Below are 113720 nucleotides of genomic sequence, written 5' to 3' on the forward strand. Positions count from 1 at the left end.
ACGCGGGAGGAGATCAGCCAGGCGCTGCGCGACCTGCACGACGCCGGCACCGACATCGTCACCATTACCCAGTACCTGCGCCCCACGCCGCGTCACCACCCGATCGACCGCTGGGTGAAGCCCGAAGAGTTCGTCGAACTGAAGGCCGAGGCCGAAGAGATCGGCTTCCTCGGCGTGCTCGCCGGCCCGCTCGTGCGATCGAGCTACCGCGCTGGCCGCCTGTGGGCGCAGTCGATGGTGGCGAAGGGGCGGCCGATCCCCGAGCACCTGCGTCAACTTGCCGACAGCGCTGCCGGATTTGCGCAGGCGGTCAGCTAGACCCCGTAACATCCCCGAAACACTTGGGACACTGTGGGGAAACCGCACCCCCGTACCGTGAAGCACGGTCGCAGACGCGCCCGCCAACCCGGATTCAGTTCAGGAGACCATTTCCATGTTCCGTGACTCGTCCGAGGTGCTGAAGTTCATCAAGGAGACGGACGTCAAGTTCCTTGACATCCGTTTCACCGACCTGCTCGGTGTGCAGCAGCACTTCAACATTCCCGCCTCGACTGTCGATGAAGAGTTCTTCACGGTCGGCCAGCTCTTCGACGGCTCCTCGATCCGCGGATTCCAGTCGATCCACGAGTCGGATCTGCAGCTGATCCCCGACGTGTCGACCGCGTACGTCGACCCCTTCCGCACCGAGCGCACGCTCATCATGGTGTTTGACATCTACAACCCGCGCAACGGCGAGATCTACACCCGCGACCCGCGCCAGGTGGCCAAGAAGGCCGAGAAGTACCTCGCCTCGACCGGCATCGCCGACACCGCCTTCTTCGCGCCCGAGGCCGAGTTCTACATCTTCGACGATGTGCGCTACGAGGTGAGCCAGGGCAAGAGCTTCTACCAGGTCGACTCCGACGAGGCCGCCTGGAACACGGGCCGCGAAGAGGCCGGCGGTAACCTCGCCAACAAGACCCCCTTCAAGGGCGGCTACTTCCCCGTCAGCCCGGTCGACAAGCACGCTGACCTGCGCGACGACATCGTCATGAAGCTCACCGAGGTGGGCCTGCAGGTCGAGCGCAGCCACCACGAGGTCGGCACCGCCGGCCAGGGCGAGATCAACTACCGCTTCGACACGATGGTGCACGCGGCCGACGACATCCTGAAGTTCAAGTACATCGTCAAGAACACCGCCCTCGAGTGGGGCAAGGTCGCCACCTTCATGCCGAAGCCACTCTTCGGCGACAACGGCTCGGGCATGCACGTGCACCAGTCGCTGTGGAACGACGGCAAGCCGCTGTTCTACGACGAGGCTGGCTACGGCGGGCTCAGCGACATCGCGCGCTGGTACATCGGCGGTCTGTTGAAGCACGCCCCCGCGGTGCTCGCCTTCACGAACCCGTCGCTCAACTCGTACCACCGTCTGGTGAAGGGCTTCGAGGCTCCGGTCAACCTGGTCTACTCGGCCGGTAACCGCTCGGCTGCCATCCGCATCCCGATCACGGGCACCAACCCGAAGGCCAAGCGCATCGAGTTCCGTGCGCCCGACGCCTCGGGCAACCCCTACCTCGCGTTCGCGGCGCAGATGATGGCGGGCCTTGACGGCATCCTGAACAAAATCGAGCCGCACGAGCCCGTCGACAAGGACCTCTACGAGCTTCCCCCGGAGGAGGCCAAGGGCATCCCGCAGGTTCCCGGTTCGCTTGAGGAGGCGCTTGTCGCTCTCGAGAACGACCACGAGTTCCTGCTCGCCGGCGGTGTCTTCACGAAGGACCTCATCGAGGCCTGGGTCGCCTACAAGCGCGAGAAGGAGATCCTTCCCGCCGCGCAGCGCCCGCACCCGTTCGAGTACGAGCTGTACTTCTCGGTGTAGCGGAAACGCTAGGAACTAGCGGGTTTAGTCCGCACAGAGTCCGCACGAGTTGCCGACCGGCCCTTGAAAACGGCCGCGACCGCAGCTCGTGCGGACTCGTCTTTGTCTGGCCAGATATGCCCGTACGTGTCGAGCGTCGTCTTCGCGGACGCGTGACGGAGCCGCGTCTGCACGACCTTCACGTCGAGCCCTGACGAGATCAGAAGGCTCGCGAAGTAATGCCTCAAGTCATGGATGCGGAAGCCCTCAGGAAGCCCCTGAACGGTTTCCCTGGCCTTCTTGAACCCAACCTCGACGGTGGTCGGCGTGACCGGCCTGCCGTACGCCCCGACGACGAGATGGTCACTCCCCCAAGCGGCAGGAACCTTGCTCAGCTCGAGCGCTAGTTCCTGTGGAATCGGTATCGGCGTCTTCGACATCTCGGTCTTCAGATCGACGCCTGGATACTGCCGAACCGGGGTAATGATGCCCCGCATGAAGTCAACGTCGTCGACGGTCAGCGCGACCATCTCGCCGATGCGTAAGCCCGCGAACGCGCCGAGCAGCACGACGGGCTTGTAATGGTCGGGAAGCGCGTCGTGAAGCGCCCAGACCTGTTCTGTCGTCGCCACGTACGGGCGTTGTTTCGGTGCTGGCGGGGAAGTACGTCGCGACACCGGCGAACGGGGCAGTAGACCGTCATGCACGGCGTCTGAGAACAACTGACCGAGACGCCTGTGGAGTGCGTACACGGTCGACGGTGCATATCGGACCTGTAGCGACCCGACCCACGTTTTCACTTCGCTGGCGCGCACGTCACGCAGCGCGCGATCACCAAAGGTTTCGTTGATGACGCGAAGATGCACTTCGGCCTGACGGACGGTGCTGAGCCGGTTCACCGAGTAAGCCCGCAGCCACGTCTTCGACCACTCCCCCACGGTGACGCGGGAATGTCGGTGGTCTATGTAAGTGCCCGCCGCGATCGCCGCGGTGATCTCATCGAGCCATTCCTGAGCTGAGTCACCCGGCCGGCGATGCGGCAGACCCTTCCGGTCTGGGTCGCGGTACTTGAAATGACGCGCGTGCTCCTTGCCTGCCGGGTCGCGATACCGAGCCCGCCAGGTGCCATCAGGGCGGCGCTGGATACTAGCCATCGTCTTCGCTCTTTGCAGTCGCAGGCAGGCGGCGGCCAGCTTCGATCGCCTCGATTTTTGCGATTGAAGCGCGCAAGTCTTCTCTTGCCTCGAGAATCGCGGCACGAAGAAGGCGATCGCGATCGTCGTGCGTGGTGTCACCGGTAAACCAGTCAAGGGCGGCTTCGGGTGATGTAGTGAAACCGGGTGAGATGGTCACGCCGCGGCCTTGATCGTATGCAGACGACGACGTCGGGAACAGAAGTTCAACGGGCGGCACCTCAAGCGCAGCGGCAAACGCAAACACTTCGGTGATCGTGATCGTGGCGCGCTTTTTCTTCCCCAACATCCCGTTTAGGGAACTGACGCTGAGCGGCCATCCTGCCGTTGACATTCGCGCTGCAAGTTGAGCGGCCGTGTAGCCCTTGCGGTTCTTGACGGCCTTCACGTTTTCGAGCACGAACTTCGCGAATGCGCGCTCGTGGCGCTCCCAGTCGTCAAGCCGGCGACGTTGTTCGATCTCGGCATCCGTCATTCGGATATCGCGGCCCGGTTCAAAAGTAGTCACCACGTGAGCATATCGCGCCAACAGTGCGCCGCGCTTGACAATCTCCGCCGACAAGGTCATTCTGTAATCACGCCTTGATGATTCGGGGCGGAAAGTACTCACCAAATGACCATTTACGGAAGGCACAGCGATGAGCAACAGCGACTTCGAGCTCTGCACACTTCCCGAAACCGCAGAACGTCTGCGGAAGACGGAAGCGCAACTGCGCTGGATGATCCACACCGGCACCGCGCCGAAGTCCGCCCTCATCGGCGGACGCCGGATGTTCAGAGTGCGCGACATCAACGCGTTCATAGCGGCCGCGTTCGATGACGCGCAAAGCGCATGACCCCGCAAAAGAGAAATGCCCCCACCGTTGCAGCGGTGGAGGCGAACCCCAACAAAGGAGCTAGAACAATGTCCAACACCATTTTCGCACGACCCGAGACGTTTGGCGATGTCCGCCAGACGCTCGCCGAGATCGACCGGCTCGAGAAGGACCAGTACACGGTGCTCGACCCCGGTCACCCGGTCTACCTGGAGCCTGTCGACATCTGGGTTCGTCCCGCGTCCGACTTCACCGACCCCGACAGTGTTCGCGCCGAGATCGGTTCGGACTTCGCGGTCAGCCGCTTCGTCGAGCTGTGGCACATCGAAACGGGGAAGTACACGCCCTTCTCGTCGGTGCCTGACGGTTACGTCGCCTCGCACCTGGAAGCGTTGCCGGTCGCGCAGCGCAACAACTGGATGCACCCCAACGCGGTGACCCGAATCGGCGACTACTTGATGGTCGGTCTGGGTCAGTGGTACTGCGTCGGCGAGCGCGTGCTGGACGGTGAGCCCGCGTTTGAGTTCGTGAGCCCTGCCGAGATGCTTCGCCGCGACGAGGTCGAGAAGCAGCAGTACCTTCCTGCCGCGCTGAAGCACAAGCCGTCGTGGGCGACGAAGACCCAGATCAGTGAAGTGCTGGCCGACAGCGTCGAGGTGTTCTACGAGTCGGCGCAGTTCGTGGAGTCCGAACGTAACTGCAGGGAGTCGGCGACGTTGTCGCAGCGCGCGCTGTTCAGCAAGCAGGGCGAACTGATCGAGATGGGCCCCATCGCGCCTTTCCTGACCGCTCCCGAGATCTACCTCGACACGGACCACGTGGCCCCTCGTGACATCCGTAACTTCGCGCACGCGCTGTACCGCATGGCCGTCGTGCTCGAGGACGCACTCGAGGAGGCGAACTGATGCTGAAGCCCACTGAAGACGGCGTCGAGATTCTCAAGTTCTACGACCGTGACGGCGTCGAGATCGAAGACGACCAGGGCATGGAACAGACCGACATGCTCGAGATGCAAATCAGCTTCTACGGCTCTAAGCCCGTGACCGCAATGCACATGACTCGCGGGCAGTTGGAAATGGTGTCGGCCTGGTTCAACTTCCTTGGCGCGCACAGCATGTTCCAGGGCGAGGCTGTGGCCGCGCTCGCGGACGAGAAGTTCGGCCTCCCGAAAGGCACGACGTTCCGCAAGGCGATGAGCGGCAACACGACCAATCTCACGGTAGTCGGGGAGGCGGAGTGATGAGCAACGAGAACGAACTGAGGCAGCGATTCGCGTCATACCTGGAGAAGTCAGCCTTTGCCGCAGGTGGCGAAGGCCCGTTCCGCACCGCTTTCGGCGAAGAAAAGCTTCTCTCCGACTGGAGCGCGGATGACATCAGAAGTCTGGTGGAAGCCCGCTTCGCCACTGCGTACGAAGACCTTGAGATCGCGCGCTCGATGCAGGTTGTTGCGCAAGAACTCATTCGTCATTTGGGCGATTCCCGGCCGCATCTGAAGGCCATTTGATGCCGCGCCGGCCGCTCGTGGACCTACCCAGCCGCGGGCGGTCGGCGTCTTCCGAAAGGAGGCACGCGTGAGCCTTTCAGCACGCAACTGGGCATGGGACATCCATTGGCGGTGGCGTCTTCCTAGCGACCCGCCTGCCAAGCCGAACGAAGACCCGAAGATGATGCCGCTGCACCCTGGCGAGAAGTTGACGTTGCTCTGCATCGCCGAGCACGAGAACCCGGTCGAGGGATGCGCCTACCCGAGTTATCAGCGCATCTCAGATCAGACCGGCCTCAACGTGCGCACCGTGCAGCGCCATGTGAAGACGTTGGCGGCGGTCAAAGCGTTCCGTATCGAGCGGCAACGACGGGCAGGCGGGCAGTGGTACTCGCACCTCTACTACTTCGACAACATCCCCGACGAGTACCGCGAGAAGGACAAGGCATGGATGGGTCAACAGGAAGGGTTCGCAGCATGAACAGCCACCGGACACCATGTCTAGTAGTGAGGCCCAAAAAGGGCACTACCGGACATCAGACCGATACCAAAACGCTGACCACCGGACATGGTGTCGCGACCACAGGACATGACGTACGTCACCACCGGACATCGTGTGCACAGGGGTATCGGTCTCATGTCCTACTAACAGTTAGTACCAACAGTTATTCAAATCAGTTATCACTATCAGCCTCCCGTTTCTGCCGAAACGCGAGGGCGAATGAAGTGAACGCCGGTGTCTCATGAAGACAGAGATCACCGAAGCCCGCTGCGACGCCCATATCGGCGACCTGTTCCCTCCCCGTTGTTTCGACTGCGAGAAGGAGCAGGCAGATGACGAGTAGTGAAGTGATCGTTCGTGAGTTGGCTGATATTCGTCGGGCGTTGCCGAAGCTCACCGAGGAAATCGCCGCGGCTGAGGAACGTCTAGCGAAAGCCACCCGGCATCTCGAGGAAGCGAAGGCTCGCGCGTTCCTTGATTCTCAGGGCGCGGTGAAGGTCAGGGAGATGCAGACCGTCATGGCGACCTCCCTCGTCGCCGCAGCTCGCGACGATGCCGCCGCCGTGCTCCGCTATTTGAAGATGCGGCGCTCCGACTTGGAGACCCTGCAGTCGTCGCTTCAGACGACCGCGAAGCTGCTGGAGGTGCATCATGCCGCGTCGTAACAGCCGCGTGCCGACGCGAATCGCGCGACCGCAGCACGAAGCCGTTGAACGGCTCCAGTACATGCTCCGCGCCGAGTGGCGGCAATGGGAACGCATTGTCGAGGAACGCGAAACCCGTCGCCGTTTGGAACGTCTCGAGCGGTCTCTCGTCGGCTCGCGAGGAGGTGGTCGGCGGTGAACTACGACATCAAGTTCAAACGCATTCTTGGCGTCGCGTCATTCGAACCGCGCGTGCTCGCGATCGTCGACGACTACCGAGTCACATGGAAGCCGTCCCCTTCGTGGCGATGCGACTGCGGCGACCACCAACCAGGCAAGCCGTGCGGTCACGTCGCCGCGGTCCGCGCCCTCGTACACCCCGACGTGACCGACTTCGACTAGGAAGGCCCAACCCATGACGAACGACCCTGAGAACGGCAAGCAGCGCGCCGCAGACGCCCACGAAACAGCTTTCGCGGTCATCGAGATCGCGGCGGCGGACGGTGACGTGATCGCAGCGATCGACACGTTGACAGGTGGTGACCCGCAACGGGTTCACGACCTCGCCACGGCGCTGACGTATCACGCTGCGTCGGCGCTGCTTCAAATCGTGAACCACGACCACGAATCGCTGAAGACCCTCATCGCGGACTCGCGAACCATCCAAAGACACAAAGCAGAACTTGACGACTGAAAGGAACCACCATGACCACCGAAACGACTGATACCCCGGAACCCACCATCGACGACACCGTCGAGCAGCCCGTCACCGAGCAGGTTGACGGACAGCCCGACGAGCAGGTCGATGACACGGGCGACCCTCAACTCAAGAAGGTTCGCAGCGAAGCCGCCAAATACCGGACGCAGCTCCGCGAAGCCGAAACCGCCCGCGACCAACTCGCCGCCCAGATCGACGGCCTCAGGAAGCAGGTCATCGAGAGTCAGGTCACCGCAGCCGGCCTGAAACCTGCCGCCCTGTGGTCAACGACTGAACTCGGTGACCTTCTCGCCGAAGACGGCACCGTCGACCCGGAACGGGTAGACGCGGCGATCAAGCAGGCCCGGGACGATCTCGGCATCTCCCGATTCAGCGGCGGCGCAGACCAGGGCGCACGCAGCAACGGCCAGCCGTCAGGCGCAGCGTCATGGGCTGACCTGCTCCGCAGTCAGGGCGGAAATTAGCTCACCGAATGTCGGCGCGGCCGGGTATCCTAGAAGGTGACGGATATCCGGCCAGGTGCCAGCCCCGTCACCCAGTGAGCCCCAGGTGGGCAATCCCGTAAGACAGCGTCTTCCGGTTCGACTAATCCCACCTTCAGCGCCAAGCCGCTGCTCACGAAAGGCCTCATCATGGCATCCAGCACCACCACCTTCGCTTCCGCTTTCCTCCCTTCCGACTACGGTCAGCTCCTCATCGCCACGGCGTCACGCATGTCCGTCGCGATGCAGGCGACCACCGTCGTGAACACCGACGGGAACGACTTCCGCATCCCCATCGTCACCGCCGAGCCTGCCGCCGGTTGGTACGGCGAGAACGCTGAAATCAGCCTCACCGACCCGACCACGGCTGAGGAAGTCGTCACCCCGAAAAAGGTCGCCGCGCTTCACAAGATGTCGAACGAACTCGCGGCCGACTCGAGCCCGCAGGCCGCGCAGGTAGTCGGGAACGCGCTGGCACGGTCGATCGCGAACAGCATCGACACGGCATTCTTCGGCAACGCTCCCGGCACCGGCGACATCCCGAAGGGTCTGGGCGCGATTCTCGACGCCGACGTCACCGTCGTTGACGCGGGAGCCGCGTGGACCAACGTGGACCCGTTCATCGAAGCGGCCTACAAGATCGAAGCGGTCGGCGGCAACCTCACCACGTTCATCGCGAACCCTGCCGACGCCGAAATCCTCGCCAAGCTGAAGCGCGACGCGACGAGCAACGAGCCGCTACTCGCCGCAGACGCCACGTCGCCGACCTCGCGCCTGCTTTCCGGTGTGCGCCTGCTCACGAGCAACTTCGCACCCGTGGGCACCGTGTACGGCCTCGACAGCAGCCGCACCTTCACCGTCGTCCGTAACGGCGTCAGCGTCGAACTCGACCGCAGCGTGTTCTTCAGCTCGTACTCGGTCGCAGCTCGCGCCGTCGCACGAGTCGCGTTCGGGTTCCCCCACGCGAAGACCATCGCCCGCGTCGAACTGACCGTGTAACAACACGATCGGGGGTCGCGGGTTCACGCTCGCGACCCCCATTCCCATCGGAGACACCATGCGCATCGCAGACGTAAAGAGCGAGATGACCACCAACGTCGCGTTGGTCTACGCCCAATACCTCGACGCCTGCCGCATCGTCACCGCATGGGCCGACTGGAACGAAACCCAACAGTCACCCGAAATGCGAGACGGCCGCGACCACTGGGTCACCCAGTTCAACCGCATCGGCCCCTTCCTCGCCAACGCACCCGGAGACGGCACCATCACCCTCGTGCCGCACCCAAACCCTCACCCGCCCGCCCTGTACCGGGGAGCGACGCCAGACCGTGCAGACGGCCTCAGTTGGACCTCAGACCTCGAGGTAGCCCGCACCTATGCCCAGTGGCGCGGCACCACCAACGTGTACACCTGCCAGCCCGCATACGTCTACGGCGCAATCACATGGGGACCCGACGGCGGACTCGGCCGGGCCTACGTCGAGTGGGTAGTCGAACCCGTCAACATCCGACCACTGGCCGACACCCCAAACACCCCGGGGGGAGAGCCTTGAGCGCCCACGCGACGGAACGCGCCGAGGAGTGGAAAAACAAGTCGGAGCTTCCCGAATGGCCAGTTCCGGCACGAGGAAGGACAGAGAGATGACTGATATTCCGCAGGGCCTCAATGCTAGGGGTTCGATTTTTTGGGAGGAGATACACGATGATCTTGAGTTCGATGCGCGGGATGCGGCGATCGTTCTCGAGGCGTGCCGAGTGTTGGACGTGATCGACGAGTTGACTGCTGCTGTTGATCGTGACGGCGTTATGACGGTGGGGTCGACGGGTCAGCCTGTGGTGCATCCCGGTGTTGCTGAGATTCGGATGCAGCAGGCGACGTTCGCCCGGTTGATGGGTTCGCTGAAGTTGCCTGACGATGATGCGGCTAATGATCGGTTCCGTCATGAGCGTGCGAAGGCTGGCGCGGCTGCACGGTGGTATGGCCCGAAGGCGGTGGGTTGATCGTGGCGGTGAGGAAGAAGCAGCGTCAGCAGATGGTGGGCGATATTCCTGCCGAGTTGTTCTCGGAAGAACATGCAGTGTGGCAGTCGGAGGAGGCGACGAGGGCATGGCTCGCGGCCTGGCAGATCGATACTCGGACGATGCGGCTGCACATTGGCCCGGCGAATCGTTACGCCGATTGTTTGGATGGGTGGGCGCGTGCGAATGGGTACACGGTGCAGTTCGCGAATGGGTGCCAGACCGTCAACTATGTGCGTCTGCATGATGCGGGTGTGCCGTATCCGAAGCGGTGCGCGATTGACGAGCTGCTGGGCACGCTCTAGTCCGCAAAAAGTCCGCAAGAGATACAGAAACCCCCCGTTTGACCCAATCCCTGCCAACGCTTAGAGCCCAGTGTTTACGCGGAATCTAGGCACCACCAACAACACCCAACACCCCGGGAATAGTACGAGCTGTACTTCTCGGTCTAAGCGCCTCTCGAAACACCCGAGGGCCTCGTTCCGTTTCCGGAGCGGGGCCCTCGTGGCGTTCCGGAAACGCGGCGGCCCGGGCGACTCCCCTCGTCCCGCGGCAGAATGGCCGTGTGGGCGACCCCAAATGGATGCACGTGGTGAGCGCCGACGACGGCGCGCGATTCGTTCTCGGAACGGTGGGCGAGCATCCCTTCGTCTGCGTCGGCGTGAACCCGTCGACCGCGACGCCGGAGCGGCTCGATGCGACCGTCACGCGCGTCGCACGCCGCGCGGCCGCCCTCGGCTTCGACAGCTGGGTGATGCTGAACCTGTACCCGCAGCGCAGCACGGACCCCGCGGGCCTGCACGAGCGAGCCGACGCGGCGCTCGTCGCCGACAACGAGCGGGCCATTGCCGACGTTCTGCGTCGCCGCCCCGGCGCTCTCTGTGCCGCGTGGGGCACCCTGATCGGCAGCCGCCCGTATCTTGCGGGGCTCGCGCGCCGAGTGATCGCGATCGCTGATACGGCCGGATGCTCGTGGTCGGCGCTCGGGAACGTCACGGCCGCCGGCCACCCCCGACACCCGCTGTATGTGCGGGGCGATGCGCCGCTCGTGCCGTTTGACGCACGAGCGTACGCCGATCAACTGCCGTAGAAGCCCTTTTCGAACACCTGGCGCGCGAGGCGAGTGGTGCGCAGGTAGTCCTCTTCGAGTTGCGCCGCCGATTTCGGCGGATACGCCAGTAGGCGGGCGATGGCGTCGAGCTGGGTGCGGTCGAGCGGAAGCGCGTCGGCGGTCTTGCCCGTCCACAGCATCGCGGCCGAACGCACGCGGGAGGCGATCAACCAGGCGGCGCGGAGCCGCTCGGCGGCGCGGGGCGTAATTAACTCGGCGTCCGCTGCGGCGGCCAGAGCGCGCAGGGTCGACGGTGTGCGCAGCGCCGGCACGCGCGCGGCGTGCTGCAACTGCAACAGCTGGACGAACCACTCGACGTCACTGAGCGAGCCGCGGCCGAGCTTGAGATGACGCGCCGGGTCGGCGGCCTGCGGCAGCCGCTCCGATTCGACGCGCGCCTTGATGCGGCGCACCTCGCGGGCGTCGGCCTCACCAAACTCGGCCGGGTAGCGCACCTCGTCGGCCAGCGCCATGAAGTCGGCGAGCAGCGCCTCGTCGCCCGTGGCAGGACGGGCGCGCAGCAGCGCCTGCGCTTCCCACGTGAGCGACCAGCGTTCGTAGTACGCGCGGTAGCTCGTGAGCGAGCGCACGAGGGGGCCGTTGCGTCCTTCTGGCCGCAGCCCCGCATCCAATTCGAAAGGCAATCGGATGTCGTCGGTCACCGCCACGAGGCGCGTCACCACGCGCTGCGCCATCGTGGCGGCGTCGTCGCCGGCACCGGCGTCGCGGAAGACGTAGAGGATGTCGGCGTCGGAGCCGAAACCCAACTCCCCTCCCCCGTAGCGGCCCATCGCGATGATGCCGAACTCAATGCCGTCGCCGTAGCGATGGGCGATGCCGAGGGCACCCTGCAGGTAGGCAGTGGTGATGTCGCTGAGGGCAACACCCAGCTGTTCGACGTTGATGACGTCGACCATGGCGGCGAGCGCAATGCGCAAAATCTCGCGTCGTCGAGCGACCCGCAGGGCCTTGGCCGCGGCGTCGTCGTCTACTGCGTGGCGCGCGAGTATCGCGCGTACCTCGTCGAGCAGCGTGGTGAGCGGGCGCGGCTGCAGTTCGGCGTCGTCTTCGAGCCAGGCCGCACCCTCGGGCGTGCGTTCGAAGAGACCTCCCACGAAGCGGGAGGCGGCGAGCACCGACGACAGCCGCTGCGCGGCCCCCGACGAGTCGCGCAGCATGCGCAGGAACCAGTGCGTCTCGCCCAGGGCGTCGCTGAGGCGCCGGAACGCGAGGAGGCCGTGGTCGGGGTCGGCGCCGTCGGCGAGCCACTGCAGGATGACCGGAACGAGCGTGCGCTGAATCGCCGCGCGCCGCGATACTCCGCTCGTGAGGGCCGCGATGTGCTGCAGGGCGCGCGCCGGGTCGGCGAAACCGATGGCCGCGAGACGCGCCTCGGCCTGGTCGGAGGTGAGCGCCAACTGCTCGTCGGGCAGCTTCGCCACCGCCGACAGCAGCGGCCGGTAGAAGAGCTTCTCGTGCAGGCTGCGCACGGCGAGCTTCGTCGTCTGCCACTGCGCCATGAGCTCATCGGCGGTTGTCGCGAGCCCCGTCGCCCGGGCGATCGAGCGTTGCCGCTCCGGGTCGCGCGGCATGAGGTGCGTGCGCGTGAGTCGATCGAGTTGCAGGCGGTGCTCGATTACCCGCAACAGGCGGTAGTCCCCCGAAAATTCGGCCGCCTCGGCGCGGCCGATGTAGCCGTGGTCGGCCAGCGACGCCAGCGCCCCGAGGGTGTCGCGCTGGCGCACCCGGTCGTCGTGCGCGCCGTGCACCAGCTGCAAAAGCTGCACGGTGAACTCGATGTCGCGCAGGCCCCCGGGGCCGAGCTTGACCTGCACGTCGACCTCGTCGGCCGGAATGTGCGCCGTGACCCGTTCGCGCATCCCCTGCACCTGCTCGACGAAGCCGTCTCGCTGCGAGCTGTCCCAGACGAGCGGTTGCGTGATGGCGAGGAAGCCCTCGCCCACGCCATGGTCGCCAGCCAAGGGGCGCGCCTTCACCAGCGCCTGGAACTCCCAGTTCTTCGCCCAGCGCTCGTAGTACGCGCGATGCGAGTCGAGGCTTCGTACGAGGGCGCCGTCCTTGCCCTCGGGGCGCAGGTTCGCGTCGACCTCCCACAGCGGCGGCTCGATTCCCGGCTCTTGGATGCTGCGGGCCGTCGCGGTCGCCAGTCGCGTTCCGATCTCCACGGCTCGCGCCACCTCGACGCCGTCACCGGCGTCGACGGCGTAGATCACGTCAACGTCGCTCAGGTAGTTGAGTTCCCGCGCCCCGCACTTGCCCATGCCGATGATGGCGAGGCGCGTGGCGGCGACCTCGGCGGCCGGGAACGTTGCCGTGCGCCGCGCGACGGCGAGACCCGCCTCCAGCGCAGCACCGGCGAGGTCGGCGAGGGCTGCGCCCACGGCGGGCATCGCCGCGAGGGGGTCGGGGTGTTCGAGGTCCCACGCGGCGAGGCGCAGCAGGTGACGCCGGTACCGTACCCGCAGCGCCGTCTGGCCCGCGTCGGCGTCGAGGCCCTCGACGGCGGCCACGAGGTCAGCGCGATAGGCCTCGCTGCTGAGCGGTTCGCCGGGGTCGGACTGCAGCTGACGCAGTTCGCCGGGGTGGCGCAGCACGAACTGGGCGAGCCCCTCGCTGGCGCCGACGACGCGAACGAGGCGGCGCATCCATTCGCTGTCTTCGAGCGCCGGAACAAGCGCATCGGGATGCCGATCGAGCAGCGCCTGGAGGGCCCGCAGGGCGCGGTCGGGGTCGGCGGCGCGCCCGAACACCTCGAGGTGCTCAGTGATGCCCCCAGCGCCGGGGGTCGCGTCGAGTGCCTCGATCGTCTGCCGGGCGCTCGTCAGCTCACTGAACCCCAGGCGGGCGAGCAACGTGAGCGTCGACGCGGGTCGGGAGGTCATCGCGAACGCGGCGAGGTCAGCGGCGGGGTCGTCAGAGGATCTCGAGGTTGCTCGCGAGCTCGTACGGCGTCACCTGCGCGCGATACTCGCGCCACTCGCGACGCTTGTTGAGCAGCACATAGTTGAACACCTGCTCGCCGAGCGTCTCGGCGACGAGTTCGCTCTCCTCCATGAGGCCAAGTGCGCGGTCAAGGCTCGCCGGCAGCCCCTTGTAGCCGAGCGCGCGACGCTCGGCCTCGCTGAGGGCCCACACGGTGTCTTCGGCCTCGGGCGGCAGCTCGTAGCCGTTCTCGATGCCCTTCAGACCCGCCGCGAGCAGCAGCGAGTACGCCAGGTACGGGTTCGCCGCCGAATCGAGGCCGCGGTACTCGACGCGCGCACTCTGACCCTTGCCGGGCTTGTAGAGCGGCACGCGCACGAGCGCCGAGCGGTTGTTGTGGCCCCAGGTCACGTAGCTCGGGGCCTCGTCACCGCTCCAGATGCGCTTGTACGAGTTGACGAACTGGTTCGTGACCGCGGTGATCTCGGGGGCATGGTGCAAAAGGCCCGCGACGAACTGGCGGCCGATCTGCGACAGCTGGTACTGCCCGCCCGGGTCGAAGAACGCGTTGGTGTCGCCCTCGAAGAGCGACATGTGCGTGTGCATGCCGCTACCCGGGTGCTTCTCGAGCGGCTTCGGCATGAACGTCGCGTACACGCCCTGCTCGATCGCGACCTCTTTCACGACCGTGCGGAAGGTCATGATGTTATCGGCCGTCGTCAGCGCGTCGGCGTAGCGCAGGTCGATCTCGTTCTGACCAGGACCCGCCTCGTGGTGGCTGAACTCGACCGAAATGCCGAGGTCTTCGAGCATGCGCACGGCGCGACGCCGGAAGTCGTGGGCCGAACCCCCCGGAACGTTGTCGAAGTAGCCGGCCGAGTCGACCGGCTGCGGGCCCTCGGGGCCGAACTTCGAGCTCTTCAGCAGGTAGAACTCGATTTCGGGGTGCGTGTAGAAGGTGAAGCCGGCGTCGGCAGCTTTCGCGAGCGTGCGCTTCAGCACCTGGCGCGGGTCGGCGGCGGCCGGTTGCCCGTCGGGGGTCGTGATGTCGCAGAACATGCGGGCGGTGGGGTCGACATCGCCCCGCCACGGCAGGATCTGGAACGTCGTGGGGTCGGGGTGCGCGAGCACGTCGGCCTCGAAGGCTCGGGTGAAGCCCTCGATCGACGAGCCGTCGATGCCGAGGCCCTCGGCGAATGCGCCCTCGACCTCGGCCGGTGCGATGGCGACCATCTTGAGGGTGCCGACGACATCGGTGAACCACAGGCGTACAAACTTGACGCCGCGCTCTTCGATGGTGCGCAGAACGAAGTCCCTCTGCTTGTCCATGCTGCCCTTTCGCTTGGCCCGCTGCCGGGCCGTTCACGCTCGCTGGTCGCGGCCACGCGACGCCTCTCGGCGACCCCGCATGGCCCGCCATTAGGCTACTGGGTATGCCCCGCCTGCGCGTCGCCCTGGCCCAGACGAACCCGGTTGTCGGCGATCTCGCGGGCAACGCCGCGCAGCTTCTTGCCGCGGCCCGCGATGCCCACGCCGCGGGTGCCGATCTGCTGGTCTCGGGCGAGATGGCGCTGTCGGGTTACCCCATTGAAGATCTCGCGTCGCGACCGTCGTTTCTCACCGCCGCCCGCTCCGCGGTCGAGACGCTCGCTGCCGAATTGGATGCTGCCGGTCTCGGCTCGCTCGCCGTGATCGTCGGTCACCCCGACGGTCCGTTCGAGCCGCGCGCCCTCGGTGGCTCGAACGCTCCGACGGCGATCGCCCAGAACTGCGCGAGCGTGCTGCAGCACGGCCGCGTGGTCGCCCGCTACGCCAAGCATCACCTGCCGAACTACTCGGTTTTCGACGAGTATCGGGTCTTCATTCCGGGCGATGAGCTGCTCGTCGTGCGCATCGGCGGCGTGGACGCGGCGATCATCGTCTGTGAAGACCTGTGGCGCGATGGCGGCCCGGTGGGGCGGGTGCTCGAATCGGACGCGGGTCTGCTGCTCGTGCTGAACGCATCGCCCTTCGAGCGAGATAAGGACGAGGTGCGCCTGCCGCTCGTCACCCGCCGAGCGACCGAGACCGACACGGTCGTCGCCTACGTGAACATCGTCGGCGGTCAGGACGACCTCGTATTCGACGGCGACAGTGTGGTCGTCGACGGCGCCGGCCGCATCCTCGCCCGCGCACCGCAGTTCGCCGAGCACCTGCTGCTCGTCGACGTTGAGGCCGAAGAGGCGGGTGACCACCCTGCACCCGCGGGCGTCTCCCGCGTCGAGCTGGACCGGGCCCCGGCTGGCGACAAGCCACCGCTCTCTCCCGCCGTCGCCGAATTGCCCGACGACCGCGAGCAGCTGTGGAACGCCCTGGTGACGGGGCTGCGCGACTACGTCGAGAAGAATCGCTTCCGCTCGGTGGTGTTGGGGCTCTCGGGCGGCATCGACTCGGCCGTGTGTGCGGCGATCGCGGTGGACGCGCTCGGCGCCGACCGGGTGCACGGCGTCTCGATGCCGAGCAAGTACTCGAGCGACCATTCGCGCAGCGATGCCGATCTGCTCGCCGCGGCCACGGGCATCCACTACTCGACCGAGGCGATCGCCGAGCTTGTCGCTCCCGTCGAGACGCAGTTGGCGCTCGACGGCGTCGCGGCCGAAAACCTGCAGGCGCGCATCCGCGGGGTGATCCTCATGGGGCTGTCGAACATGCACGGGCACCTCGTGCTCACCACCGGCAACAAGACCGAGCTCGCGGTGGGCTACTCGACGATCTACGGCGACTCGGTCGGCGGCTTCGCACCCATCAAAGACGTGCCAAAGCTGCTGGTGTGGGAGCTCGCCCGCTGGCGCAACGCGCACGCCGAAGCCCGTGGTGAGACGCCGCCGATCCCTGTCGGCTCGATCGAGAAGCCGCCGAGCGCCGAACTGCGGCCCGATCAGACCGACCAAGACTCGCTGCCGCCCTATGAGGTGCTCGACGAGATTCTCGAGCACTACATCTCGGAGCTACTCGGCAAAGACGACATCGTGGCGCTCGGATTCGACCGCGAGATCGTCGAGTTCGTGACGGGCCTCGTGGATCGCGCCGAGTGGAAGCGGCGCCAGGGGGCGATCGGGCCGAAGATTTCGGCGATCGCGTTCGGGCGCGATCGGCGACTGCCCATTACTTATCGGCCCACTGACCTGTAGCCGTCGCGGCGCGATGCGCCGCGCGTATCGGCCCACTGACCGGTGACGGGTCTAGGCTCGCTGCATGGCTGAGGCACCGAAGCGCGTCCGTATCCGCCACTTTGCTCGGGCGAAAGAGCAGGGCATCACGATCACGGGGCTCACCTCGTATGACGTGCTCACCGCCCAGATCTTCGACGAGGCCGGCATCGACTTTCTGCTCGTCGGCGACTCGGCGGGCAACACCGTGCTCGGCTACGACACGACCTTGCCGGTCACAATCGACGACCTCATTCCGCTGACCCGCGGTGTCGTGCGCGGCGTGAAGCGCGCACTCGTCGTCGCGGACATGCCCTTCGGCTCGTACGAGACGGGCGCCGACGAGGCTCTGCACACCGCCTTCCGGTTCATGAAAGAGACAGGCGCGCACGCCGTCAAGCTCGAGGGCGGGGTGCGCTCTGCTGAACAGATCCGCCGCATCGTGTCGGCGGGCATCCCCGTCATGGGGCACGTGGGCTTCACTCCCCAGTCGGAGCACGGTCTCGGTGGGCACGTCATTCAGGGCCGCGGCAGCGCCGTCGATCAGCTGCTCGCCGATGCGAAGGCGGTCGAGGAGGCGGGAGCGTTTGCGGTCGTGCTCGAGATGGTGCCCGCAGAGGCGGCCGAGCGCGTGACGGCCGAGTTGAGCATCCCCACCATCAGCGTCGGAGCGGGCCCGCATTGCGACGGCCAGCTGGTCGTCTGGACCGACTGGGCGGGCCTCACGAGTGGGCGCATCCCGAAGTTCGTCAAGCAGTACGCGAACCTGCGCACGGTGCTGTTCGACGCCGCCGTCGCGTACAAGGCCGACGTCGAGTCGGGCGCCTACCCCGACGAGGCACACAGCTACAGCGACGAGACGGCCGAAAAGGCGCACCGCGAGCGCGAGTAGCGACGGGCGCAGCGAACGTGGCGCCGATGGCCGAGAGCTAGCTTTCCTCCCGCTCGTCCGCCTCCCACTCGGCCGCACGGCGGAGCAGCGTCTCGGGAGCCCGCTCGGCCTCCTCGCGGCTCGCGAATGGGCCGTAGCGGTCACCGCCGAGTGACTGCGGGCCCTCTTCGACCTCGCCCGTCTTGTGGTTGTACCACCAGGCCATGACTGCCTCCCCTGCCCGAGCGTCGGGGCGTCTCCTCGCGCTCGATAGACTCAACGCTATGCCCCGCGACGACTCCGGCCGACTGATTCCGGGGCAACTCACCCCCCAGCGCGCGGTTCCCGCCGCCATCCCGCGGCCGCCCTACGTCGGCAAGCCCACCCCGCCCGAGCACCTCGGCGGCGACGTCTACGATGCGGAGACGATCGAGCGCATCCGTGCCGCCGGGACGATCGCGGCTGGCGCCGTCGAGGCTGTCGGCGCGGCCATTCGCCCCGGCGTCACGACCGATGAGCTCGACCGCATCGCCCACGAGTACGTCACCGGTCACGGCGCGTACCCGTCGACGCTCGGCTATCGCGGGTTTCCCAAGTCGTGCTGCACGAGCCTCAACGAGGTGATTTGCCACGGGATCCCCGACGACACCGTCATCGCCGAGGGCGACATCGTGAACATTGACATCACGGCTTACAAGGACGGCGTGCACGGCGACCTCAACAAGACCTTCCTCGCCGGTGAGGTCGCCGACGAGGCGAGGATGCTCGTCGAGCGCACTGAGGAGGCGCTGCGCCGCGGCATCAAGGCGGTCGCCCCCGGCCGCCCCATCAACGTCATCGGGCGTGCCATCGAGGCGTACGCCAAGCGCTTCGGCTACGGAGTCGTGCGCGACTTCACCGGGCACGGCGTCGGCACCTCGTTTCACACGGGGCTCGTGATCCCCCACTACGACGCCGCCCCGCTCTACGACCAGACGATCCAGGAGGGCATGGTGTTCACGATCGAACCCATGCTGACGCTCGGCACCCACGAGTGGGACATGTGGGCCGACGACTGGACAGTCACGACGAAAGACAAGCAGTACTCCGCACAGTTCGAGCACACCCTCGTGGTGACCGAGCGCGGCGCCGACGTTCTGACGCTGCCGTAGGGCGCGCATCCCCGATTGTTCGCGAGAGGCAGGCAGAGCGATGACCCAGGCGATCGGCATCGACATTGGCGGCACCGGCATCAAGGGCGCTCTCGTCGACCTTGACTCGGGCGAACTCGTCAGTGAGCGCGTCAAGCGCTCGACCCCCGAGGGCGGACGACCCGACGACGTCATCGCCGTCGTCGCCGAGATTGCGGACGAGCTGGGCGCGGAGCAGCTCGACGCAGTCGGCGTCTGCTTCCCCGCGATCGTGCTCGACGGGCACACCATGTCGGCTGCCAACGTCTCGGACGAGTGGATCGGCCTGGATGCCGACCGCCTGTTTGCCGAGGCGCTCGGCCGCGACATCCACTTCGTCAACGACGCCGACGCTGCCGGTTACGCCGAGGCACGCTACGGGGCCGCCGCCGGCCGCGCGGGGCTCACGATCGTGACGACGCTCGGCACCGGCATTGGCTCAGCGTTCATTCATGACGGGGTTTTGCTGCCGAACACCGAGCTGGGGCATCTCGAGCTCGACGGTTCCGACGTCGAGACGTGGGCCGCGAACTCGGTGCGGGAACGCGACGAGCTGAGCTTCGAGGAGTGGGCGGTGCGTTTGCAGCGCTTCTACGCCCACGTCGAGTTTCTCTTCTCCCCCACGCTGTTCGTCGTCGGTGGCGGGGTGTCGAAGCACCACGAAGAATTCCTGCCGCTGCTTCGGCTGCGCACGCCCATCGTGCCCGCGACGCTGCGCAACAACGCTGGTCTCATGGGCGCCGCGGCGCTCGCCCATCGACACGGCTGAACGCGCAGAGGGCCCTCGGTTAGCGCTACGCCAGGACGTAGTTGACGGCGACGTACCAGATGAAGACGCCCGCGATCACGAGCGCGGACAGTACGGAAACGGCCATGATGAGTCGCTGCGTCATCGCAATCCTTTCGACGGGGTGCCTCGCGTCAAGTATGACGGAACGCGGCTGAGGGCGCGGCCCTCGCGGACCGCGCCCTCAGGGGCGGATGCTGCGCGCGCGATCGCGACGCGCATCCAGAAATCAGGTGGTACGGAAACGGTTCACCAGCGGGCAGTCGAACGGGTTGCGCGCGCTCAGCCCCACCTCGTTCAGGTAGCGGATGACGATGCGATACGACTCGGCGACACCGGCCTCGGTGTACGGAATCTCGAGCTGGTTCGCGTACTCACGCGTGATCTCGCGGGCCTTCGACAGCGCCGGACGCGGCATGTTCGGGAACAGGTGGTGCTCGACCTGGTGGTTGAGCCCGCCGAACAGGGCGGTCGCCCACCAGCCGCCGCGAATGTTGCGCGAGGTGATGATCTGACGGCTCAGGAAGTCGAGCGGGCTATCGGCCGGCAAGATCGGCATGCCCTTGTGGTTGGGGGCGAAGCTCGCACCCATGTACACGCCAAAGACGGCCATCTGCACGCCGAGGAAGGCGAAGGCCATGCCGAGCGGCAGGGCCCAGAACAGCACGGCGATGTAGAGGCTGAGGCGCAGCGTGATGAGGGTGAGCTCGAGCGCGCGGCCCTCGATGCGGCCCTTCTGCATGAGCGAACGCACACCCTGCACATGCAGGTTGAGCCCTTCGAGCGTCAGCAGCGGGAAGAACAGGTAGCCCTGCTTGCGCGTGATGAGGGCGAGGAAGCCGGTGTGCTTCTCGGCGTCTTCCGGCGTGAAGACGATCGTGTCGGGCTCGATGTCGGGGTCGGCCCCGCGCTGGTTCGGCTTCGCGTGGTGGCGCGAGTGCTTGTGCATCCACCAGTGGTAGCTGATGCCGACGACGCCGGCGGCGAGGATGCGGCCCACACGGTCATTCGTCTTTCCGGAGGTCCAGATCTGGCGGTGCGCCGCCTCGTGCGTGACGAAGGCGATCTGGGTGAGGATGATGCCGAGGGCTGCCGCGATGAGCAGCTGGAACCAGCTGTCGCCGAGGAGCACGAAACCGGTGATGGCGCCGCCCAGGGCGACGGCGAGGCCGGCGAAGACGGCGTAGTAGAAGCCCGTTCGGCGGCGCAGGAGGCCGGCGTCACGAACCGTGCGCATGAGCGCGGCGTAGGTGCTCGTCGGGTGCACATAATCGGCAGGACGAGGAGTGGTCGAACGGACAGGACCAAGTGACGAAGCAGACATACGGCTTTCGGGGTCTGTGTACGACTTCCCAGCCGTGATGGCGATGAGCAACTGCTCGGTAGATGTCTGCGACGCTACGCTCCGAGCCATGCCCGGGAGGGTATATGCCGGGTCAGCGCGGCGTGTCGCGTCGCTCGTGATCAGCGCTGATCGAGAAGAGTCCGATCAACGATCGGTCGGCAACCCCCTGAGCGACGTCGCGGAGAGCCAAGTCGTGGGTGCGTGCGTGGTCGCGCATCGCGGTGAACGCCTCGTCCATCGTGTACGGGCCGACAATGGCGAGCACGCCCTTCGCCTGCTCAATCAGCACCCGTGTGTCGAGGGCTCGCTGCAACTGTTCTGCGAGGATCGTGCTGTCGCGAATGGTGCGCTCATGCAGAATGCCGATCGTCGCGACGTCGGTGAGCGCCTGGGCGAGCAGAGCATCCTCGGTCGTCGGGGAGCCGGCGCGCGTACGGAACAGGTTCATGGCGCCGAGAATCTCACCGCGCAATCGCATGGGGGTCGCGAAGACGGAGGCGAAGCCCTGGCTTAACGCCTCGTCGCTGAAGCGTGGCCAGTGGTCACGCTGAGCCGCAATGTCATCGACGACGACGAGCTGCCCCGCCTCGAAGCAATCGACGCACGGGCCGGCACCGGCACTCAGCTGCATGACCTCAACGAGCTTCGCCTGCTCGCTCGTCGACGCCACGAGCTGCAGGGTGCCGTCGTCATCGGCCAGCAGGATGCCGCCCGCCTCGACATCGAGCACCGTCACCGAGACCTCGACGAGTGTTTGGAGCAGATCGATGATGTCGAAGTCGGAGACCAAAATATCGGCGACCGCCACGAACGCGTCAGACACGCGCTGCTCACGCTGTCTATCGATCATGAGACGTCCTAGCGAGACAGGAATCGCGCGTCGCGGTGACTACTGACCGTGATCGTCGTCTTGCCGGGTCGCCTGCCTGCTCCCCGAGTGGGGCCGAGTCTACGCCCGCCGGCGACGCGCCGATGCCCTCACCCGTACACTTCAGAGACCGACGCTGTCGACCTCTGTGGCCGATGCTCCGCCGGCCGACGCAGGCGGGAGCCCCGATGTCAGAGTTTCTGCACGGTTCGAGCGACGACGTCGTGGCGCTCTGCGACCCGTTCCTGATCGCGTTGCCCTTCACAGGGGCGCTCGTTTCCGTCATCGACGGGGTGGGACTGCGTACTGGGGTCGCGGCGAGCGATCCGGTTGCCGCGCGCTGGGACGAGTGGGAGCTGGAGCTCGGCATCGGCCCACTGACCCAGGCAAGCGCCACCGCGACCGCGCGCTTTATCCCCGACCTGGACGCCGCGGACGCGCGGGCGACGGTGAATCCTTTGCTTGCCGAGGGCCTGCTCGCACTCGGCATCCACGCAGTACTCGCGCTCCCGCTCGTGCTCGGCTCCGCCACGATCGGTGTCGCCGGTCTCTATCGAACGACGCCGGGCGGGCTCACCGAAGCGCAGTGGCTCACTGCCCTCGAGATTGCGCGCGCGATCACGCTTCCGACTGTTCGTCGAGCGGTGCGAGTGGCAGACGCACCGGAGGAGGGTGATGCCGACGCACGCGGCGGCCTGCGGCGTGAAGTGCACCAGGCAACCGGGATGCTGAGCGCGCTCCTCGACATCAGCCTGACAGACGCCTTTGCCCGGCTGCGCGCGGCCGCGATCGCCAGCGGGCGCTCAATCAGCGCACTTGCGGCCGACATCGTCGAGCGCCGCATCGACGGTCACGACCTCTAACCCGTCGTCACAGGGCGTTCCGCGGGGCTCTGCAGTGGGGGCAAGCGGGCCGACCGATACGCCGGGTTCTGTCCTCGGGGCTCAGCCCTGAGGGACGGCCATCTATCTCGGGGTGGCGTTGCCGACACCCTCTAGCGATCTACCCGGCACCTCGGCGAGCAGCGTCACGGGTGCCTGTCTGATCTAGCTCCGGGCGAGGTTTACCCAGCAGCCCCGATCACTCGGGGCTCTGGTGGTCTCTTACACCACCGTTTCACCCTTACCGGCGGCCGAAGCCGCCGGCGGTCTGCTCTCTGTTGCACTTTCTCGCGGATTGCTCCGGGTGGGTGTTACCCACCGCCCTGCTCTGTGGAGCCCGGACGTTCCTCGGCGGTGCCGTTCCCCGATTACTCGGGGCGCGCATCCGACGCGACCGTCTGGTCGACCCGCTTGCCGTCGACATCGTAGCGCTCGAGGGTCAGGCGGGCGCTGCCACGGTCGAGCTGATCAGCGCTGCCAGCGTGAGCAGCCGCCACAACCAGGGGAAAGAGACCAGGGGTCTCTCGCGCGATGATTCCCCGAGCGACGGTGTCGGGCGACAATGTCCGAGAAGCTGCCCAGTTGTCCAGCGCCGTCAACGCGTCGTCAATTCCGATCCCACAGACTCCCGCGAGGATGCCGGCCGCGCGATCACGAGCAATCTGATCGTGGCTGGCCCGAAGTAGCGTGTCAGCCTCTCGCCGCCCAGCCGCCCGCTCCTGCTCGACGACCAGACCGACAGCGCCGATGGCGGCGAGAGCTGTCGCACCGCGAACAGCGGCGGACGATGGCACGTCGGTTGACGTCGAATAGAGACTCAGGACGCCGAGCGCACGGCCATCCGCGCGAACGGCAATCGTCACCATGGATCCGACGTCCATGCCGACCGCGCTCGCTCGGAAGGCGGGCCAGCGGCGCCCGGCCTCGCTGAGGGCGCCCAGCGCCCAGCCATGACCGAGACCCCAACACTCGATGATCGGGCCCGCTCCCATCGCAAGCTGAAACGCGTCGAGCCGCCGCGCTCGCTCATCGGTGACCGACCTCAGCCGCAGCGCGCCGTCAGCGGTCACCGCCGACAGTGCGACTGATTCGAAGCCTGAAAGCTTGGCGGTCTCGTCAACGAGAGCGTGCGAGGTGCCGGGAAGACCCGTGTCGTGCAGGAGCCCCGTGGCAACCGCAACGCACGCGTCGATCACGTGTTGTTCGAACGACGAACCGTTCATGGGTAGACCCCGAACTGGCGGAATATCGGAACCGTCCGGACCCGGGCAGGTATTCCGATCGCGCATCGCTCGAGTGACGCCGCGCTCGAGCGCCCTCAGCGTACGCCCTCAGCCGGTGAGCGTCGAGGAAAAGCCGCGAAGAGCGGATGCGCGAGGTGCGTCAGCGACGGAACGAGGCCCGCGCATCCATTGCCTCGTTGGCGAGGGCGTCGGCGCGGGAGTTCTGAACGCGCGGAATCCACTCGAAGCGCACGGGCGTGCCGGTGAGCACCTGGCGGGCTTCGGCGGCGAGCTCGGCCATCGAGGGGTGCTTGATCTTCCAGCGGCCCATCATCTGTTCGACGACGAGCTTGGAGTCCATGCGTACGGTGAGTTCAGCCTCGCCGTCGAGGGCGATGGCGGCGCGCACGCCCTCGATCATGCCGCGGTACTCCGCCACGTTGTTGCTCGCGGTTCCCACCCAGACCCCGAGCTCGGCGACGACCTCCCCAGTCGCGGGGTCAATGACGACCGCACCCCCGGCGGCAGGGCCGGGGTTGCCGCGCGAGCCACCGTCTGCTTCGACGACGAGCTCGCGCGTCACAGGCCCGACTCCGCAGTGCGGACGAGGATCGCGTTCGAGTCGGGGCAGAGGATGACCGCGTCGGGGGCCGCGGCGCGCACGGCCGCAAGGTCGTTGCCGGTCAGCTCGACGCCGCTCGCGCTCGACACGCGGAAGCGCAGGTGAGACGCCCCCACGCCGTAGCGCTCGCGCTGCTTTTCGTAGAGGGCAAGTAACTCGGCCGGGATGCGCGAGGCAACGTCGGCGCGATCGGCACTCTGGTTGTCGCGGTCGCGGGCGAGCGCCCCCAGCGCCTCGTCGCGGGCCGCCGTGGCCATCGTCACGGCCGACTCGTGGCTCGCCAGCGTCGACCGGGCGTCGGCGACGGCCGCCTCGAGCTGCTCGACCTTCTCCATCACGGCCAGTTCGATCTCTTCCAGGTCAGACAGTCGTGCCCGCAGCGACGCGACCTCGTGGTCGAGCCCCGCGATGTCTTTCGCCGACGAACTCGACTGCAGCAGGCCCTCATCGCGGGCGATGCGCTTCTCGACGACCTCGACATCCGACTCGACGCGCGCGAGTTCGATGCGCGCGTCCTCGAGTTCGTTGTCGCGCGCCGCGAGGTTCTCGCGCACCTGCGGGGTCAGGGCCGTGAGCTCGTCAAGGCGTTGTTGCTCGGGCAGGGTGCGTGTGCGGTGCGCGATGCGTTGCAGTTCGGTGTCGATGCGCTGCAGGTCGAGCAGCAGCGCCTGGGCCTCGGGCGGGGCGGTGAGAGCCATGCGGGGATGCGGGCCTTCCTGGTGGGTGGTGAGTGGGCTTAGCGCGTGGGGTGGACGACGGCCGTCCACGGGTCGGTCGAGAGTCGGCTGACGGTCACCTCGACGTCGGGGTGATCGCTTCGCAGCTCGTCGGCGAGCACATCGAGCCAGAGCGACTCGCTCGCCCAGTGCGCGGTGTCAATCAGGGCAGGGCCCCCGGCGATCGCCGCCGTCTCGAGCGCCTCGCTCGCGGGATGGTGTCGCAGATCGGAGGTGACGTACACATCGGCGCTCCGGACGGCCGGCTCGCCCAGTAGCGAGTCACCCGCTCCCCCGCACACCGCCACCATCGTCACGAGGCGGCCGGGGTCGCCCGCGAACCGGACGCCCGTCGCGGTCGCGGGAAGCGCATCCGCCACCCGCTGCGCGAATTCTGCGAGCGTGATGGGCGCAGAGAGGTGACCGACGCGGCCGAGGCCGCGGCCGGGCTCACCGGAAACGACCGGTGCGGCGTCGAGAATACCGAGCAGCTCAGCGAGCCGCGCGCTGGTGCCGGTTTCGACGACGTCAGCGTTCGTGTGGGCGGCGAACAGCGCGCATCCGGAGCGAATGAGGCGTGCGATGAGCGCACCCTTCGCCGTCGACTCCGCCACCGTCGTCACGCCGCGCAGCAGCAGCGGGTGGTGCACAAGCAGCAGCTCGGCACCCAACCCGGTGGCCTCGTCGACGGTCGCGGCGACCGCGTCGACCGCGAGATGGATGCGCGTGACCCGCGCCGCCGGATCGCCGACGACCAGCCCGGGCGCGTCCCACGCCTCGGCGCCGCTCACGGGGAAGCGGCGCTCAAGAGTCTCGAGGACGTCGGAGAGGAGGGGCGCCATGGCGGCCAGTCTAGGAGCCTGGCGAGGCGCGGGGATGCGGTCGCTCACGCGGCAGCGCGCTCCTCGGCGGCCTCGAGGCGCCTCAGGGCGGGCAGCACTGACACGGCGGTCAGGACACCGAGAAGCAGGGCGATGATGACGCCCGCATCCGCGTCACGCCAGGGGCTATCGCTCGCCGTGACCAGGGGAAGGAGGTAGCCGGTCCACGTCGCGGCGGCGCTCTCGCCGGTCACGGCGCCCCATCCGACGACGCTCGCGGTGACGAGCCCCGCAAGAACGCCCCACCGCGCGCTCGGGTAGACGCCGGAGCGGGTCAACAGCGACGAGGCCAGCACGCGGCGGCGACGCAGCAGGGTTTCCGTGCCCACGATGCCGGCCCACGCAGCGACGGGGACAGCGAGCACGACGAGGAGATCGCGCAGCGCGCCCGTCCCGGCGGCGCTCGTGGCGAGCAGGGCGGTGAGGGCAGCCGCCGACAGGGCTGCGGCGATGACGACGCCCGCCCAGCGCGGGGCGGGAGGGCCGAGGGTGAGCGCGGCGAAGCCGCCGGAGTAGAGGCTGAGCGTGGCCCCGACGACCAGGCTCACCGCGATCGCGAGCGCGAGCGGCACCGCGTACCAGCCGGGCAGCAGTGCGGCCAGGGCGGCGACGGGATTCTCGACCAGCGACTCACCGATCTCGCTCGACGACGCGGCGAGAAGTGCGCCCCAGGCGATCAGACCCAGCGCGGGCAGGGCGATGCCGACCGCCGTCCAGAGGGCTGCGGCAGAACCGGATGCGCTGCGCGCCTGATAGCGCACGAGGTCGCCGCCCGTCGATACCCAGGCGAGCCCGACGACACTCACGACCAGCACCGTGCCCTGCATGAGCAGTGCCCACGGCCCATCAGCGATGCCGAGTGCGCCGCCGAGCGAGACGGTGGGCGCCGTGAGCACGACGACACCGACGGCGAGAATGCCCGCGAGCGGGGCGGCGATCGCTCCCAGCCGCGCGACGGCCGCGAATCCGAGCGTCGCGCATCCGCTCGCCACAACGAATGCGACCGCCGCCGCAATGGCCGCGACAACGGGCGCCGAGGCTCCCCCGGCGAGCCCTGCCGTGACAAGCACCTCGGCGACACCCACGCCCAGCAGGTACAGCAGCGCGGCCGCCCAGAGCACTCGCACCGCGACGGCGAGGGCGGCGGGAAGCGCATTGCCGACCGTGCCGAAGGTCGCGCGGCCGACAACGATCGTGGGCTGACCGCTCCAGCGGCCCGTGCGCGTGACGACACCCAGCAGCAGCGCAGACAGCGCGACGCCGGCGAGGCCCGCGAGCACCGCTTGGCGAAGGCTCGCTCCGTCGGCGATGAGCAGGGCGCCCACCGCGAGCGTGAGCGCCGAAGCGTTCACCGCGAACCACAGCCAGAAGAGCCGAACCGCCCGGCCGGCGCGCAGGGCCTCGGGCGTCGGTTCAAGAGCACTCTGCTCGAGCGCGAACGCGCGAGGGCCGCGTGCGGGGCTCGAGGTCTCGCGGGCAGGTGCGGGCGTGACCGCAGCGGGCGCGTCGGAATTCGACTCGGGCGAGAGGCCAGGGTGGGCCGGCGCGGATGACGATGCAGCCGGCGACGGGGCGGCGGGCGACACGACGGGCGATGCGTTCTCGTCGTCGTCGGCCGCGTCGTCGTCGGTGTCGTCGCTCGACGGCGCAAGCAGGCCGTCCCACGCGTCGACGCGAATCGGTCCGGTCATACCGCTCGGCGGAGACGGCTCGACCAGCGGCGGCGGCACGGGGGCGGCATCATCGAACGATGCGGGTGGCGTCGCGACCGTGCGCTGCGACGAATCGGGCGGCGGCGCGCCGGCAAGGAGGCTCGAAACATCGGACGAGGTGAGGGTTGCCGGATCGATCGTCACCGACTGCTCGGGAGCGGGCGGCGACTCAGGGCTCGCCGCCGAGCCTGCGCTCGCGATGGGCGCGGGCGTCGGGGCGGGGGCGGAGATGCTCGCCCCCGGCGCAAGAGGCCCCGGAATGATGTCAATGACGCCCGTGTAGGCGGAACGCACGGAGGCGACAATCGCGTCGGCCGAGTCGCCGACCTGGCGACGGACCTCCTCTTCCCACGCGTCAAGCATCCGCTCTTCGCGTGCCCGCAGCTCGAGCTGTTCCTGAAACAGGTCGATCAGCGCGCCCGCGTTGCCCGGCGCTCGATCGGGGTCGAGCACGGCGACGAGGTCGTCATCGGGCAAGGATGCTCGCTCCGGTGGCGGGGGAATCGGAAGCCCCGGCGCGGCCTGCGGCACGGGGTGCTCCGACGACAGGCCTGCCAATGGGCTCGCGGCGGGGGTTGTCTCGGGCCGCACAGCCTCTGTCGGGGTGCTCACGCTCGGCGGGCGCAGCAGCAGATCTTCCGGCGGCCGCGGGGGCGAAGGGGCGGGAGCGTCGGGGCTGGGCTGCCGGTTCAGGGGCACCCACGCGCGGCTTGCCCCCGCGAATGCGCCAGCCGGGGCGCCCTCGTCGGAGGGGAAGGCTGCCGGAACAACACTCGACGGCCCGGTGGGAGCAGAGTCAGGAGACGCGGGCGACGCCGAGGGAGGCGATGGCGTCGACGCGGCCGATCGGCCACCCGTGTACTGCCGGCCCGGCGGCGGAGGCGTGTAGGTCGAGCGGCGGGGCCCGGGTCGTTCGGACGACTCAGCGTCGTCCGACGGCATCGCGGGGCTGTCGACCATGGCCCCGATGATAGGGGCGCGATTGCCCCGGACGCGGGCGACGGGCCGGGGAGAGCGCCGCAATGCCGACGAGAATGACGGCCAGTCCGGCCCATCCCAGAGGGTCGAGTCGCTCCCCCACGATGACGATGGCGAGCAGCGTCGCGACCAGCGGCTCGAGCAGCGTGATCACGGTCACCACAGAGCTGCGCAGCTGACGAAGCCCGATGCCGAAAAGCACGTACGCCACGAACATCGGGCCGACCGCCAAGTACCCGATGATCGCGAGGTTCGACGGGCTCGCCAGCAGGGGTGCGCCCGTCACCATCAGTACGACGGCGAGTGGGATGGCGCCGAGCCCGAACACCGCGCCCATGGTCGCGCGGCTCGAGTGGCCGCGCGCCATGACCTCCCCGGAGGTGAAGGTATACAGCGCGTACGAGGCACCGGCGAGCAATCCGAGGGCCACACCCCACGGCACCCCCGCTGCGTCAACCGGAGAGTCACCGCCGTGGCCGCCCAGGGCGAGCATGATGACGCCGGTGATCGCGATTGCTGCGGCGAGCATCCATTGCCGTGTCAGCGGCTTTTTCGTGACGCGCCACTCGAGGAGGGCGGCGAACAGCGGGCCGGAGCCGAGCGAGACCACGTTGCCAATCGCGACGCCGGCGAGCGACATCGAGCTGTAGAAGGCGAGCGGGTACACGACAACGCCGATGGCGCCGACGAGTAGCCACGGTCGCGCCGCACGGTCGGCGATCGCCCGCCCGGCGGGGCGGGCCGCCACGGCGAAAAGCAGCACGCCGCCGATCGCCATCGTCGCCGACCCCGTCGCGAGAGGACTCACCTCGCGCGACAGGAAGGTCGCGGCCGTACCGGTCGTGCCCCACAGCACGGAGGCGACGACGACGGCCCACACGGCAAGGATCACGATGACTCCGAACGTGACGGATTCGACCACGCCGGCGACGGGCCTGTCGCCATCGTAAGTCGCGGGATGGGACATGCCAGACTGGCAGCACCGCGGCCGTGTCGCGCCGCCCAACGTCGGGGAGACCGCATGAGCGAGACCGAACTGATTCGCCAGTGGACGAGTGCTCGGTGGCACATCATCGTGTCGCAGATCGCGCCGACCCTGCTGCTGGCCTTCACCGTGTGGATGCTCGTCGACGGGCTCGCTGAGACGTCGCTGGCGGTGCGCATTGCCGCAACGGGCATCCTGCTCGCCTCGGGGATTCTCGGAGCCGCCGCCCAGTTCGCCGCCGCAACGGAGGGCGCCGGAGTGGTGGAGGCCCTGCGCGCGCTGGACACTCCGGGGCCGGTCGCGCGCCGCATCATCGCGATGGGTCAGGGCGTGCAGATCGTGCGCTTCGTGACCCCGGCCATCTTCGTGGTCGTCTTCCTCGCACTCGGGGTCGCACTCTTCATCGAGCCTTAGCCGCCGCGGTCGGCGTCGGGCGCGCCCTCGGCGGAGCGCCGATAGGCATCGACGAACAGCGCGCCCCTGACCTCGGCGATGCGGTCAATGAGGCGATCGACGGCGGACGCGGAGACCCCGGCCACGACGAGGTCGTGCGGGCCGAGCGCGCGCAGCGGTTTTTGTCGCAGGCGGATGACCTCCCAGCCAGCGGCCCGGAGCAGCGCGTCTTTGCGGCGGTCGGAGTGCTCGCGCCTGCCCACGTGCTCGTCGCCCGCACGACCCACCGAGTCGTACTCGATCGCGAGCGCAAACTCGGCGATCAGCACGTCGGGCCACACCTCGCGACGGCCGTGGAACGGCTGGCCGATGGTGAGGGCGTTGAGGCTCAGCTCGACGGACAGGCGTTCGCCGATCAGCGCTCGAAGCCGCTCCTGGGTCGCCGAGGTGGCCGTGGACGCGGCCGCGGAGTGGAATGCGCGGCCGCGGTGCTCGGGCGCAGGCTCGGCACGACGCGCGGGCGCCACCGGATCGGGGCGCGGCCGCCGAGCCCGAGGGGCGAGCGCCTGCGCACGGCGATCGACGCCGGGCACAGGCGCAGGGCTCGGAAACTTCGACGGCACGGGAGGTGCCTGCGACGGGGTCGCGCACACCGGACACCAGTCGCCGCGGGCGCGCGTGGCGCCGGGCCGAGCGCGTTGCTCGGCGGGCGTCGCCACGAATTCGTGGCCGATGGCGCACACCCACAGCACGTAGACGTCGGCCGCGGGGGGAATCTGCGACAGCAGAAGCTCAGCGTTCTTCTCGGGGCGAAACTGGGCGACGAGTCGCCCATACGGCGCCCAGGCGTCGCGAAACCGCCCGATGGGGTACGGGATGTCGAGCCCGGTCGCCCACTGGCGCCTGGCCCACCACTCGTCGAGACTGCGCGGCACGCAGCGAGGCTACCCACGACCCCCGACACGATGTGCCGTCACGTCGGCCACGGAAACTGGTGGGCCCTGAGGGATTCGAACCCCCGACATCCACGGTGTAAACGTGGCGCTCTAACCAACTGAGCTAAGAGCCCGGCGCCCCCAAGCCTACCCACTCGGCTGTCAACAACTCAGGACGAACGAGTCAGAGTGTCGCAAGGGCCTTTTCGTAGGTCGCCAGATCTCGGGGCTCTCCGCGCGGCGACCAGAACGTCGACGCCACTCGTCCTGAGTTGTTGACAAGCACGGTGGCGCGGAGGGCTGTTCCGCGCGCGGGGTCGAAGGCGCCGTAGCGCGTCGCGACCTCGCCGTGCGGCCAGAAGTCGCTCAGCAGGCGGAACGGGATGCTCTCGGCGTCGGCAAAGGCTCGAAGCGTGGCGACCGGGTCAACCGAGATGCCGAACACCTCAACGCCTGCGGCCTCGAATAGCCCGAGCCTGTCGCGCAGCTCGCAGAGCTCGCCGGCGCACACATTCGTGAACGCCAGGGGGAAGAAGACGAGCGCGACGGGCGAGCGATCCGCGAATTCGCTGAGTACGGCATCCGCCCCGAAGTGGTCGCGCAGCGAAAAATCGGGCGGGATGCTGCCCACGGCGGGCAGCGTCGGCGCGGTGTCGCTCACACTGGTCTCCCTCCGCCACGTGACTAGACTCGACGGGTTGATGGCTTGCGCGCCGAGAACCCGGTGAACGCCCGACAGCCAGCGACGCACTCTTTTGTCTACCACCAGGAAGAGGTCAAGGGTGACGGTCAACGACCAGGATCCGTATTCGGTCGAGACGATGGACGCCGATCCGGAGGAAACCGCCGAATGGAGCGAGTCGCTTTCCGCACTCGTTGCTGAGCGCGGCCCGCAGCGCGGGCGCGAGATCATGCTGAGCCTGCTCAAGCGGTCGAAGGAGCTGCACCTCGGGGTTCCGATGGTGCCGACCACCGACTACTTGAACACCATCTCGTCAAAGAACGAGCCCGAGTTCCCGGGCGACGAAGAACTCGAGCGCGAGTACCGCCGCTGGATCCGCTGGAACGCGGCCATCACGGTGCACCGCGCCCAGCGCCCCGAGATTTCGGTCGGCGGCCACATCTCGACCTACGCGTCGAGCGCCGCGCTTTACGAGGTCGGGCACAACCACTTCTTCAAAGCGGCCGACCACCCCCAGGGTGGCGACCAGATCTTCTACCAGGGTCACGCCTCCCCCGGCATGTACGCCCGCTCGTTCCTCGAGGGCCGCCTCGGCCCCGAGCACCTCGACGGTTTCCGTCAAGAGAAGTCGCACGCGGCCGGCGGCCTCTCGAGCTACCCGCACCCGCGCCTCATGCCGGCGTACTGGCAGTTCCCGACCGTGTCGATGGGCCTCGGCCCGATCAACGCGATCTACCAGGCGCAGGCGAACAAGTACCTCACCAACCGCGGCCTGAAGGACGCGGGCGACAGCCACGTGTGGGCGTTCCTTGGCGACGGCGAGATGGACGAGCCCGAAAGCCGCGGCGCCCTCCAGCTGGCGGCGAACGACGGCCTCGACAATCTCACCTTCGTGATCAACTGCAACCTGCAGCGTCTCGATGGCCCGGTGCGCGGTAACGGCAAGATCATCCAGGAGCTCGAGAGCTTCTTCCGCGGCGCCGGCTGGAACGTCATCAAGGTCATCTGGGGCCGCGAGTGGGACGCCCTGCTCGATAAGGACGACGACAGCGCTCTGCGCGACCTGATGAACGCCACCCCCGATGGCGACTACCAGACCTATAAGGCCGAGTCGGGCGCGTTCATTCGCGAGAACTTCTTCGGTCGCGACCCGCGCACGGCCGCGATGGTTGCCGACATGAGCGACGACGAGATCTGGCGCCTGAAGCGCGGTGGTCACGACTACCGCAAGGTGTTCGCCGCGTACAAGGCGGCCGTCGAGCACAAGGGCCAGCCGACCGTCATCCTCGCGAAGACGGTCAAGGGCTACGGCCTCGGCCCGAGCTTCGAGGGCCGCAACGCGACCCACCAGATGAAGAAGCTCACGCTCGACAACCTCAAGCAGTTCCGCGACGAGATGCGCATCCCCGTCACCGACGCTCAGCTCGAGGAAGACCCGTACCGCCCGCCGTACTACCACCCGGGCAATGACAACCCGGCGATCCAGTACATGCACGAGCGCCGCCGCGCGCTCGGCGGCTACCTGCCCGAACGCCGCTCGAAGTACGTCGACGTGCAGATTCCGGAAGAGAGCGCCTATGGCGTCGTCAAGAAGGGCTCCGGCAAGCAGGGCGTCGCCACGACGATGGCGTTCGCGCGCCTGCTGAAAGACCTGCTGCGCGACAAGAACTTCGGCGACCGGATTGTTCCGATCATTCCGGATGAGGCACGCACCTTCGGCATGGACGCCTACTTCCCGACGTCCAAGATCTACAACCCGAAGGGTCAGCACTACACCTCGGTCGACCGCGAACTGTTGCTCGCCTACAAGGAGAGCCCGCAGGGTCAGATCATCCACACCGGCATCAACGAGGCCGGCGCGTTCGCGGCGTTCACGGCGATCGGCACGTCGTACGCGACGCACCAGCAGCCGCTGATCCCCGTCTACGTCTTCTACTCGATGTTCGGCTTCCAGCGCACGGGCGACGCCATGTGGGCGGCCGCCGACCAGATGGCTCGCGGCTTCATCATTGGTGCGACCGCGGGCCGCACGACGCTGACCGGTGAGGGCCTGCAGCACGCGGACGGTCACTCGCCGTTGCTGGCGTCGACGAACCCGGCCGTCGTGAGCTACGACCCGGCGTACGGCTACGAGATCGGGCATATCGTGCGCGCCGGCCTCGAGCGCATGTACGGCGGCAGCCACGCCGACCCGAACGTCATGTACTACCTGACGGTGTACAACGAGCCCATCGCGCAGCCGGCCGAACCCGACGACCTCGACGTCGACGGCCTACTGAAGGGCATCTACCTGCTGAAGCGCGGCGAGACCACGGGGCCGAAGGCCCAGCTGCTCGCCTCAGGTGTCAGCGTGCCGTGGGCGTTGGAGGCGCAACAACTGCTCGCCGACGACTGGGGCGTGAGCGCCGACGTCTGGAGCGTCACGTCGTGGACCGAGCTGCGCCGCGAGGGTCTGGCGGTCGAGGAGCACAACTTCCTCAACCCGTCAGCCGAACAGCGGGTGCCGTACGTCACGCAGAAGCTGCAGTCAGCGGAGGGCCCGTTCGTGGCGGTCAGCGACTTCATGCACGCGGTGCCCGACCAGATCCGGCCGTTCGTTCCCGGCGACTACGCGACGCTGGGCGCCGACGGATTCGGGTTCAGCGACACCCGCGCCGCGGCTCGCCGCTTCTTTACGATCGACGGTCCGTCGATCGTGGTGCGCACGTTGCAGCGTCTCGCCCGCCAGGGCGTTATCGCGGCGGATGCGCCGGCGCGCGCGATCGAGCAGTATCGCCTGCACGACGTGACGGCCGGCACCACCGGCTCTGCCGGCGGCGACGCATAGAACGCTCCCCCGGTGCCCCGTCCGCGAGGGCGGGGCGCCGCATCCTGTTTCTGAAGGAGTTCGCATGGCGGCGATGACGAAGGCGCAGACGCTCGCCTGGTTGCGCAACATTTCGGGCGAACTCGCGACCGAGACGCTGAAGCGACTCGACGACACTCTGCCCTGGTACGGCGACATGCCGCCGAGCCGACGCAGCGCCGTCGGCCTCGTCGCGCAGGCGGGCATCACCTCGTTCATCAGCTGGTACGACGACCCACGGTCGCAGGCGTGGATTGCGGCCGACGTGTTCGACGCCGCCCCCCGCGAACTGCTGCGCTCGGTCAGCCTGCAGCAAACGCTGCAGCTGATTCGCGTCGTCGTTGAGGTCGTCGAAGAGCGTCTGACCAACGGCCCCGCCACGCTGCGCGAAGCGATCCTGCTGTACAGCCGCGAAATCGCGTTCGCGGCCGCGGACGTCTACGCCCGTGCGGCCGAGGCCCGCGGCCTGTGGGATGCGCGGCTCGAGGCGCTCGTCGTCGACTCGATCCTGTCGGGCGAGTACGACAACGAGCTGCCGAGCCGCATCGCGGCGCTCGGCTGGAACGGGCACGGCGAGGTGTGCGTGCTCGTCGGCACAGCGCCGCGCATCGTCGACGTCGACCAGCTGCGTCGCGCCGCGCGCCACGTTGACGCCGACGTACTGATCGGCGTGCAGGGCAATCGCCTCGTCGTCGTCATCGGCCGGGCGCTTCCGCGCGGGGAAGAGCAGGCCGGCGAGCGCAGCTTCAGCTTCCCGCAGATCGCTGAGGCGCTCGAGCCCTCTTTCGGGCCGGGCCACCTCGTGCTCGGGCCCGAGGTGCCCGACGTCGTCGACGCCGGCAAGAGCGCTAAGGCGGCACTCGCGGGCTTCGCCGTCGCCCGCGCCTGGCGCAACGCCCCCCGCCCCGCGCTCGCCGACGATCTGCTACCCGAGCGCGCGCTCGCGGGCGACCCGATCGCCCGAGCCACCCTGATCAGCCGCATCTATCAGCCGCTCAAGCAGCACAACACCGAACTCTTGGCGACGCTGTGGGCCTACCTCGACAACGGCCGCAGCCTTGAAGCCACCGCCCGCGAACTCTTCGTGCACCCCAACACGGTGCGCTACCGCCTGAAGCGCATCAGCGAGGTGATCGGCTGGGACGCGACCGGCTCACGCGAGGCGACGATTCTGCAGACCGCCCTCATCGTCGGGGCGATCGCCGACCCGGGGGCGAACGCTCGCCGATAATTGTCGACACGCGCCAACGTTCGCGTGTTCCTGCTGGAGAACGCCACCACCTGCTGCACTCCACCGATTGGGAGGATGGAACCCATGATCATCGTCGTCGCGCCCGGACAGGGCTCGCAGACCCCGGGGTTTCTCGCCCCGTGGCTCGAAGACGAGCATCACCGCTCGCACCTCGCCGCCCTCGGCGAGCAGATCGGCCTCGACCTCGTCGCCCACGGCACCACGAGTGATGCCGACACGATTCGTGACACGCGCATCGCCCAGCCGCTCATCGTCGCGGCGAGCCTGCTGAGCGCCGGCGCGATCGTGACGGGACGCCGCGACCGCATCGGCGCTGTTGCCGGCCACTCCGTTGGCGAGTTTGCCGCCGCCGCCATCGCCGGGGTACTCACCGACGAGGAGGCGCTGCGCCTCGTGGGCGTGCGCGGCGAGGCCATGGCCCAGGCCGCGGCCGAGATCCCGACCGGGATGAGCGCCGTCATTGGCGGCGACGCCGACGCGCTCGCCGAACGACTCGAGCAGCTGGGGCTGGTGGCCGCGAACGTCAACGGCGGCGGCCAGGTCGTCGTCGCCGGTGAGCGCAACAACCTCGACGCCTTCGCCACCGACCCGATCGCCGGCGCGCGCGTCATCCCGCTGCAGGTCGCCGGAGCATTCCACACCCCGTATATGTCGTCGGCGGTGGATGCGGTGCGCGCGGCGGCGACGGAGCTTGCGCCCCGCGACCCCAGCATCCGCCTGTATACGAATCGCGACGGCACCGTCGTCGATTCGGGAAGCGACTACCTCGAGCTGCTCGTCGGGCAGATTTCCTCGCCCGTGCGCTGGGATCTCTGCATGGAGTCGTTCGCCGCGGACGGCGTCACCGGCATCATCGAGCTGCTGCCCGGCGGCGCCCTCACCGGCCTCGCCAAGCGGGCGCTCAAGGGCGTGCCGAGCGTCGCGGTGAAGACCCCCGACGACGTGGCCGCCGCCATCGAGCTGCTGGACGCCGCATGAGCGCCGCGCTGACCCCGTCCGTCGGCTCGCCATTCACGCGCATCCTGGCGCTGGGCGCTGCACGCGGCGAAAACGCCGTGACCAACGACGACATCGCCGGCCCCATCGACTCGAGCGACGAGTGGATCCGCCAGCGCACGGGGGTCATCACCCGCATGCGCGCGGGCGAGGGCGTCGAGGCGGTCGACCTCGCCGAGGCCGCCTCGCGGGAGGCCATCGAGAAGGCCGGGATCGAGCCCTCACAGGTGGGCGCGGTGATCGTGTCGACGATCTCAAACACCGTGCAGACGCCGTCGCTCGCCGCGCTGCTCGCCGAGCGCGTGGGCGCCAACCCCGCGGCCGCCTACGACGTCTCGGCCGCCTGCGCCGGCTACACCTACGGCATCGCTCAGGCAGACGCCCTCGTGCGCGCCGGGCTCGCCCAGTACGTGCTCGTCGTCGGCGCCGAGAAGCTCAGCGACTTCGCGAAGCCCACCGACCGCACGATCTCGTTCCTGCTCGGCGACGGCGCGGGGGCCGCGATCGTCGGCCCGGCCGACGAACCCGGCATCGCGGCGACCGTCTGGGGATCGGACGGCTCGAAGTGGGACGCCGTTGGCATGGACCGCCCCCTTAAGGATGCGTTCGCGGACCCCGATGGCGAGTTCCCCACGCTGCGCCAAGAGGGGCAGACCGTGTTCCGCTGGGCCGTGTGGGAGATGGCGAAGGTCGCGCAAAAGGCCCTGGACGCCGCCGGCGTGCGCCCCGAAGACCTGGCCGCGTTCATCCCCCACCAGGCGAACATGCGCATCATCGACGAGTTCGCGAAGCAGCTGAAGCTGCCCGAACACGTCGTCGTCGCCCGCGACATCGCGACCACCGGCAACACCTCGGCGGCATCGATTCCGCTCGCAACCCACGCACTGCTCGCCGAGCACCCCGAGCTCAGCGGCGGCCTCGCCCTGCAGATCGGCTTCGGCGCGGGGCTCGTGTACGGTGCCCAGGTCGTGCGCCTGCCCTGACCATCGCGGTGCGCGCCGCCCCGGCCGCGTACCCCTGACCCCGACCGCACCCCGCCCTAGGATGGGGCACGGTCAACCGACACCATCCCCAAGGAGACAACACTCATGGCATTCACTTCCGAAGAGGTCCTCGCCGGCCTGGCCGAGCTGATCAACGACGAGACCGGCATCGCCACCGACTCGGTCGCCCTCGACAAGTCGTTCACCGACGACCTCGACATCGACTCGATCTCGATGATGACGATCGTCGTGAACGCCGAAGAGAAGTTCGACGTGAAGATCCCCGACGAAGAGGTCAAGAACCTCACCACCGTCGGTGACGCCGTCACCTTCATCGTGAACGCTCAGGGCTAAACCCCGCGCGAACGCATCGCGGCCAGGCCGCACACGCGTCCGCGCGACCGCAGGCCCCCGGGGCCGGTCGCGCGGACGCCCCCCTCTCCCCCGATCTCGACCGGAGAACTCACATGACCACCATCGTCGTCACCGGAATCGGCGCGACCAGCCCCATCGGCGGCACCACCCGCGACAGCTGGTCGGCCCTGCTCGCCGGCGCCTCAGGCGCGCGCCCGATCGAGGAAGAGTGGATCGAGAAGTACGAGATCCCCGTCACCTTCGCAGCCCAGGCGCTCGTGCGCCCCGAGGAGGTGCTGGAGCGGCAAGAGGTGAAGCGCCTCGACCCGTCGTCGCAGTTCGCCCTGATTGCGGCGCGCGAGGCGTGGGCTGACGCGGGAAGCCCCGAGGTCGCGCCCGAGCGCATCCTGGTCGACTACGCGACCGGCATCGGCGGCCTCTGGACTCTGCTGGACGCGTGGGACACCCTGCGCGAAAAGGGCCCGCGGCGGGTGCTGCCCATGACCATTCCCATGCTCATGCCGAACGCAGCGGCCGCCGCCATCAGCATGCACCTCGGTGCGCGCGCCGGCGCCCGCTCGGTCGTGTCGGCGTGCGCCTCGGGTACCGAGTCGATCGCGAACGCGTACGAGCACCTGCAGCTCGGACTCGCCGACGTTGTCGTGGCCGGCGGCACCGAAGCCGTCGTGCACCCGCTGCCGATCGCTGCCTTCGCGTCGATGCAGGCGCTGTCGAAGCGCAACGACGACCCCGCGGCCGCCTCCCGCCCCTACGACGTCGACCGTGACGGCTTTGTGCTCGGCGAGGGTGCTGCCGCCCTCGTGCTGGAAACGAAAGAGCACGCGCTCGCCCGCGGCGCCCGCATCTACGCGGAGCTCGCCGGCGGTTCGGTCACCAGTGACTCGTACCACATCACCGCACCCGACCCCGAGGGCTCCGGCGCCGCACGCGCCGTCATTGCCGCCCTCGAGCAGGCCGGCGCAACGGCCGACGACGTCACGCACATCAACGCGCACGCCACCTCCACGCCCGTGGGCGACGTCGCCGAGTTCGAGGCCCTGAAGCGGGTCTTTGGCGACCGCGTGGGCGAGATTCCCGTATCGGCGACCAAAGCATCCACCGGTCACCTGCTGGGCGGCACCGGCGCACTCGAGGCGATCTTCACGATCCTCGCGCTGCACGAGCGCACCGCTCCCCCGACCATCAACCTCGACAACCAGGACGAGCGCATCCCGCTCGATGTGGTGACCTCGCCCCGCGCACTCGGCGACGGCCCGCAGCTGGCGATCTCGAACTCGTTCGGTTTCGGCGGCCACAACTCGGTCGTCGCGTTCCGCTCGTACGACGACTAGACCGCACCCCGCTCGCCCCCTGGCCGCGGGCACGTCAACAACTCAGGACTAACGACGTCTCGCGAGCCCGGGGAGTACGTCACCCGGTGCCTGCGTCGGCCCTTGTCCTGAGTTGTTGACGTGCGCGTCGGCGGGGGGATCGGGGGGGGGATCAGCCGGCGCGGTGCAGCCACACGACGCGACTGCCGTCGCCCGCGTGGCGGAAGGGTTCCAGCTCGTCGTCCCAGGCCTGCCCGAGGGCGAGGCGCAGTTCGCGCTGAAGATCGAGGGCGTTGCCGCCGGAGACGTCGAGCGCGTAGCGAACGCGATCCTCGGGGATCACGGTGTTGCCCGCCGTGTCGGTCTGCGCGAAGAAGACCCCGAGGTCGGGGGTGTGCATCCAGCGGCCGCCGTCGGCGCCGGGCGAGGACTCCTCCGTCACCTCGAAGCGCAGGTGCTCCCAGCCGCGCAGGGCGCTCGCGATCTTCGCGGCGCTGCCGCGCTCGCCCTCCCAAACGAACTCGGCACGCTGCGTGCCCTTCAGGACGGGCTGTTCGGCCCAGTCGAAGTTGACCGCACGGTCGATGGCGCGCCCAGCGGCCCACTCAATGTGGGGGCAGAGCGCGCGAGGAGCGGAGTGCACGAAGAGCACTCCGCGAGCGAGTGTGTGTGCCACGATGTTCCGTCCGTTTCTCTTCTAGGTGCGACTTCCCCATCGACCTTCGAGAACCGAACTCACTCGCAGCGGCGTCTTCGATTATGGATGCCCGGAACGGGTAACCCTCGAATTATGGCGCATTGGGGCCCGAAATGACAAGAGTGTCATTTCGGCGCCTGCCTGTGCGGGCCGACCCGGGTTCACTACGCGAAGGGTTCGGCGGCATCCATGAGCCGCGACCGGATGAGAAACCGCACACCCTCTGGTGCCTCGACACTGAACCCGCTCCCCCGGCCGGCAACCACGTCGACCGTGAGGTGGGTGTGCGACCAATACGCGAACTGCTCGCTGCTCATCCAGAACTCGACCGGCATGCTGACGTCTGCGTCCGATGCGATGTCCCACGCACCGAGAAGGACGTCGTGCGCGGAGGTGTGAAAGTCTCCCACGGGGAAACACATGGGCGACGAGCCGTCACAGCATCCCCCTGACTGGTGAAACATGAGTGGGCCGTGGATCGTCCAGAGCCGGCGAACGAGGGCGAGCGCCTCATCGCTCAGCGCGACCCGCGAGTGCCGCTCACCCTCGATGGTGACCTGAGATTCGTACACGGTGGTCCCTCCTTCCGCGCCCTGGAGCCAAGTAGCGCACGGAGTGCCGGCCCCCCAGGCTGAGGCCGGCACTCCGACGATGGCGGCCTAGAAGAAGCCGAGAGGTTCTTCGCTGTAGGACACCAGCAGGTTCTTCGTCTGTTGGTAGTGCGACAGGGCAAGCTTGTTGTTCTCTCGCCCGATCCCCGAGCTCTTGTAGCCGCCGAAGGCCGCTCCGGCCGGGTAGGCGTGGTAGTTGTTGACCCAGACGCGACCGGCCTGGATGTCTCGACCGGCACGGTAGGCAACGTTGCCGTTGCGAGACCAGACGCCAGCCCCGAGCCCGTACAGGGTGTCGTTAGCGATCGAGATGGCGTCGTCGTAGCCGTCGAAGCTGGTCACGGCGACAACCGGACCGAAAATCTCCTCCTGGAACAGGCGCATACGGTTGTGTCCCTCGAAGATCGTCGGTTGAACGTAGTAGCCATCCGACAGGTCGCCGCCAAGGTCAGCCCGTTCCCCGCCGAGCAGCAGCTTCGCGCCCTCCTGAGTGCCGATGTCGATGTAGCTCAGAATCTTCTCGAGCTGGTCGTTCGAGGCCTGCGCACCCACCTGAGTGTCGGTGTCGAGCGGGTTCCCCTGCACGGCCTTGCGGGTGCGTTCGATCGCGTCACCCAGGAACGAGTCGTAGATCGGCTTTTCGATGAGCGCGCGGCTCGGGCTCGTGCAGACTTCACCCTGGTTGAAGGCGAAGAGCGTGAAGCCCTCTTGCGCCTTGTCGTAGAAGGAGTCGTGGTGGTCAGCGACGTCGGAGAAGAAGACGTTCGGGCTCTTCCCGCCGAGCTCGAGGGTCGCCGGAATGATGTTGGCACTCGCGTACTGCAGGATCAGGCGACCGGTGGTGGTCTCACCCGTGAAGGCGATCTTGCGAATGCGGTTGCTGCTGGCGAGCGGCTTTCCGGCCTCGACGCCAAACCCGTTGACGACGTTGACGACGCCGGGAGGAAGGATGTCGCCGATGAGTTCCATGAGCACGAGGATCGACACGGGGGTCTGCTCGGCTGGCTTCAACACCACTGCGTTTCCTGCCGCCAACGCGGGGGCGAGCTTCCAGACCGCCATGAGGATGGGGAAGTTCCAGGGGATGATCTGGCCGACAACTCCGAGGGGTTCGTGATACTGGTAGGCCGTCATGGTGCCGTCCATCTCCTGGAAGTCACCGTCCTGGGATCGAATCGCGCTCGCGAAGTAGCGGAAGTGATCCGCGGCGAGGGGAAGGTCGGCGTTCAGGGGCTCTCGAATCGCCTTGCCGTTGTCCCAGGTCTCGGCGACGGCGAGCATCTCGCGGTTATCGTCGATGACATCGGCGATGGCGTTGAGCACCCGGGCTCGCTCGGTCGTGCTGGCCTTTCCCCACGCCGGGGCGGCCTTGTGTGCAGCATCGAGGGCGGCCTCGATGTCCTCTGCGGCGCCTCGGGCAACTTCGGCGAACGGCTTGCCGGTCACCGGGGTGATGTCCTCGAAGTACATGCCCTTGGCTGGCGCGACCCACTCACCCCCGATCCAGTGCTCGTAACGGGACTTGAACGTGATGAGGCTGTCGGGCGTGCCCGGGGCCGCGTAGATGGTCATGATTCTCCTTGCGACGACGCTGTCGGAATGGGAACGTCCCTCGCCGAGCGAGGGCCTTGCTCAACCGTAAACAGCGTGCCGTTGCACGGAGTTGCGCCGCGTTGCGAGCGCTTGCGGATGCGCGTTCAGCTCAGATCGCGCTCGATGCGCTCGAGACGCGTCACCACCGCTGTGCGCCGAGGGCTATCGGTCGGCAACGCCTGCAGGAGTGTGCGCCAGACGTCAGCGTCGAGCGCCGCCTCATCACCGCGCGCGTAGTCGTCGAGCACGTCGGGCGCGGCGTCGCTCAGCATCGCGTCCCGAATCAGGGCGGACACGTCGTCGCGAATCGCGATGACCCCGGGTGCAGCCGACCCGGGAACGACGCGACCCGCATAGTGCCCGAGAGCCACGCGATGCGCCCCGCGATCGAGAAACGCGAGAACTCGATGCGCATCGAGGTCGAGTCGCGTGCTCAGACGATACGGTCGCCCCACGGGGACGAACTCTGCACAGCTCGCGTCAGTGAGCACACGCTTCAGACGCACCAGTTCGGCCCGGAGGGTTCCGACGGCGTCATCGCGTTCGTAGGTGAGCGCGGCGAGGCGTTCCGCGCTGATGCCGTCCGGATACCAGGCCAGCAGAGCGAGGAGCTCGGTGTGCCGCATCGACAGTTCGAGCTCTCCGCGGGCCGTGACGAGCAAGCCCCGGTCACGCCCCAGGATGTGCAACACCGGCGCCTGGGCCTCGGTGTGCGCGCTGAGACCAAGGCTCGTCATCGGTGTCAGCGCCGCAGCCGCCTCGCCGCGAATCGGTGCGGTCATGTCACCGGTTGTGGCTGGCGGCGACGTTGCCAGCTGGTCGAGTCGGCGAACATGCAACTCGGCCTCCACCGCCGCGACCGTCGCCTCGAGCAGTGGGAGCGTCGTGGGATCTGCCGCCGACTCGCCGCCCGTGATGTCGATTACTCCGATGATGCGTCGGCTCGCTGGGTCGTGAACGGGTACGGCAGTGCAGCTCCAGGGGTGCACGATGCGCGCGTAATGCTCGGCACCGCGAATCTGCACACCCCGATCGACAGCGAGCGCTGTACCGGGCGCGGAGGTGCCGGCCACTCGTTCGGACCAGTTGGCGCCCTCAACGAAGGCCATCTGCTCGGCCCGGCGCCGAAGATCACGGTCGCCATCGATCCAGAGCAGCCGTCCCTCTTGATCACCGATCGCAATGATCAGCCCGGCATCGAAGGTGTGACGGATCAACAACCGGTGGATTACCGGTAGGGCGAGAGCGAGGGGATGAGAAGCGCGATACTCCCTGACGTCGCTTTCGGTGAGATCGATCGCCCCGGGGAGCGAGTCGGGGTCGACCGCGGAATCGATCGCGCGCATCCAGGATTCGTGCACGAGAGGCCGAATGCCGGCGGCGCGTGCGGTGTCGATCCCGCGCGTCAGCGTCGCCGCGGCGGTCTCGAGGACATCGCGGTGTCGTGGTCTGGCGGCCGCATTCGGCTGCACCATCGGGCACCTCCTCCCGCGCTCACCGTCGAACGCGTGCGCTCAGCCTAACCCCGAGCGGCGTCAGGCACGCACCTCGGGCGGTGCGTCAGTGCAGCAGAGACCCGTCGGAGGCCAGCACGTTCTTCTCGCCCGCCTCGATGCGGAACGGGAAGCGGTTCTGCTTCGGCGGAAGCGGGCAGTTGAAGTGGTAGCTGAAGGCGCATGGCGGCAGGATCGCCGTGTTGAAGTCGAGCGTGATGGTGCCGTCGGGGTTCGGCGCCATGAACAGGAAGCGGCCGACCGAGTACGTGTCGTCGCCGTTGGTGGCGTCGGCGAACACCAGTTGCAGTGCGCGACCTGACTTGAAGGCGGCAATGTCGTAGTCGACGCCGTCGTAGGTGAAACGAATCTCGCCCGGGACGACCTCGTCGCGCGTGTGCCCCTCGCTCTTCAGGTGCTCAAAGCCGACGGTCGTGCCGCCCTCGATCTCGCGGAACGTGCCCGTGATCACCCAGTCAGGGCGGTAGTCGTACGCGTCGATGCCGCCGAACTGCGCGATCGCCTCGCTCTCGGAATTCCACACGCGCAGGGCGTAAAGCCCGTCCTCCCCCGCGATCACGAAGCCCGTCGTGTGCTCGTCGAACTGAATGGTGCTGGGCGACGGGTCGTCCTTGCCGCGCACCCGCACCGTGCCGTCCACGAGCTCGCCGTCGACCGTGATGCCGTCGGCGGCGGTCGCCGTCACCGTGAGCCCACCCTCGGGGGCCGGAGCCCAGGTGCCGGGCACACCCCAGATCGTCTGCTCGTCGCCCACCCACTGCGTGTTGACGAGCGCGAGCGGGCCCTGCGGCTGACGCGCGGCGAGCTCGCGGCGCTCGCGGAACGTGGCGTAGCGCTCGGCGGGGGTCGGGGCGGGGGCGGTGTCGGTCATGCGACCATCCTGCAAGCGATGGCGGATGCGCGCCAATCGACGCGCGGGACGGCTCAGCCGCCGAGCAACCCGAGCACGACGACGGCCCCTGAGGGGATGCTCGCGAGCGCCGTCGAGGACGCGATACGCAGGCGCGCCGCACCCCGCGCGTCACGCGCAGCGCCCGCCGGCCGCGCGATCGCCCACTCGGCAGCGGCCCACGCCGCCGTGGCGGCGAGAATCACGAGGGTCGCGGTGCGCACTCCGGCGGTCGCGGGCACCCCCGCGATGAGGCCCGTCACCTGCACGAGCGCGACGACACCCCACGGCACGATCGCGAGCACGGTGAGGAAGGCGTACGGCCACAGGTGCCGGCGCGAGCCGTCGTGACGCGGCGTGCGATCGGAGAGCCACCCGAGCATCCCGGACCCGGCGGCGAGCGCGTACAGCGCGACGACCGTCGCCGCCTCGTCCACGCCGTTGAGCGCCGCCACGATGACGATCGTGATGCCGAGCGACTGGGACACGCTGACCCAGTGCAGCGTCGACGCGGCGGACGCTGTCAGGGCGCCGCGGCGCGCCCGCAGCGCGGCGAGTGCGGTGACGGCAACGCCCAACGGGACGAGCATGGCCACCTCGGGGCTGAAAGGCACCCCGGCGCCCGCAACAAACCCGAACGAGCCGTCGGCCGCGAGCGGCCGCTCGAAGGCGACGACAACGCTCAGAAGGCCCCCGTCAGCGGCAACAAGGGCGATGATGCCGACGAACCCCAGCAGTTGAGCCGCCAGCACGAGCGCCGACATCGCAAGCGGCCGGGCGGCGGGCGGTGGGGGCAGAGTCACGGATGCCTCCTCGACGCGGGCAGACGGTGCGGGTACGGACGGTGGTAGGGCGGACGGGACTTGAACCCGTGACCGATGGATTATGAGTCCACTGCTCTAACCAGCTGAGCTACCGCCCCGTGGCGCTCGGGGCGCCTCGCCGATGCTACCCCGCAGGGTCGACGTCGCGCTCGACGACGCCGATGACCCCTGTGTCGACGACGGGGTCAGACACGGGCCGGCCGCGGTACAGCGCCTCGAAGGTGTCGAGCGTGCGGCGAATGTCGTGACCGCCGACGATGCGCAGGCTGTCGCGCTGCAGCGCCACGCGCTCGTCGTGGGGCATCGTGAGCACCTGTGTCAGGCGGTCGGCGAAGCCCTGAATGTCTCCGGGCTCGTACAGGAAGCCGTTCTCGCCGTCGTGAATGAGGTGCGGCAGGGCCATCGCGTTCGCGCCGACGACAGGAAGGCCCGAGGCCATCGCCTCCATCGTCGCGATCGACTGCAGCTCGGCCCGCGACGGCATGGCGAAAACGGATGCCCTGGTCAACTGCTCGCGCAGGTATTCGTCAGTCGTGTATCCGGCAAACAGGACGCGGTCGGCGAGCCCGAGGTCGCGGGCGAGCTTCTCGAGCGCGCCCCGCTGCTCGCCGTCGCCGATGATGACGACGCGGGTCGTAAGGGCCGGGTCGAGCAGGGCGACAGCGCGCAGCAGCTCGTCGATGTGCTTCTCGGCCTCGACCCGGCCGAGGAAGAGCACGACGTTCTCAGCGCGCGGGGTGAGATCGGCTGTGTAGTGATCGACGTGCAAGCCGCAACTGATGGCGTGCACCTTGTCGAGCTCGGTGTACCGCTCGAGGTACTGCGCGGCCTTGAGGGTGGGGGTCGTGACCTCGGCCGCGAGCCCAAAGGTGCGACCAGCCGCACGCCACAGCGCCCGAATGACGGGCTCGCGCAGGGGCCCGATGAACGGGGTGAACTGCATCGCGTTGTCGGGCATGAAGTGGTTCGTGCCGATCAGTCGGATGCCGCGCGCGACGGCCTGACGCGCAAGGCCGCGACCGACCACGATGTGCGACTGAAAGTGCACGACGTCGGGCTTCACGGTGTCGAGCACGTGAGCGGCGTTCTGCTCGATGCGCCACGGCAGCGCGTACCGCAGCCACGGGTGCGGCCGCCAGCGCCACGACCGCAGCCGGTGCACCGTCATCGCCTGCCCCTCGTGCACCTCGGTGCGGACGACGTTCGGCCCGTTCTCGGCCCCGGGGGCAACCACGTGAACCTCGTGCCCGCGCTCGACCATGCCGGCCGCGAGCCGTTCGGCAAACTTCGCGGCGCCATTGACGTCGGGGCCGAACGTGTCGCATCCGATCACGATGCGCAGGGGGCGGTCGGCCGAACCGCCTAGCTGCGGGTCGTCTGGCACAGAAACCTCGGGGCTCGTTGGGGGCGGGGGTCACGGGGCACGACACCGTCGGCCCGCGATAACCCTAGCCGAGCGGCGCCTTCAGCGATGGGTTTGCGGGTGGTGCTTCGCCAGTTTCACGACCCCGATGACCGCCACGGCCCCGGCGGCCACACCGATCAGCGCGGCCGGCAGGGGCATCAGCGCCGCCTCCCCCAACACGAACGCGCCGACAAGCACGGCAACCAGCGGATCGACCACCGTGAGGCCGGCGATGACGAGATCGGGGGAACCGAGTTGATAGGCCGTCTGCACGAGGTACCCGCCGAGCGCCGCGGCCGTGAGCAGCGCCACGATGGCGACGATCGTCAGCGCGTCGAATTGGCCGCCCAGCACCCGATTGATGACGACCTTCGCGAGCGTCGCCACGAAGCCGAACAGCGAGCCGGCCGCGATGATCGCGAACAACGCTCCGGAACGGCGACGCACCACGAGGAAAACCGCCGCGACGATGACAGTCAGAACCCCGAGCATCCCAAGCACGATGATCAGCGCACGATCGTCAATACGCCGCTCGACGGCGAAGATCGCGGCGACGACCACGAAGGCGCCCACGCCGCCAACGCAGAGCACGATCGCGCGGATGGCGCGACGATCAAGCCGAATACGCGACACCCGGGCGTTCAGAATGGCGGTGACGACGAGAGCCACCACGCCGATCGGCTGCACCACGATGAGGGGGGCGAAGCCGAGGCTCGACAGTTGGAACAGCACGGCAAGACCCAGCATGACGGTGCCGATGACCCACGACGGGCGGCCAAACAGGTGCATCACCTGACGCAGGCTGAGACCGGCCCGCGAGCCGTCGCCGAGACGCGTCTCGACCTTCGTCACTCCGCGGTGCTGAAACTGCGCGCCGAGCGAGAGGAAAATGGCGCCCACGAGAGCCAGCGGGATGCCGATCGCGACGAGCGGGCTGCGAAACAGCTCGTCGGCCAGGTCGGTCACGTCGGGCGGCACCGCGCCACTCTATCGAGCGGGTCGACGCTCGCCGCCTCGATATCCTGAAGGGCGTGGCCATTCTCCCCATCCGCATCGTCGGCGAACCCGTTCTTCACCAGCCCGCCGCCCCCGTGACCGAGTTCGACGAGTCACTCGCCCGGCTCGTCGACGACATGCGCGAGACGATGGCGGAAGCGCCAGGCGTCGGGCTCGCGGGGCCTCAGGTCGGTGTCGATGCGCGGCTGTTCGTCTGGGATTGGACCGACGAGAATGACGCCCGACACAGCGGCGTCGCGATCAACCCCGAGCTCTGGGTGAGCCCCCTGCCCATTGGCGACGCCGACGAGTGGGACAACTCGGAGGGGTGCCTGTCGGTGCCCGGGGAGCGCTTCCCCCTGCTGCGCTCTGAGCGGGCGCTGCTGCGCGCCGTCGACCTGAGCGGCGCGCCGTTCGAGATCGCGGCCGAGGGCTGGCTCGCCCGAATCTTCCAGCACGAGTTCGACCACCTGAACGGTGTGCTCTACGTCGATCGGCTTGCGCACCCGCACGGTAAGGCCGCGCAGAAGGCCATCAAGCGCCAGTCGTGGGGCGGCCCGGGCCACAGCTGGATTCCCGGCATCGACAACCTCGAGGACTAGCGCCGCTACGCCGCCCAGCCGAGGCCGCGCAGCACCGCCGCGGTGATGGCGGCCGCGACGATGACGAGGATGAACGGGGCACGTGCCGCAAGCAAAACGGCGGCAACGACGATGGCGGGGAGGCGCGCGTCCACGCTGAGCGCCTGCCCCACACTCGCCGTCTGCACGACGACGAGCGCGGCGAGCAGCGCCACGGTCACGAGCTCGGCGGTCTCGGCCGCACCGCGCTTCTCGAGCACGCGCGGCGGCACCAGGTAGCCGACGAGTTTGATGGCGAGCACCGCAATCGAGGCGGCGAGGATAATCGTCCAGACACTCACGGCTGCTCCCCCGTGATCGACTCGGTATCGCGGCGGCGGCGCCACACTCCGAGGAGGCCGCCCGCCACGCCGACCAGTGCCGCCGCCAGCACGGGAATGCCCGGTGGCAGCAGCGGGATCGTCACGACGGCGACGATCGCCGCACCCACGGCGACGGCGACCGGCTCGAGCGCGCGCAACCGCGGCCAGACGAGCCCGAGGAAGGCGGCCGCCGCCGCGGCGTCGAGGCCGTAGGCCCGCACGTCGCCGAGCAGGTCGCCGACGAGCGCGCCGACGAGGGTCATCACGTTCCAGCCGATGTAGATGATCACGCCCGTCGCCCAGAAGCCGACACGCTGCGCCTCAGGGTGGCGTTGCGCGGTTGAGACGGCGGTCGACTCGTCGATCGTCAGGTGGCCGGCAACGAGTCGCTTGAGCACTCCTGGCCCGACGATCGGCGACACGCGCACGGCATAGAGCCCGTTGCGCAGACCCAGCAGTGTCGCGCCCGCAATGGCGGCGGGCCCGGCGCTGGCGCCGCCCGAGGCAATGACGCCGATCAGCGCGAACTGGGAGCCGCCCGAAAACATGACGAGGCTCAGTACGCAGGCCTGCCAGACGCTCAACCCCGAGGCGACCGCGAGCGCGCCGAACGACACCCCATACGCCGACACGGCAATGCCCACGCCCCAGGCCGCGCGCCACGCCTCACGGCGCTCGAGGGTGACGTCGGGCTCGGGCGCCGGCGGTGGAGTCGAGGCGGCCGTCACGAGCGGCCGACGCGCACGCCGTGCACCGCGTTGTGGAAGCGCAACGCCGGGAACACGACCGACAGGGAAAACCCGACACCGGGAACCGTCGTCGCCGTGACGACGCCGCCGAACAGCTCAGCGCGGGCGCGCATCTCGCGCAGTCCCTCGCCCGTCACGGGTGTCGTCAGCGCCGCGGCGTCGTCGGCAATCGAGTAGCCCTGGGCGACCAGCTCGTCGTCGCTGCGCCCCGCCCGGCGTGCTTGCGCTCGCAGGCCATCGTCGTCGACCCGCAGGTGCAGACCCTGCTCACTCCACGTCAGGCCGACACGCACCTCGGTGCCCTCCCCGCCGTACTGCAGCGAGTTCGCCAGCGCCTCTTCCAGCACCCGGTAGAGGGCAAGCCCCGCACCCTCGCTGACCGGAAACCGCTCCCCCAGCTCGGAAACGGTGACGATGAGCCCGCGCTCGCGCAGCGCCGCGAAGAGACCGTCGAGGGCGTCCAGTGCCGGCCGCGCATCGCCCAGCTGCTCGGCCTCGGCCGTTGCCGTGACGACGCGGCGCAGTTCGGCGAGCGTGTGGCGGGCGCTGTCGGCAATCTGTTCGGATGCCCGCTCGGCGAGCCCCGGATCGCGCGTCGCCGCCGCCTTCGCCCCCTCCGCCACCTGAATCACGCCCGACATCCGGTGCGCGGCGACATCGTGCAGCTCGCGGATCATGCGCAAGCGCGCGGTCTGCTCACCGAGCGCGATCTCGAGCTCGCGAGCACGATCGGAGAGCCCGCGCGCGTCCGCGCGGGCGGAGCGCGCCCGCTGGGCGGCGACGATCGCGATCGATGCCGTGGCGAGCATCCCGACCGCCGCCGCGACAAGCACGCTGACAGTCAGCATCGCGCTGTCGGTCACGGCGGGCTCCTTCGCGGGCGACGCGCCTCGCGCGAGGGCGACGAGGGGGTGAGGAGTGTGGCTCCCCGACTTGGACTCGAACCAAGAACCTGCCGGTTAACAGCCGGCTGCTCTGCCAATTGAGCTATCGAGGATCGCTGCGAACAGCGGACACCACGGTATCAGAAATCGTCGGCGCGTTTGACCGCGGACGCGGCGTCAGTAGCCCTCGGCCGGGTCGACGATTCCGACGAAACCCGTACCGCCCAGGAAGCCCCGCACGTTCTCGGTGATGCGCCCCGCCAGCAACGGCGCCGTCATCTCGGCCGTGTCGGCGGAGTGCGAGGTGATGAGGCATCGGTGCTCGGCAAACAAGGGGTGCCCCCCGGGCAGCGGCTCGGGGTCGGTGACGTCGAGCCCGGCACCCAGCAGCGACCCGGAGGCGAGCGCGTCGACGAGAGCGTCGGTGTCAACGAGCGCTCCGCGCGCGATGTTGACCAGCACGGCCTCGTCGGGCAGCAGGGCGAGGCGCCGCGCGTCGATGAGGTGTCGCGTGCTCGTCGTCGAGGCCGCGGCGAGAATCAGCACGTCGGTGTCGGGCAGCACGCCGTCGAGCTCGTCGACCGTCACGGTGCGATCGGCCCCCTCGAGCGGATGCGCGGTGCGGCGAACGACGGTCGTCTCGGTTCGCCACGGCGCCAGCAAGCGAAGGATCTCGCGGGCGATGCCGCCCGCCCCGACGATCGTCACCCGCAGGCCGTACAGGGAGCGCCCGGTGCGGGCATCGGCCCAGCGGGCCGCGCGGGCCTTCGGGGCGAATTCGCGCAGCAGGGCGTGCGCGAGCGCCACCGCGTGCTCGGCCACCGGTTCGGAGTACGCGCCCTTGGCACTCGTGAACACTGGACCGGAACCGTCGGCATAGCGGGGAAGCAGCTCGGCGAAGCCGTCGACGCCCGCCCACGGCAGCTGCACCCACGCGATCTGCGGGTGAGCGTCGAGGGCGGCGGCCAGCTCGTCGGATCGTGCCGCGCTCAACCAGATGATGCCGCGGGTGTCGCTGCCGAGCGGCTGCACCGTGCCCCCCGCGCGCTCCACCGCCTCGGCGAAGCCGTCGTGGGACGTCGGCAGAATCGCGATCGGCCCCGGCTCGACCGTGCGCGGCGGCATCGCGGTGTGGCCGGACAGCGGGTCGCGATGCTGAGCGCGCTCACGAATCCGGCCGCTCGGGCGAACGTCGTGGCGAGGAGCGTCGGCGGTCATGCCCTCAGGCTAAAGGGCAGCAGCGACGCCCGACAGTTCGGCGAGGCGGCGCACGTAGCGGTGGGTGCCCCTCGACAGGACGTCGTCGATGGGGCCGTAGCCGACGAAGCGACCCGCATGCATCACGGCGAGCGTGTCGGTAAGCCGGCGCACCTCGCCCAATTCGCTCGACACCACGAGGGCGGCGAAGCCACGACTGCGCTGCACCTCGGCAAGGTGGTCAAGGATCGTCTCTCGCACGGTTGCGTCGACGCCGCTGGTGGCTTCGTCCGTCACGAGCAACTCGGGGTCGAGCACGAGGGCTCGGGCAATTGCCACGCGCTGCCGCTGACCGCGGCTGAGCTCGTGCGGGTACTTCGGGATGGTCGCGAGGGTCAAGTGCATCGCGTCGATCGCTTCGGCCACGATGCCCCCGGCGAGCACGCGGTCGAGCTTGGGTGTGCGCTGAAACAGCGGGTAGGCAACGTTCTCGCCCGCCGTCAGGTGGGGGTCGAGGGCCGTGCCCGCGTCTTGCGGAACGTAGCCGACGCGCAGGCCCAATTCGGTGTCGTCGCGCCGCCGCAGCTGTCGCACATCGATGCCGAGCACGTCAAGGCTGCCGCCGACAATCTTGGGGCCGCGCTCGATGGTGCGGTCGGTGAGGCCCGCGATTGCCCGCGCCAGGGTGCTCTTGCCACTGCCTGCCTCGCCGATGATCGCGAGCGTCTCGCCCGGAGCGATGCGCACGTCGACCCCGCGCACAGCGTCGACCGACGGCCCTCCGTCGACCCCCGCGAAGCGCAGCGACAGGTCGTTCGCGAATACCGCGGGCCTAGCCATCGTGTCCTCCGTGTCGGCGCCGGGTGGTGGCAGCGCCACGGTCAGTCTACTGACGCCGCGGGCACGCGTGAATATGACTCAGGAAAGGTCGCCCCGCACGCGGCGACGCTCGTTCTCGATCGCCATGAGCTGGGTCTGCAGTTCGCGATACCGCGCCGGGTCGGCGGCCTGATCGGCGCGCTGCAGGGCGCCCAGCAGTTCGGTCTTGCGGCGCAGCAGATCGCGATCAATGAGCGAACTCGTGATGCCCGCGCAGTACTCGGCGACGTGGTCGTCGCGCACGGGCAGCGGCGCGATGGCGAGCTGGGTGATGAGTGGCGCGAACGCGGGCGGCGCCTCCTCGGTCACGCGCCGCGCCCAGTCGGCCGCGCCGTAATGCTCGAAAGCGGCAAGCAGCGCATCGCGCGCCGTCGCCAGCGCCGGTTGGCTAAACGTTGTCACCAGGGCCCGGCTCGCTGTCTCGCGGGGCACGTCCTCCGGATGCTGCAGAAGCGCCATCAGGAGCTCACGTTCCAGCCGGGTGACGGGATCGTTCGGCAGTTGGGCGAGGCCGATCACCGGGGCGTGCGACGCGCCTCCTGCAGCCGACTCCCCCGGCCGCGTGGTGGCGCGATCGCCGTCACTGCCGTAGCTGCCGTCGGGGCGTGAGCGTCCGTCCCCACCGTCGCGTGACCCGGCGGCCGACGCCCCCCGACTGTCCCCACCGTCGCGCGGCGCGAATGCGCGGTCGACGGACGCGCGGTCGCCGGATGCGCGCCCGTCGCGACCCCGCGCATCCGCATTCGAGGAGGCGCGCACAGCGGCGTTGACGGCGCGTTGCACGTCGTCGGTGTCGACGCCGATCCAGCCGGCGACCTGGCGGACGTAGCCGTTGCTCAGCGAGCGGTCGCGAATGCGCGCCACCACCGGGGCGGCCGCGCGCACGGCCCCGACGCGGCCCTCGACCGTTTCGAGATCGAACTGGGCGAGTTGGCGGCGGATCATGAACTCGAACATGGGACGACGGGTGCCCACGAGCTGGCGCACCGCCTCGTCGCCCCGCTGCAGCCGCAGATCGCACGGATCGAGCCCATCGGGGGCGACCGCCACAAAGGTCTGCGCGGCGAAACGCTGCTCATCGGCGAACGCACGGCTCGCGGCCTTCTGGCCAGCCTCGTCGGGGTCGAAGGTGAAGATGACCTCGCCGAGTTGCGTCGTGTCGGCGTTGTCGGTGTCGCCCATGACGCGGCGCAACATCGTGATGTGGTCGCCCCCGAACGCCGTGCCACAGGTCGCCACCGCGGTCGTGATGCCAGCGAGGTGGCAGGCCATGACGTCGGTGTAGCCCTCGACAACGACGGCCTGCTTGCCGCGCGCGATGTCGCGCTTCGCGAGATCGAGGCCGTACAGCACCTTGGCCTTGTGGTACACCGGCGTCTCGGGCGTGTTGAGGTACTTCGGGCCCTTGTCGGTCTCGAGCAGGCGCCGGGCACCAAAGCCGAGGGTCGCGCCCGTGGTGTCGCGAATCGGCCAAATGAGGCGACCGCGGAAGCGGTCGTACGGGCTGCGGTCGCCCTGACCCTGCAGACCTGCGGCGAGGATTTCGTCGGCGGTGAAGCCCTTGCCGCGCAGGTGCGCGCCGACCGCGTCGTAGGCGTTCGGCGCGTAACCCACGCCGAAGCGCTCGGCCGCGGCCGCGTCGAAACCGCGCTCGCCGAGGAAGGCGCGGGCCGGGGCCGCCTCGGGCGTCGCCAACTGGCTGCGGAAGAACGCCTCAGCCGCCTCGTTCGCGGCCAGAATGCGGCGACGGTTGCCCTGGTCGGGAGCCGCGCCGCCCTCCTCGTACTGCAGGGTGTAGCCGATGCGGGCCGCCATGCGCTCGACCGACTCGGCGAACGTCATGTGGTCCATCTTCTGCAGGAAGGTGAACACGTCGCCCCCCTCACCGCAGCCGAAGCAGTGATAGAAGCCGACCTGCGGCCGCACGTGGAAGCTGGGGCTGCGTTCGTCGTGGAAGGGGCACAGGCCCTTCATCGAACCGACGCCCGCGCTCTTCAGCGTGACGTAGTCACCGACGACGTCGGCGATGTTGACGCGCGAACGCACCTCGTCGATATCGCTTCGTCGGATACGGCCGGCCACAGGCCCGATTCTAGGGGCGCTCAGGCGGGAGCCCGCCGCCCCTCGACCCAGCGCTCATGCCAGGCCAGAGCCGACTGGTCGGTGAGGGAGGCGATCTGATCGACAACCACGCGGCGACGGGCATCGTCGGTGTCGGCCGCCTCAAAATCGGCCCGGAACACCGGGGTCAGCGCCTGCGGCCCCGCCGCCCAGACCGCGTCGGCGAGGTCGGTGAGCAGCGCCCGCTGGCGCGCGTACAGCGGCTGCCGCTCGTCGTTTGCCATGACGAGCGTGCCGACGACGCCCTTCAGCACGCCGATCTCGGCGCGGGTGGCGACGGGAACAACCACGTGTGCGCGGAACCGCACCAGGGCATCCTCAGAAAAGGCGGCACGGGTGGCGTGAACAGCGTCGTGCGCAAAGCGGCCGATGAGGCTGCTCGTCAGGTTCTTGAGGCCCGCGAGGTCGGCGCGCGAGCCCGTCCAGGCCGACATCCACGCTTCGAGCTCAGCAAGGCGGCCAAAGGCTGCCCGCACGTCGTCTTCCGCGAGGTCGTCGCCGTTCCAGCGGAGGACGCCCGCAACGAGCGCTTCGCGGTCGGCTTCGCTCGTCAGGATGCGCGGGTCAATCGAGTCGCCGACGATCGCGTCTTCGAAATCGTGAACGGAGTAAGCGATGTCGTCGGAGAGATCCATGACCTGGGCCTCCATGCTCGGGACGCGCTCGGGGGCGCCCTCACGCATCCAGGCGAAGGTGTCGACATCGTCGGCGTAGACGCCAAACTTCTGGCGACCGCTCGGGTCGCCGATCGCGTCGGCGAGAGTCCACGGGTACTTGCAGGCGGCGTCAAGGCTCGCGCGGGTCAGGTTCAGGCCGAAGCTTTCGCCGTCGTGAGCCATGACCTTCGGTTCGAGGCGGCTCAGCAGACGCAGGGTCTGGGCGTTGCCCTCGAAGCCGCCGATGTCGCGGGCCCAGGCGTTCAGCGCGCCCTCACCGTTGTGGCCGAACGGCGGGTGGCCGAGGTCATGCGCGAGACACGCCGTGTCGACGACGTCGGGGGCCAGACTCAGCGCGGACGCGAGCTCGCGCCCCACCTGCGCCACCTCGAGCGAGTGGGTGAGCCGGTTACGTGCGAAGTCGACGCCGGCGGTCGGGCTCAGCACCTGGGTCTTCGCGGAGAGCCGGCGGAGCGCGCTCGAGTGCAGCAACCGAGCACGATCGCGCGCGAAGTGGGCGCGGTTGGTCGAGTGCTGCTCGGGGTGGCGGCGCTCGACATCGTGCGGGGTATAGCCGCGGTCGGGGGCGGCCGGAGCGCTGTGCGGGGAGTGCGGGGCGGCGGGCGTCGACGGGGCGGGCGAAGAGGGGGCAGGCGCAGAGGGGGCGATGCGCGGATCCATTTGGGGGTTCTCCATCGACTAGCCGCCGCTGTTGTGCAGCTCGGCGGCGGACACCTCGGCGCGGCTCGCGTCAGTGAGTTCTCGGCTCTCGAGCCAGCGATCGGGCAGGGCGGGCTTCTTCGGCGTGCCGGCGCGGCCACGCTGACCCTCGGCGGCCTCACCCGGGTACGGAGCATCGCGGTCGAGTTCGCCAAGCATGTCGTCGAGGTGCTGCAGGCTCTCGGTCTGGGCGAGGCGGGCCCGCAACTCGCCGCCGACCGGGTAGCCCTTGAAGTACCAGGCGACATGCTTGCGAATGTCACGGCAGCCGCGCAGCTCGTCGCCGTCGAAGAACTCGACCAGCAGCTCGGCGTGGCGGCGGAGGGCGTCGCCCACCTCGCCAAGCGTGGGCGTGGCCTTGCGCTTCTCGCCCCGGAAGGCGGCGGCGAGGTCGCCGAACAGCCACGGGCGGCCAAGGCAGCCGCGCCCGACGACAATGCCATCGCAGCCCGACTGTTCGACCATGCGGAGGGCGTCGTCGGCGCTCCAGATGTCGCCGTTGCCGAGCACCGGAACACTCGTGATCGTGTCTTTCAGGGTGCCGATCGCGTCCCAGTCAGCGTTACCCGAATAGAAGTCGGCAGCGGTGCGAGCGTGCAGGGCGATGGCGCTGACGCCGGCGCCCTCGGCGGCCTTCGCGGCCTCGAGGTAGGTGAGGTGATCGGCGTCGATGCCCTTGCGCATCTTCACGGTTACGGGGATGTCGCCGGCGGCCGACACCGTCTCCTCGACGATGCGTCGGAAGTGCTCAAGCTTCCACGGCAGGGCCGCGCCCCCTCCCTTGCGCGTTACCTTCGGAACGGGGCATCCGAAATTCATGTCGATGTGGTCGGCGAGGCCCTCACCGACGAGGAAACGCGCCGCCTCGCCGGCCGTGGTCGGGTCGACGCTGTACAGCTGGATACTGCGGGTCGTCTCGCTCTCGTGGTGGCGAATGAGGCGCAAACTCTCGGGAGTGCGCTCGACCAAGGCGCGGCTCGTGATCATCTCGCTGACGTAGAGGCCCGCGCCGTACTCGCGGCACAGGCGCCGGAACGCCGTATTCGTGATGCCCGCCATCGGCGCGAGCACGACCGGCACGCTGAGCGGCAGAGGGCCGATGCTCAGCTGCGGGGCGGTGGAGGTGGCGGTAGACATACGGTTCCCATTGTCTCACCCTCCCGCGGCGGGGGTGCCCGAGCGGACGGGGGCGCGGAATGGGCGACGGGGATGGGGCGTTGAGGACGACGGGTTCCCCGGAGGCGCAGCCGAGCATCCGCGAAAAGAAGAGAGCAGATATGACCGCCATCGAAGACGGCGCCGCGCGCGTCGACGCCGCCGTCACCGCGCTGGGGCTGGAGGCCGACGTCGTGCCCCGCGGGGATGCCCGCTCGCTCGAGGAGGCCGCCGCCAATGTCGGCGTCGCGCCCTCACAGGTGATCAAGACGCTCGTGCTGAAGAAGAGCGACGACAGCTACGTATTCGCGCTCGTCCCGGGTGGGCGGCAGCTGTCGTGGGCGAAAGTGCGGGCGCTGCTCGGCGTCAACAAGATTCAGCTGCCGAAGCCGGAGCAAGCACTCGCCGCGACCGGATTCGAGCGTGGCACGATCGTGCCGCTCGGCTCGACGACCGCGTGGCCGGTGATCGCCGACGCGACCATCGCGGGGCGCGTGGCGCTCGGCGCCGGTCGCCCGGGCCACAGCCTGCTCACTGAGGCCGCTCCCCTGCTCGCGGCCCTCGACGCCACCGTCGCCGACATCAGCGACCCCGAGTAGCGGGCCGAGCGCCCGCCCGCACCCCCGGCCCGTCAACAACTCAGGACAAACGCGCGCCTGAGTTGAGTGGAGCCTCGCGGTTGCGGGGAACCAGCTCGAGGCTCGAGGCGTTAGTCCTGAGTTGTTGACGCCGCAGTGGTTGGAGCGTCGGCATTCAGTGCCGGGACCGCACACACGTCGCCCTCGCAGGCAGCGGCGTCGGGGCTGCCGAGCATCGTGAAGCCACTGGGCTGGGCGGAGAAGTTGCTCACGCGTGTGACCCCGTGTGGCGCGCGGTCGAAGCTGCAGGTTTGCGCCCCTCATCCGCGGCCTGATGCAGCGCCGCCAGGAATGACGCGGACTCTTGGGCGCCGGAGATGCCGTACTTCGCGTCAATGACGAAGAACGGCACACCCTGGATGCCATAGGCGACAGCCTGTGCCATGTCTGCCTTCACGTCGGGAAGGAAGGTGTGGTCGGCGAGCGCGCTTGCGGCGGCCTCGCGGTCCAGGCCCACCTCAGCGGCGAGGTCAGAGAGCTGGTCGGCGCGGCCGATGTGACGACCTTCAGTGAAGTACGCGCGAAGGAGTCGCTCTTTGAGTTCTGCTTGCTTGTCGTGCTGCTTGGCAAAGTGCAGCAGCTCGTGCGCGAGCACAGTGTTTGTCTGGTGAATGCGGTCGTAGTGGTAATTGAGCCCGACGCTCGCGGCGATCTGGCTGACACGATCAACCATCTGCTGGGCTTGCTCAGGGCTGATGCCCTTGCGCTCGCTCAAGTAGTCGATCGGGGTGCCCTCAAAGTCGACCGGGGTGTCGGGGGCGAGCTCGAAGCTTCGGTAGGTGACCGACACCTCGCCGCCCTCAGCGCGGAACTGCTCGACGGCGGCCTCGAACTTGCGTTTGCCGATGTAGCACCAGGGGCACTGCACGTCGGACCAGATCTGCACATCGATTACGTTGCTCACCCTGGGGTCAACGCACGGCGGCGTCGCGTATTCCGCGACCGCCTGGGTTCGGCGTCCACAACTCAGGACAAACGCGCCCGGCGCCGCGGTTTCACACTCACGGAGCGCGGATGTGCGCGGGTCGGTCGTCGATAGCGCCGCGGTTGTCCTGAATTGTCGACACCGACGGTGGGGCGCAGCTCTGGCGTGATGCCTCGAGCAGCAAGAGCCGTGAGGATCGCGGCTTCGACTGTTGGCCAACTATCGAACACGTGGCTGGCGGCCGGTCGGATGGCGTGCAGACCCTCGATGGTGATGGCGAGGTCCTTGCTGCGGTCTCGAGTGAACCGATCGCGGTGGAAACGCTCGCCATCAATCTCGAGGCCGACCGCCCCCTCGATCACGAGATCGACCGGGCTGGGGTCGTTGGGCAGCGCGACCTGTTCGGTGACCCGCAAGCCCCGACGGGCAAGCCTCGTGCGCGCGAGACTTTCGGGCAGCGAATCGCATCGCTCGCTTGACCAGCCAACGACGGACCTGCTGCGACGGGGTACCCGGCGCACGAGAGCGAACGCGTCGATCACGTCAATGAGTCCGCGCCGTCGAGCCCAGTCGATGGCCGCCACCGCGTCCTCTGCCGCCTCCGTGGCGATGGCAACTTCGAGTGCCTCGCGCACGTCCACGAGACCCGTCGAGACGTCGCGATCATGAGCCTGTCTCGTCCAGTGCAGCACCACCTGCGTGCGGCGAGACGATCGAGCGAAGGTCACCGTGCGTCGACGAGGGCAGCGGAGACGGGAGGCGTTCACGGGGACCGCGACGTGCATCCGGCCGCGTCGACGCACCCAGCCGTCCATCGCCGCGATCGCCGACAAGCCCGTGAGTCGGCCGCCCACACGGAGAGCATGCGTGCGGGGATCCTGCTCAGGCCAGATCGAGTACCAACCCCGCCGTGGGCGCGAGACGAGACCGGTGCGCACTGCCGCCCGAAGTAGCCGGTCGTCGTGGCCCAAGCCGACGAGGTAGGCGCGGCCGGCTGCGCCTCCCGCTCGGGTGATGTCGTCAATGAGTGCGGTGAACATCGACGCATCATGCGCGACACCGCGTGTTGGGCCGCGTGCCGCCGCCACGGCTGTGCAGAGCCCCGCGCGCCGTCGGGTCTGGGCAGGAGCGGGCCGGCGTGGGACGCGGCGCGTTCGTCAACAACTCAGGACTACCAGCGCGCAACCGCGCCCGGTGACGGCGTGTCGCGGCCACGGGATGCCGCTAGTCCTGAGTTGTTGACGGTCACCGCGGGCGGAGGGCGGAGGGCGGGGTGCGGGGTGCGGGGCTAGGCGCCCAGGAGCTCGGCGGCCAAGAACTTCGTGACGCCCTCAAGCGGGATGCGCTGCTGCTGCATGCTGTCGCGCTCGCGCACCGTGACGGCCTGGTCGTCAAGGGTGTCGAAGTCGACCGTGATGCAGAACGGCGTGCCGATCTCGTCTTGGCGGCGGTAGCGCCGACCGATGGCGCCGGCGTCGTCGAAGTCGACGTTCCAGTGCTGACGCAGCTCGTCGGCGAGCTGGCGCGCCGCAGGTGACAGCTGCTCGTTGCGCGACAGCGGTAGCACGGCGGCCTTCACGGGCGCGAGGCGACGGTCGAGGCGCAGCACCGTGCGCTTGTCGACGCCACCCTTGGTGTTGGGTGCCTCGTCTTCGTGGTACGCGTCGACCAGGAACGCCATGAGCGAGCGGGTCAGACCCGCCGCGGGCTCGATGACGTAGGGGGTCCAGCGCTCGTCCTTCGTCTGGTCGAAGTACGACAGGTCGACGCCCGAGTGCTTCGCGTGGGTCGACAGGTCGAAGTCGGTGCGATTCGCGACGCCCTCGAGCTCGCCGAACTCTGAGCCGCTAAACCCGAAGCGGTACTCGATGTCGACGGTGCGCTTCGAGTAGTGCGACAGCTTCTCGGCCGGGTGCTCGTACAGCCGGAGGTTGTCGGGGTTGATGCCGAGGTCGACGTACCACTGGTGGCGCTGGTCGATCCAGTACTGGTGCCACTCTTCGTCGGTGCCGGGTTCGACGAAGAACTCCATCTCCATCTGCTCAAATTCGCGGGTGCGGAAGATGAAGTTTCCGGGCGTGATCTCGTTGCGGAAGCTCTTGCCGATCTGGCCGATGCCGAACGGGGGCTTCATGCGCGCGGCGTTCAGCACGTTCGCAAAGTTCACGAAGATGCCCTGAGCGGTTTCGGGACGGAGGTAGTGCATCCCCGATTCGTCGTCGACGGGGCCGAGGAACGTCTTCAGCAGGCCCGAGAACTCTTTCGGTTCGGTCCACTGGCCGCGGGTGCCGCAGTTGGCGCAGGCGATGTCGGCGAGCCCGTTCTCGGGAGCGCGGCCCTTCTTCTCTTCGAACTCTTCCTCGAGGTGGTCGGCGCGGTAGCGCTTGTGGCAGCTGAGGCACTCAACCAGCGGGTCACTGAAGACGTCGACGTGGCCGGAGGCCTCCCACACGCGCTTCGGCAGGATCACGCTCGAGTCGAGGCCCACCACGTCGGCGCGACGGGTCACCATCGCGCGCCACCACTGGCGCTTGATGTTCTCCTTCAGCTCGACGCCGAGGGGGCCGTAGTCCCACGCGGACCGCGACCCACCGTAGATTTCGCCCGCCTGGAAGACGAAGCCGCGTCGCTTCGCGAGCGCGATGACGGAATCGAGGTGAGTGGATGCTGCCACGGGGGTACTCCTGCGGGTCTCGGTGCCGCCGCGAAGGCGTCGCGGCGCGCGATCGCTCAGTCTACTGAGCGGCGGCTCACAGGATGCGCGGCGCGGGCCGGTCGCGGACGACCCGCACCAGCCGCTCGACGTCGTCGCTCGTGTTGTAGAGGTGGAAGGAGGCGCGCAGCTTGCCGGCGCGGCCGGTAATGCGGATGCCGCCGTCACCCGCTGCGGCGAGCATCCGCCCGTCGGGGTCGGGGATGGAGACGATTGCTTGGCCGCGCGGTTCCATCTCGACGGCGGCGGCGTAGGCGTCGCCGAGGCCGGCCGTGTACGCGCCCACTTCGACCATGTCGAGCTCGGCGAGCAGGGCGAGCGCGGGCTCAGCCCCCACCCACGCCGGCCAGGCGGGGCTCACGTCGAAGCGGCGCGCGTTCGGCGCAAGATTCATAGCCGGCCCGTACGCCGACTGCCAGACGTGCTCGCCCGCGTACCAGCCGGCCTGGATGGGACGCAGGGTGCGCATCCAGTCGTGCGAGACCGTCAGAAAGGCGACACCCCGCGGCGAACACAGCCACTTGTAGGCGTGGCACACGGTCGCATCGGCGAGCGTGAGTGCGTCGAGCGGGGTCACCCCGGCAGCCTGGGTGACGTCGCAGAGCGTGCGGGCTCCGACGCGGCTGGCGGCCTCGCGGATCGCAGCGGCGTCGGCCCGCTCCCCCGTTGCCGACTGCACCAGCGAGTACGCCACGAGGGCCGTGCGCTCAGAGACGGTGGCGGCCACTTCAGCGACCGGCACGTGGCGCACGGTCAGATCGCCGCGGGCGAGAAACGGAAACACCATCGACGAGAAGTCGCCGTCGGCGACGATGACCTCGGTACCCGGCTCGATGTCGGCGGCGATCACGCTCACGGCGGCGCTGACCTGGGCCGCGATCGCGACCGTGTCGACCGGCGCGTTCACGATGCGCGCGTACGACGCACGGCAGGCGTCGACAACGCGGTCGTAGTCGGGTGCGCCGCGGTCTCCGGCGAACCAGACCTCGAGGTCGGCGGTCATCGCCTCGACGGTGGCCCGCGGGGGCAACCCCAGGGCCGCGGTGGCGAGGTAGCCGGCGGCGTTTGGGCCGAAGTGGGTGCGGGCGACGTCAAGCGTGAGGGGCATGCGGCCAGTCTGGTGGCGGCGCGACGGGTGCGTCCAGGTGTGGCCGGGGTGGGGTGGCGCGGCGCTGGTGAGAGGACGTGTAGGTGTAGGGCGCGTGCTGCGGCGGGCGGGACGCGGGGATTACGGGGCGGGCGGATGCTCGGGCGGGGCGGTCGGGGCATCCACCGCGCCGCCGAAACGGCGATCGCGCCCCGCGTACTGCTCGATCGCATCCCAGAGGTGGCGGCGACGGAAGTCGGGCCACAATGTGTTCAGGAACACCATTTCGGCGTAGGCGCTCTGCCACAGGAGGAAGTTGCTGGTGCGCTGCTCGCCGCTCGAGCGCACGAAGAGGTCGACGTCGGGCTGATCGGCCTCGTACAGGTGCCGCGCGATCGTGCGCTCGGTGATGCGCTCAGGGTTGAGGCGGCCGGCCTTCACCTCGGAGGCGAGGGCGCGGACGGCGTCGACGATCTCGACGCGGCCGCCGTAGTTGACGCACATCGTCAGTGTGAGGCCCGTGTTGTGGGCGGTGCGGGCCTGCGCCTCTTCCAGCTCGGAGATGACACTGCGCCACAGGCGCGGGCGGCGGCCGGCCCAGCGGATGCGGACGTTCCAGGCGTCGAGTTGGTCGCGGCGGCGGCGCAACACCTCGCGGTTGAAGCCCATCAGGAAGCGCACCTCGTCGGGGCTGCGGCTCCAGTTCTCGGTGCTGAAGGCGTAGACGCTGAGGTGCTTCACGCCGAGCTGGATGGCTCCGGCAACGACGTCGAGGAGGCTCGCCTCGCCGGCGCGGTGGCCCTCGATGCGAGTGAGGCCGCGCTGGTTCGCCCAGCGGCCGTTGCCGTCCATGACGATGGCGACGTGGGCGGGGACGGTCTTCGGAGGGATGGCGGGGGGCTGCTCGCCCGTCCAGTCAAGGGGGCGGAGGGGCTCTGGGCCTGTCGCGTCGGCGGGGCTGCGGCGACTCACGGGACCTCCTGGGGACTGGTGGTGCGCTGTTCGCGGGCGGCGCGGTCGACGTGCGGCAGGGAGCGGAGGCCGCGCTCGAGGTGGAACTGCGTGTAGGCGGCGATGAGGCCGCTTGCGCGATTGCGGGTGCGCTCGTCTGCCGCATCCGCGACCGGCCAATCGCCCGTCAGCAGGGCGATCAACAAGGCGAGCGTGTCGTCGTCGACGCGCGGAGAGCCGGGTGGGGCGACCTCGTCGGCGACCATGCCGCCGAGCTGCACGACGAAGGAGCGATGGGGGCCGGGGGCGCCCGTGACGGCGCAGTCGCCGAAGGTCGGAGCCCAGCCGGCGATCGACAGGGCGCGCAGCAGGTACGAGTCGAGGGTGAGCGACGGGTCGTGCTCGCCGCGCGAGAGAGAACGCAGGCCACCGACGAGGAGAAGGTACTGCTGGAGGCCCCCGCCGTCGTCGCCCGTCACCTTGTCGGCGGTTTCGACCATGACACTCGCGGCCGTGTAGCGGCCGTAATCGGTGCTGATCTCGTTGCCGTAGGAGCCAAGGGTGACGGCCTGCTGCACGATGTCGAGGCTGCGGCCGCGGTACAGCTGCAGGTCGGCGACCATGAACGGCTCAAGACGGCTGCCGAAGCGGCTGCCCGTGCGGCGCACCCCCTTCGCCACCGCACGGATCTTGCCGTGCTGGCGGCCCAGCATCGTCACGATGCGGTCGGCCTCACCCAGCTTGTGGGTGCGCAGCACGACGGCTTCGTCACGATAGGTCGGCACCGCTTCAGTATCGCGGGTGTGGTGGTGGGCGCGGTGTGCGGCGCGCGTGGGCGGCCCGGCTCGGCCGAGCGGGTCGTGTCAACAACTCAGGACTAACGTCGCGCCGCCTCAGCTAGGGGCGCAAACGTGCCGCTGATTCGGCGAGGAGCTCGGCGGCGCGCATCAGTTCGTCCTGAGTTGTTGACACTCCCCAGGTGAAGCGGATCGCCGTGCGGGCCGTGTCGGGGTCGACTCCCATGGCGAGCAGCACGGGTGAGGGCTCGTCGCGGCCCGCGGCGCAGGCCGAGCCGCTGGAGGCGAGGACACCCGCGTCGTCGAGGGCGACCAGCAGAGGCTCACCGCCGATCCCCGGCACGACGAACGACGCGTGCGCGGGGAGGCGCTGGCTGCGGTGCCCCGTCAGCTGCGCTCCCGGGACCGCGTGCTCGACGGCCTGGATGAACGCGTCGCGGTCCACGGCAACACGCGCGACGGTGGCGGAATCGTGCTCAGCGGCGGCGAGTTCGAGGGCTCGCGCGAAGCCGACGACCCCGGCGACGTTTTCGGTGCCACTGCGGCGATCGCGCTCTTGGCCTCCACCGTGGATGACAGGCTCAAGCGGGGCGTTCGTGCGGAGGATGAGCGCGCCCACGCCCTTCGGGCCGCCGAGCTTGTGCGCGGAGACCGTCACGGCATCGGCTGTCGACAACTCAGGACTAACGCTCGCGTCGAGCGACACCCACCCCGCTGTCTGGACCGCATCGACGTGGAACCGCGCGCCAACGGCCCGCGCCTGCTCCCCCAGCTGCTGCACGGGCTGCAGGGTTCCCACCTCGTTGTTTGCGTGCTGCACGCTCACGAGCGCGGTGTCATCACGCAGGAGTGCTGCGAGGCTGTCGGCACGCACTAGTCCTGAGTTGTCGACGGGCAGCACGCTCACCTCGACACCGTGCCAGCGCGCGAGGTAATCGGCCGAGGCGCGCACGGCCTCGTGCTCAATCGCCGAGACAACGATGTGCCGCCCGCGGCCAGCAGCGATCGCCCCCAGGGTCAGGCCGATGACCGCGAGGTTGTCGGCCTCAGTCCCGCCGCCCGTGAACACCACCTGTGTTGCTCGCACCCCGGCAAGACGCGCGACGGTCGAGCGCGCGGCGTCGAGCCCGTCGGCCGACGCGCGCCCCAGCGCGTGCCGACTCGAGGCGTTGCCGTACGCCCCCGTCAGGAACGGCCACATGGCTTCCAGCACCTCACGCCGAACGGCGGTCGTCGCCGCCTGGTCGAGGTCGATGAGCGACACGAGCCTAAGCTCCGGGCGTCGCGGCGGTTTCGATGTCGAGCCCCAGATCGAGCGACGGGGCGCTGTGCGTCAGCGCGCCCACTGAGATCACGTCGACCCCGGTCTTGGCGATCGCGCGCACCGTATCGAGGTTCACTCCCCCGCTCGCCTCGACGATGGCGCGACCGTCGATGAGCGCGACGCCCGCGCGCAGCTCGTCGAGGCTGAAGTTGTCGAGCATGATCGTGTCGGGTTTGGCCTCAAGCACCGCGGGCAGCTGATCGAGGCGGTCCACCTCGACCTCGAGGTGCATCGTGTGCGGGATCCGCGCACGAACCGCCCGAATCGCGTCCGTCAGGTCACGGCCCTGCTGCACCAGCACGGCAAGGTGGTTGTCTTTCAACATTACCGCGTCCGACAGCGAGAAGCGGTGATTGTGGGCGCCGCCGGAACGCACGGCGGCCCGTTCGAGCATCCGAAGACCGGGCGTCGTTTTGCGCGTGTCGGCGATGCGTGCGCCGGTGCCGGCGACCGCGTCGACGTATCGGGCGGTGAGTGTGGCGATGCCGCTCAGGCGCTGGGCGAAGTTCAGCGCGATGCGTTCGGCGCGCAGGATCGCGCGCGCGTCGCCCGAGATCGTCGCGACCCGGGTGCCGGGTGCGAGGGGCGCGCCATCGCCGAGGTGAAGGGTGATGTCGGCGGCGGGGTCGGCCTGGCGGAACGCCTCGGCGATGCAGTCGACGCCGGCGAGCACTCCGTGGGCGCGGCTGACGAGCTCGGCTCGGGCGGTGGCGTCAGCCGGGATGCTCGCCTCGCCCGACACGTCACCCCAGGGCGCGTCTTCCGCGAGGGCACGGGAGACGAGTTCGACGACGGCCCGCTCGGGGGCGGGCGTCGGCGCGGTGCTGAGGGTGGGTCGCTGCGTCGCCTCGCTGATCGGATGCTCGGTGCCGGTCACGCTCATCGCGTCGCCTCTCGGGTCGGTGCGGCCGCCGCGAGGGCGGGCTCGGGGGCGTCGACGGCGGCGTCGCGCGTCAACAACTCAGGACTAACGGAACCGGGCCGGACCCAGGCACGGCGCCAGCGGAGCGCCGGCTCGGTCGCCGGGTAGTCGGTGCGGGCATGGGCGCCGCGCGACTCCCGCCGAGCTCGCGCAGCTTCGGCGGTGAGGCGAGCGAGCGGCAGGAGCCGTGCGGCGAGGGCGTCGGCGGGCCGGGCATCCGCGAGTTCGCGGGCAAGTTCACTCATCGTCGACTCGTCGCGGAGGAGCCCCAGGGCATCCCACGCGCGGTCGCGGAGGTAGTCGCCGGTCACGGGGATCGTGCCGTTTCGCAGCGCATCGGCTGCTTCGAGGCCGCCACTCAGGCGCGTCGGCACTGCGGCCGTCAGATCGTCGTCACCTCGTTGGTCCTGAGTTGTTGACAGCGCGGGGGTGGGCAGCGACGGCGCCGCAGCGGCGGGGGCCGCGGCGAGAAGGTCGCCCGCCAGCCAGCCGACGACAAGGGCTTCGAGCAGCGAGTTCGACGCAAGGCGGTTCGCCCCGTGCACGCCCGTCGACCCGGTTTCGCCCACAGCGAACAGACCCGCAACCGTGGTACGACCGCTCATATCGGTCAGCAGCCCGCCCATCGCGTAGTGAGCGGCGGGCGTCACGGCCACCGGCTCGCGGGTCCAGTCGAAGCCCGCCGCGCGGACCAGGCGGTCGATCGTCGGGAAGCGCTCGCGCAACACCCCAGCTCCGAGCGCGGTCGCGTCGAGCAGCACCGGGGCCCCGCTCTGCTCACGCATCTGCGCCGCGATCGCGCGAGCCACGACATCGCGCGGCGCAAGCTCGGCCCGCGGATCGTGGCCCGCACCCGTCAGAAAGCGCCGGCCAGCCGCGTCGAGCAGCACGGCCCCCTCGCCGCGCACGGCCTCGGAGACGAGACCGCCGCCGGGCAGCACCGTCGGATGAAACTGCACGAACTCGAGGTCGACGACCGCGGCACCCGCGGCGTAACCGAGCACCACCCCGTCTCCGGTCGCCACGGGCGGGTTCGTGGTGTGCCGGTAGAGCTGACCGTTGCCTCCGGTGGCGAGCACCACGGCGTCGGCGGCGAGGCGCTCAACCGGCGCATCCGCCCCCGGGTGCGCCCCGGCCGCGGTCGGGCTCGGCACGACGTCGACCGCGCACACGCGCCCGTCGCCGCCGCGCACGATCGCGACGGCCGTCGTGTGCTCGCGTACGTGCATCCGCCCCTGTGCGCGCGCCGCGTCGAGCGCGCCCGCCAGCGCGGATTCGATGATGCGGCCCGTCGCGTCGCCTCCCGCGTGCAATACGCGGGCCACTGAATGGGCGGCCTCGAGGCCGCGCGCCCAACCGAGCGGCCCGGCGGCTGAGCCGGTTGACGCGCCGGAGACCCGGTCGAACTCGACACCCAGCGCCACCAGGTCGTGCAGCCGCGCGGCGCCCTCGCGCGCGAGCAGCCGCACGGCCTCGGGATCGCTAAGCCCCGCACCGGCCGCGAGCGTGTCGCGTGCATGCAATTCAGGACTATCGTCCGCGAACACGGCGGCGGCGATTCCGCCCTGCGCCCATGCCGTCGACCCCGCGGTCAGCTCGGCCTTCGTCACGAGCGTCACGTCGTGCACGCGCGCCGCACGCAAAGCGCTGATCAGCCCAGCAATGCCGCTGCCGATGACGACGACGTGTCCCATGACGATCTCTTTCCGAAGGGGCGACGCGGCTCAGTCGCGCGGCTTCGCGGCGAGCATGCGCTCAAGTGCGACGCGCGCTTCGTCCTGAATAGTTGACGCGACGACGATCTCGTTCACGACGCGGCCGGCGACGAGCTCCTCCAGCACCCAGGCGAGGTAGCCGGGGTGAATGCGGTACATGGTCGAGCACGGGCAGATGACGGGGTCGAGGCAGAAGATCGTGTGCTGCGGGTACTCGGCCGCGAGCCGGTTCACCATGTTCACCTCGGTGCCGATCGCGAAGGTCGTCGGCTCGGTGGCACCGGCAACCGCACGGCGGATGTAGTCGGTCGAGCCCGCCTCGTCGGCCGCGTCCACGACCGGCATGGGGCACTCGGGGTGCACCACGACCCGCACGTCGGGATAGTCGGCGCGGGCCTTTTCGATTTGGTCGACGGTGAAGCGCTTGTGCACGCTGCAGAACCCGTGCCACAGCACGACCCGCGCGTCGAGCAACTCGTCGTGTGTCGAGCCGCCGAGGGGCTTGCGCGGGTTCCACATCGGCATTTGCTCGAGCGGCACCCCCATCGCCTTCGCGGTGTTACGCCCGAGGTGCTGGTCGGGGAAGAACAGCACGCGCTGCCCCCGCTCGAACGCCCACTCGAGCACGGTTTTCGCGTTCGACGAGGTGCAGACGATGCCGCCGTTGCGCCCGCAGAACGCCTTCAGCGCCGCCGACGAATTCATGTAGGTGACGGGGATGATCGGGGCTCGGCCGTCCGCATCCGGCTCGGTTCCGTAGACCGACTGCAGTTCCTCCCACGCCGCCTCGACACTGTCGATGTCGGCCATGTCGGCCATCGAGCATCCGGCGGCGAGGTTCGGCAGGATCACGCGCTGGTCGTCGCGGGCGAGGATGTCGGCCGTCTCGGCCATGAAGTGCACGCCGCAGAACACGATGTACTCGGCATCGGGCTTCGTGAGCGCCGCGTTCGCCAGCTGGAACGAGTCGCCCAAAAAGTCGGCGTGCTGCACGACCTCGTCGCGCTGGTAGAAGTGGCCGAGAATGACGAGGCGATCGCCGAGCGTCTCTTTCGCGGCGCGGATGCGGGCGTGCAGTTCGTTCGTCGACGCATCCTGATATTCGCGGGGAAGTCCGCCCTGCACGGGCGAGCCGGTCGGGATCACGTCGTACATCGACGAGCCGGGGCCGTAGCCGGGGGTCGCGTCGAACTCCCACGGGCCTTTCGCGAGCTCGGGCGTGCACGTCTCGCCGGGCAGCACACCGTTGGTGATGCCGCGGATCGTCGTGTCGAGGGTGAGGGGTGTCGTGGTCATGCGGGGATCCTCGGGGTGAGCGGGCCTGCGTCGACGAGTTGCACATCGCCGGTGTAGCGGTAGAGCTTGGGCGGGCGGTGGCGGCCGCCCGTGACGACGCCTCCGGTGGCTTCGATCGCGCCCGACGACTCCATCTGGCGCCGGAAGTTCGCGGGGTCAAGCGGCTTTTGCAGCACGGCCTCGTACACGCCGCGCAACTCGGCGAGGGTGAACTCGTCGCCGAGGAACGCGTGCGCGATCGCGGAGTACTCCATCTTCGTGCGCAGGCGCCACAGCGCGTAGTCGACGATCAGGTTGTGGTCGAAGGCGAGCTCGGGCAGATCGTCGGCCGGAAACCACTGCACGTTCTCGCCCAGCGTGACCTGCGCAGCCTCGTCGGGCCGCACGAGCGCCCAGTACACGACCGACACGAGGCGCCGGTCGGGCGATCGGTTGACGTCGCCGAACGCGTACAACTGCTCGAGGTAGGTCGGTTGCAGCTCGGTCGTCTCGGCGAGGTTGCGGCGGGCCGCGCCCTCGAGGCTCTCGTCGAGTTCGACCATGCCGCCGGGCAGCGCCCAGCGCCCGCACTGCGGCTCGCGGATGCGGCGCACGAGCGGCAGCCAGACCGTCGCGGGTGCGTCGGTGCCCTGCCCGCCCGCGCTGGGCGGCGTCGCGCGCGGCGCCCCGTCGGCGTCGCGCAGCGCAAAGATCACCGTGGAGACGGCCAGGCCAATGGATGCGGCGCGCGCGGCATCAGAATTGCTCACGGCGCTCCTCGGGTCGGCTTCTCAGCGCCGAACGGCGTCGAGTTATGGTCACGGTGACCTGAACGGAGTCTAGCACTAAAGGTGGACAGCACCCGAAGTGAGGGGCGCGCTCGTCAGCCCGGCGGCCCGAACCTCGCGAGCGGGGCGCAAGGGGCGCGGCGGCGCGCGGCGACCTGCGAGCGGTGCGCGAGCATCCAGAATGGAGCGCGTGAGCCCCCTGTTCGTGATCCCCCTGTGGGCCGACCTCCTCGCCGTCGGCGTCGGAGCGCTGCAGGGCGCCATGTTTGCCGCCCAATTTCGTGACCGGCGGCTTGACTGGCTGGGCGTCGCCATCATCGGCATCGTCGTCGGCTTCGGCGGCGGTCTCTTGCGCGACCTGCTGCTCAACGTGCAGCTCGCGCCGCTGCAGTCGAACTGGTACCTCGCGGTTGCGACCGGGGCCGCGCTGCTCGGCATGCTGCTCGAGCGCGTGCTGTCGAAGCTGTCGCGCATCATCACGGCGCTCGACGCGCTCACCATCGGGCTCTTCGGCGCCATCGGCACCACGAAAGCGCTGTCGCTCGGGCTTCCGCCGGTCGCCGCGGTTTTCGTCGGCGTGCTCGCGGCGGTCGGCGGGTCGATTCTGCGCGACGTGCTGCTCAACCTGCCCATCGCGCTCATGCACGTCGGGTCGTTGTACGCGCTCGCTGCCGCCGGTGGAGCGTTCGCGATCGCGCTGCTGCTCGAAGTCGATGTGCCGGTGTTCATCGCGGCCGCGGTCGGAGTGGTGCTGACTTTCGCGATCCGCATCCTGTCGGTGCTGTTCGGATGGAGCCTGCCCGAGCAACGCGCCATCACCCGGCTGCCAAAACTGCCGGTCGTGCACCTGCCCCTGCGGCGTCGCCAGTCGGCGACCGTTGAGGCGCAGCGCGGACGCGTCGTGACCACCGCCACCGGCGTCATTCACCTGCAGTCGACGACGGCGGCAATCCCCGTCGTCGATGCCGACAACGAGCCGGTGCGTGTGCGCCGCCGCTCCCCCATCCCCGGCGCGAGTCGCGCGCGTCGCTGAGCGCCGGCGCCGCGCGGGCAGGGCGCCGCTGCGCCCACCGCACCTGCTGCACCCGCGCACCCACGCACCCGTGCGTGTCAACAACTCAGGACTAACGCGCCCCCACCGCACGCCCACTCCCACCAGCGCGGAGCCCACCGGATAGCTCACGCGCGTTTGTCCTGAGTTGTTGACAGCCCGGTCGCTACAGTCATGCCGTGACGCCCGAGCCCCGGTCCGAGAAGCCCCCGGCCGCAAACACCGCGGCGCTCACCGCGTTTGAGAACGCCCGTCCGCGCCTTACGGGGCTCGCGTACCGCATGCTCGGCTCGTGGGCCGAGGCCGAAGACGTCGTACAAGACGCGTGGCCGCGCTGGTCAACCGTTGCCGACTCAGGCATCGACAACGCCGAGGCGTATCTCACGACGATGGTCACCCGACTCGCCCTCACGACCCTCGACTCCGCGCGCGTCCGGCGTGAGCACTACGTGGGGCCCTGGCTTCCGGAGCCCGTCGACACGCGGGCCGACCCCACGCTCGGAGCCGAGCGCGCCGAGGCCCTCGACCTGGCCACCCTCCTGCTGCTGGAGCGCCTGAGCGGCCCCGAACGCGCAGCTGTCGTCCTGCGCGAAGCGTTCGACTACGACTACCCGACCCTGGCCGAGACTCTCGGGACAACTGAGGCAGCCGCCCGTCAGCTCGTCTCCCGTGGGCGCCGCGCGCTCGACGGCCCCCGCCGTACCCGCGCGAGCGATGCTGAGCACCACCGCCTACTGACGGCCTTCGTCGCGGCGGCGCAGGGCGGCGACCTCGCTGCCCTCGAGTCGATCCTGACTCCCGACGCTGTCGCCATCAGCGACGGTGGAGGCGTCGTCAGCGCCGCCCGACGACCCGTCCACGGCGCCGACAACGTCGCCCGATTCGTGCTGGGCGTGCTCGAAAAGTTCGGCAACGGGGTGCGCTCGGTGCCGGTCATGGCAAACGGCGACGCCGCATTCTTGGCGGTCACCGATGACGCGGATGCGCATCCCATCGCCCTGTGGAGCCTCGATATCGCGGCGGGCGGCGTCCGCGGGGTTCACATTGTTCGGGCTCCCGACAAGCTGGCGCGATTCGCGCGGTCGGCGTTGTCACAGAACGGTGGGCTGTCCGGTCATCTGTGAGAGAGCTCGATCGCCGAGCCGCAGAGAGGAACACCATGACCGTGCTCGTCACCGGAGGAACAGGCACCGTTGGCCGCCCGACCGTCGAGGCGCTGCGAGCGCGCGGAATCGAGCCGCGCATCCTGAGCCGACGGGCCGGAGACGGCCACGGCATCGCTGACCTGCGCAGCGGCTCGGGGCTCAGCGCGGCCCTCGCCGGCGTGCGCACCGTGGTGCACCTCGCGACGAACCGCCGCAACGACCTGGCCGCCACCCAGCTGCTGCTCGACGCCGCGCAGACCGCCGGGGCCGCCCACCTCGTGTACCTCTCGATCGTCGGCGTCGACGCGGTGCCGCTCGGCAACTACCGGGCGAAGCTGCGCTGCGAGGGGGCGATCGCCGCTTCGGGGCTGCCCTTCACCATCGTGCGGGCGACACAGTTTCATGAGTTCGTGGCGGGGGCGTTTCGCGCGCAACGACGGCTTCCGCGGACGTTCGTCGCCGACGTGCCATTTCAGCCGATCGACACGAGCGTCGTTGCCGCGCGGCTGACAGAGCTGACGCGGGACACTCCAGTCGGCGGGCGTGTCACCGACATCGGTGGGCCCGAGGTGCTGCCGATGCGCGAGCTCGCGCGGCAGTGGTTGGTCGCCGGCGGAACCTCGCCCGACACCGCGACGGGCCGCGTCGTCACGCTGCGGCCGCCGGGCCGGCTCGTCGCGGCGTACCGCGCCGGGCTCCACACGACGGGAGCCCCGGGCACAGGGCCGAGCTTCTCGGAGTGGGCGCAGCACCAGCCGTGAGGCTCGCGCGCTGTCAACAACTCAGGACTAACGCGACACTGCCGTGAGAGGCGCCGCAGGCGCGCGCGGGCTCGCGTGCGAAAGAGGAGCCTTAGTCCTGAGTTGTTGACACGAGCCGGGCACTAGGGTCGTCGGGTGCGTTCCGTCCCCGCCCCGTTCGACGCGCGCGCCGCGGCTGTGGCGCTTCGGGCGCCGGATGCTCGGGTCGCCATCGCAGGAGTCTCCGGCTCCGGCAAATCGACTCTCGCGCGCCAGCTCGCGCCGGCCCTTGATTTGCCGTACACCGAGCTCGACGCACTGCACTGGGGGCCCAACTGGACCCCTCACCCCTCGTTCATGGACGAGGTGCGCGCGCTCGTCGCTCACGACCGCTGGATCACCGAGTGGCAGTACCGGCGCGTGAGGCCGCTCATTATCGAGCGGGCGACGGTGCTGTTGTGGCTTGATCCGCCGTTTCGCGTGACCCTCTGGCGCGTCATCCGACGCACCGTGCGGCGCCGCGTGACACGAGAAGTGCTGTGGAACGGCAATCAAGAGCCGGGCCTCCGCCATGCAGTCTTCAACCCTGAGGGAATCATTCGCTGGGCGGTCATGACGCGCAACAAGTACCGCGCGCTCATTGCTCAGACAGTCGACCGGCGCGCCGGCCTGACCGTGATCCGGCTGCGCACACCCCGCGAAACACGCGCGCTGCTGGCCGCGCTGTCAACAACTCAGGACTAACGCGCAGCGCACACCGCGCGACCCGCGGACGCACGCGGCACAACGAACGCGTGCGTGCCGTTAGTCCTGAGTTGTTGACGCGCAGCGCGCGACTACGCGGTCGCGAGCTCGCGCGTGCCCGACTCCAGGCGAATCGCGCGATTGATGGCCGACACCACGGCCTTCAGCGATGCGGTCGAGATGTCGGGGTCGATGCCGACGCCCCAGAGGGTGCGGCCGTTGACCTCGAGTTCGACGTACGAGGCGGCGTGCGCGTCCCCGCCGGCCGAGAGCGCGTGCTCGACGTAGTCGAACAGTCGCACCTCGATGCCCTGCCCCTGCATGATGCCGAGGAACGCCGCGATCGGCCCGTTGCCCGTCGCTGAGACACCATCAATCGCGTCGCCATCGCGCAGGGTGACGTCGAGCGCGACCGATCCGGTCATGTCCGACGCGGTGCGGGTCGAGAGCAGCTCGAAGCGCCCCCACTTGTCCGTCTCGTCGGCAGCCGGCAAGTACTCGTCCTGGAAAATCTCCCAGATCTGCTCGCTCGTGACCTCGCCACCCTCGGCGTCGGTCTTCGCCTGCACGACGTGGCTGAACTCGATCTGCAGCTTGCGTGGCAGGTCGAGGGCGTGGTCGGTCTTCAAGAGGTAGGCGACGCCTCCCTTGCCCGACTGCGAGTTGACGCGAATGACAGCCTCGTACGAGCGCCCCAGATCCTTCGGGTCGACCGGCAGGTAGGGAACGCCCCACACCAGCTCGTCCACCGACACACCCTCAGACACAGCGCGGGCCTCCATCGCCTCGAAGCCCTTCTTGATGGCGTCCTGGTGCGAGCCACTGAACGCCGTGTAGACGAGGTCGCCCGCCCAGGGCGAGCGCTCGTGCACCTTCAACTGGTTGCAGTACTCGGCGGTGCGCTTGATCTCGTCGAGGTCGCTGAAGTCGAGCTGCGGATCAATGCCCTGTGTGAACAGGTTGATGCCGAGGGCGACGAGGTCGACATTGCCGGTGCGCTCGCCGTTGCCGAACAGGCACCCTTCTATGCGGTCGGCGCCGGCCATGTAGCCGAGCTCGGCGGCGGCGATGGCGGTGCCGCGGTCGTTGTGCGGGTGCAGGCTCAGGATGATCGAGTCGCGGCGCGCGAGGCGACGGTGCATCCACTCAATCGAGTCGGCGTACACGTTTGGTGTCGCCATCTCGACGGTCGCCGGCAGGTTGATGATCAGCTGGCGCTCAGGCGTGGGCTGCAGCTCGTCGATGACGGCGTTGCAGACCTCGAGCGCGGTCTCGAGCTCGGTGCCCGTGTAGCTCTCGGGGCTGTACTCGTAGAACACCTCGGTGCCGGGAACAGTCGACTCGTACTGCTTGCACCAGCGCGCGCCCTGCAGCGCGATCTCTTTCACGCCCTCGACATCGGTGCGGAAGACGACCTCTCGCTGCAGCACCGACGTCGAGTTGTAGAAGTGCACGATCGCCCGCTTCGCACCCTTAATCGACTCGTACGTCCGGGCGATCAGGTGCTCACGCGCCTGCGTCAGCACCTGAATGGTCACGTCGTCGGGAATCAGCTCGTCGTCGATGAGCGAGCGCACGAAGTCGAAGTCGGTCTGCGAGGCCGACGGGAACCCGACCTCGATCTCTTTGAACCCCATGCGCACGAGCAGCTCGAACATGATGCGCTTGCGCTCGGGGCTCATCGGGTCGATGAGGGCTTGGTTGCCATCACGCAGGTCGACGGCGCACCAGCGCGGCGCCTGCGTGATCGTCTTCGTCGGCCACGTGCGGTCGGGCAGATCGACTCGCACGATCGACTGGTAGGGCTGGTACTTGTGCGTCGGCATCCCCGACGGCTGCTGGCGGTTCTTCATGGTCTTCGCGGCTCCTGTTTTCCGTGTCTGATGCTGGTCTCAGCCGACAACGAACTCCGCGACGAGGGAGGCTAAGGGCTAAGCCTCGTCGCGGCAACGAAGAAGAAGCGCGCCGAACACGGTTTCAGGGTACACCCGGCCCGCTCACGGCCGCGAACCGCCCCGGATGCACGCCCCCGGTACGACTACCGGTCCAGTTCCGTACTACCAAAGGATGAAAGCTCGCATCCGAGCGGATGAACGGGGCGCGTTTCGCGCGACGTGCCGCTTCGCGATGCGTAGCGTGACGCTCATGTTCGATTCCCTCGCACACAGCATCCTCACCCGCGGCTCACGCCTTCGATTGCTCGCTGAGAGTGCTGTAGGAGCGTTGTTCTCGCTCACCGTGGCGTACTACGGAGCTGCCGAGACCGGCAACCTCGCGATCGGGGCGGTTCTAGTGCTACTCGGGGCCGGGATCGCATTTTATCACTTGGCACCGGTGATCGCGCTCGCAGTCTCGTCATTGGCGATGCTGTTCGTGCTCATTGCAGGCTGGTCAGGGGGCACGCCGAGCGGCGCTCTCTGGCTGCCGATCTACCTGTCGATCTTCGGCACCGTCGCGTACGGAAGCGTCACGGTGCAGTGGACCGGGCGGATCGCAGCGGTCGCACTGACCGCGGGGTTCGTTGCGGGGGGCATCTCCGTCGCCGCCTATGGCCTGGGCCCTCTCGGGCTCATCGTCTTGCTCATGCCCGCTCTGGGCTGGTTTGCGGGCGAACTGGTGCGGAGCATCCGCAACCGCCGGGCGCTCAGCGCGACCGTCACCGCCGTCAGCACCGAGCGCGATGCCGCGCTCACCCGCGCCGACCTCGAGGCCGAGCGCACGCGGGTCGCGCGCGACGTGCACGACATCGTGGCGCACTCCCTCACGGTCGTGATAGCGCAGGCCGACGGTGCGCGCTACGCGACAACGGCCGACTCCCCCGGCGCGGCCGACGCCTTCGGCACGATCGCGCAGACCGCGCGCGACGCGCTCGCCGACGTGCGCACCCTGCTCACCGAGCTCCGCCACACGCAGGAGGCCGGGCCGCAGCCGGGGATTCAGAACCTCGACGCGCTGGTCGACTCGTTCCGCGATTCGGGGCTCACGCTCACCGTGCACGAGTTCGGCGACCGCGGCGGTCTCACCGACGCCCGCGAGCTCGCGCTTTACCGCATCGTGCAGGAATCGCTCACAAACGCCCTCCGCCACGGCGACGGTGCGGCGACCCTGGACCTCGACTGGGGCGACGCAGCCGTCGACCTGCTCGTCACGAACGTCGCGGCGGCCCCGGCCCCGGCGTCAGCCGACGCCGCCGTCACAGAGGTCACGCACGGTGAGTTCCCGCCCGAACGCGGCCACGGCATCGACGGGATGCGCGAACGCGCGATCCTTGCGGGCGGCGAGTTCAGCATCCGCGAAGGGGCGACATTCCGTGTGCGGGCGCGCCTCCCCCGTGAGCCGCGCGAACACTCTCACCCCGAGCCCGCCACCCCCGACACGATTGATACCGAGGTGCTCGCATGACCGCTCCTGTCTCCCCCTCGTCCGCGGCCGTGATGACCATCGCGCCCGCGCCCACCATCGTGGTGCCCATCAGGCTCGTGCTGGTGCCGCGCCGACCCCTCACCCCGGCGAGCCTTCCCTGGGCCACGGCGTGACAGTGATCCGCGTGCTGCTGGTCGACGACCAGCCGCTGTTCCGCCGTGGGGTGCGCATGCTGATCGACTCGCAGCCCGACCTCACCGTGGTCGGCGAGGCGAGCGACGGCGAGGAGGCCGTGACCGCGGCCACCGAGCATTCGCCCGACGTCGTGCTCATGGACATCCGCATGCCGCGCGTCGACGGCATCGCTGGCACGGCGGGAATCGTCGCGGCGGCGGGCGATGCCGGCCGTCGCGCCCCGCGCGTCATCGTGCTCACCACCTTCGATCTCGACGACGCGGCGCTGCGGGCGATTCGCGCCGGCGCAAGCGGGTTCCTGCTGAAGGACGCCGAGCCCGAGTTCCTGCTCGCCGCAATCCGCGCCGTGCACGGCGGTCACGCCGTCGTCGCGCCCGGCGCGATCGCCGACCTGCTCACCCACGTGGATGCACGCCCCGCGCTCCCGACGGACGTCGCCGCCGCGCGCGACGCCGCCCTCACCGCCCTCAGCCCCCGCGAGCGCCAGATCTTCGGCGCCATCGCTGAGGGACTCAGCAACGCCGAGATCGCCGAGCGCGAGTTCGTCAGCGAGGCGACCGTGAAGTCGCACGTCGGCCGCATCCTCGCGAAGCTCAGCCTGCGCGACCGCGTGCAGGTGGTGCTCTACGCGCACGACAACGGGCTGCTGCCCCGCCGCTGAGGGCCGGCTCAAGGGTCAGCGATGAGGGCCGCGAAGACTCCGCCGGCTCGCCCGCCGGCGACGTGGCACGGGGCGGTGCGGCCTGACACCGGACGTAGCCGGGGTCGATGTCTGCAGGACCGACAGTGCGGCGCAACTCGCCGACGTGCGGAGCATAAACGCCGCACGCGCGCGAAAACTGTCGGTGTGGCAGACACCGCCCGCGCGCCAGCTGTCGCATCGCCCCGGTGTTTCGCCATTGACTGGGCGTGTCGGTGACAACACGCCGGGGGTCGCAACCCAGACCGGGGCTACGCGACACGCAACCCGCCCGGAAGGCACCCACGACACTCGGCCCGTCACGAAGGCGCGCGCCCGCGCCGCTCCCTAGAACCCGAGCCGACCCAACTGCTTCGGGTCGCGCTGCCACTCTTTGGCGACCTTCACGTGCAGCTTCAAGAACACCTTGCGCCCCAGCAAAGCCTCGATCTCGCCGCGCGCGCGTCGCCCCACGTCGCCGAGCCGCGAGCCGCGGTGGCCAATGATGATGCCCTTCTGGCTGTCGCGCTCGACCCAGACGTTGGCGAAGATCTGCAGCAGGCCGTCGCCGTCGCGCTCGATCATCTCGTCGATGGTGACGGCCAGCGAGTGCGGCAGCTCGTCGCTCACGCCCTCGAGCGCGGCCTCGCGGATCAGCTCGGCAACCCGATCTTCTTCGGTCTCGTCGGTCGTCGACTCGGCCTCGTAGAGGGGCGGCGACACCGGCATGAGCCCGATCAGCTCGTCGGCGAGCAGTTCGACCTGGTCTCCGGTCACCGCCGACAGCGGGATCACCATGTCCCACTCGCGCAACTGCGAGACGGCGAGCAGTTGCTCAGCGACCTTCGTGCCGCCCACCGCGTCAGTCTTCGTGACGATCGCGACCTTGCGAGTGCGCGGAAAGTTGTCGAGCTGCTCGTTGATGAACCTGTCGCCCGGCCCGATCGGCTCGCCGGCGGGCACGCAGAAGCCGATGACGTCGACGTCGCCGAGGGTCTCTTGCACAAGGGCGTTGAGCCGCTCGCCGAGCAGCGTGCGCGGCCGGTGCATGCCCGGCGTGTCGACGACGATCAATTGCCCGGATGCCCGGTGCACGATTCCGCGGATCGCGCGCCGCGTGGTCTGCGGCTTCGAGGACGTGATCGCGACCTTTTCGCCGACCAGCGCGTTGGTGAGCGTCGACTTGCCGACGTTCGGGCGGCCGACAAAGGTCACGAATCCGGCTCGGTGTTCCGCGGTTGTGGACGAAGGGGTGTCGCTCACGGGGCGCTCCTTGGGGAGGCGGGGCGCGCATCCTGAACAGGAATCGCGCCGGTGTCGGCGGAGGCGGCCGCGAATGCGAGCCGCGCGTCAATGAGGGCCTGGTCGGCCTCAACGAGCACGGTGACGACGCGCTTGCGGCGACCCTCGGTGCGCTCGGCGGTCAGGTGCAGGCCGTCGACCTCGGTGGTCGACCCGGCGACCGGCAGGCGGTCGAGGTGCTTCGCGAGCAGGCCTCCAACGGTGTCGACGTCGTCGTCGTCGAGCTCGATGCCGAAGAGGTCTCCGAGTTCGTCGATCGGCATGCGCGCGCTCACCCGGTAGCGGTTGTCGTCGAGCCGCTCGAAGGTCGACTCTTCGCGGTCGTACTCGTCGGTGATGTCGCCGATGAGCTCCTCGATGAGGTCTTCCATGGTCACGAGGCCGGCGATGCCGCCGTACTCGTCGACGACGAGCGCGAGGTGGTTCGACTGCACCTGCAACTGCCGCAGCGCATCGTCGGCCTTTTTCGACTCAGGCAAGAACTGGGCGGGCTTCGCCAACTCATCCACGAGCGTCGCACCCGCTGACGCAGGCGACGACACCGTCAACCGGGTCACATCCCGCAGGTAGACGACACCGCGAATGTCGTCGGCGTCGTCGCCGATCAGCGGGATGCGCGACACCCCCTTCTCGAGAAACAGCGCCATCGCCTCGGCGACCGTCTGCTGCGTCTCGAGCACGATCATGTCGGTGCGCGGCACCATGACCTCGCGCACGATCGTGTCGTTGAACTCAAAGATCGAGTGGATGAGCTCGCGGTCTTCGACCTCGAGCACGTCGAGGTCGGTCGCCTCGTCGACCATCGACAGCAGCTGCTCTTCGCTCGAGAAGGCCGCACTGCGGGGGCGGCCCGGTGTGACGCGGTTGCCCAACACGACGAGGGCGTCGGCGATGGGCCTTGTCAGCACACGGATCGCGCGCACGAGGGGCGCGGTGGCGACGATCAGCGGGCGCGGTTGGGCCCGACCCACGCTGCGCGGGCTCGACCCAACCAGCACGAACGAGACGCCGATCATGATGAGCGCGCTCACCCCGAGCACGAGCCACCAGGGCTCGAGGATGCTCGCGAACGCGAGCGTCACCAGCACCGCGGCGATCGTTTCGGCGACGATGCGCAAGAAATTCAGCGCGTTGACGTGCGCGCCGATGTCGTTCGAGATCGTCAGCAGCCGCTGCGGCTTCTTGCGCTCGGCGGCGAGCTCGACGAGGTCGTTGCGGCTGAGCACGCCGAGCGCGGCGTCGATCGCGGCGAAGAGGCCACCGAGCACCACCAGCACGAACGCGGTGGCGAAGAAAACGACGGTGAGGATCATCGCCTCAGCGTTTGCGTTCGGCCAGCGTGAACCCGACGAGCACGTCGCGCTGGATGCCGAACATTTCGCGTTCCTCGGCAGGCTCGGCGTGGTCGAAGCCAAGCAGGTGCAGCAGGCCGTGGGTCGTCAAGAGCAGCAGCTCGTCCATCGTCGAGTGACCGGCCGTCGCCGCCTGCGCGATGGCGACCTGCGGGCACAGCACGATGTCGCCGAGGAGGCCCGGCGGGGTCGGCTCTTCGTCGGTGCCGGGGCGCAGCTCGTCCATCGGGAAGCTGAGCACGTCGGTTGGGCCGGGCTCGTCCATCCACTCGATGTGCAGGCGCTCCATGGCGCCCTCATCGACCATCTGGATGGCGACTTCCGCGTCGGCGTGCACGTTCAGGTGCTCGAAGGCGTACATGACGAGCCGCTGAATGGCGGCCTCGTCGACGGCGACACCCGACTCGTTGTTGATCTCAACGCTCACGCGCGCACCTGCAGTTCAGCGATCCGGTTCACGGTCACCATCGTTGCGTATCGCGGCGGCTGCGCCCGGGAAGCCGGTCGCGGGTCGCCTGGCGCCGGGCGGCGCGATTCACGCCCGTCGCGCCCCGCGCATCCGAATCGGATGCGCTGCCCGCGTTCGCGCGTCGGCGCTCGGTGCGCTCGTATTCGGCCTTCTGCTTCTCGGCGTCGTACTTCGTGTACGCGTCGACGATGCGGCCAACCAGGTTGTGACGCACGACGTCGTCGCTCGTGAGGCGCGCGAAGTGGATGTCGTCGATGCCATCGAGCACGCGCGTCACGAGCGATAGGCCCGACGCGCCGCCCGGCAGGTCGACCTGCGTGATGTCGCCGGTGACGACCATCGACGAGCCGAAGCCGAGGCGCGTGAGGAACATCTTCATCTGCTCGGGCGTCGTGTTCTGCGCCTCGTCGAGCACGACGAACGAGTTGTTGAGGGTGCGCCCGCGCATGTAGGCGAGCGGCGCGACCTCGACCACGCCGGAGGCGAGCAGCTTCGGCACGAGCTCCGGATCCATCATCTCGTTGAGCGCGTCGTAGAGGGGCCGCAGGTACGGGTCGATCTTGTCGGTCAGCGTGCCGGGGAGGAACCCCAGGCGCTCGCCCGCCTCGACGGCCGGGCGGGTCAAGATGATGCGGTCGACCTCTTTGCGCTGCAGCGCCTGCACCGCCTTCGCCATCGCGAGGTAGGTCTTGCCGGTACCTGCTGGCCCGATGCCGAACACGATCGTGTTCTCGTCGATCGCGTCGACGTACGCCTTCTGACCGAGGGTCTTCGGGCGGATGCTCTTGCCGCGACTCGTCAAGATCGCCTGGCTCAGCACGTCGGCCGGGCTGCCCGCACCGTCGCGCAGGATCCGCGCCGAACTCTGCACGTCGACCTCGCCGAGGTCGGTTCCGCCTCGCACCATTCGGATGAGCTCCTCTACCAGCGTTGCCGCCTGTTCGACTGCGGGGCGCTCGCCCTGCAGGGTGATCTGATTGCCGCGCACGTGCACGTCAACGCCGGCGTGCTCGCGCTCAAGCGTCGTGAGTAGCCGGTCTTGCGGGCCGAGCAGCCGAACCATCGCCACGCCATCGATCTCGAGCTGGCGGGTGTACGGCGCGCCGGCGCCGGAGGTGGGCGCGCTATCCGTGGGCAAGCGACCCCTCATCGAGTCCGCCAGCGAGCACGTGGGCGTGCACGTGGAAGACGGTCTGGCCGGCCGCCTCGCCCGAGTTGAAGACGAGACGGTAGTGGCCGTCGGCGTGCGTCTCGGCGAGCAGCTTCGCGGTCGCCACCACCTCGGCGAGCAGCGCGGGGTCGGCCTCGGCGAGTTCGGCGACAGTCGCGTACTCGGCGGTTTTCGGCACGACGAGCAGGTGCACGGGGGCCTGTGGCGCGATGTCGCGGAAGGCGATCAGCGTCTCGGTTTCGTGCACGATGTCGGCCGGAATCTCGCGCGCGATAATGCGCTCGAAGATCGTGGGCTCGGGGCTCGTCATGCCGCCGATTCTAGGCCCGGGGATGGATGCACGCCCCCGGTTCGCGCTCAGGGTTCGCTGTCGGCGGAGCGGCTTTCCGACCCGCCTGAGTTCCACCAGGCCCACCAGCGGGCGAGCCGCGCGGGGTCGGCGTCGAGCCCGTAGGACGCCAGATACTCGGCCTCCCACCCCGGGCCGTAGTTCCACTCGAGCGACTGCAGCCCCACCGCGAGGTCGAGGTGCCGGTCGGCGACGGCAAGTGCGCCGAGGTCGACGTGCGCGGCGAAGCGCCCGGCGTCGTCGAGCACGGTGTTCGGCGCGCACGCATCGCCGTGGCTGACGACGAGGTCGTGAGCGGGCGTGTCGGCGAGCAGCGCGTCGGGGAGCCGCCACGGGCATCCGTCCACGGGCAGCGCGTCGTGCAGGCGACGCAGGGCGGCACCGAGCGCGCGCACCGTCGCGCGGGGCTCGGCACGCCAGCGCTCGGCGACAGCGGTGGTCGCGTCAATGCGGGCGGTGAGCAGCCACTGGCCATCGTCGTCGGCTCCGGCGTCGAGCACGCGCGGCACGGGGTGGCGGTCGCCGACCCAGGCAATGCGCTCTGCCTCGTCGAGCGGGGTCGGCTCGCGCGGGTGATCGCGCACGATCTGGGCGGGCACGTGCTTGAGTACGGCGTCGCCCAGCGCCACGGTGAGGCCGCCGAGCTGGTTGCGCCACAGCGGCTCGGGGTCAACACCAGGGCGAAGTCGAGTCGCTAGGTCAGCGACCGCGGGCGGCACGCTGCGGTCGTCGAGCGCGAGCTGTGCGCGCAGACCGGGTGGGAGCGTAGCCCCTGCATCAGGCTGTGTCGCCCGCTCAGCGGCTCTCGGGGGTCGACCAGCCGCGCTCACCAGCGCCCGAGGGTCGTCGACAGCACCGCGAGAGCCGCGGGCCCCGCGGTCGAGGTACGCAACACCGTATCGCCGAGCAACACGGGGCGCGCGCCCGCCGCGGTGAGGGCGCCGAGCTCGTCGGAGCTAACGCCCCCCTCGGGCCCGACGACGAGCAGCACCTCTGCGCTGAGCTCGTCCGGATTGAGCGCGCTCAGCCGCTCAGTAGCCGTCGGTTCGAGCACGAGCACCGTCGTGCCCTCGCTCGCGGCCCGAGCCAGCAGCTCGCGGATCGTTGTGATCGCCGACACCTCGGGCACGCGCGGCCGGATGGCCTGCTTCGACGCCTCGCGCACGATCGCCTGCCACCGTGCCCGTCCCTTCTCGGCCTTCGGGCCCTTCCAGACCGACACGCTGCGGGCGGCCTGCCACGGCACGATCGCGTCGACGCCGAGCTCGGTCGCCGCCTGAACGGCCAACTCGTCGCGGTCGCCCTTCGCGAGCGCCTGCACGAGCGTCAGGCGCGTTGCGGGGGCGGGATGCGCATCCACCCTGTCGAGGACAAGCGCGACCCGATCGGGCGCCGCGTCAGTGACGCGGCCGAGCGCGATCGTGCCTGCGCCGTCGCCGACGCGCACGGTTTCGCCGACGCGCAGCCGCGCCACCGTCACGGCATGCCGCGCGTCCGGGCCAGTGAGCGCCACCTCGTCACCCGCCGAAGCGCAACCAAGCGCGAGGCTCTCGTCGAGGTAGAAGTGCGCCACGCCCGCGACGCTACAGGTTCAGAAAGCGGTCGCGCAGCTTCGAGAACAGGCCCTGCTGGAACGTCGAGAACTGCGGAGGCACCGGGCGGCGGCTCTGCGCGAACTCTTGAATGAGCTTCGTCTCTTTGCTGTTGAGGCGCACGGGCGTGACCACCTGAATGCCGAGCTTCAGGTCGCCGCGACCCGAGCCGCGCAGGCGCGTAATGCCGCGCTCTTTCACCGTGATGACCTCGGCGCTCTGGGTGCCGGGCTTCACCTCGATCGACACGTCGCCGTCGAGCGCGGGCAACGTCACCGTCGTGCCGAGAATCGCGTCGGCCATCTGAACCTCGACGGTCGCCATCAGGTCATCGCCCTGACGGCTGAAGGTCTCGTGCGTCTTCACCTTGATCTCGAGGTACAGGTCGCCGTTCGGGCCACCGGCGGGGCCGACCTCGCCCTGACCGGGTAGCTGAATGCGCAGGCCCGTGTCGACGCCTGCGGGGATGTCGACCGGCACGTTGCGGCGGGCGCGCACCCGGCCCTGACCGGCACACGAGGGGCAGGGGCTCGGAATGACCGTGCCGTAGCCGCGGCACGAGCCACACGGCGACGACGTCATCACGTTGCCGAGCAGGCTGCGAACGGTGCGCTGAATCTGGCCGGAGCCGCGGCAGATGTCACACGTCACCGGCTCGGTTCCGGGGGCACAGCACGAGCCGTTGCAGGTCTCGCACAGCACGGCGGTGTCGACCTCGAGCGTGCGGGTCGTACCGAAGATGATCTCGTGCAGTTCGACCTCGACGCGCAGCAGGGCGTCTTGCCCGCGCTCACGCCGCGAGCGAGGGCCGCGCTGCGACTGGCCGCCGCCGAAGAAGGTTTCGAAGATGTCGCCGAAGCCGCCGAAGCCCGCACCACCCATGCCGCCCGAGCCGCCCAGGTCGTACTGCTGACGCTGGTTCGGGTCGCTCAGCACGTCGTACGCGTGGGTGACCTGCTTGAAGCGCTCGGCGGCCTCGCCCGACGGGTTCACGTCGGGGTGCAGCTCGCGCGCGAGCCGGCGATAGGCCTTCTTGATCTCGTCGGCGCTTGCGTCGCGCGCCACACCGAGGGTTTCGTAATGATCTGCCACGGGGCTGTTAGTCCTCACCCAGCAGTCGGCTGACATATCGCGCCACCGCGCGCACCGCTGCCATGTTGTTCGAATAGTCCATGCGGGTCGGGCCCAGAACGCCCAGCCTCGCCGATTGGTCTGCGCCCATCCTGTACGCGCTCGTCACGACGGCCGTCTCGCTCAGCGCTTCGGTGTTCTCGCGGCCAATGCGCGCGGCCACCGACTGCTGATCGAGTTCCATCTCGCCAAAAAGCTTCAGCAGGGTGACCTGCTCTTCAATGGCCTCCAAAACCGGATACACGCTGCCGGCAAAGTCGCCCTCGGTGCGCACGAGGTTCGCCGCCCCCGCCATGACGAGACGATCTTGGCGATGCGCATCCACGTGGCCGACGAGCGCCTCCGCTACGACGCGCACGGCGTCGCGGCGTTCGGGCGCGAACTGTTCGCTGAGGTCGCCGGCAAGGTCGCCCACCTCGGCGAGTGCGCGGCCGTCGAGCAGCGCGTTGACCTTTGCGCGCAGCTCGCCGATGAAGACCTCGTCGGCCTCACGCGGGAGCTCGATGATGCGCTGATCGACCCGGCCCCCGTCGGTGATGAACACCGTCATGAGGCGCGTCGGCGTCATGGGCACGAACTCCACGTGCCGCACGCGTGCGTTGCCGAGCGTCGGGTACTGAACGAGCGCCACCTGGTTCGTCAGCTGGCTGAGCAGGCGCACGGTGCGCGCAAACACGTCGTCGAGGTCGACCGATTGATCCAAGAACTGCGTGATCGCCTGACGCTGACCGGCGCTCAACGGCCGCAACTCGGCGAGCTGGTCGACGAAGAGCCGGTAGCCCTTGTCGGTCGGCACGCGGCCCGACGAGGTGTGGGGCGCCGTGATCAGCTCTTCTTCTTCGAGCAGTGCCATGTCGTTGCGAATCGTTGCCGAGCTCACCCCGAACTGGTGGCGCTCGACGAGCGCCTTCGAGCCCACCGGCTCGCGCGACGACACGTAGTCCTGCACGATCGCCCGGAGCACCTGCTGAGCGCGTTCTGACACCATGCGAGGCCCCCTTTCGTGATCGCGTCGATGTGTCGCCGGCGCCGAATGTGCCCGGCGCCCCGCGGGGGCGCCCTGGCACTCGCCGACGATGACTGCCAATTCTACCGCGGCGCGCGGCACGGAAATCGTTGCCACGGCGGTGCGCCCCGAGTACCGTCGGGACTGTGTCGGCAGCGGACGGATGCTCGTCTCCCGCCCGCGACGACACGGTCATGCTCCACCCCGGGTAATCATTCGCACCGTTCGAGCACTCGAAAGGCAGTTCACCCCATGACTGACACCCCTCCTCCCCCGCCGCCCCAGGGCGCATCCACCTCCGGCGCCGCGCTCAGCGAGTCAGAAGACCGTCAGTGGGCGTCATTCGCCCACCTCGGCGGCATCATCGGCCTGCTGCCGTCGCTCATCATCTACCTCGTGTTCAAGGATCGCGGCTCGTTCACGCGCCAAGAATCGAAAGAGGCGCTGAACTTCCAGATCACGATGGCGATCGGTCAGATCGCGATCTTCATCATCAATTCGGTCCTCACCGCGGTGACCTTCGGCATCTGGGCCTTCATCGGCTGGATTCTGCCGCTGGCGCTCTGGGTGCTGTCGCTCATCTGGAGCATCATGGGCTTCAGCAAGGCGAAGGACGGCGTGGCCTACCGCTACCCGATCGCCATTCGCCTGGTGAAGTAACGCCCAACCGCGTCCACGACGGGGCTCGGCCACTCGGCCGGGCCCCGTCGTGCGTTCCGACACGGGCGCGGGTCTCGCCCGCGCAGGCTGTCTGGGTGTTTACTGGGCACATGTCTGACGCGCCTCCCCCGCCCCCCGCCAGCCCCTACTCGGCCGCGCCGCAGCCCATGCGCCCCGAAGACGAGAAGCTGTGGGCCACCCTGATTCACGTCGGTGGCATCTTCTTTGGCTTCATCCCGTCGCTGATCGGCTACCTCGTGATGAAAGACCGCGGTCCGTTCGTCAAGGGTCACGCGGCCACTGCCCTGAACTTCCAGCTGACGATGCTGATCGCCTCGATCGTTGGCGGCATTCTCACGCTGGTGCTGATCGGGTTCCTGATCATCCTGGCCGTGTCGATCGCCATCCTCGTGCTCTCGATCATCGCGGCGCTCGCCGCGAACCGCGGCGAGATGTACCGCTACCCGCTGTCGATCCCGTTCATCAAGGACTAGACGGTCTACAGGTCGTTCGGCAGCAGTCGACGCACCACCCCGTCGGCGAGCAGGCGGCCGCGCGGCGTGAGCACGAGGCGCCCGCGGATCGCGAGGTGCGCATCCACCAATTCGTCGGCGATGAGGCCGGCGACGGCGGTGCGTCCCTCGGCATCGAGCACGTCGATCGGCAGCCCCAGGGCGGTGCGCGTCTCGAGCAGCACGCGTTCGACGCGGCGCGTCTCGGGGTCGAGTGTTTCGCGGCCCGCCGCCGGGCTCTCCCCGACCGCGAGCCGCTGCGCATAGGCGGCGGGGTGCTTGACGTTCCACCAGCGCACGCCCCCGACGTGGCTGTGCGCGCCCGGGCCGACGCCCCACCAGTCTTCGCCCGTCCAGTAGGCGAGGTTGTGGCGCGATCGGTGGTTGTCGTCGCGCGCCCAATTGCTGACCTCGTACCAGTCGTATCCCGCGGCGGCGAGGCGCACATCCAGATGCTCGTACATGTCGGCGTGCAGGTCATCGTCGACGGGCGGAACCTCGCCGCGGGCGATCTGCCGGGCGAGCTTCGTGCCCTCCTCAACGATGAGGGCGTAGGCGCTCAGGTGATCGGGCTCGGTTGCAAGGGCGGCGTCGATGCTCGCGTCGAGGTCGGCGAGACTCTCGCCGGGGGTGCCGAAGATGAGGTCAACGCTGACCTGCAGGCCGGCATCGCGGGCCTCGGCGACCCGGCGCGGCACATTCGCGGGGTCGTGCGTGCGCTCGAGGGTGGCCAAGACGTGCGGCACCGCCGACTGCATGCCGAGGCTCACGCGGGTGAACCCCGCAGCGGCGAGCTCGGCAAAGCCCGCCGCGTCGATCGAGTCAGGGTTCGCCTCGGTCGTCACCTCGGCGCCGTCGGCGAGGCCAAACGCGTCACGCACGGCGTCGAGCATGGCGGCGAGGTCACTCGTGGGTAACAGCGTCGGGGTTCCCCCGCCGAAGAACACCGTGCTCGCGGGCCGGCGCGGCAAGCCCGCGGCGTCGAGCACGCGGGCGGCCAGCATCACCTCGCCGATCGCCTGGCCCGCGAAGTCGGCGCGCGAGGTGCCGCGCACCTCGTCGGCCGTGTACGTGTTGAAGTCGCAGTAGCCGCAGCGCGCCCGGCAGTACGGCACGTGGAGGTACGCCCCGAAGGCGCGGTCAGCCGCACCGTCAACGACGCTCGCTGGCAACGCCCCGTCGGCAGGGGCGGGGTCGGCGATGGGAAGAGCGCTCGGCACCGCCCGATTCTGCCAGGCGGAGGGCCCATGATGGCCGAGGGGGCGCAGGCATCCGCCGTAGCCGCCGCACCGAACATAAGGGCGTGGCACTCGTGCGAGAGATTCCGAGCGACGTCGACGTCGTCATCGTCGGTGGCGGGCAGGCGGGGCTCGGCATGTCGTACCGGCTGAGTGAGGCCGGAATCGCGCACATCGTGCTCGACGACCGCGAGCGCACGGGCGATGTGTGGCGCGAGCGCTGGGACAGCCTCGTGCTGTTCACCCCGAAGCGCTTTGCCGCTCTCGCGGGGAGCCCCCTCCCACCCGAGGCCGACCCGTATCCCACGCGTCTGCAGATCGCCGACTACCTCGAGCAGTACGCCGCCGATCACGCCGTGCCCGTCGCGCACCGCACGCGCGTCACCCGCATCGCCCGCGCCGAGCCGACGGGCCGCGATTTCCGCGGACGCTTCGCGATTCAGTACGAGCGGGATGCGCATCCCGGCACAATCACCGCCCGCTCGGTCGTCATCGCGAGCGGCCCGTTCCAGTACCCGCGCGTTCCCCGTGTCGCGGCGGGGCTTGACGACGCCGTGGCTCAACGGCACTCGAGCGCGTACCGCACACCGAGCGATCTTCCGGCGGGCCGCATCGCGGTCGTCGGCGGCGGCAATTCGGCAGCTCAGCTCGCCACCGAGCTGGCCACGGGGCCGGGTGCTGCGGAGCGCACCGTGACGATGATCGCGCCCGCTGAACCGTGGTTCATTCCCGAGAAGGTGGCGGGCCTCAGCGTCTACTGGCCGCTGTCGCTGTTCGGCATTCTCGATTCGCCGGCCGACAGCCGCATCAGCCAGTACATCCACTCGCGCGGCGACGGCATTCTGGGCACCGAGGCGAAGAAGCTCGTGCGCCGGGGGCAGCTCGGGCTGAGAACCAGCCGCGTCGTGGGGGCCGCGGGCCGCGCGCTCGAGCTCGCCAACGGCGAGCGCGTCGAGGTGGACGCCGTGCTGTGGTGTACCGGTTTTCGGGCGCACTACCCCTTCGTCGCCGTCGAGGGCGCCCTGACCGAGCACGGAGGGCCGCGGCACGACCGCGGCATCTCGCCCGTTTCCGGGTTCTACTGGATCGGCCTGCCGTGGCAGAGCCGGCTCGACTCGTCGATTCTGCACGGCATCGACGCCGACGCCCGCGAGCTGACCGCGGCGATCGTCGACGCGCGTGGCACCGACCCCGCCCTCGCCTCTGCGAGCATGGGGTCGTGACCACGATTCTTTGGGATGTCGACGGAACCCTGCTGCTCAACTCGTTCACCGGTGGTGGCGAGCTCTACCACGTGGCCGTCGAGCGGGCCGTCGGCCGCGAGCTGTCGCCGCCCCTGCCGCGCACCCACGGCAAGACCGACGGGCACATCCTCACCGACATCCTCGAGCACTTCGGCTTCGACGCGGCGCAGTGGCACGAGGCCGCCCGCGACTCGCTCGACGCGCTGTCGGTGGAGCGCGCGAAGGCGGGCGATCGCCGAGAAATCGCGCCGGGCATCCGCGAGGCGCTCGATCAGGCGGATGCGCGGGGCTGGGTCAACGCGCTGTTGACCGGCAACAGCGCCACCCGCTCGCGCGTGAAGCTCGACGGCTCAGGTCTTGGGGCCGAACGCTTCGACTGGAGCCGCTCGTTCTTCGGCGCGACCGCGTCCGAGCGCAGCGAGATCACGCGGGCGGCCCGCGAGGCGCTGCCCGACGAGACGCTCGTCATCATCGGCGACACGCCGCGCGACGACGAGGCTGCCGTCGCGGCGGGGATTCCCTTCATCGCGGTCGCCACGGGAGTGTTTTCCGCCGAGGAGCTCAGCGAGACCGGTGCGATTCTCGTCGTGCCGACCATCGAGGGGCACCTCGACGCGGTGCTCGAGGCGATCGCGGGACTCTAGGCGCCGAGCGCTGCGGGGACGGTCTGCACGAACCAGATCTGGGTCATGCGGAACACCATGATCGCGACCGTGACCCCGACGACGCCGATGATCAGCGTGGCCCAGCGACTGCGGTCGATCAGGGCCCACACCACGCCGCCGATGACGAGCAGCAGCGCCACGACCAGGTACAGCCACCACTCGACGATGTCGCCCGTCGGCGCGTTTCCGACGAGCGGCTGCACAATGCCGACGACCACCTGAGCGATCAGCAGCAGCGCGAGCAGCACACTGCCGAGCACGGTGATGTCGTCGGGTCGGCGGCCGATGCCACCGAGCGCGAGGGCGATCACTCCCAGCGCTGCCGCCGCGACGATCTGCACGACGCCGAACCACTCGATCACGCGCGACTCCTTACTGCGGGAACCCCGTCAGGATACGGCCCCGACCCCGCTCAACGCTGAGCAACGCGACGAGACGGCCGGCCGTGTCAACGGCGGCGACCGGGGACGCATCGGGTGCGTCCAAGCCGTCAAGCTTCTTGCCGTGAGCGAGGTCACGGCTCTGCTCGTCAGAGGTGCGGAGGACGGGAAACAGGCGCGCCGCGACGTCGGCCGGCGACGCGAGCAGCGACGCGGCCGAACCGTTCTCGCCGGCGGTCACCAGCGCATCCAGGGTGATGGCGATGGGGTCGGTGACCGTGAACGGGCCGACCCGCGTGCGGCGGAGTGCCGTCAGGTGCCCCCCGACGCCAAGGGCGCGGCCGAGGTCGCGGGCGAGGGCGCGAATGTACGTGCCCGAAGAGCAGTCGACCACGGCGTCGACCTCGATCGCATCGGGGGCGCGGCGCACGGCCTCGATACTGAAGCGCGACACGGTGACGCGGCGGGAGGCGAGCTCGACCTCCTCGCCCGCGCGCACACGGTCGTAGGCGCGGCGTCCGTCGACCTTAATGGCGCTGACCGCGCTCGGCACCTGCTCGATCTCCCCCGTGAGTCGGGCAACCTCGGCCGCGAGGCGCTCGTCGGTGACGGCGGTGAGGGCCGCCGCGGAGGCGGGCGCGCCGAGCACCTCACCCTCGGCGTCGTCGGTCGTTGTCGCCAAGCCCAGGCGGATCGTCGTCGTGTACTGCTTGTCGAGGCCCACGAGGTACGTCAGCAGACGCGTCGCAGGGCCGGCGCCGAGCGTGAGCAGGCCCGTGGCCGACGGGTCGAGCGTGCCCGCGTGGCCCACCTTGCGGGTGCCGAGCGCGCGGCGGGCGCGGGCCACGACGTCGTGGCTGGTGAGGCCTGCGGGTTTGTCGACGAGCAGCAGGCCAGAGATCACGGTGATAACGCTACCGGCTCGATCTAGGCTGGTCGGGTGCGCGTGACCGTGATCGGAGCAGGGGCCGTCGGCGGTGCACTCGCGGCCCTGCTGGATCGGGCAGGGCACGAGGTGAGCGTGACCGCGCGCGGCGACCACGCGGTCGCCCTCACCGAGTCGGGGCTCACCCTCGACGGCGGCTTTGGCGCGCACCGCGCCGGGGTTGCGGTCGTCGCACGCGTGCCCGCGGATACCAGGCTCGTGATCGTCGCCACGAAGGCCAACGACACCGCCGCGGCCCTGGCAGGCGTCGACGTGCCGAGCGGATGCCCCGTGATGGTGCTGCAGAACGGTCTCGGGGGCGACGAGCTCGTGCGCTCGGTGCTGCCGGGCAGCCCGGTCGGCGTGGGGCTCGCACTCTTCGCGGCGAGCCTCGTCGGGCCCGGCCGAGTGACCGTGACGGCGGCAGCCCCGCTCGTCATCGGCGGCGACGCGCGCTCCGTCGCCGTCGCCCTGCCCGTGCTGCGCGCGGCGCTGCCCGAGCGGGTCGACGTCAGTGCCGACATTCGCGGCGCCCAGTGGACCAAGCTCGTCATCAACCAGGTGAACGCGCTGCCCGCCATCACCGGGCTCAGTGTGCAGCAGACGGTCGCCGACGACCGCTTGCGCCGAGTGCTCGGCGCCGCCATGGCCGAAACCGTGGCCGTCGGCGCGGCACTCGGGGTGAGCTGGCAGGCGATCGGTCCGGTCGACGCAGCGGCCCTCCGCCCGCTTCAGGCGCCGGGCGCCGAGGGCGTGGCCGCCGGTGAAGAACTTGCGCGGATGCTCGCGCGGGGAATGGGGGACGTCCCGAATCCGGCGTCGATGCTGCAGAGCATCCGTCGGGGTCGCGTGACCGAGGTCGACCAGATCAACGGGGCCGTCGCCGCGGCGGGGCGGGCCGCCGGCGTCGCGACGCCCGTCAGCGACGCCATCATCGCCCTCGTGCACGAGGTCGAACGCACCGCCGCCTTCGTCACCCCCGCCGACGCCGCCACTCGCGTGTCAACAACTCAGGACTAACGCGCACTCGACTGCCGCGCCATCGTTCGCGTGGCGAAACCAGCGCCGTTAGTCCTGAGTTGTTGACACGCGCTGTCGGCGGCTAGCCGCGCAGGGCCGAAACCGCGAGCCAGGCGAGCACGCCGAAAGCAATGCCCCACAGGATGATCGAGATGATCTGCCAGATGATCACGCGCTTCTTGTCAGCGCCGATGCCGACCATCATCGCGGAGGTGATCTGGCTCGGCAGGATCGTCTGACCGAGCAGGCTCACGCCGGCCACGCCCCACTTGTCGAACGCGCGCAGGAAGCGCTGACGACGCGGGCTCTGTTCTGTGTCCCGCTTCGCCAGCCGGTCGCGGGCGCCACCCGTGGCGAGCACCACGACGGTCATCGACACGATGTTGCCGACGATGGCGGCGATGACCGCGAGGATGGGGAACATTCCCACGACGATGCCGAGCGGGCCTGCCCCGTACGACTCCACGAACGGGATCGCCCCGGCACCCATGACCACCAGCCACTGCCACACGGGATCAACGGACGCGGTGAACTCTTGCAGCTCGGCAAGCCTGAAATGTGTCTCCTCGGGGATGCTGGCGGTCACCGGGTGCGGCGACACGACAACGCTATCGAGGCAGCGGAGGCATCCTCATCCGCCTCGGGGTGGACTCCCCTCCCCCGCGCGAACGACTCGCACCCCCGAGTGAGGTGTCAACAACTCAGGACTAACGCGCACGCTCACCCGCAACACCAGGCGTGTCGAGTGAACCCGTGCGCGTTAGTCCTGAATTGTTGACGGCCGCGGCGGAACCGGAGGGTTCCGGCCGCGGCCGCCAGGGGTGCGCGAGTCGCGCGAGTCGCGTGTTCCGCTAGAGCATCGACTTGGTGTGCCAGACCGTCTTCGTCTCGGTGAAGGCGGTGATGCGCTCGAGTGCCGGCGCGGGCACGCCCGCGACCGGGGCGAGCACGCGCTTGAGCGTCTCCGCGGCCGACAGCTGCAGCTCGACCCAGTCGATGTCACCAGCGCCGGCGAGGTCGAGGGCGTTCACGTCGGCGTGCGAGGCGAGCCACGGCGCCATCTCGGCGGGCGAGCCGGTCAGCACGTTGATGACGCCACCCGGCACGTCGGAAGTCGCGAGGACTTCGGCGAGGCTGATCGCCGACAGCGGCGCACCCGTGTTCGGCACGACGACGACGGTGTTGCCCGACACGATGATCGGCGCGACGACCGCGGCAAGGCCGAGCAGCGAGGTGCCGACGCGCGCCTGCGGCGCGATCGCCGCGACCACCCCGGTGGGCTCGGGCACCGACAGGTTGAAGTACGGCCCCGACACGGGGTTGCCGTTGCCGGCGATCTGCGCGTACTTGTCGGCCCAGCCGGCGTACCAGACCCACACGTCGATCGCGGCGTCGACCTGCGCCGATGCGGCGGCCGTGGTCACGCCCTCGGTGCGGCTGATCTCGTCGACGAACTGCGCGCGCCGACCTTCGAGCAGCTCGGCGATGCGGTAGATCACCTGGCCGCGGTTGTAGGCCGTGGCCCCCGCCCAGCCCGTCACGGCGGCGCGAGCGGCCACGACGGCGTCGCGGGCGTCTTTGCGCGAGGCGAGCGCGGCGTTCGCCACGAATTCGCCCGCCTGGGTGGTCACCTCGTAGGTTCGCCCCGACTCGCTGCGCGGGAACTTGCCGCCGATGTAGAGCTTGTACGTCTTCGGCACGGTCACTCGGCTCACTTCGCCACCGCCTTCTTCGTGGTCTTCTTGCGACCGCCCGCGGCGGTCGTCGTTGCGGATGCGGCGCTCGCCATGATCGCGGCGGGCGCTTCCCAGCCGGCCGACTCGAGGTACGCGGCGAGCCCCTGGCGGCCACCCTCGCGGCCGTAGCCCGACTCTTTGTAGCCGCCGAACGGCGACGCCGGGTCGAACTTGTTGAAGGTGTTGGCCCAGACGACGCCCGCGCGCAGGCGGTCGGCGACGGCGAGCATGCGCGACGCCTTCTCGGTCCAGATGCCGGCCGACAGGCCGTACGGGGTGTTGTTCGCCTTCGCAATCGCCTCGTCGGGCGTGCGGAAGGTCAGCACCGACAGCACGGGCCCGAAGATCTCTTCGCGGGCGATCGTGTGGGCCGCCGAGACGCGCGTGAAGATCGTCGGGCGGAACCAGAAGCCCTTCTCGGGGATCGTGCAGTCGAGCTGCCAGCGCTCGGCGCCCTCGCTCTCGCCGGTGTCGCTGAGCGTGCGAATGCGCTCGAGCTGGGCCGCCGAGTTGATGGCACCGATGTCGGTGTTCTTGTCGAGCGGGTCACCGAGGCGCAGCGTCGACAGGCGGTACTTCAACTTATCGACGACCTCGTCGTGGATGTTCTCCTGCACGAGCAGGCGGCTACCGGCGCAGCAGACGTGGCCCTGGTTGAAGAAGATGCCGTTGACGATGCCCTCGACGGCCTGGTCGATGGCCGCGTCGTCGAACACGATGTTCGCGGCTTTGCCGCCGAGTTCGAGGGTGAGCTTCTTGTTCGTGCCGGCAACCTGGCGGGCGATCATGCGGCCGACGCCGGTCGAGCCCGTAAAGGCGACCTTGTTGACGTCGTCGTGCGTGACGAGCGCCTGGCCGGTCGCGCCGGGGCCGGTGACGATGTTGACGACACCGGCAGGAAGCTCGGCCTGCTGCAGGATCTCGGCGAACAGCATCGCGGTGAGCGAGGTGGTCTCGGCCGGCTTGATGACGACCGTGTTGCCGGCGGCGAGCGCGGGGGCGATCTTCCACGCGAGCATCAGCAGCGGGAAGTTCCACGGCACGACCTGCGCGGCGACGCCGAGCGAGCGCGGGTTCGGGCCGGCGCCGGCGTACTCGAGCTTGTCGGCCCAGCCGGCGTAGTAGAAGAACCACGCGGCAACGAGCGGCACGTCGACGTCGCGCGTCTCGCGAATCGGCTTGCCGTTGTCGAGGCTTTCGGCGACGGCCAGCTCGCGCGAGCGTTCCTGCACGAGGCGCGCGATGCGGAAGAGGTACTTGCCCCGGTCGCTGCCCGACATGCGCGACCACGTGCGCTCGTACGCCCGGCGGGCGGCGGCGACCGCGCGGTCGACGTCGGAGGCGTCGGCCTGCGCGATGCGCGCGATGACCTCTTCGGTGGCGGGCGAAATGGTGTCGAAGACCTCACCCGAGCCGTCGACGAACTCGCCGTCGAGAAATAAGCCGTACTCGCTCTTCAGGTTCAGGATCGCCGTCGATTCCGGCGCGGGGGCGTACTCAAGGAAGCTCATGGGTTAGTCCACCGTCACGTAGTCGGGGCCACTGTAGTGACCGGTTCGCAGTTTCTGGCGCTGCAGCAGCACGTCGTTGACGAGGCTCGAGGCCCCAAACCGCCACAGGTGCGGGGTGAGCCACTCTTCGCCGACCGTCTCGGCGACGGTGACGAGGTAGCGCACGGCATCTTTCGATGACCGGATGCCGCCGGCTGGCTTCATTCCGACCTTCTCGCCGGTGAGGCGGTGCCAGTCGCGAATGACTTCGAGCATCAGCAGTGTCACGGGCAGCGTGGCCGCGGGGCTCACCTTGCCGGTGGAGGTCTTGATGAAGTCGGCGCCGGCGAGGATCGACAGCCACGACGCGCGCTTGACGTTGTCGTAGGTCACAAGCTCACCGGTCTCGAGGATCACCTTCAGGTGCGCATACGTGCCGTCGGCCCGGCGGCACGCCTCTTTCACGGCGACGATCTGGTCGAAGACCATCCCGTAGCGCCCCGAGAGGAAGGCTCCGCGGTCGATGACCATGTCGATCTCGTCGGCGCCCGACGCCACGGCGTCGCGCGTGTCGGCCAGCTTGATCTCGAGGCTCGCGCGACCGGAGGGGAACGCGGTCGCGACGGCCGCGACCGAGACGAGGCCCGCATCCGGATCGCCGTGTGCCGAACCGAGCGCCTCGACGGCGTACGGAACCATGTCGCCGTAGACGCAGACCGCGGCGACGCGGGGTGTCGTCGGGTCGGTCGCGTCGGGGGTGACGGCCTTGGCGACGAGCGAACGCACCTTGCCGGGCGTGTCGGCCCCTTCGAGGGTCGTCAGGTCGCAGGTGCGGATGATCGTGTCGAGCGCCCAGGCCTTCGACGAGGTCTTGATCGAGCGGGTCGCGAGGCCCGCGGCGCGCTGCTCGAGTCCGACGGCGTCGACGCCGGCGAGCCCGTCGAGATGCAGCGCGAGCGCCTTCTCGGTCAGGTCGCCGCCGAGCAGCCGCACGGCGCGCTCGGCGGGTGCCAGCGCGACGGGGTGGTCGATGGTCATGGGGTGTCCTCTCGCGGTGCGGTGGGATCGGTGTCGTCGGTCAGGGGGTCGGCGTCGATGTCGCGGCCGAGCAGGAAGCGGGCGGTGTGCTCGTCGGTCACGAGGACCGAGCACAGACCGTGGGTGACGATGGCGCGGGCGACAGCGTGCTTCGATTCGCCGCCGACCGCGAGGATGCTGCGCTTCGCGGCGCGCAGTTCGTCGAGCCCGAGTCCGAGCGTGCGGGCGTCAAGCTCGGGGTCAGCAATTTCGCCGTCGGCGGTGATGTACCGGCCGAGCACGTCGCCCACGGCACCCCGCTCGACGAGTCGCGCGATGTCGTCGGCCGTCAGGTATCCGCTGTCGACGTGCACGGAGCTCGTGTCGGCGGGGCCGGCCGAGAACAGGTAGGCGTGCGCCGTGCGGGCGAGCTGGATCACACCGCCGACGGTGCGGTCGCCCTCGATGGCGCGCTTCGTTTCGAGGCGCTCGAGGATGGCGGGGGTGGGCAGGAGGGTCGCCTCGCCGCCCGCCTTCTGGGCGATCATCGTGGCGGTCGCGGCGGCGGTGCCGGGGCGCTTCGAGAGGCTGACGCCGCCGTTGAGCTGCACGACGTTGACACCGGTCGACCAGCCCACGGGCAGTGATTCGGCGACCTGGTGCAGCGTGCGGCCCCAGCTGAGGCCGAGCAGGCGCGGCACGGGGCGCATGCTGACGAGGTAGTCGGCGGCCGCCTCGGCGACGCGTGACTGCAGCTCGACGTCGTCGAGCGGCGCGGGCACGACGACGGCGTCGGTGAGCCCGAAGCGGGCGGCCAGGTCGCGCTCGAGACCGAGGCGTCGGGCCCGCGGGTGCACGATCTCGATGCGGATGATGCCCCGCTCGCGCGCCTGGGCGAGCAAGCGCCCGACCTTCCAGCGGGTGATGCGCAGAATCGCGCCGATCTCGTCCTGGGTCTTGTTTTCCTCGTAGTACAGCTCGGCTGCCCGCACGGCGAGCAGCTCGCTGTCGCTGGTGTCGAGCGGCACGGAACCTCCGGAGACGAAGTGGATCGGTCGGCGGGGCGCGAGGGCGCACCGGCGTGAGGTCCACGCTAGGCGGCGCCGCGCGCATCCACCAACATTTGTTGGCGCGTTGCTCACATGAGCAACGGTCGCCGCGTCGCTAGGCTCGCTCTGTGACTGACTACGCCCTCGCCGTCGACCTCGGCGGCACGAAAGTCGAGGCCGCCCTCGTCGCCGCCGACGGTTCGCTCGTCGCCGGATCCCGCCACCGCCGCCCCACCGGCGCGACCGCCACGAGCGACGAACTCGCGCGCAGCGTGACGGAGGCCGTTCAGGATGCGCTCGCCACGCTCGTGACGGCGCGTCGCGACGACCGCGTGATCGGCGTCGGCATCGGCTCAGCCGGCCCGCTCGTGGGCTCCGACGGCCACGTGTCACCGCTCAACCTGCCCGCCTGGCGCGGGTACCCGCTCGGCGATCTGGTCACCTCGCTCGTTCCCGACGTGCCCGTCGTGACGCGCATCGACGGCATCGCCATCACCCTCGCCGAAACATGGGTGGGCGCCGCACGCGGCGAGCGCAACGTCATGGGCATGGTCGTCTCGACCGGAGTGGGCGGCGGCCTGCTCGTCGATGGCCGCACGATCGCGGGCCCCTCGGGCAACGCGGGCCACATTGGGCACGTGCAGGTCGCCGGCCACGACGACCGGTGTGCCTGCGGTGCGCGCGGATGTCTCGAAGCGGTTGCCTCCGGACCGCGCACCGTCGCCTGGGCGCGACGGGAGGGCTGGCAGGGCGAGACCGGCGAAGAGCTCGCTGCCAGCGCGCGGGCGGGCGACCCGATCGCGCGCGCCGCCATCGAGCGCTCGGCCACCGCCGTCGGCGAGGCCATCGCATCAACCTCGGCGTTGCTCGACCTCGACGTCGTCGCGATCGGTGGCGGCTTCTCGCACGTCGCTGACGACTACATCGACATCGTGGCCCGCACGGTCGCCGGCCACAGCGACTTCGCCTTCGTCACGTCGACGCGCGTGGTGCGCAGCGGATTGAGCGGTGAGGGTCCGCTGATCGGCGCCGCCGCCCTCGTGCACCACAGCGAGCAGCTCAGCTAACGCGGCGCGTTCTGCCCGAGCTCGTCATCGACGATGCCCCGGGTACGCAAGAGCGGGATCGATGCCGCGGCACCGAAGGTCAGCACGGTCATGACGCCCATCGACCACGCCCAACTGCCGGTCGCATCCCGCAACACGCCGAGCACGGGTGGAACGATGGCCGCCGCCAGGTAGCCGACCGTTTGGATGAACGCGCTCACTCCCGCGGCCACCTGCGGTGAGCGCGTGCGCAGTCCGATCAGGGTCAGCCCGAGCGGGAATGAGATTTGCCCGAGCCCTACCGCGGTCACCCACACGGCCGGCGCGAGGGCCGGAGCAAGCCAGAGACCACCCCAGCCTGTGGCGAGCAACACCGTCGCGGCGATCAGCAGCGGCGTCGGAGTGGCCAGGCGGGCGCCCAGCACAGGAACCGACAGGGCGAGCGGCAAACCCAGGATGCTGAACAGCGCCACGAGCGCGCCCGCGGCGGTCGCCGACACGCCAGCGCTCTCCCGCAGCACCACCGGCAGCAGGGCAAAAACGGTGTACGCCGACATGCCCGAAACGGCAAAGCCAATCGTGATGCCCCACACGGTGCGCGAGCGGGCGAGCCGCAGGGCGCCGCGCGCGTTCGGCACGGAGGCGGCGGGGGCAGCCTCGCCCGCCTGTCCCGCCTGTCCCGCCTCCGCGTCGACCGCGGCGCGCGCTACGGCCTGGCGCGCGGCGCGTCGGGCGACGACGATCCAGGGCGCGAGCGCGACGAGTGCCCCGACGCTCCAGACGGCGAGCGACACCCGCCAGTCGATCCCCACCGCAATTGGCACCGCGACGAGGGGCGGAATGGCCGAACCGATCGACATGGCCGTGCCGTACGCGGCGGTGACCGCGGCAAAGCGGTCGGGCAGGTAGCGCTTGACCGCCCCCGGAAGCAGGATGTTGCCGACACCCGCCCCGAGCAGCACGACGACGCTGCCGAGGAGCAAGGTCGTCACGTCGGGGGCAATCGCCCGCAGAAGGTGCCCGACGATCATCGCCACGACGGCCGCGGCGAGGGTGCGCTCGATGCCGAAGCGGTGGGCAAGCAGAGGCGACAGCAGCCCGGCGATTACGAAGCCCAGCGGCGCGGCGAGGCCGAGGACGCCCAGCACCGACGCGCTGAGCGGGATATCTGCGGAGATCTGCGGACTGATGGGCGCGAGACCCGCGACCCCGGTGCGCAGATTCGCCGCCATCGCGATGACGGCCGCGAGCGCGAGACCGGCACTCACCGCCCGTGCACCGCGCGGGCCCCCCGGGTGCTCGGCTGACGGTTCGGCCACGCGTTCAGCCTAGGGCGGCCTCGAGGTGCCTCCCGTCGCCCGACCGTGCCCACGATCCGCGCTTAGAGTGAGGCCGTGAGCGACTTCGCCGAACACCTCCCGCTCAGTAACCGGCCGCGCGCAGACGAGTCCGCCGTCTCGGGCGGCTGGGCGCGCGAGACGGCGGCCGCTCTCACCGAGCTGGCCCGCGTGCTCGACGCGCATCCGTCGCTCGCTGCGTCGCCCTCGGGTGACGGGCGACGCGATGTGGCGGATGCGGTACGCACCCTGTTAACGCGCCTCCCGCGCCGCCCGCACGAGCGCCTGCTCGCCATCCTCGGCGCCATCGACACGCCCTCCCCCGCGCTTGCCGCGGTCGACAGCGGACGGCTCGCCGAGCTGCTCGTGCTCGAGGCCGCGCGGCTCAGCTCGGCGCGCCGTGGCCCAGGCATCCGTGCCCTGGGCGAGGCCGTGGTGTTGCTCGTCGATGTGGCGCGGCGCAACGGTCTCGTCGAGACCACCGATCCGCAGACTCTCGGCGCGGTCGCCCTCGACCTGGCGGTGCGGCAGCAGCCGGCGCTGCGGCCCACTTTGCAGCGCTACGCGCTCGTCGCGGCGAGCGGGGGCTGGCGCATCGGCTCGGGTGCCGCGCGGCCCTGTGACGATCGCGCCATTCTGCTGTTCTTGGCGGGCCGCGGGCCGCTGCCCGACGAGGTGCCCGCGCCACCCGAGCGGGAGTCGCCCGGCATCGACGGCTGAGCGGGCCCCCGCCCTGCAGTGAGCAGACTCCGTGCCTCGCGGGCTCGCAGGCCCGTGCCCCGGCAGCCCTACGGCGCGGGCTGGAGCCCCAGCACGCCGCGGATCTCGACCTCGTCAACACCCATCTGGTGGGCGAGCGCGTCGGCCGACGGGAACTTCCGCATGCCGCGAATGAAGCGCACGAACTCGAGCTCGACCACTTTGCCGTAGAGGTCAACGGTGACGTCAACGGCGTGCGCTTCGACGGTCTTCTCGGGGACGTCGCCGAAGGTCGGGTTGTTGCCCACCGAGACCGCCGCGCCGAAGCGCTGACCGTCGACGTGCATCCAACAGGCGTAGACGCCGTCGGCCGGAATGAAGCCTTCCGCGCCCGGCGCGAGGTTCGCGGTCGGGTAGCCCATCGTGCGCCCCCGCTGGTAGCCGGGCACGACTTCCGAGCGGATGCGCGGCAGGCGCCCGAGCGCCTCAGCCGCCTCGGCAACGTGACCCACCTCGAGCAGGCGTCGGATGCCCGTCGAGGAGATGCGCTCGCCGCCCGACACACAGACGTCGTCGACGAGCGCGACGGCGAAGTCGAGCTGCTCGCCCGCCACGCGCAGGGTGTCGACCGTTCCGCCGCCGTTCGCGCCGTAGCGGAAGTCGGCGCCCACGAGCACGCACTCGGCGGACAGCCCGCCGACGAGCACCTCACTGACGAAGCGCTCGGGGGCGAGGGCGGCGAACTCAGTGGTGAAGGGAATCACGACGACGAGGTCGACCCCGGCCGCGAGCAGCGCTTCGGTCTTCTGCGCGGTCGAGAGCAGGGGCAGGGGCGCGTCGGCGGGGCGCAGCACCTCGAGCGGGTTGCGATCGAAGGTGATGACGACGGTGCGCGCAATGCCGCGCGCGGTCGCCTCGTCGCGCAGGCGCTCGATGACGCGCCGGTGCCCCAGGTGCACACCGTCGAACTTGCCGACCGTGACCGCCGAGCGCACGCCGTCGGCGGGCAGTGCGTCGATGCCCGTCACGACGCGGCTCACCAGCGGGCCGCCTTCGCCGTACGCGCGAGCGACCAGAGGCCGAGAATCGGCAGCACGAGCGGCACGAAGCCGTAGCCGCGGCCGAACTGCGACCACACCGTGTCGGCCGGGAAGAGCTCGGGCTGCGCGATGCTGATGACGCCGACCACGAGCACGCCGAGCAGTTCGATGCCGATGGCAACGACGGCGACGCGAAACCACGCGCGGCCGGGCGCCACGAGCGCGACCGTCGCGAGAATGTAGATGACGGCGGCAACGGCAGACAGCGTGTATGCGACGGGCGCGACCTCGAACTTGGTCGCGATTTGATAGAACGAGCGCCCCGTCGCGGCGATCGCGAGGATGCCGTAGACGGCGATCAGCACACGGGTGAACCCGCTCACTCGGATGTTCGGCGCCGTCGTTGACGCGGCCGCTGTCGACTCGCTCACGCCGCTCATTCTGTCGCCTCGCGGGTGGGAATCGGCCCAGCGAGGGAACGCAGGAAGCGGGCCGCGATCAGGCGGCGCGCCACGAGCATCCCGGGCCAGAGGGGCCACAGCCACCAGTGGGCTGGGCGCGCGAAGCTGCGTACCGTCAGCCAGATCGACCCGTCGGAGGCGTGCGTCAGGGTGAACGCCTCCTCGCCTCGCAACACGTGGCCCGGCAGCGTGCCCATCGCGAGCGTCACCCGGTCGTCGGTGCGCTCGAGCAGCACGACCCGCGTCGGCAGCGGAAACAGCAGGCGATCGCCGACGCCGAGCCCCACCGTGATCTCGTCGGCCGGCCGCAGCAGGGGGCGACCGTCGGCGGAGAACACCTGCTCAGCGCTCGACACCTCAGCCGGCGCCGTCGGCTCACCGTCACGGTCGAAGCCGACCGGCGAGTAGCTGCCGTCAACCACCGGGTCGGGCGCCGGGTGGTAGCGCACCGCCATGCCGGCGCCGCGGTACACGTCGCCGTCGAGAAGCGCCTCGACCGCGTAGGCCCAGCGCGCGTCGCCGTGCCCAATGCGGGCCCGGTACTCCGACGGTGAGTAGCCGCGCGGCGGAAACGCGAACAGGTCGGGCGCCTGGGTGGCGCCAACCGCGGCGTAGGTGACCGCCGGGCGGTCGGAGCTCGAGCGCACGGGCCCTACTTCTTGTCCTTCTTCGACTCGGTCTCACCCGACAGGGCCGCAATGAAGGCCTCCTGCGGCACCTCGACGCGGCCGACCATCTTCATGCGCTTTTTGCCCTCTTTTTGCTTCTCGAGCAGCTTGCGCTTACGGGTGATGTCGCCGCCGTAACACTTGGCGAGCACGTCTTTGCGCATCGCGCGGATGTTCTCGCGGGCGATGACGCGGGCCCCGATGGCGGCCTGAATGGGCACCTCAAACTGCTGGCGCGGAATCAGCTCGCGCAGGCGCTGGGCCATCATCGTGCCGTACGCGTAGGCCTTCTCTTTGTGCACGATCGCGCTGAACGCGTCGACCTGCTCGCCCTGCAACAGGATGTCGACCTTCACGAGGTCGGCCTCCTGCTCGCCGGCCGGCTCGTAGTCGAGGCTCGCGTAGCCTTGCGTCTTGCTCTTCAGCTGGTCAAAGAAGTCGAAGACGATCTCGCCGAGAGGCAGCGTGTACTTCAGCTCGACCCGGTCTTCGCCGAGGTAGTCCATCGAGCGCATGGTGCCGCGGCGGCTCTGGCAGAGCTCCATGATCGCGCCGACATAGTCTTTCGGCGCGAGGATCGAAGCCGACACGATCGGCTCCATGACGCGCTCAATGCGGCCGGTCGGGTACTCGCTCGGGTTCGTCACCTCGACCGTCGCCTTGTCTTCGGTCGTCACGTTGTAGATCACGCTCGGCGCGGTCGTGATGATGTCGAGATCGAATTCGCGACGGATGCGCTCGGTCACGATTTCGAGGTGCAAGAGCCCCAAGAATCCGCAGCGGAAGCCGAAGCCGAGCGCGACGGAGGTTTCCGGCTCGTACTGCAGGGCAGCATCCGACAATTTGAGCTTGTCGAGGGCGTCGCGCAGGTCGGGGTAGTCGCTGCCATCGATCGGATAGATGCCCGAGAACACCATCGGCAGCGGGTCGGTGTAGCCGGGAAGCGCCTGGGTGGCGCCCTTCGCGTGCGTCGTGACCGTGTCGCCGACCTTCGACTGGCGCACGTCTTTCACACCCGTGATCAGGTAGCCCACCTCGCCGACGGCGAGGCCCTTGCTCGGCGTCGGCTCGGGGCTCGAGACGCCGATCTCAAGAATTTCGTGCGTGGCCTTCGTCGACATCATCTGAATGCGCTCGCGCGGGTCGAGGCGCCCGTCGACCATGCGCACGTAGGTAACGACGCCGCGGTACGAGTCGTAGACCGAGTCGAAGATCATGGCCCGGGCGGGCGCGTCTGCGTCGCCCACGGGCGGCGGAATCAGGTTCACGACCGTGTCGAGCAGCTCTTCGACGCCCACACCGGTCTTGCCGCTGACCCGCAGCACGTCGTCGGGGTCGCCGCCAATCAGCTGGGCGAGCTCGCGGGCGTACTTGTCGGGGTCGGCCGCCGGCAGGTCGATCTTGTTGAGCACCGGGATGATCGTGAGGTCGTTCTCGAGCGCCAGGTACAGGTTCGCGAGCGTCTGCGCCTCGATGCCCTGCGCGGCGTCGACCAAAAGGATCGCGCCCTCGCAGGCCGCGAGGCTGCGGCTCACCTCGTAGGTGAAGTCGACGTGGCCCGGCGTGTCGATCATGTTCAGCGCGTAGGTGACGGGCTTGCCGTCCTCCCCCGCCACCGCCCACGGCATGCGCACGGCCTGGCTCTTGATCGTGATGCCACGCTCGCGCTCGATATCCATGCGGTCGAGGTACTGCGCCCGCATGTCGCGGTCAGAGACGACGCCCGTGATGCCAAGCATGCGGTCGGCGAGCGTCGACTTGCCGTGGTCGATGTGGGCAATGATGCAGAAGTTGCGGATCTGCGTCGGGTCGGTGGCCGCGGGGGCAAGCGGCGAGAGGGCGCGAGGAGACATGTCGCGTCATTCTCCCACGCGGGGCGGGTGCCCGCGGAATCGGGGCGTCCCTCGACAGGCGCGACGCGCATCCGTGTCGATTGTTCGTCGGATGCCGCGACTGGTAATGTTCGTAGCTGGCTTGCGTGCCAGGAAGCCCTCTCTCTTCCGGCACGGAACGCGACCGGGCACAGTTCGCCGATAGGCACACCCCACAGCCGGTCGCTCACTCCACACTCACCGACGAAGAAAGACACTCATGGCGAACATCAAGTCGCAGATCAAGCGCATCAAGACCAACCTGAAGGCCCAGGAGCGTAACAAGGCCGTCAAGAGCGAGCTCAAGACCGCCGTGCGCGCCACGCGCAAGGCCATCGCCTCGGGCGACAAGGCCGCCGCCACCGCGGCACTGAAGACCGCGTCGAAGAAGCTCGACAAGGCCGTCAGCAAGGGCGTCATTCACCAGAACCAGGCCGCGAACCGCAAGTCGGCCATCGCGAAGCAGGTCGCCGCGCTCTAAGGCTTTTCGCCACAGCAGCCGAACGCCCCGGGGTCACCCCGGGGCGTTCGTCGTTTCTGCGGCATGCGCACCGCCCGCGCCTGTCAACAACTCAGGACGAGTGATCAGCGCGCCCGCGCCCCGCACGTCAACAACTCAGGACTAACGCGTCAGCTGCTCGACCACGCCGCGAGTACGGCACGTATTCGTGCCGTTAGTCCTGAGTTGTTGACGCGGCCGTGTCACGACGGATCGGCGCGGGGTCGCGTTAGTCCTGAGTTGTTGACGAGACGGCGCGACGAGCGGCGCGCCTCGGCGGGAGACGGGGCGCGCGCTAAAGGCGGGGGTGGCCGCGGTCGGCAACAAGGGTGACGAGGCGCTCGAGGGCGAACACCGGGTCGCGGCTCGCGCCCTTGACGGCGGCGTCGGTCTCGGCCACCGTCAGGATCGCTCGGCCGAGCCCCGCTTCGTCCCAACCCTGCAGGTCGCGCCGCGCGCGGTCGACCTGCCACGGGGCGAGACCCAGTTGCGAGGCGAGCTGCCCGCCCGACCCTCGGCTGCCGCCGACCTTCGCCATCGTGCGCAGCTTCATCGCGAAGGCCGCAACCATCGGCACGGGGTCAGCGCCCGAATCGAGGGCGTGGCGCAGCAGGGTCAGCGCCTCACCGGGGCGCCCGGCGATCGCGGCGTCGGCGACCGCGAAGGAGGTCGCCTCGACCCGCCCGCCGTAGTAGCGCTGCACCGTCTCGGCGGTGATGTCACCGCCGGTGTCGGCAATGAGCTGCTGACAGGCGGCGCCCAACTCTCCGAGGTCGTCGGAGAAGGCCGAAACCAGGGCCCGCAGCGCGGCCGGAGCGATCGCGCGGCCGGCGTGCCGGAACTCGGCCGCGGCGAAGTCGGCGCGGTCGGCGTCGCGCTTCAGCTCAGCGCAGACAATCTCGACGCCGCCGCCCTGGCCCGAGCGGATCGCGTCGAGCAGCTTCTTGCCGCGCACTCCCCCGCCGTGCCGCAGCGCGACGGTTGCCCCGTCGGCAGGTTCGGCGAGAAACGCGAGCGCCTCCTCGAGGAAGGCGTCGGTCATCTTTTCGACGTTCGACACGCGGAGCAGGCGCGGCTCGCCGAACAGCGACGGGCTGGCGAGGGTCAGCAACTCGCCGGGGGCGTACGCCGCGGCGTCGACGTCGTGCACCTCGAGCGCCGGGTCTTCCGCGCGCAACGCGTCGCGCAGCAGGCGCATCGCCCGGTCGGCCAGAAACGATTCTGTTCCGCTGATGAGGACGACGGGCGCCGGTTTCGCCTCGTGCCACGACAGCTGCGGGATGCGCGTGCCGGTCGAGCGCGTCGTCGCGCCCTTCGCGGGCGCCTTGCTTCGTGCCATGTCACCGCCTCCCCGTCGAGCCTAGCGGCGGGCGCCGACACCCTCGGGCGCCCCGCGTTCTGTCCAGACCCACAGCCCATCGTCGGCCCCGCCCACGAGGCCGAGGGCGTGCTGGTCGGTGCGCAGCAGTGTCGCGCCGCCGCCCGCGAGCACGTCGAGGATCGAGCTCGCGGGGTGCCCGTAGGTGTTGTCGGCGCCCACCCCGATCAGGGCGACGACGGCGTCGAGGCGCTCGTAGAGCTCGGGATGCTGATCGGCGGAGCCGTGATGGCTCACCTTCACGACGTCCACCGCCCCGAGCGACAGGCCGGGCACCGTCGTGCCGGCAAGGATGGTGCGCTGCTCGCCCTCGCCGACGTCGCCGAGGGCGAGCAGCGAGGGGCATCCCGTGCAGTCGCTCGCGGGGCGCACCTCAATGACGAGGCTCGCCGCGTTGCCCGGCTCGACCCCGCGGTGATCGGGCGGCCAGTGGGCGACCCAGCGGGCGGAGCCGAGCATCCCCGTGTCACCCGCGCGCACGTCGACGACGGCCGCACCGGCGGCGGCGAGGCGGTCGAGCGTCGCCTGATCGGCGGGCTCGCCGACGGGGCCCGTCAGCACGGTGTCGACCCGGCCGACGACCGCGTCGACGCCACCCACGTGGTCGAGATCAAAGTGCGTGACGATCAACACGTCAAGCTGCGCGACACCCAGGGTGTCGAGGCACGCGGCCAGCGCATCGGGGTCGGCGCCGGTGTCGATCAGGGCCGTGCGACGCGAATCCCGCACGAGCACGGCGTCGCCCTGCCCGACGTCGCACTGGGCGATGCTCCACTCGCCGGGTCGCACGCGATCGCGCACGGCATCGGCACCCGCGGTGGCGCCCATCACCACGACGACCAGCGAGCAGGCGACGAGCCGCACCTGCCGGCGCCGTCGCGGCGAGCCCGGCGCCCAGGGCACCCCGAGCGCCGCGAGCAGCCCAAGGGTGACGGCCGCGAGCAGAGCGGCGCCGAGTGCCCCCTCGGGCCAGGGCAGCAGCGCGCCGGGCAGCTCGGCGGTCACGCGCGCAACACCGGCGATCCACGACGACGGCAGCCAGGCAACCGCGGCGACGGCCGTGGCGAGCCACGGCACGACGGGCGCGAGCAGGCACGCCACCATGCCCACAATCGTCGCGATCGGCGCGGCGGGCGCGGCGAGAATGTTCGCAACGACACCCATCATCGGAATCTCCGGCTGCAGCAGAATGAGCACCGGTTGACAGGCCAGCTGCGCGGCGAGCGGCACGGCGATCCACAGCGCGACGGGCGCCGGCATCATCGTCCGCAGGCGTTCGGCGAGCGGCCCCGCCAGCACCAGCAGCGCGCCCGTCGCGAGCACCGACAGCACGAAGCCGTACTGGCGCGCAATCCAGGGATCGATGATGAGGATGCTCGTCACGGCGAGGGCGAGGATCGGCAGCCCCTGCGCGGGCCGCCCCGTCTGCACCGCAATCAGCACGGCGGTCGCCATGACGCTCGCGCGGATGACGCTCGGCTCGGGCGTCACCAGCACGACGAAGAACGCCAGTGCGCCGAGGGCGGCAACAATGCGCACGGTGCGCGGCCAGCGCAGCAGCGCGCCAAGCGCGAGGATCAGCCCGACCACGATGGCGCAGTTTGCGCCACTGACCGCGGTGAGGTGACTGAGCGAGCTGTGCTTCATGGCGAGGTCAAGCTCGTCGGGCACCGCCGAGGTGTCGCCGATCGCGAGACCGGGCAGCAGCACGGCGCCGTCGCCGCCGAAGTTCAGCATGAGTTCGAGAAAGCGCTCGCGCAGCTGGTCGCCGAACGCGAGCAGCGGTGGCGGGTCGCGGGTGGGCTGCCAGTCGCCGAGGGGCCGAATGAGCGCGAGGCGCGCGTCGCCCGGCTCGAGCGCAATGAGGCGCGCCGTGGCCTCGAGTGTCGTACCGAGCGGCTCGCGGGCGGCCGCGTCGACGCCCAGCAGCCGCACCGGCACGGAGACCGCGTACGGCGTACCGGTGCGGTCAGCGATGGCCACCAGCCGGGCGGGCACACTGGCCTCGCCCGGCATCACCGTGACTTCGAGCTGCACGCGCACCTCGACCGGAACCCCGTCGAGCGCCGACGCAACTGCTGCAGGGGCACGCGCGGGCGCGGCCAGCGCGACGGCCGCAGCGACGACCGCGGTGATGAGCAGCGCGGGCGCAAGGGCGCCACGCCACCGGGCACGCGCCGCGTTAGCGTCGGCGTCGGCGTTAGCATCGGCGCGCCGCCGACGGCAGTGCCCCCAGATCGCCGCCCCACCTCCCGCAGCGGCACAGACCCCCGCCACCGCCCCGGCCACCCCGCCGAGCGACGACGGCGGGATGCCGATCAGGACGATCGCGACGACCCAGGCAACGGCCGCCGGCAGGGCGAGCCGTGCATCCACTCGCCGGTGCCGACTCGCCGCGACCTCGGTCACACCGTCACCAGCTCGCGAAAGCCGTCGAGCGTTTTCTCGCCGATTCCGGAGACGGCGAGCAATTCGTCGACGCTGCGAAAGGGCCCGTTCTCGTCACGCCACGCGATGATCCGCGCCGCGATGGCTGGCCCCACCCCGGGCAGCGTCTCGAGCGTGGTCGCATCGGCGACATTGAGGTTGACGAGACCCGCCGCGCCCGACGAGGCCGCTCCGCTGGCCGGCGAGCCGGGCGCTGCTGCCGGCACCTCACCGACGCGCGGCACCACAATCTGCTCGCCGTCGACGACGACGCGGGCGAGGTTCACCGCCGTGAGCTCGGCGTCGTCGGCCGCGCCGCCCGCTCGGGCGACGGCGTCGAGCACGCGCGCGCCCTCCGCAAGTTCGACCACGCCGGGGTTCGCGACGGCTCCGGCAACGTGCACGAGAACAACGCGCGCCTCGACCACGCTAGCTCCGTCGTCAGGATGCGCGCCACCGGTCCCGGCGCCACCCGCGTCTGCGTCGACTCGCGTCTCGCCGGAGCCGGGTGCGCCCGGGTCGTTCGCCGACACCGTGATGCGCTCGCCCCCGGGCGTCACGATCGACGTGATGACGGCGGCCCCCAAGCCCAGCAGTACGAGCACCACGACGCCGCCGACGGCCGCCCTCAGTCGAAGCGCGCGCCGCGGCGGTTCGGCCGCGGGAGGGGTGTCGTCGGGCAGCACGCCGCGACGGTACGGCGTGCACGCGGGCGGCAGAGCACCCCGCACGCCCCGGCAGGGCCGGGCCATCGCCCTTCTCGGTGGGGAGGAGCCACGAGGCAGCCGCGGCGACCCGGCGGCCGCGCCCTACTTGCGGGTCGCGATGCTCACGATCTTCGGCGCGCGCACGATCGTCTGCACGATCTCGCGTCCCCCGATTGCGCGCTGTACGGCGTCCGACGCGAGCGCCAGCGCCTCGAGCTCGTCGTTGCCAACGCGCGGGCTCACGGTGAGGCGCTCACGCACCTTGCCGTCGACCTGCACGACCGCCGTGACCTCGTCGTCGACGAGCAGCGTCGGGTCGGCCTTGCGCCACCCCGCGAACGCGACGAGACCGGCGCGACCGGCCGCGGCATCCCCGCGACCGAGTCGGTGCCACATGTCTTCCGCCGTGTACGGCGCGAACAGCGACAGCGCGATCGTGACGGCCTCGACGGCCTCACGCACGGCGGGGTCGCCCGCCCCCGGGCCCGAGTCGACGGTTTTGCGGATCGCGTTGACGAGCTCCATCGTGCGCGCGACGACAACGTTGAACTTGAACGCCTCGACGAGGCCCGGGGCCTCGGCGAGGAACCGGTGCGTCACGCGGCGCAGTGCGCGGTCGCCTTCGTCGAAGTCGACGTCAACGTCAGACGACACCTCGCCTGAGAGGCGCCAGGCACGCGCCAAGAACTTCTGCGAGCCGGTGACCGACACGTCGCGCCAGTCGATGTCGTCTTCGGGCGGGCCGGCGAACGCCATGGTGAGGCGCACCGCGTCGACGCCGTACTGGTCGAGCTCTTCGGTGAAGTAGACGAGGTTGCCTTTCGACTTCGACATCTTCGCGCCGTCGAGAATCACCATGCCCTGGTTGAGCAGCGCCGTGAACGGCTCGGTGAAGCTGACGTAGCCGAGGTCGAACAGCACCTTCGTGATGAAGCGCGCGTACAGCAGGTGCAGAATCGCGTGCTCGACGCCGCCGACGTACTGGTCGACGGGAGCCCACTTCTCGGCGTCACGCGGGTCGAACGCCTGGGTGTCGTCGTTCGGCGCCAGGAATCGCAGGAAGTACCACGACGAGTCGACGAAGGTGTCCATCGTGTCGGTGTCACGGCGCGCGGGCCGTCCGTCGGGCGTGGTCGTCGAGACGAACGATTCAACGCCGCCCAGCGGCGAGGTGCCCTTCGGCTTCATGTCGATGCCCGCGGCGTCGGGCAGCCGCACCGGCAGCTGATCCTCGGGAACAGGTACCTCGCGGCCGTCCTCGTCGTACATGATCGGGATGGGCGTGCCCCAGTACCGCTGGCGGCTGATCAGCCAGTCACGCAGGCGGTAGGTCTTCGCCGCGCGACCGGTGCCGCGCTCGTCCAGCAGTTCGATCACCCGCTTGATCGCGTTGTTCTTGCTCAGGCCGTCGAGCGGGCCCGAGTTGATCATGCGACCGTCGCCCGTGAGCGCCTCGCCCGTGACGGCCGGGTCGATCGTGGGCGGCTCTTCCTCGAGCATCTCGGGCGTAATGACGGGAATCGCGCCGGTCACCGGGGCCAGCGTGTCGACGACCATCTTCACCGGCAGATCGAAGGCCCGAGCGAAGTCGAGGTCGCGCTGGTCGTGCGCGGGCACGGCCATGACGGCCCCGTGCCCGTAGTCGGCGAGCACGTAGTCGGCCGCCCAAATGGGCAGCCGCTCGCCGTTCACCGGGTTGATGGCGAAGCGGTCGAGGAACACGCCGGTCTTCTCGCGCGAGGTGTCTTGGCGGTCAATCTCGGTCTTCTTCTGCACCTCGTCGAGGTACGCCTGGAACCGCATCCGCACCTCGGGGGTCGAGCCCGAGGCGAGCTCGGCCGCAAGGTCGCTGTCGGGTGCCACGACCATGAAGGTGGCGCCGTACAGCGTGTCGGGGCGGGTCGTGAACACCGTGACGGGCTCGCGGCGACCCTCGATCTCGAAGTCGACGTCTGCGCCGGTCGAGCGGCCGATCCAGTTGCGCTGCATCGTCAGCACCTTCGACGGCCAGCGGCCCTCGAGCTGGTTCAGGTCATCGAGCAGCCGGTCGGCGTAGTCGGTGATCTTCAGGTACCACTGCGTCAGCTTCTTCTTCTCGGCCGTGGCGCCACAGCGCTCGCACGCGCCATCGACGACCTGCTCGTTGGCAAGCACGGTCTGGTCGTTGGGGCACCAGTTGACCCAGCTGGCCTTGCGGTACGCGAGGCCCTTCTCGTACATCTTGAGGAACAGCCACTGGTTCCACTGGTAGTACTCGGGGTCGGAGGTGTGCAGCACGCGGTCCCAGTCGAAGCTCGCCGCGTAGCGCTTCATCGAGGCCTTCTGCTGGGCGATGTTCGCGTAGGTCCACTCGCGCGGGTCGGCGCCGCGCTTGATGGCGGCGTTCTCGGCGGGCAGGCCAAACGAGTCCCAGCCGATGGGGTGCAACACGGTGAAGCCCCGCTGGCGCCAGTAACGCGCCACGACGTCGCCGAGCGCGTAGACCTCGGCGTGACCCATGTGCAGGTCACCCGACGGGTACGGGAACATATCGAGGATGTACTTGCGCGGCCGCGCCCGCTCGTCGTCGCTCAGCTCGGAGTCGAGGGTCGCGAACGGCTTCAGCTCGTCCCAGACGGGCGCCCACAGCGCCTCCAGGCGGTGCGGGTC

The 113720-nt window shown here is 69.4% G+C and carries 112 protein-coding genes, 3 tRNA genes, 1 other RNA gene and 1 pseudogene (2 of these 117 cut by a window edge); 45 read left to right on the forward strand and 72 right to left on the reverse strand.

Going from position 1 to position 113720, the window contains the following annotated elements; all coding sequences use genetic code 11:
• Nucleotides 1-318: the 3' portion of a lipoyl synthase gene (lipA, locus tag EV141_RS00860; protein WP_130484093.1), read on the forward strand. Its footprint begins 672 nt before the window's first position; only the last 318 of its 990 coding nucleotides appear in the window; its start codon lies off the left edge, out of view; the stop codon is at nucleotides 316-318.
• Between the two features lie 115 nt (nucleotides 319-433).
• Nucleotides 434-1858: a type I glutamate--ammonia ligase gene (gene glnA, locus EV141_RS00865; protein WP_130484094.1), complete on the forward strand. Its 1425-nt coding sequence runs from the start codon at nucleotides 434-436 to the stop codon at nucleotides 1856-1858.
• Between the two features lie 8 nt (nucleotides 1859-1866).
• Here glnA and EV141_RS00870 read toward each other — a convergent pair whose 3' ends face one another.
• Both EV141_RS00870 and EV141_RS00875 read right to left on the reverse strand, forming a co-directional pair.
• Complete coding sequence (locus EV141_RS00870) at nucleotides 1867-2991, reverse strand: tyrosine-type recombinase/integrase (RefSeq protein WP_130484095.1); 1125 nt, start codon at nucleotides 2989-2991, stop codon at nucleotides 1867-1869.
• Nucleotides 2984-3598 (reverse strand): helix-turn-helix transcriptional regulator, encoded by a 615-nt coding sequence (locus EV141_RS00875; protein ID WP_141914295.1) that lies wholly within the window; start codon nucleotides 3596-3598, stop codon nucleotides 2984-2986. Before EV141_RS00875 ends, EV141_RS00870 begins: the two co-directional genes overlap by 8 nt.
• 70 nt (nucleotides 3599-3668) lie before the next feature.
• Here EV141_RS00875 and EV141_RS00880 point away from each other — a divergent pair, with 70 nt between their 5' ends.
• The 14 genes from EV141_RS00880 to EV141_RS00945 all read left to right on the forward strand — a co-directional run bounded on the left by EV141_RS00880 (nucleotide 3669) and on the right by EV141_RS00945 (nucleotide 10784).
• Nucleotides 3669-3866: a helix-turn-helix transcriptional regulator gene (locus EV141_RS00880; protein ID WP_130484097.1), complete on the forward strand. Its 198-nt coding sequence runs from the start codon at nucleotides 3669-3671 to the stop codon at nucleotides 3864-3866.
• A 68-nt stretch (nucleotides 3867-3934) separates the two neighbouring features.
• Nucleotides 3935-4750: a hypothetical protein gene (locus EV141_RS00885; RefSeq protein WP_130484098.1), complete on the forward strand. Its 816-nt coding sequence runs from the start codon at nucleotides 3935-3937 to the stop codon at nucleotides 4748-4750.
• Nucleotides 4750-5085, forward strand: a complete 336-nt coding sequence (locus EV141_RS00890; protein ID WP_130484099.1) for a hypothetical protein — start codon at nucleotides 4750-4752, stop codon at nucleotides 5083-5085. The genes EV141_RS00885 and EV141_RS00890 overlap by 1 nt, the downstream gene beginning before the upstream one ends.
• A complete protein-coding gene (locus tag EV141_RS00895; RefSeq protein ID WP_130484100.1) occupies nucleotides 5085-5351 on the forward strand; it encodes a hypothetical protein in 267 nt (88 codons plus the stop codon). Before EV141_RS00890 ends, EV141_RS00895 begins: the two co-directional genes overlap by 1 nt.
• Before the next feature lie 67 nt (nucleotides 5352-5418).
• On the forward strand, nucleotides 5419-5811 hold the full coding sequence (locus EV141_RS00900) for a helix-turn-helix domain-containing protein (RefSeq protein WP_130484101.1): 393 nt from the start codon (nucleotides 5419-5421) through the stop codon (nucleotides 5809-5811).
• 353 nt (nucleotides 5812-6164) lie between these two features.
• Nucleotides 6165-6497, forward strand: coding sequence for a hypothetical protein (locus tag EV141_RS00905; RefSeq protein WP_130484102.1), 333 nt, complete (start codon nucleotides 6165-6167; stop codon nucleotides 6495-6497).
• A gap of 174 nt (nucleotides 6498-6671) precedes the next feature.
• Nucleotides 6672-6878, forward strand: a complete 207-nt coding sequence (locus EV141_RS00910; protein WP_130484103.1) for a hypothetical protein — start codon at nucleotides 6672-6674, stop codon at nucleotides 6876-6878.
• 13 nt (nucleotides 6879-6891) lie between these two features.
• The gene (locus tag EV141_RS00915; protein WP_130484104.1) at nucleotides 6892-7170 is read left to right on the forward strand and encodes a hypothetical protein; all 279 of its coding nucleotides are present in this window, start codon (nucleotides 6892-6894) and stop codon (nucleotides 7168-7170) included.
• Between the two features lie 11 nt (nucleotides 7171-7181).
• Nucleotides 7182-7658, forward strand: a complete 477-nt coding sequence (locus EV141_RS00920; RefSeq protein WP_130484105.1) for a hypothetical protein — start codon at nucleotides 7182-7184, stop codon at nucleotides 7656-7658.
• A gap of 168 nt (nucleotides 7659-7826) precedes the next feature.
• Nucleotides 7827-8675 carry a phage major capsid protein gene (locus EV141_RS00925; RefSeq protein ID WP_130484106.1) on the forward strand — a complete coding sequence of 283 codons (849 nt, stop codon included), beginning with the start codon at nucleotides 7827-7829 and terminating at the stop codon, nucleotides 8673-8675.
• Nucleotides 8676-8733: 58 nt separating this feature from the next.
• The gene (locus tag EV141_RS00930; protein WP_130484107.1) at nucleotides 8734-9228 is read left to right on the forward strand and encodes a hypothetical protein; all 495 of its coding nucleotides are present in this window, start codon (nucleotides 8734-8736) and stop codon (nucleotides 9226-9228) included.
• Nucleotides 9229-9316: 88 nt separating this feature from the next.
• A complete protein-coding gene (locus tag EV141_RS00935) occupies nucleotides 9317-9676 on the forward strand; it encodes a hypothetical protein (RefSeq protein ID WP_130484108.1) in 360 nt (119 codons plus the stop codon).
• Nucleotides 9677-9678: 2 nt separating this feature from the next.
• Nucleotides 9679-9999, forward strand: coding sequence for a hypothetical protein (locus tag EV141_RS00940; protein WP_130484109.1), 321 nt, complete (start codon nucleotides 9679-9681; stop codon nucleotides 9997-9999).
• A gap of 260 nt (nucleotides 10000-10259) precedes the next feature.
• A complete protein-coding gene (locus EV141_RS00945) occupies nucleotides 10260-10784 on the forward strand; it encodes a DUF1643 domain-containing protein (RefSeq protein WP_130484110.1) in 525 nt (174 codons plus the stop codon).
• On the opposite strand, the gene EV141_RS00950 is transcribed toward EV141_RS00945, so the two are convergent.
• The gene (locus tag EV141_RS00950; protein ID WP_130484111.1) at nucleotides 10772-13708 is read right to left on the reverse strand and encodes a bifunctional [glutamine synthetase] adenylyltransferase/[glutamine synthetase]-adenylyl-L-tyrosine phosphorylase; all 2937 of its coding nucleotides are present in this window, start codon (nucleotides 13706-13708) and stop codon (nucleotides 10772-10774) included. The two genes, EV141_RS00945 and EV141_RS00950, sit on opposite strands and share 13 nt — an antisense overlap.
• 31 nt (nucleotides 13709-13739) lie before the next feature.
• Entirely contained in the window at nucleotides 13740-15077 is a 1338-nt protein-coding gene (locus EV141_RS00955) for a glutamine synthetase family protein (protein ID WP_130484112.1), read from the reverse strand.
• Nucleotides 15078-15181: 104 nt separating this feature from the next.
• On the opposite strand from EV141_RS00955, the gene EV141_RS00960 reads away from it, so the two are divergent.
• Nucleotides 15182-16918 carry an NAD+ synthase gene (locus tag EV141_RS00960; protein WP_130484113.1) on the forward strand — a complete coding sequence of 579 codons (1737 nt, stop codon included), beginning with the start codon at nucleotides 15182-15184 and terminating at the stop codon, nucleotides 16916-16918.
• A gap of 64 nt (nucleotides 16919-16982) precedes the next feature.
• A complete protein-coding gene (panB, locus tag EV141_RS00965) occupies nucleotides 16983-17828 on the forward strand; it encodes a 3-methyl-2-oxobutanoate hydroxymethyltransferase (protein WP_130484114.1) in 846 nt (281 codons plus the stop codon).
• A 37-nt stretch (nucleotides 17829-17865) separates the two neighbouring features.
• Here the strand turns inward: panB and EV141_RS00970 are convergent, their stop codons facing one another.
• Nucleotides 17866-18033, reverse strand: coding sequence for a methionine aminopeptidase (locus tag EV141_RS00970; RefSeq protein ID WP_130484115.1), 168 nt, complete (start codon nucleotides 18031-18033; stop codon nucleotides 17866-17868).
• Between the two features lie 58 nt (nucleotides 18034-18091).
• Between EV141_RS00970 and map the strand changes: the two genes are divergently transcribed.
• Both map and ppgK read left to right on the forward strand, forming a co-directional pair.
• Nucleotides 18092-18958, forward strand: a complete 867-nt coding sequence (map, locus tag EV141_RS00975) for a type I methionyl aminopeptidase (RefSeq protein WP_130484116.1) — start codon at nucleotides 18092-18094, stop codon at nucleotides 18956-18958.
• A gap of 40 nt (nucleotides 18959-18998) precedes the next feature.
• The gene (ppgK, locus tag EV141_RS00980; RefSeq protein WP_130484117.1) at nucleotides 18999-19745 is read left to right on the forward strand and encodes a polyphosphate--glucose phosphotransferase; all 747 of its coding nucleotides are present in this window, start codon (nucleotides 18999-19001) and stop codon (nucleotides 19743-19745) included.
• 247 nt (nucleotides 19746-19992) lie between these two features.
• Here the strand turns inward: ppgK and EV141_RS00985 are convergent, their stop codons facing one another.
• Nucleotides 19993-21087, reverse strand: a complete 1095-nt coding sequence (locus EV141_RS00985) for a fatty acid desaturase family protein (protein WP_130484819.1) — start codon at nucleotides 21085-21087, stop codon at nucleotides 19993-19995.
• Between the two features lie 112 nt (nucleotides 21088-21199).
• Entirely contained in the window at nucleotides 21200-21958 is a 759-nt protein-coding gene (locus EV141_RS00990) for a GAF and ANTAR domain-containing protein (RefSeq protein ID WP_130484118.1), read from the reverse strand.
• A gap of 206 nt (nucleotides 21959-22164) precedes the next feature.
• Between EV141_RS00990 and EV141_RS00995 the strand changes: the two genes are divergently transcribed.
• Nucleotides 22165-22839: an ANTAR domain-containing protein gene (locus EV141_RS00995; protein WP_157985473.1), complete on the forward strand. Its 675-nt coding sequence runs from the start codon at nucleotides 22165-22167 to the stop codon at nucleotides 22837-22839.
• A 41-nt stretch (nucleotides 22840-22880) separates the two neighbouring features.
• On the opposite strand, the gene rnpB is transcribed toward EV141_RS00995, so the two are convergent.
• The 6 genes from rnpB to EV141_RS01025 all read right to left on the reverse strand — a co-directional run bounded on the left by rnpB (nucleotide 22881) and on the right by EV141_RS01025 (nucleotide 29911).
• Nucleotides 22881-23267, reverse strand: an RNA gene (gene rnpB / locus EV141_RS01000) — RNase P RNA component class A.
• A 973-nt stretch (nucleotides 23268-24240) separates the two neighbouring features.
• Complete coding sequence (locus EV141_RS01005; protein WP_130484120.1) at nucleotides 24241-24663, reverse strand: reverse transcriptase-like protein; 423 nt, start codon at nucleotides 24661-24663, stop codon at nucleotides 24241-24243.
• Nucleotides 24660-25400, reverse strand: a complete 741-nt coding sequence (locus EV141_RS01010) for a zinc ribbon domain-containing protein (protein WP_130484121.1) — start codon at nucleotides 25398-25400, stop codon at nucleotides 24660-24662. Before EV141_RS01010 ends, EV141_RS01005 begins: the two co-directional genes overlap by 4 nt.
• A gap of 38 nt (nucleotides 25401-25438) precedes the next feature.
• Complete coding sequence (locus EV141_RS01015; RefSeq protein WP_130484122.1) at nucleotides 25439-26260, reverse strand: Nif3-like dinuclear metal center hexameric protein; 822 nt, start codon at nucleotides 26258-26260, stop codon at nucleotides 25439-25441.
• Between the two features lie 44 nt (nucleotides 26261-26304).
• Complete coding sequence (locus EV141_RS01020; protein WP_130484123.1) at nucleotides 26305-28971, reverse strand: purine-cytosine permease family protein; 2667 nt, start codon at nucleotides 28969-28971, stop codon at nucleotides 26305-26307.
• Entirely contained in the window at nucleotides 28934-29911 is a 978-nt protein-coding gene (locus EV141_RS01025) for a DMT family transporter (protein ID WP_241968923.1), read from the reverse strand. Before EV141_RS01025 ends, EV141_RS01020 begins: the two co-directional genes overlap by 38 nt.
• Before the next feature lie 99 nt (nucleotides 29912-30010).
• On the opposite strand from EV141_RS01025, the gene EV141_RS01030 reads away from it, so the two are divergent.
• Complete coding sequence (locus tag EV141_RS01030) at nucleotides 30011-30388, forward strand: hypothetical protein (protein ID WP_130484125.1); 378 nt, start codon at nucleotides 30011-30013, stop codon at nucleotides 30386-30388.
• On the opposite strand, the gene EV141_RS01035 is transcribed toward EV141_RS01030, so the two are convergent.
• From EV141_RS01035 to EV141_RS01045, 3 genes are all read right to left on the reverse strand, one after another.
• Nucleotides 30385-31302: a zinc-ribbon domain-containing protein gene (locus EV141_RS01035; protein ID WP_130484126.1), complete on the reverse strand. Its 918-nt coding sequence runs from the start codon at nucleotides 31300-31302 to the stop codon at nucleotides 30385-30387. The two genes, EV141_RS01030 and EV141_RS01035, sit on opposite strands and share 4 nt — an antisense overlap.
• Nucleotides 31303-31359: 57 nt before the next feature.
• Nucleotides 31360-31436, reverse strand: a tRNA-Val gene (locus EV141_RS01040).
• A 50-nt stretch (nucleotides 31437-31486) separates the two neighbouring features.
• Nucleotides 31487-31963: a peroxiredoxin gene (locus EV141_RS01045; RefSeq protein WP_241968924.1), complete on the reverse strand. Its 477-nt coding sequence runs from the start codon at nucleotides 31961-31963 to the stop codon at nucleotides 31487-31489.
• A 121-nt stretch (nucleotides 31964-32084) separates the two neighbouring features.
• On the opposite strand from EV141_RS01045, the gene aceE reads away from it, so the two are divergent.
• The 6 genes from aceE to fabF all read left to right on the forward strand — a co-directional run bounded on the left by aceE (nucleotide 32085) and on the right by fabF (nucleotide 39766).
• A complete protein-coding gene (gene aceE, locus EV141_RS01050; RefSeq protein ID WP_130484127.1) occupies nucleotides 32085-34811 on the forward strand; it encodes a pyruvate dehydrogenase (acetyl-transferring), homodimeric type in 2727 nt (908 codons plus the stop codon).
• A gap of 73 nt (nucleotides 34812-34884) precedes the next feature.
• A complete protein-coding gene (locus EV141_RS01055) occupies nucleotides 34885-36060 on the forward strand; it encodes a PucR family transcriptional regulator (RefSeq protein WP_130484821.1) in 1176 nt (391 codons plus the stop codon).
• An 84-nt stretch (nucleotides 36061-36144) separates the two neighbouring features.
• Entirely contained in the window at nucleotides 36145-37059 is a 915-nt protein-coding gene (locus EV141_RS01060; RefSeq protein ID WP_130484128.1) for an ACP S-malonyltransferase, read from the forward strand.
• Nucleotides 37056-38060, forward strand: a complete 1005-nt coding sequence (locus tag EV141_RS01065) for a beta-ketoacyl-ACP synthase III (RefSeq protein ID WP_130484129.1) — start codon at nucleotides 37056-37058, stop codon at nucleotides 38058-38060. Before EV141_RS01060 ends, EV141_RS01065 begins: the two co-directional genes overlap by 4 nt.
• A gap of 105 nt (nucleotides 38061-38165) precedes the next feature.
• Nucleotides 38166-38414, forward strand: coding sequence for an acyl carrier protein (locus tag EV141_RS01070; RefSeq protein WP_130484130.1), 249 nt, complete (start codon nucleotides 38166-38168; stop codon nucleotides 38412-38414).
• Between the two features lie 113 nt (nucleotides 38415-38527).
• Nucleotides 38528-39766: a beta-ketoacyl-ACP synthase II gene (fabF, locus tag EV141_RS01075; protein WP_130484131.1), complete on the forward strand. Its 1239-nt coding sequence runs from the start codon at nucleotides 38528-38530 to the stop codon at nucleotides 39764-39766.
• Nucleotides 39767-39917: 151 nt separating this feature from the next.
• Here the strand turns inward: fabF and EV141_RS01080 are convergent, their stop codons facing one another.
• The 9 genes from EV141_RS01080 to EV141_RS01120 all read right to left on the reverse strand — a co-directional run bounded on the left by EV141_RS01080 (nucleotide 39918) and on the right by EV141_RS01120 (nucleotide 48256).
• Entirely contained in the window at nucleotides 39918-40421 is a 504-nt protein-coding gene (locus EV141_RS01080; RefSeq protein WP_241968925.1) for a DUF3145 domain-containing protein, read from the reverse strand.
• Between the two features lie 185 nt (nucleotides 40422-40606).
• On the reverse strand, nucleotides 40607-41014 hold the full coding sequence (locus EV141_RS01085; protein ID WP_096421749.1) for a DUF779 domain-containing protein: 408 nt from the start codon (nucleotides 41012-41014) through the stop codon (nucleotides 40607-40609).
• 87 nt (nucleotides 41015-41101) lie between these two features.
• Nucleotides 41102-42625, reverse strand: a complete 1524-nt coding sequence (gene exaC, locus EV141_RS01090; RefSeq protein ID WP_130484132.1) for an acetaldehyde dehydrogenase ExaC — start codon at nucleotides 42623-42625, stop codon at nucleotides 41102-41104.
• A gap of 125 nt (nucleotides 42626-42750) precedes the next feature.
• A complete protein-coding gene (locus tag EV141_RS01095) occupies nucleotides 42751-44121 on the reverse strand; it encodes a GAF domain-containing protein (RefSeq protein WP_130484133.1) in 1371 nt (456 codons plus the stop codon).
• An 85-nt stretch (nucleotides 44122-44206) separates the two neighbouring features.
• The gene (locus tag EV141_RS01100) at nucleotides 44207-45031 is read right to left on the reverse strand and encodes a DUF1684 domain-containing protein (RefSeq protein ID WP_130484134.1); all 825 of its coding nucleotides are present in this window, start codon (nucleotides 45029-45031) and stop codon (nucleotides 44207-44209) included.
• 53 nt (nucleotides 45032-45084) lie between these two features.
• Nucleotides 45085-45852 carry a hypothetical protein gene (locus tag EV141_RS01105; RefSeq protein ID WP_130484135.1) on the reverse strand — a complete coding sequence of 256 codons (768 nt, stop codon included), beginning with the start codon at nucleotides 45850-45852 and terminating at the stop codon, nucleotides 45085-45087.
• 42 nt (nucleotides 45853-45894) lie between these two features.
• Nucleotides 45895-45971: transfer RNA gene (locus EV141_RS01110), tRNA-Ile, on the reverse strand.
• A 26-nt stretch (nucleotides 45972-45997) separates the two neighbouring features.
• A complete protein-coding gene (locus EV141_RS01115) occupies nucleotides 45998-47257 on the reverse strand; it encodes a glycosyltransferase (RefSeq protein WP_241968926.1) in 1260 nt (419 codons plus the stop codon).
• Nucleotides 47258-47338: 81 nt separating this feature from the next.
• The gene (locus EV141_RS01120; protein ID WP_130484136.1) at nucleotides 47339-48256 is read right to left on the reverse strand and encodes a DMT family transporter; all 918 of its coding nucleotides are present in this window, start codon (nucleotides 48254-48256) and stop codon (nucleotides 47339-47341) included.
• Between the two features lie 53 nt (nucleotides 48257-48309).
• Here EV141_RS01120 and def point away from each other — a divergent pair, with 53 nt between their 5' ends.
• Entirely contained in the window at nucleotides 48310-48876 is a 567-nt protein-coding gene (gene def / locus EV141_RS01125) for a peptide deformylase (protein WP_130484137.1), read from the forward strand.
• 5 nt (nucleotides 48877-48881) lie between these two features.
• Here the strand turns inward: def and EV141_RS01130 are convergent, their stop codons facing one another.
• From EV141_RS01130 to dusB, 9 genes are all read right to left on the reverse strand, one after another.
• Nucleotides 48882-49196, reverse strand: a complete 315-nt coding sequence (locus EV141_RS01130) for an AzlD domain-containing protein (protein ID WP_130484138.1) — start codon at nucleotides 49194-49196, stop codon at nucleotides 48882-48884.
• Nucleotides 49193-49945: an AzlC family ABC transporter permease gene (locus tag EV141_RS01135; protein WP_130484139.1), complete on the reverse strand. Its 753-nt coding sequence runs from the start codon at nucleotides 49943-49945 to the stop codon at nucleotides 49193-49195. The genes EV141_RS01130 and EV141_RS01135 overlap by 4 nt, the downstream gene beginning before the upstream one ends.
• The gene (locus tag EV141_RS01140; protein ID WP_130484140.1) at nucleotides 49942-50829 is read right to left on the reverse strand and encodes a sensor histidine kinase; all 888 of its coding nucleotides are present in this window, start codon (nucleotides 50827-50829) and stop codon (nucleotides 49942-49944) included. The genes EV141_RS01135 and EV141_RS01140 overlap by 4 nt, the downstream gene beginning before the upstream one ends.
• Nucleotides 50830-50887: 58 nt before the next feature.
• Nucleotides 50888-50963: transfer RNA gene (locus EV141_RS01145), tRNA-Asn, on the reverse strand.
• A 64-nt stretch (nucleotides 50964-51027) separates the two neighbouring features.
• Entirely contained in the window at nucleotides 51028-52068 is a 1041-nt protein-coding gene (locus EV141_RS01150; protein ID WP_241968927.1) for an NAD(P)-dependent oxidoreductase, read from the reverse strand.
• Nucleotides 52069-52077: 9 nt separating this feature from the next.
• The gene (locus EV141_RS01155; RefSeq protein ID WP_130484141.1) at nucleotides 52078-52887 is read right to left on the reverse strand and encodes an ATP-binding cassette domain-containing protein; all 810 of its coding nucleotides are present in this window, start codon (nucleotides 52885-52887) and stop codon (nucleotides 52078-52080) included.
• A gap of 78 nt (nucleotides 52888-52965) precedes the next feature.
• Nucleotides 52966-55008: a DNA primase gene (dnaG, locus tag EV141_RS01160; protein WP_130484142.1), complete on the reverse strand. Its 2043-nt coding sequence runs from the start codon at nucleotides 55006-55008 to the stop codon at nucleotides 52966-52968.
• Between the two features lie 20 nt (nucleotides 55009-55028).
• The gene (locus EV141_RS01165; protein WP_130484143.1) at nucleotides 55029-56384 is read right to left on the reverse strand and encodes a deoxyguanosinetriphosphate triphosphohydrolase; all 1356 of its coding nucleotides are present in this window, start codon (nucleotides 56382-56384) and stop codon (nucleotides 55029-55031) included.
• Nucleotides 56385-56402: 18 nt separating this feature from the next.
• Nucleotides 56403-57560, reverse strand: coding sequence for a tRNA dihydrouridine synthase DusB (gene dusB, locus EV141_RS01170; protein WP_130484144.1), 1158 nt, complete (start codon nucleotides 57558-57560; stop codon nucleotides 56403-56405).
• Between the two features lie 140 nt (nucleotides 57561-57700).
• Between dusB and EV141_RS01175 the strand changes: the two genes are divergently transcribed.
• On the forward strand, nucleotides 57701-58177 hold the full coding sequence (locus EV141_RS01175) for an aminoacyl-tRNA deacylase (RefSeq protein WP_130484145.1): 477 nt from the start codon (nucleotides 57701-57703) through the stop codon (nucleotides 58175-58177).
• 247 nt (nucleotides 58178-58424) lie between these two features.
• On the opposite strand, the gene EV141_RS01180 is transcribed toward EV141_RS01175, so the two are convergent.
• From EV141_RS01180 to EV141_RS01230, 11 genes are all read right to left on the reverse strand, one after another.
• Nucleotides 58425-59120 carry a DsbA family oxidoreductase gene (locus tag EV141_RS01180; RefSeq protein ID WP_130484146.1) on the reverse strand — a complete coding sequence of 232 codons (696 nt, stop codon included), beginning with the start codon at nucleotides 59118-59120 and terminating at the stop codon, nucleotides 58425-58427.
• A gap of 62 nt (nucleotides 59121-59182) precedes the next feature.
• A complete protein-coding gene (locus tag EV141_RS01185; protein WP_130484147.1) occupies nucleotides 59183-60181 on the reverse strand; it encodes a glycyl-tRNA synthetase in 999 nt (332 codons plus the stop codon).
• 248 nt (nucleotides 60182-60429) lie between these two features.
• Nucleotides 60430-61815, reverse strand: coding sequence for a glycine--tRNA ligase (locus EV141_RS01190; protein ID WP_130484148.1), 1386 nt, complete (start codon nucleotides 61813-61815; stop codon nucleotides 60430-60432).
• A gap of 76 nt (nucleotides 61816-61891) precedes the next feature.
• On the reverse strand, nucleotides 61892-62962 hold the full coding sequence (locus tag EV141_RS01195; RefSeq protein ID WP_130484149.1) for an aminotransferase class V-fold PLP-dependent enzyme: 1071 nt from the start codon (nucleotides 62960-62962) through the stop codon (nucleotides 61892-61894).
• A 120-nt stretch (nucleotides 62963-63082) separates the two neighbouring features.
• Nucleotides 63083-63913, reverse strand: a complete 831-nt coding sequence (locus EV141_RS01200; protein WP_130484150.1) for an isoprenyl transferase — start codon at nucleotides 63911-63913, stop codon at nucleotides 63083-63085.
• Nucleotides 63910-64677, reverse strand: a complete 768-nt coding sequence (gene recO / locus EV141_RS01205; RefSeq protein WP_130484151.1) for a DNA repair protein RecO — start codon at nucleotides 64675-64677, stop codon at nucleotides 63910-63912. The genes EV141_RS01200 and recO overlap by 4 nt, the downstream gene beginning before the upstream one ends.
• Nucleotides 64678-64789: 112 nt before the next feature.
• The gene (locus tag EV141_RS01210) at nucleotides 64790-65953 is read right to left on the reverse strand and encodes a cysteine desulfurase family protein (protein WP_130484152.1); all 1164 of its coding nucleotides are present in this window, start codon (nucleotides 65951-65953) and stop codon (nucleotides 64790-64792) included.
• 4 nt (nucleotides 65954-65957) lie between these two features.
• Nucleotides 65958-66896 carry a carboxylating nicotinate-nucleotide diphosphorylase gene (gene nadC / locus EV141_RS01215; RefSeq protein WP_130484153.1) on the reverse strand — a complete coding sequence of 313 codons (939 nt, stop codon included), beginning with the start codon at nucleotides 66894-66896 and terminating at the stop codon, nucleotides 65958-65960.
• Nucleotides 66893-68629 carry an L-aspartate oxidase gene (locus EV141_RS01220; RefSeq protein WP_130484154.1) on the reverse strand — a complete coding sequence of 579 codons (1737 nt, stop codon included), beginning with the start codon at nucleotides 68627-68629 and terminating at the stop codon, nucleotides 66893-66895. The genes nadC and EV141_RS01220 overlap by 4 nt, the downstream gene beginning before the upstream one ends.
• A gap of 30 nt (nucleotides 68630-68659) precedes the next feature.
• Nucleotides 68660-69946: a quinolinate synthase NadA gene (nadA, locus tag EV141_RS01225; RefSeq protein ID WP_130484155.1), complete on the reverse strand. Its 1287-nt coding sequence runs from the start codon at nucleotides 69944-69946 to the stop codon at nucleotides 68660-68662.
• Nucleotides 69943-70695 (reverse strand): NUDIX hydrolase, encoded by a 753-nt coding sequence (locus EV141_RS01230; RefSeq protein WP_130484156.1) that lies wholly within the window; start codon nucleotides 70693-70695, stop codon nucleotides 69943-69945. The genes nadA and EV141_RS01230 overlap by 4 nt, the downstream gene beginning before the upstream one ends.
• A gap of 199 nt (nucleotides 70696-70894) precedes the next feature.
• Here EV141_RS01230 and EV141_RS01235 point away from each other — a divergent pair.
• From EV141_RS01235 to EV141_RS01250, 4 genes and pseudogenes are all read left to right on the forward strand, one after another.
• A pseudogene (locus EV141_RS01235) lies at nucleotides 70895-71545 on the forward strand (trimeric intracellular cation channel family protein); the annotation flags it as partial.
• A gap of 398 nt (nucleotides 71546-71943) precedes the next feature.
• Nucleotides 71944-72888 (forward strand): RNA polymerase sigma factor SigJ, encoded by a 945-nt coding sequence (sigJ, locus tag EV141_RS01240; protein WP_130484158.1) that lies wholly within the window; start codon nucleotides 71944-71946, stop codon nucleotides 72886-72888.
• A 35-nt stretch (nucleotides 72889-72923) separates the two neighbouring features.
• A complete protein-coding gene (locus EV141_RS01245) occupies nucleotides 72924-73670 on the forward strand; it encodes an SDR family oxidoreductase (RefSeq protein ID WP_130484159.1) in 747 nt (248 codons plus the stop codon).
• 135 nt (nucleotides 73671-73805) lie between these two features.
• Complete coding sequence (locus tag EV141_RS01250; protein WP_241968928.1) at nucleotides 73806-74393, forward strand: P-loop NTPase family protein; 588 nt, start codon at nucleotides 73806-73808, stop codon at nucleotides 74391-74393.
• 92 nt (nucleotides 74394-74485) lie between these two features.
• Here EV141_RS01250 and leuA read toward each other — a convergent pair whose 3' ends face one another.
• Nucleotides 74486-76246: a 2-isopropylmalate synthase gene (gene leuA, locus EV141_RS01255; protein ID WP_130484160.1), complete on the reverse strand. Its 1761-nt coding sequence runs from the start codon at nucleotides 76244-76246 to the stop codon at nucleotides 74486-74488.
• A 292-nt stretch (nucleotides 76247-76538) separates the two neighbouring features.
• Between leuA and EV141_RS01260 the strand changes: the two genes are divergently transcribed.
• Genes EV141_RS01260 through EV141_RS01265 form a run of 3 tightly spaced genes read left to right on the forward strand, consistent with a single transcriptional unit; the run spans nucleotide 76539 to nucleotide 78612 of the window.
• Nucleotides 76539-77795 carry a sensor histidine kinase gene (locus tag EV141_RS01260; protein WP_157985474.1) on the forward strand — a complete coding sequence of 419 codons (1257 nt, stop codon included), beginning with the start codon at nucleotides 76539-76541 and terminating at the stop codon, nucleotides 77793-77795.
• Nucleotides 77792-77929, forward strand: a complete 138-nt coding sequence (locus EV141_RS12205) for a hypothetical protein (protein WP_157985475.1) — start codon at nucleotides 77792-77794, stop codon at nucleotides 77927-77929. Before EV141_RS01260 ends, EV141_RS12205 begins: the two co-directional genes overlap by 4 nt.
• Complete coding sequence (locus EV141_RS01265) at nucleotides 77926-78612, forward strand: response regulator (RefSeq protein WP_130484162.1); 687 nt, start codon at nucleotides 77926-77928, stop codon at nucleotides 78610-78612. The genes EV141_RS12205 and EV141_RS01265 overlap by 4 nt, the downstream gene beginning before the upstream one ends.
• Nucleotides 78613-78978: 366 nt before the next feature.
• Here EV141_RS01265 and era read toward each other — a convergent pair whose 3' ends face one another.
• The 9 genes from era to hrcA form a co-directional block, all read right to left on the reverse strand.
• Complete coding sequence (gene era, locus EV141_RS01270) at nucleotides 78979-79893, reverse strand: GTPase Era (RefSeq protein WP_130484163.1); 915 nt, start codon at nucleotides 79891-79893, stop codon at nucleotides 78979-78981.
• The gene (locus EV141_RS01275) at nucleotides 79890-81245 is read right to left on the reverse strand and encodes a hemolysin family protein (protein ID WP_130484164.1); all 1356 of its coding nucleotides are present in this window, start codon (nucleotides 81243-81245) and stop codon (nucleotides 79890-79892) included. The genes era and EV141_RS01275 overlap by 4 nt, the downstream gene beginning before the upstream one ends.
• Nucleotides 81246-81249: 4 nt before the next feature.
• The gene (ybeY, locus tag EV141_RS01280) at nucleotides 81250-81711 is read right to left on the reverse strand and encodes an rRNA maturation RNase YbeY (RefSeq protein WP_130484165.1); all 462 of its coding nucleotides are present in this window, start codon (nucleotides 81709-81711) and stop codon (nucleotides 81250-81252) included.
• A gap of 34 nt (nucleotides 81712-81745) precedes the next feature.
• Entirely contained in the window at nucleotides 81746-82816 is a 1071-nt protein-coding gene (locus EV141_RS01285) for a PhoH family protein (RefSeq protein WP_241969029.1), read from the reverse strand.
• Nucleotides 82817-82877: 61 nt separating this feature from the next.
• Complete coding sequence (locus EV141_RS01290) at nucleotides 82878-83234, reverse strand: histidine triad nucleotide-binding protein (protein ID WP_130484167.1); 357 nt, start codon at nucleotides 83232-83234, stop codon at nucleotides 82878-82880.
• Between the two features lie 47 nt (nucleotides 83235-83281).
• Entirely contained in the window at nucleotides 83282-83992 is a 711-nt protein-coding gene (locus tag EV141_RS01295) for a phosphotransferase (protein WP_241968929.1), read from the reverse strand.
• Nucleotides 83993-84099: 107 nt separating this feature from the next.
• Entirely contained in the window at nucleotides 84100-84846 is a 747-nt protein-coding gene (locus tag EV141_RS01300; RefSeq protein WP_130484168.1) for a 16S rRNA (uracil(1498)-N(3))-methyltransferase, read from the reverse strand.
• Nucleotides 84847-84856: 10 nt separating this feature from the next.
• Nucleotides 84857-85957, reverse strand: coding sequence for a molecular chaperone DnaJ (dnaJ, locus tag EV141_RS01305; protein ID WP_130484169.1), 1101 nt, complete (start codon nucleotides 85955-85957; stop codon nucleotides 84857-84859).
• 7 nt (nucleotides 85958-85964) lie between these two features.
• A complete protein-coding gene (hrcA, locus tag EV141_RS01310) occupies nucleotides 85965-86984 on the reverse strand; it encodes a heat-inducible transcriptional repressor HrcA (RefSeq protein ID WP_130484170.1) in 1020 nt (339 codons plus the stop codon).
• Nucleotides 86985-87254: 270 nt separating this feature from the next.
• Here hrcA and EV141_RS01315 point away from each other — a divergent pair, with 270 nt between their 5' ends.
• Complete coding sequence (locus tag EV141_RS01315) at nucleotides 87255-87662, forward strand: DUF4870 domain-containing protein (RefSeq protein ID WP_130484171.1); 408 nt, start codon at nucleotides 87255-87257, stop codon at nucleotides 87660-87662.
• Nucleotides 87663-87772: 110 nt separating this feature from the next.
• The gene (locus EV141_RS01320; protein ID WP_241968930.1) at nucleotides 87773-88156 is read left to right on the forward strand and encodes a DUF4870 domain-containing protein; all 384 of its coding nucleotides are present in this window, start codon (nucleotides 87773-87775) and stop codon (nucleotides 88154-88156) included.
• Nucleotides 88157-88161: 5 nt separating this feature from the next.
• On the opposite strand, the gene hemW is transcribed toward EV141_RS01320, so the two are convergent.
• Complete coding sequence (gene hemW / locus EV141_RS01325; RefSeq protein WP_130484172.1) at nucleotides 88162-89394, reverse strand: radical SAM family heme chaperone HemW; 1233 nt, start codon at nucleotides 89392-89394, stop codon at nucleotides 88162-88164.
• Nucleotides 89395-89477: 83 nt separating this feature from the next.
• Between hemW and EV141_RS01330 the strand changes: the two genes are divergently transcribed.
• Both EV141_RS01330 and EV141_RS01335 read left to right on the forward strand, forming a co-directional pair.
• Nucleotides 89478-90635, forward strand: coding sequence for a flavin-containing monooxygenase (locus tag EV141_RS01330; RefSeq protein ID WP_130484173.1), 1158 nt, complete (start codon nucleotides 89478-89480; stop codon nucleotides 90633-90635).
• Entirely contained in the window at nucleotides 90632-91300 is a 669-nt protein-coding gene (locus EV141_RS01335; RefSeq protein WP_130484174.1) for an HAD family hydrolase, read from the forward strand. Before EV141_RS01330 ends, EV141_RS01335 begins: the two co-directional genes overlap by 4 nt.
• Here EV141_RS01335 and EV141_RS01340 read toward each other — a convergent pair.
• Both EV141_RS01340 and truB read right to left on the reverse strand, forming a co-directional pair.
• Nucleotides 91297-91683: a hypothetical protein gene (locus EV141_RS01340; RefSeq protein WP_130484175.1), complete on the reverse strand. Its 387-nt coding sequence runs from the start codon at nucleotides 91681-91683 to the stop codon at nucleotides 91297-91299. The genes EV141_RS01335 and EV141_RS01340 overlap by 4 nt on opposite strands.
• 10 nt (nucleotides 91684-91693) lie before the next feature.
• Nucleotides 91694-92605, reverse strand: a complete 912-nt coding sequence (gene truB, locus EV141_RS01345; protein WP_130484176.1) for a tRNA pseudouridine(55) synthase TruB — start codon at nucleotides 92603-92605, stop codon at nucleotides 91694-91696.
• A 36-nt stretch (nucleotides 92606-92641) separates the two neighbouring features.
• Here truB and EV141_RS01350 point away from each other — a divergent pair, with 36 nt between their 5' ends.
• On the forward strand, nucleotides 92642-93646 hold the full coding sequence (locus tag EV141_RS01350; protein WP_130484177.1) for a ketopantoate reductase family protein: 1005 nt from the start codon (nucleotides 92642-92644) through the stop codon (nucleotides 93644-93646).
• Nucleotides 93647-93728: 82 nt separating this feature from the next.
• Here the strand turns inward: EV141_RS01350 and EV141_RS01355 are convergent, their stop codons facing one another.
• The 5 genes from EV141_RS01355 to EV141_RS01375 all read right to left on the reverse strand — a co-directional run bounded on the left by EV141_RS01355 (nucleotide 93729) and on the right by EV141_RS01375 (nucleotide 98917).
• A complete protein-coding gene (locus tag EV141_RS01355) occupies nucleotides 93729-94247 on the reverse strand; it encodes a hypothetical protein (RefSeq protein ID WP_241968931.1) in 519 nt (172 codons plus the stop codon).
• Nucleotides 94248-94497: 250 nt separating this feature from the next.
• Entirely contained in the window at nucleotides 94498-95361 is an 864-nt protein-coding gene (locus EV141_RS01360) for an aldehyde dehydrogenase family protein (protein WP_130484178.1), read from the reverse strand.
• Nucleotides 95358-96893 carry an aldehyde dehydrogenase family protein gene (locus EV141_RS01365; protein WP_130484179.1) on the reverse strand — a complete coding sequence of 512 codons (1536 nt, stop codon included), beginning with the start codon at nucleotides 96891-96893 and terminating at the stop codon, nucleotides 95358-95360. Before EV141_RS01365 ends, EV141_RS01360 begins: the two co-directional genes overlap by 4 nt.
• Nucleotides 96894-96896: 3 nt before the next feature.
• The gene (deoC, locus tag EV141_RS01370; protein ID WP_130484180.1) at nucleotides 96897-97910 is read right to left on the reverse strand and encodes a deoxyribose-phosphate aldolase; all 1014 of its coding nucleotides are present in this window, start codon (nucleotides 97908-97910) and stop codon (nucleotides 96897-96899) included.
• Entirely contained in the window at nucleotides 97907-98917 is a 1011-nt protein-coding gene (locus EV141_RS01375) for a sugar-binding transcriptional regulator (RefSeq protein ID WP_130484181.1), read from the reverse strand. The genes deoC and EV141_RS01375 overlap by 4 nt, the downstream gene beginning before the upstream one ends.
• A gap of 149 nt (nucleotides 98918-99066) precedes the next feature.
• Between EV141_RS01375 and EV141_RS01380 the strand changes: the two genes are divergently transcribed.
• Nucleotides 99067-100005: an ROK family protein gene (locus EV141_RS01380; protein ID WP_130484182.1), complete on the forward strand. Its 939-nt coding sequence runs from the start codon at nucleotides 99067-99069 to the stop codon at nucleotides 100003-100005.
• Here EV141_RS01380 and EV141_RS01385 read toward each other — a convergent pair.
• Nucleotides 100002-101303: an MFS transporter gene (locus tag EV141_RS01385; RefSeq protein WP_130484183.1), complete on the reverse strand. Its 1302-nt coding sequence runs from the start codon at nucleotides 101301-101303 to the stop codon at nucleotides 100002-100004. The two genes, EV141_RS01380 and EV141_RS01385, sit on opposite strands and share 4 nt — an antisense overlap.
• Nucleotides 101304-101378: 75 nt before the next feature.
• Here EV141_RS01385 and EV141_RS01390 point away from each other — a divergent pair, with 75 nt between their 5' ends.
• Complete coding sequence (locus EV141_RS01390; RefSeq protein ID WP_130484184.1) at nucleotides 101379-102041, forward strand: hypothetical protein; 663 nt, start codon at nucleotides 101379-101381, stop codon at nucleotides 102039-102041.
• 68 nt (nucleotides 102042-102109) lie between these two features.
• Here the strand turns inward: EV141_RS01390 and EV141_RS01395 are convergent, their stop codons facing one another.
• From EV141_RS01395 to lepA, 4 genes are read right to left on the reverse strand one after another with little or no spacing between them, the layout of a single operon-like run.
• Nucleotides 102110-103060, reverse strand: coding sequence for a bifunctional riboflavin kinase/FAD synthetase (locus EV141_RS01395; protein ID WP_241968932.1), 951 nt, complete (start codon nucleotides 103058-103060; stop codon nucleotides 102110-102112).
• Nucleotides 103057-103500 carry a hypothetical protein gene (locus EV141_RS01400; RefSeq protein ID WP_130484185.1) on the reverse strand — a complete coding sequence of 148 codons (444 nt, stop codon included), beginning with the start codon at nucleotides 103498-103500 and terminating at the stop codon, nucleotides 103057-103059. The genes EV141_RS01395 and EV141_RS01400 overlap by 4 nt, the downstream gene beginning before the upstream one ends.
• Nucleotides 103497-104168, reverse strand: coding sequence for a DUF1990 family protein (locus EV141_RS01405; protein ID WP_130484186.1), 672 nt, complete (start codon nucleotides 104166-104168; stop codon nucleotides 103497-103499). The genes EV141_RS01400 and EV141_RS01405 overlap by 4 nt, the downstream gene beginning before the upstream one ends.
• Nucleotides 104169-104173: 5 nt before the next feature.
• Nucleotides 104174-106042: a translation elongation factor 4 gene (gene lepA, locus EV141_RS01410; protein WP_130484187.1), complete on the reverse strand. Its 1869-nt coding sequence runs from the start codon at nucleotides 106040-106042 to the stop codon at nucleotides 104174-104176.
• Nucleotides 106043-106280: 238 nt separating this feature from the next.
• On the opposite strand from lepA, the gene rpsT reads away from it, so the two are divergent.
• Entirely contained in the window at nucleotides 106281-106541 is a 261-nt protein-coding gene (gene rpsT / locus EV141_RS01415) for a 30S ribosomal protein S20 (protein ID WP_130484188.1), read from the forward strand.
• Nucleotides 106542-106854: 313 nt separating this feature from the next.
• Here rpsT and holA read toward each other — a convergent pair whose 3' ends face one another.
• The 4 genes from holA to leuS form a co-directional block, all read right to left on the reverse strand.
• Nucleotides 106855-107898, reverse strand: coding sequence for a DNA polymerase III subunit delta (gene holA / locus EV141_RS01420; protein ID WP_130484189.1), 1044 nt, complete (start codon nucleotides 107896-107898; stop codon nucleotides 106855-106857).
• A 21-nt stretch (nucleotides 107899-107919) separates the two neighbouring features.
• On the reverse strand, nucleotides 107920-110346 hold the full coding sequence (locus EV141_RS01425; protein ID WP_130484190.1) for a ComEC/Rec2 family competence protein: 2427 nt from the start codon (nucleotides 110344-110346) through the stop codon (nucleotides 107920-107922).
• The gene (locus tag EV141_RS01430; RefSeq protein WP_241968934.1) at nucleotides 110343-111050 is read right to left on the reverse strand and encodes a ComEA family DNA-binding protein; all 708 of its coding nucleotides are present in this window, start codon (nucleotides 111048-111050) and stop codon (nucleotides 110343-110345) included. Before EV141_RS01430 ends, EV141_RS01425 begins: the two co-directional genes overlap by 4 nt.
• A 123-nt stretch (nucleotides 111051-111173) precedes the next feature.
• Nucleotides 111174-113720: the 3' portion of a leucine--tRNA ligase gene (leuS, locus tag EV141_RS01435; protein ID WP_130484192.1), read on the reverse strand. The gene runs 51 nt beyond the window's last position; 2547 of the gene's 2598 nt are visible here — the last part of the coding sequence; its start codon lies off the right edge, out of view; it ends in the stop codon at nucleotides 111174-111176.

It is taken from the genome of Microcella putealis, assembly GCF_004216575.1.
Lineage (GTDB): Bacteria > Actinomycetota > Actinomycetes > Actinomycetales > Microbacteriaceae > Microcella > Microcella putealis.

What these genes read in the sequence shown, in the direction of transcription:
- EV141_RS01155 (WP_130484141.1), bottom strand. Translation starts at nt 52,887, where the DNA reads ATGGCTAGGCCCGCGGTATTCGCGAACGACCTGTCGCTGCGCTTCGCG.
- EV141_RS01060 (WP_130484128.1), top strand. Translation starts at nt 36,145, where the DNA reads ATGATCATCGTCGTCGCGCCCGGACAGGGCTCGCAGACCCCGGGGTTT.
- nadC (WP_130484153.1), bottom strand. Translation starts at nt 66,896, where the DNA reads ATGAGCGTGACCGGCACCGAGCATCCGATCAGCGAGGCGACGCAGCGA.
- EV141_RS01260 (WP_157985474.1), top strand. Translation starts at nt 76,539, where the DNA reads ATGTTCGATTCCCTCGCACACAGCATCCTCACCCGCGGCTCACGCCTT.
- EV141_RS01015 (WP_130484122.1), bottom strand. Translation starts at nt 26,260, where the DNA reads ATGGCGCCCCTCCTCTCCGACGTCCTCGAGACTCTTGAGCGCCGCTTC.
- EV141_RS00950 (WP_130484111.1), bottom strand. Translation starts at nt 13,708, where the DNA reads ATGACCTCCCGACCCGCGTCGACGCTCACGTTGCTCGCCCGCCTGGGG.
- EV141_RS01070 (WP_130484130.1), top strand. Translation starts at nt 38,166, where the DNA reads ATGGCATTCACTTCCGAAGAGGTCCTCGCCGGCCTGGCCGAGCTGATC.
- EV141_RS01185 (WP_130484147.1), bottom strand. Translation starts at nt 60,181, where the DNA reads ATGTTCACCGCACTCATTGACGACATCACCCGAGCGGGAGGCGCAGCC.
- exaC (WP_130484132.1), bottom strand. Translation starts at nt 42,625, where the DNA reads ATGACCATCTACGCGGCCCCGGGCACGCCCGACAGCCTCATCACGTTC.
- EV141_RS00995 (WP_157985473.1), top strand. Translation starts at nt 22,165, where the DNA reads ATGTCAGAGTTTCTGCACGGTTCGAGCGACGACGTCGTGGCGCTCTGC.
- hrcA (WP_130484170.1), bottom strand. Translation starts at nt 86,984, where the DNA reads ATGGTGTCAGAACGCGCTCAGCAGGTGCTCCGGGCGATCGTGCAGGAC.
- panB (WP_130484114.1), top strand. Translation starts at nt 16,983, where the DNA reads ATGGCTGAGGCACCGAAGCGCGTCCGTATCCGCCACTTTGCTCGGGCG.
- EV141_RS01100 (WP_130484134.1), bottom strand. Translation starts at nt 45,031, where the DNA reads ATGACCGACACCGCCCCCGCCCCGACCCCCGCCGAGCGCTACGCCACG.
- EV141_RS01020 (WP_130484123.1), bottom strand. Translation starts at nt 28,971, where the DNA reads ATGGTCGACAGCCCCGCGATGCCGTCGGACGACGCTGAGTCGTCCGAA.
- EV141_RS01150 (WP_241968927.1), bottom strand. Translation starts at nt 52,068, where the DNA reads ATGACCGCCGACGCTCCTCGCCACGACGTTCGCCCGAGCGGCCGGATT.
- EV141_RS00890 (WP_130484099.1), top strand. Translation starts at nt 4,750, where the DNA reads ATGCTGAAGCCCACTGAAGACGGCGTCGAGATTCTCAAGTTCTACGAC.
- ppgK (WP_130484117.1), top strand. Translation starts at nt 18,999, where the DNA reads ATGACCCAGGCGATCGGCATCGACATTGGCGGCACCGGCATCAAGGGC.
- EV141_RS01010 (WP_130484121.1), bottom strand. Translation starts at nt 25,400, where the DNA reads ATGGCTCTCACCGCCCCGCCCGAGGCCCAGGCGCTGCTGCTCGACCTG.
- EV141_RS01400 (WP_130484185.1), bottom strand. Translation starts at nt 103,500, where the DNA reads ATGAGCGGCGTGAGCGAGTCGACAGCGGCCGCGTCAACGACGGCGCCG.
- EV141_RS00990 (WP_130484118.1), bottom strand. Translation starts at nt 21,958, where the DNA reads ATGATCGATAGACAGCGTGAGCAGCGCGTGTCTGACGCGTTCGTGGCG.
- EV141_RS00925 (WP_130484106.1), top strand. Translation starts at nt 7,827, where the DNA reads ATGGCATCCAGCACCACCACCTTCGCTTCCGCTTTCCTCCCTTCCGAC.
- rpsT (WP_130484188.1), top strand. Translation starts at nt 106,281, where the DNA reads ATGGCGAACATCAAGTCGCAGATCAAGCGCATCAAGACCAACCTGAAG.
- EV141_RS01095 (WP_130484133.1), bottom strand. Translation starts at nt 44,121, where the DNA reads ATGGTGCAGCCGAATGCGGCCGCCAGACCACGACACCGCGATGTCCTC.
- EV141_RS01285 (WP_241969029.1), bottom strand. Translation starts at nt 82,816, where the DNA reads ATGGTTCGGCTGCTCGGCCCGCAAGACCGGCTACTCACGACGCTTGAG.
- EV141_RS00885 (WP_130484098.1), top strand. Translation starts at nt 3,935, where the DNA reads ATGTCCAACACCATTTTCGCACGACCCGAGACGTTTGGCGATGTCCGC.
- EV141_RS00895 (WP_130484100.1), top strand. Translation starts at nt 5,085, where the DNA reads ATGAGCAACGAGAACGAACTGAGGCAGCGATTCGCGTCATACCTGGAG.
- EV141_RS01220 (WP_130484154.1), bottom strand. Translation starts at nt 68,629, where the DNA reads ATGGGACACGTCGTCGTCATCGGCAGCGGCATTGCTGGGCTGATCAGC.
- EV141_RS01030 (WP_130484125.1), top strand. Translation starts at nt 30,011, where the DNA reads ATGAGCGAGACCGAACTGATTCGCCAGTGGACGAGTGCTCGGTGGCAC.
- nadA (WP_130484155.1), bottom strand. Translation starts at nt 69,946, where the DNA reads ATGACCACGACACCCCTCACCCTCGACACGACGATCCGCGGCATCACC.
- EV141_RS00955 (WP_130484112.1), bottom strand. Translation starts at nt 15,077, where the DNA reads ATGGACAAGCAGAGGGACTTCGTTCTGCGCACCATCGAAGAGCGCGGC.
- deoC (WP_130484180.1), bottom strand. Translation starts at nt 97,910, where the DNA reads ATGACCATCGACCACCCCGTCGCGCTGGCACCCGCCGAGCGCGCCGTG.
- EV141_RS00920 (WP_130484105.1), top strand. Translation starts at nt 7,182, where the DNA reads ATGACCACCGAAACGACTGATACCCCGGAACCCACCATCGACGACACC.
- EV141_RS00930 (WP_130484107.1), top strand. Translation starts at nt 8,734, where the DNA reads ATGCGCATCGCAGACGTAAAGAGCGAGATGACCACCAACGTCGCGTTG.
- EV141_RS00870 (WP_130484095.1), bottom strand. Translation starts at nt 2,991, where the DNA reads ATGGCTAGTATCCAGCGCCGCCCTGATGGCACCTGGCGGGCTCGGTAT.
- EV141_RS12205 (WP_157985475.1), top strand. Translation starts at nt 77,792, where the DNA reads ATGACCGCTCCTGTCTCCCCCTCGTCCGCGGCCGTGATGACCATCGCG.
- EV141_RS00875 (WP_141914295.1), bottom strand. Translation starts at nt 3,598, where the DNA reads ATGACCTTGTCGGCGGAGATTGTCAAGCGCGGCGCACTGTTGGCGCGA.
- EV141_RS01320 (WP_241968930.1), top strand. Translation starts at nt 87,773, where the DNA reads ATGTCTGACGCGCCTCCCCCGCCCCCCGCCAGCCCCTACTCGGCCGCG.
- EV141_RS00960 (WP_130484113.1), top strand. Translation starts at nt 15,182, where the DNA reads ATGCCCCGCCTGCGCGTCGCCCTGGCCCAGACGAACCCGGTTGTCGGC.
- glnA (WP_130484094.1), top strand. Translation starts at nt 434, where the DNA reads ATGTTCCGTGACTCGTCCGAGGTGCTGAAGTTCATCAAGGAGACGGAC.
- lepA (WP_130484187.1), bottom strand. Translation starts at nt 106,042, where the DNA reads ATGTCTCCTCGCGCCCTCTCGCCGCTTGCCCCCGCGGCCACCGACCCG.
- EV141_RS01315 (WP_130484171.1), top strand. Translation starts at nt 87,255, where the DNA reads ATGACTGACACCCCTCCTCCCCCGCCGCCCCAGGGCGCATCCACCTCC.
- EV141_RS01365 (WP_130484179.1), bottom strand. Translation starts at nt 96,893, where the DNA reads ATGAGCTTCCTTGAGTACGCCCCCGCGCCGGAATCGACGGCGATCCTG.
- EV141_RS00915 (WP_130484104.1), top strand. Translation starts at nt 6,892, where the DNA reads ATGACGAACGACCCTGAGAACGGCAAGCAGCGCGCCGCAGACGCCCAC.
- EV141_RS00985 (WP_130484819.1), bottom strand. Translation starts at nt 21,087, where the DNA reads ATGTCTGCTTCGTCACTTGGTCCTGTCCGTTCGACCACTCCTCGTCCT.
- EV141_RS00905 (WP_130484102.1), top strand. Translation starts at nt 6,165, where the DNA reads ATGACGAGTAGTGAAGTGATCGTTCGTGAGTTGGCTGATATTCGTCGG.
- map (WP_130484116.1), top strand. Translation starts at nt 18,092, where the DNA reads ATGCCCCGCGACGACTCCGGCCGACTGATTCCGGGGCAACTCACCCCC.
- leuA (WP_130484160.1), bottom strand. Translation starts at nt 76,246, where the DNA reads ATGAAGAACCGCCAGCAGCCGTCGGGGATGCCGACGCACAAGTACCAG.
- EV141_RS01065 (WP_130484129.1), top strand. Translation starts at nt 37,056, where the DNA reads ATGAGCGCCGCGCTGACCCCGTCCGTCGGCTCGCCATTCACGCGCATC.
- holA (WP_130484189.1), bottom strand. Translation starts at nt 107,898, where the DNA reads ATGGCACGAAGCAAGGCGCCCGCGAAGGGCGCGACGACGCGCTCGACC.
- EV141_RS01195 (WP_130484149.1), bottom strand. Translation starts at nt 62,962, where the DNA reads ATGCCCCTCACGCTTGACGTCGCCCGCACCCACTTCGGCCCAAACGCC.
- EV141_RS01165 (WP_130484143.1), bottom strand. Translation starts at nt 56,384, where the DNA reads ATGGATCCGCGCATCGCCCCCTCTGCGCCTGCCCCCTCTTCGCCCGCC.
- EV141_RS00970 (WP_130484115.1), bottom strand. Translation starts at nt 18,033, where the DNA reads ATGGCCTGGTGGTACAACCACAAGACGGGCGAGGTCGAAGAGGGCCCG.
- dusB (WP_130484144.1), bottom strand. Translation starts at nt 57,560, where the DNA reads ATGTCTACCGCCACCTCCACCGCCCCGCAGCTGAGCATCGGCCCTCTG.
- EV141_RS01290 (WP_130484167.1), bottom strand. Translation starts at nt 83,234, where the DNA reads ATGACGAGCCCCGAGCCCACGATCTTCGAGCGCATTATCGCGCGCGAG.
- EV141_RS01245 (WP_130484159.1), top strand. Translation starts at nt 72,924, where the DNA reads ATGACCGTGCTCGTCACCGGAGGAACAGGCACCGTTGGCCGCCCGACC.
- EV141_RS00880 (WP_130484097.1), top strand. Translation starts at nt 3,669, where the DNA reads ATGAGCAACAGCGACTTCGAGCTCTGCACACTTCCCGAAACCGCAGAA.
- EV141_RS00935 (WP_130484108.1), top strand. Translation starts at nt 9,317, where the DNA reads ATGACTGATATTCCGCAGGGCCTCAATGCTAGGGGTTCGATTTTTTGG.
- fabF (WP_130484131.1), top strand. Translation starts at nt 38,528, where the DNA reads ATGACCACCATCGTCGTCACCGGAATCGGCGCGACCAGCCCCATCGGC.
- EV141_RS01055 (WP_130484821.1), top strand. Translation starts at nt 34,885, where the DNA reads ATGACGAAGGCGCAGACGCTCGCCTGGTTGCGCAACATTTCGGGCGAA.
- EV141_RS01175 (WP_130484145.1), top strand. Translation starts at nt 57,701, where the DNA reads ATGACCGCCATCGAAGACGGCGCCGCGCGCGTCGACGCCGCCGTCACC.
- EV141_RS01275 (WP_130484164.1), bottom strand. Translation starts at nt 81,245, where the DNA reads ATGATCCTCACCGTCGTTTTCTTCGCCACCGCGTTCGTGCTGGTGGTG.